Here is a 115,343-nt window from a genome sequence, read left to right as displayed (position 1 = left end):
CGCCGTCCGGCCTCGGATCGGCCGGCGTCCACAGTGAGTACCGGCATTGCCCGGGCCACCCGGCGAGCGGTGCGCGAGAAAGCGCGCGGGTTGCCGAAGGACTCCAGATGCAGCATCGCCAGGTCGGTGTGCCCATCGCTCTCCCACCACTGGAGCATGTCGTTACCGCTGACGTCGTACTTGTCGCCGAGCGAGACGAAGCTGGACACGCCGATGCGGAGCCGGGCGAGGCCGTCCAGCAGCGCGATGCCCACACCGCCCGACTGCACGGCGACTCCAGCGGTACCCGGTCCGGGATGGCGGGCGGCGAAGGTCGCGTCGAGGTGTACGTGGTCCTCCGTGTTGGCCAGCCCCAGGCAGTTGGGGCCGACCAGCCGCATACCGTAGCGTCGGCACGCGCCCATCAGGCCTCCGGCCTGATGGGCGTCCAGTCCGGCGGACACCACGAGCAGGGCTCGCACGCCGGCCTTCCCGAACTCCTCGGCCACCCCGGCAACAGCCGCGGCCGGTACGGCGATCACGGCCAGGTCGGGTACCTGCGGCAGATCGGCGACGGACCGGTAGGCGTGCACCCCGGCGATCGCTCCCGCCTCGGGGTGTACGGCGTAGACGAGCCCGGTGTAGCCACCGGTGCAGATGTTCCGCAGGATCGCCCGCCCCACGGAGCCGGGCTTGCGACCCGCACCGATCACCACGGCGGCCTTCGGCCGCAGCAGCGGCTGCATGCTGACGACGTCGGCGACCCGTCCCCGGGCCTCGACGGCATTCAAGTAGGCGTCGTCCTCGCTCAGTTCGACCGTGCAGTGCACCTCGGGTCCGTCGAAGTGGCGGGTGACGTGCAGTCCCAGGTCGTGGAAGACCTTCAGCACATCGTGGTTCTCGGACAAGGCGTCGGCGCTGAACGCCGTCACACCTGCCGTACGGGCCGCGTCCGCCAGGTGTTCCAGCAACAGGGTGGCCACGCCGCGGTGGTGCCAGCCGTCGGCGACGGCCACCGAGATGTCGGCGGTGCTGCCCGGCGAAAGGACTTCGTATTCGGCCAGACCGATCAGGTGTCCCTCGGACTCCGCGGCCAGCGCGTGGTAGCCGGGCCGTTCGCCTTCGGCCACCCGGGCGGCGGCTTTCCGGGCGGAGGCCGGACTGATGGAGAAGAACCTCAGCCGCAGATTCTCCGGAGACATCTCCTGGTACAGCCGTAGCACTTCTTCGCGGTCCGCCGGCCCCGCCTGCCGTATCCGCACAGTGGTGCCGTCGCTCAGCAGTGCGTGCACCGGGGCTACCTGGATGCCGGTCATCGCGAGTCTCCTTCCGGATGCTTCCTCCAGCGTCCGGTGCGTGCTGCATGGGCCATAGGGACTGAGGGGGTAAGCGACCGGGCCGAGTGGCCCCACCATCACGGCCCTGCGGTCCGCCCCGAGGCGCATTGGCCAGGCGGAGGGATTAGTGGACGTGGCAGCCGCGTCTGCGGAGGGCCTCACCCGGGGGTGATCGTCAGGAACACCGGTACGAGCCGGGGCTGGGCGGTCGCCCGCGCGTAGACGGGCCGTGGTCCAAGCGACCGACGTTCTACTTGCCCAACGGGATCCGGCCCAGTTGCTTCGCATAGTGTCGATCTTGATGACGTGTTGACAGGAAGCCGTCCAACGCTCCCCATCACCTCAGCGATGTCCGCGACACCCACCATCACCGCCGGCCGAGGGCTCAGCCCCTGTAGTGGCCCCCGGGCGCTGAGACGGGCCGGACGAGAGAGTGCCGACCCCGGTCAGCCTCACTCGGCCAGCGAGAAATAGCTCTCCTCCTCCTGTGTGAAGTGCAGGCGGAGGACGGTGTGCAGTCCGTACAGGCAGCCGCGCAGATCGTCGAGCTGGCCGGGGGACAAGCCGCCCTCGGCGTGAGCCAGCCGCAGGTGGGTGGCGATGCGGCGGGAGAGGCGTTCGATCTCGGTGTGGGCACGGCTCATGGTGGCCATCGCCTCCGGCCCACCGAGGGTGGGCGCGAGCGCGGGGTTGAGCTGGTGCTCTTCGGCGTACTCGTGGGGCAGCAGCCGTTCGGTGAGCAGCCGGTACGCCTCTTCGACGGCGGCCAGAGCCTGTGGGCCGGGACCGTCGGAGAGGTGGTCGGCTGCACCGTGCACCGCTTCGAGCACGTCCTGGAGGTCGTGGTGTTCCGACGCGAAGCGGTGGATGAGCGCCTCGGCAGTGGGCGTCAGCGCCGGCCGCGCGGTCTGGTCCACGCGCAGCGCGCGCAGGGCGTTGAGGATGACTGCGACGTCGATGGCCTCCTGGAGCAGAGCGCCCGGGGCAGGCGGCAGCAGGCCGAAGGCGGCGGCGGCCATCGCAGCCAGAGACATCGTCATCCCGCCCACGGCACTCTGCACGGCGATCCGCCGGGCCCGTACGGCGATGGACACGGCGTCGGCGAGCCGGTCCCCTTGCCCGCGTGACCGAGCTGCTGCTTGCGGCTCATGTGCTCCCGGGGCAGCAGATCCTGTTCATCCCCCTCTCGGCGATGAGGGCCCATCGGCCCCTTGCGTTGGCCTCACCGGCTCATGACGTGCTCCACGGTCCGGGCGAGCGTGAGAACCGGACACCTCGAAAGTCGCAGGCACCAGGCCCTGGCTCTCGGTGCCCTGTGAGGGAGATGAGTCACCATGTTGTTCTGGTACGACCACGGTGTCGGTGGATGGGGCTGGTTCGCCATGTCCGCCGGCATGATCCTCTTCTGGGCCCTGATTATCACCTTCGGCGTCCTTCTGTACCGCGCCCTGGCGAGGCCGAGAGGGAGCAGTGACCGTGCCGATGCCCGGCCACCTGGGCCGTCCCCCGAGCAGTTCCTGGCAGAACGCTTCGCCCGGGGAGAGATCGACGAGGACGAATACCACCGCCGTCTGACCGTCCTGCGGGAAACCACTGGATGCGGGCCTCGGCCCAGCCAACGCTGACCGGAAGGAGGCAGTCGTGGACGAGAGGCTGTCTGTGGGTGCCCTGATGAACGAGGCGCCGTACTCGATCAGCGAGGACGAGACGCTGCTGATGGCCTGGGAGGTAGTAGAGCGGTCCGGGCAGCGTCATCTGCCGGTGGTCCGCCAGGACGGCTGCTGCGCCGGCGTGCTGGACCGCGCCGAGCTCGCCGTCGCCTGCGCGGACCCAGCGGTGACGTTGTCCTGCCGGACGGTGCGCGACCTCGTGCACGGGCGCCGCACGGTCACGGTCCATCCGGAGGAGTCGACGCTCCGTGCTGCAACCGTGATGACGGAGGAACACATGGACGCGCTGCCGGTCACCGACCCGCACGGTCGACTGACCGGCCTGCTCACGGCGCAGGACTACGTGGCCGCCGCTGCTGGTCTGCACGAGCACACTGGGCCGGCGCGGGAGGCGCCGCACGCACGGGCTACGCTGCCCGGGCTGCCACCTCGTCGAAGGGAGCGGGAACACGGCATTCCCATTCCTTGAAGGGTGCCCGCCGATTCCACTCACAGGTCGTTTTCATGCCGGAAATCGGTGCTTGATCTCGGGGTGTCGGGTCGCGCCTGGAGACGGTCGCCTCGCCGGCGAGGTGACGGGGCCAGTGAGGTGACGGGCCATGAGGTCGGGCGTCGGCAAAGTGGATCATGGCCTCGGGGCGGCTTCCACGATGCTCGGGGCGGCTTCCACGATGGCAGCATGGTGGCGACGACGGCGTCGGCGGTTTGATCGCCGGGGTCCTCCGCCGTCACCTCGGGCTCCCCTTCCGCAGCCCATGGAGGCCGTGGCTGTGGGTTACCGCTGGCTGGTGGCGATGTAGGTGCCGTGCCAAGTGTGGTACCAGACCTGGCCGGTGGAGGCGTTGACCGACAGCATGCCAGTGATCTTCCCAGCCCGCATGGTGTGCAGGATGTAGTAGCCGGGGTAGGGCTCCGGGTCGCCCGCGGTCAGTGTGTTGCCGTGGTCGCGGAGCCACTGCTGGGCGATGCTCCGTGCCTGTGTGGCCGAGATCCGGGCCTGGCTTCGGCTGCCGTAATGCATGCCGTAGTCGGTGTTCCACATCATCGCCGGCCCGTACTCGATCTGTACGGCGCCGTCGGCGGGGTTGACCAGGACCTCGGTGGCCGGGTGGCCGTCGGTGGTCTGCAGTTCGGCGTAGAAGTTGCGGGAGAACTGCATGATCTCGCCGACCCGGAGGCCGAGCCGGTCGGCGAACGCCGTCGCCCGCTGGCGGGCCTGGTCGAGGGTCTGCACCCGGGTGCCGTTGCCTGGCAGCCACCAGTTGCCCATCATGCCGTTGCCCATCATGCCGGGCCCCCACGAGCCCCCGTTGCCGCCCATCATGTTGGAACCCGAATTTCCGTTCCACATGTTCGGTCCCCACCCGCTGGTCGGGCCGGCCGGAGAGGGAGTGTCGTCGGGAACGGTCGGTGTGCCGCTGCCCGGCGCGGTGGGGCTGACCGAGACGGCGGGCGTATGACCGACGGGCCCGCCGATGGAGGTGCTGCCGTTCCCGCCGCACCCGCCGATGGCCACGGCGCCCGCCAGAGCCAGGGCCGCCACAGCGGCGACACGTGTATGTCTGCGGATCATGATCCTCACCTCTGCGGTCGGGTTCCTGCCGACGACCGCCGGACCGGGGCCGCCGGCTTGTCTGCTTTCCAGCCTTACGCGGGCAGGTGGCGGGCGCCGTGGGCCGTTCGGTCCACGCCCGCCGACGACCGGCCCACAAGCTCAGTGGACGGCGGCAGGGCGAAGCCCCACCCCCTTCCAGCCCGCGCCGTCCCGTGCCACCGGTCCAGGGCAAAGAGGGCATTCTGTGCCGCAATCGGTAGCCCTGCTATAACACGAGGCGTTGACCCAGGCGGTGAACTCGACACCCTCCGTTTTACCGTTCGCGTCGACGAAGGCTCGGTGACCCGTGTGGGGCGATGCTGAGAGGCGTGATCAAAGGAGGCCCATGCCCGAGTGCCCGGATGTGTCCGCCGGGGGACGGCGGAGCGGTCTCGTGCGACGGTTCGCTCCCGGGCTCGCTGTGCTGGCCGGCTACCGCCGGTCGTGGCTGCGCGGCGACCTCCTGGCCGGATTGACCGTCGCGGCGTATCTCGTCCCGCAGGTCATGGCCTATGCGGGGCTCGCGGGGCTGCCGCCGGTCGTGGGGTTGTGGGCGATCCTGCCCGCCCTGCCGCTGTACACGCTGCTGGGTTCGTCACGGCTGCTGTCCGTCGGGCCCGAGTCGACCACCGCACTGATGACGGCCGCGGTGGTGGGGCCACTCGCCGCCGGCGACCCAGCACGGTATGCCGTCCTCGCCACCGGGCTCGCGTTCGTGGTCGGGCTGATGTTGCTGGTGGCCTGGGTGGCACGGCTGGGCTTCCTCGCTGACCTCCTGTCGCGGCCGATTCTGGTCGGCTACATGACAGGCGTGGCACTCATCATGATCGTCGACCAGCTGCCCAAACTGACCGGTGTCAGCACCGCAGGATCCGAGTTCTTCCCGCAACTGTTCTCTTTCTTGGAGAGACTGGGCACGGCCCGTCCTGCCACGTTGATTTTCTCCGTTGCGGCGATCGTGCTCCTCTTCTCGGTCGCGCGGCTTTTCCCACGTGCGCCTGGTCCGCTACTGGCCTTGATTCTCGGTACAGCGGCCGTCGCGGTCTTCGGGCTGGCCGATCACGGCATCGCCGTCATCGGTGCGGTACCGGCCGGGCTCCCCAGCGCCGGGCTACCGACGCCAGGCGACCTGCCGCGCCTGATCCTGCCGGCACTTGGTTTGCTTCTCGTCGGTTACACCGATGTCATCCTCACCGGGCGTGCCTTCTCCGCCCGCGACGAACTCGACGCCAACCAGGAACTGTTGGCCCTGGGGGCCGCGAACCTGGGCGCGGGCGTGTTGCACGGCCTCCCGGTGAGCAGCAGTGCCAGTCGCACCGCCCTCGCGGACTCGGCCGGGGGCCGCACCCAGGCGTACTCTCTCGTCGCCGGCGCCGCCGTCCTGGCCGTACTGCTGTTCCTCAGCCCGCTGCTCGCGCACACGCCGGCCACCGTGCTGGGTGCCCTGGTCGTCTATGCCGCCGTCCGCATGATGGATCTGGCAGGGTTCCGGCGGCTGGCCGCCTTCCGCCGACGCGAGCTTCTGCTGGCCCTGGGATGTCTGGTCGGGGTGTTGGTCTTGGATATCCTGTACGGCGTGCTCGTGGCGGTCGGGCTCTCCATCGCGGAGCTGCTCACCCGGGTGGCGCGCCCGCACGACGCGATCGAGGGGCTGGTTCCGGGCCTGGCCGGGATGCACGACGTGGACGACTATCCCCAGGCCCACATGGTCCCCGGCCTGCTTGTCTACCGCTACGATTCGCCGCTGTTCTTCGCCAACGCCGAGGACTTCAAGCGGCGAGCGCTCGCGGCAGTCGATCATCACGAAGGTCCAGTGGCCTGGTTCGTCCTCAACACCGAGGCCATCGTCGAAGTGGACATCACCGCGCTCGACGCGGTCGACGCCTTGCGTCAGGAGTTCGACGAGCGCCGCATCGTCTTCGCACTCGCCCGCGTCAAACAGGACCTGCGCGACGATCTTGACGCCTATGGGCTGACCGAGACCATCGGTGCCGAACGGATCTTCCCGACGCTGCCCACGGCCGTGTCCGGCTACCAGGAGTGGCTGGCACACGGTGGCGGTCGAGGGGCGAGCGAGAAGTAGTTCTCCCCCTGCTGAGGTATCACGGGATACGCCAGTGCACGGCGTGCCTCCGAATCGGACGGTGGCGGGTGCGCCCCGGCAACCCTCCCTCCCATCACGCTTCCGGAACAGCACTCGGGGCGGGGGACGAATGGCCCCTGTCGCCGGAACCGTACGAGCTGGTGAACCCTGCGGCCGGCGCCCGGCGCCCCTGTGAGGGCCTCCGCACATTGCCACGAACATGCCCGGGCAACGAGCCCAACAAGGCCGACAGCTAGGGCCGTTCAGCCCTACGGGCACGGCCTTTCGGCATACGGCGACACCAGTCCCGCGCCGCCAAAGTTGTCGCTGTCGGGCACGGATCCGACACTCTCCGATTCCCCGAAGGGATCACCACCATGGCCATGCACGAGCACCCCCACCGGAGTCCGGGGTTCCGTCTGCCGTCGTTCCGCGGGGACCGGGCCTCGTCGACCTCTGAGTCCGGCGTGTCGGCGCGCAGCGACACGGCCACTGCCCGCGCCTACGTCTGCGCTTCCCTCCGGTTGCTGACCGGGTTCGTCTTCCTGTGGGCCTTCCTCGACAAGACCTTCGGGTTCGGTTACGCCACTCCCTCCGGTAAGGGCTGGATCGACGGCGGTTCGCCGACAAAGGGCTTCCTCAGCGGCGTGGCCGCCGGTCCGATGGAGTCCACCTTCCACTCCTGGGCCGGCGCTACCTGGGCGGACTGGCTGTTCATGGCCGGTCTGCTCGGCATCGGACTCGCCCTCGTCGGAGGCTTCGCGCTGCGGCTCGCGGCCGTCGCGGGCACCGCGATGATGGCGTTGATGTGGGTTGCCGAGTGGCCGCCCGCAAAGCACCTCTCCGACGGCTCGGCCAGCATGTCCTCCAACCCGTTCGCGGACTACCACCTGATCTACGCCGTAATCCTCGTGGCTCTCGCCCTGGCCTCGGCCGGCGACACCCTGGGCTTCGGCAGGCTCTGGGCCAAGCTGCCTTTCGTCCGGGACAACGGCTGGTTGCGCTGACCGCAGGAGGGGACGGCAACGGCCGTCCTCGACAAGGTGCCGCCCCCGCCCACGGCGGACACGGGTCCATGGGGCCGAACGGGCCCTCCCGGGGACGTGCGGCCCCTGCACCGCCAACCACCATGACCAGACGCTGGAACCGGGATCGAGCGATCCCGGTTCAGGAGGTGAACAGCATGACCCGCACCGTCACCGTAGGTCTCGACGGTTCGCCCGAGAGCCGGACCGCCGCCGAATGGGCGGCCCGCGAGGCGAAACTCCGCGAGCTGCCGCTGAAGCTGGTGCACGTCTGGGAACCTGTCCCGGAACCCATCGCCGTGGCTCGGCTGCTCGGCCTCGAGACCCACCAGCACTGGACCGAACGCATACCGCGTGAAGCGGCCGCCGGTCTGCGGGCGGCCCACCCGGAGGTTGAGCTGCATGTGGAGCAGGTGACCGGCAGGCCCGCCGAGGTGTTGATCGACGCCGCGAGGGACGCCGAACTGCTGGTACTCGGATCCCGCGGCCTGAGCGGGGCGGTGGGCTTCGCGGTCGGCTCCGTCGGCTTGGCCGTCGTGGCACACGCCGAACGGCCCGTCGTCCTGGTACGGATCGAAGCCGAAGGACGAGGCGCCGGCGAGCACCCGACCGAACCGTCGGACACCTCGGACACTGCATCCGACACCACGCCCTCCCGGCCTGTTGTGCTCGGGCTCGACACCACCGCACCCGACGACACCCTGATCCGTTTCGCCTTCGAGGCGGCCCTTCAGCGCGGCACCCCGCTGCGCGTCATCCACGCCTGGAACGAGCCGCCCTACATCGCGTACGGGATGCTCCCGGACCTGGAGCTGAACGCTCAGATCGCAGCGGAGCAAGCGGCCGCCGTGACTTCGGCACTGCGGCCGTGGCGGCAGAAATTCCCGACGGTGGACGTCGTCGAGGACTCGCGGCCCGGGAAGGCAGCCAACCATTTGGTGGACGCCGCGGGTGAAGCGTCCCTGGTGGTCGTCGGCCGCCGGATCCGCCGCTCCCCGCTCGGTGCGCACATCGGGCCGGTCACGCATGCCGTGCTGCACCACTCCACCGCGCCCGTAGTTGTCGTCCCACACGACTGACCACCCAAACGACGATCACCTGACGCGAACGATCATCCGAGGAGAGACCCCGTGAAAGCAGCAGTCGTACGAGCGTTCGGTGAGCCCCTGGTCATCGAGGAACGTCCCGAGTACAGCGGGAGACGACGTGCCGTCCCAGGCCGCCCGGGCTCCTGTTCCCGAGCTCTTGAATCCGAGGTCGTCGCGGCACCGTATGAGGCGATCAATGCCCTTTCAGAACAGGACTTTACGCGTTTCCCGTGCGGTCGGACCCGCGGCCTCCTCCGGCTCGGGCATGGCGATCAGGAGCAGCGTCACGTCGTCGTCATGGGCGACCGGGTCCGGAATGAGGGCTCCGATCAGCCGGGCCGTGGCCTCATCGAGGATCTCCGGGCCGGCGGGAGCGTCCTTCAGCGCGATGTCGAGGGTGCGCGCGAGGACGTCGATCTGGGAGTCGATGTCCGTGCCGGGTCTCTCGACCAGTCCGTCGGTGAAGAGCGCGAGAGTGCTGCCCGGCGGCAGCCGATGAGTCGTCTCCTGGAACGACAGCCCGACGCCGCACGAATCGTTGACGCCCAGCGGCACACTGATCGGTGCCCGCAGCCGGTGGGCAGCTTCTCTGGGGGTCACTGCGATAACCGGGAGGTGTCCGGCCGAGCACAGGGTGACCTCCCGGGCGTCGCGGTCGATCACCAGGTAGCAGCAGGTGACCAGCTGGTCCGCCAGGTCGCTGACGAACGCGTCAAGACCGGTCATGACCTGGCAGGGGGGTATGCCCGTACGGGCCAGAGCGTGGGCGGCGGCGCGGAGCTGGCCCATGACGGCCGCCGCGTCCAGGCCGCGGCCCATCACGTCGCCGATGACGATGCCAGTGCGGTTCCTGTCCAGGGGAATGATGTCGAACCAGTCACCGCCGAGCCCAGGGTCCTGGACGGACGCCAGGTACCGGTGGGCGCTGGGCAGGTGCGGCAGGCGGGGCGGCTCGCCCATGAGGCTGTGCTGCAGGGTGTAGGCGATGTGTCGTTGCTGCTCGTAGCGTTCGGCGTGTTCGGCCTCGGCCTGTCTGCGTTCGGTGATGTCCCGTACGGTGAGGAACACCAGCGTGTCATGTTCGGCCTGGAAGGTGCTGACGCTCACCTCGACGGGGAACGCACCGCCGTCGCTGTGCAGCCCGTACAGGCCCCGGTCCAGGACTGCCGGCTTCGGTTCTGCCAGCCGTAGGTACCGGCGCAGCAGCGTGCTGTGCAACGGACGCCGCGGGCCGGGCACCAGGTCCTCGACCTTGGCGCCGACGATGTCAGCCGGCGCATGGCCGAACAGTGACTCCACCTGTGCGTTGGCCATGACGATGATGCCGTCGCCGTCCGTGATCAGGGTGGCGTCGGGTGCGGATTCCAGCAGCGCGAGGAAGCGCCGGTTGGCCCGCTGAACCTCGCGCTGGGCCGCGACTCGTTCGGTGATGTCGGCGAGCACGCCGGCTACGGCGTAGGGCAAGCCACACGGATCGTTGAGTGGGAACAAGGTGGTGAGGAAGTCACGTGGACCTCCTGGCAGGTCGAAATTCTCCTGCCGCTGTACGGGGGTGCCCCGTGCCAGCATGTCGAGGTCGGCCAGCCGCGCCTGATGCGCGATGTCCGGCGGCATGACGTCCCGATCCCGGCAGCCCAGTACCCGTGAGCGGGACAGGCCAGTGCTCTCCTCGAACCTCGTGTTGACCGCCAGGAAGCGACCGTCCAGGTCCTTGATGAACATCACCGCGGGCGTGTGGTCCATGAACGCCTGCAGCAGTTCGTTCTGCCGCACCTGCCCTTCGGCACGCGCGTGCGCCATCTCGATGCGGCGGCCCACGACCAAGGCGGCGAAGATGACCACGATGAACACGGCCACGTGACCGCACACCAGCAGCGCGATGCCCAGACGCGTCCCGTACAGCCCCGCGTCTTCACCGGCCAAGACGCCCCGGCCCAGCAGCAGCGGTGCCACCAGGGTGGTGGCGAACAGTCGGCGGCCCAGCGCGCCTGTGGTGCCCGCGTTCAGCAGCAGGCCCGCAGGGCCTTCCTCCGGTCTGGCCACGAAGGCCGCGAGGCCCAGCAGCACCAGGGCGAGCGCGGTGTGCAGAGCCATGCCTGTGTGGTCACCGAAGCGTTCCAGCTCGGGCACGGCGTAGGCGAACCCGTAGAGTCGCAGCATGCCCAGACTGAGGACGGCCAAGCCTGGGATCTGACTCGTCCAGGCGGGCAGTCGGGATGTGCTCGCGCACAGGGACGCCGCACCCCCAAGCGCCAGTGCCACAGCCGTGTCCGGTGCCATCCGTCCCGGCACCCCTGTCGCTACCTCCACGAAGGCTGACCGTGCTCGCCGACCACGCCCCGGACCTGTCCACCGCACTGGAGCGCGCGGCCGTGGCCGGCTTCACACACCTCAACCTCGACGGCACCGTCATCCGTACCGATCGCGTCGCCGCCCCAGGCCCGAACAAGGCCGACCTGTGGTGGTCGGGCAAGCACAAGCACCACGGCGGTAGCGTCCAGGTCATTTCCGCACCCGACGGCTGGCCGCTCTGGGTCTCGCCGGTCCGGCCCGGCCGCGAGCACGACACCACCCGCGCCCGTACCCACGGCCTGATCGCCGCCCTGACTCGGCTCGCCGACACCCTGGACATCCCCACCCTGACCGCCCTCGGCTACCAGAACGCCGGGGCCGGCCTCCGCCACCCGGTCAGAAAACCCAAGGGCGGCGAACGTACCGACGACGCGAAGGCGTTCAACTCCGTCATCCGCGGCGTCCACGGCGTGGCCGAACGCGCCAACGCCCTACCCAAGGTGACCTTCAAGGCTCTGCACAGGGTCAGTCTCGACCCCTAGGCGATCACCCGGATCACCCGCGCCGCCCTCGTCCTGCTCCAGATGGAGCACGGCCGCACCAGCTGACGAAGGTCACGAACCGTCACGAGACGTTACCGAGAAGGGCTCAGTGACCCTGCCACGCCAGCGCGCGCCCGGTCGGCGATCTCGGTGAACCCGTTGCGGATCGAGGGCAGCCGCAGCATGCGGCAGACGGTGCCGATGGCGGCGTCGGCGGTCTGCTCGGTCGAGCACCGGGCCGGAGTTCCAGCAGGTGGTCAGACTCTGGACGACGGCGTCCCAGTCCTTCTGTAGGCGGGTGGTGAATGTCTGGAGTGCGGGCAGATCTTCCGGTATCTCAGTTCCCGTCGGCGCGGGTGGTCGATCGGGGGCGTGACTGGTACCGGGGTGACAAGAGGTCGCCACGCCGACCAGACTCTGGCTCGCGCTGGGGGTCCGCCCAGGTCAGGTCGTTGAATGAGGCTATGGCATGCGGGACAACGTGGTTGACGCCGTCCGCTGACCGGTCCAGGTATCGGGAGGAGTGAGGAAGAGGGGGCGGCCTCAGGTACATGCTGGGCCTCCGCGGTCCGTCACACGGTGATGACGACCTTCGAGCGCGCATGCTCCACTTCGAGGTACCGAATGGCCTCGGGTACTTCACTCAATGGGTAGGTCCGGTCGATGACTGGGGTGAGTTTCCCAGACTCGGCGAGTTCTCTCAGCGCTGCCAAGTTCTCCTTGCTCGGCGTCGCCGTGAGGATGAGCAGCCGATGGCGGACAAAGTGTGACATCACTTGCCCCTTGAGGATGAGACCCATCGGTCCGATAAGGCTCCCGCCTTCGGATATGCCCCCACCGGAGAGAACGAGCCTCCCCGTGGGTGTCAGCGCGCGTCGGCACTCGGTCAACGAATGGTTCCCCACCAGGTCGAACACGACGTCGTACCGCCGTCCGTTCCGGGTGAAGTCCTCCCGGGTGTAGTCGATGAGGTGATCCGCGCCCATCGACCGGATCAGTTCCATGTTGCTCGTACTGCACACGCCGGTCACTTCCGCGCCGAACGCCTTGGCGATCTGTACGGCAAAGGTGCCCACACCACCTGACGCACCATTGACCAGTACCTGCTGTCCCGGCTGTACCCGTCCCAAGTCGCGCAGGCCCATCAGTGCGGTGTTCCCCGCCAGCGGCACCGCGGCCGCCTGCTCGAACGACAGGCCGGCTGGTTTCGGCTCCACCACGTTGTCCTGGGCACACACGTACTCGGCAAATGCCCCGTCGACTTCGCCGAATACCTCGTCACCGGGACGGAACCGCTTCACGTTCCTGCCCACCGCTTCCACCCGACCTGCGAAGTCCGTGCCCCGGATCTTCGTCTTTGGGCCGCTCAACCCGAGCACCAGACGCGCCAGGTACGGGTCGCCCCGCATGAGGTGCCAGTCGCGGGCGTTGACCGCAGCCGCGTGGACTCGAACCAGTACCGTATCGTCGGCGACGACCGGCTTGTCGACCTCCCTGAGCTCCAAGACGTCAGGTGAGCCGTACCGGTCCTGGGCGATCGCCTTCATCGGGCCTCCGTGGCGCACGAGTTCGATGCGGAATGGATCGGCTGACCGGAAGTTCAGCACTACTTATGACGGTAGGCGAGCGACCTCGCAGCGGGCATCGGGGCAAATCCCTAGACGAGTCATTCCGATGTGGTCAGTGGTCATAAGCGATCAAGGATCGTATGACGGGCTGGCCGGTCTTGTGGTTGTGCCAGATCGCGGCGGCCATCGCGAGGATGCGTTGGGCGACGCGGACGGCGACACCTTCGAAGGTCCGTCCACCGTGCCGTTCCAGGTCGAGCTGGCCTTTGAGGGTGTCGTTGACCGACTCGATCAGCTGTCGCACCGACTTCAGGAGGCTCTCGCCCCTGCGCTTCTTCTCGCGCTTGAAAGAAGGACGCAGCAACTCCGCGCCCCGGAAGGCCAGATCGGCCTCGAACTCCTTGGAGGCGAAGCCTTTGTCTGCGATCACCAGCAGGCTCGGCCGGTCCGTGGACAGGTGCGGTTCGCGGTCCAGCATCGCCGACAGCACCTCCCGCTCATCCAGTTTCGGGTTCGCCAGTGCCCACAGGATGGGCATCCCGGTCGGGGTGCATACCAGGAACAGGCGCAGGCCCCAGAAGAACCGGGAGTGCGAGGCGCAGTACCCGTATCCGGCCCAGCCGGCCATGTCCGACCGCTTCACCGTCGGACGCGAGCGGCCGCACTCCACCGGTGTGGAGTCGATGATCCAGTGGTTGTCGAACCAGAAGTCCGTATCGACGGCCAGCAGTCGTATTGCCCTCTTGACCAGTGGCAACGCTGCCCGCAGCCGCTTGTTCCAGCCCGGCTGCCTGGGCACGTACGGGAACATCGCTCCCAGTCGGGAGTCCACGAACCGCAGCCAGCGCGACTCCGAGGTGAAGCCCAGCAGCGCCTGGGCGACGGCAAGGGTGACCAGCTCAGAATCCGTCAGCTGCGGCGGTCGGCCAAGCCATCGGCTACCTCCGATCTCGTCGTCGATCTTCACGTACAGTGCGGTCAGCAGGGCGTCTAGGTTGTTCGTCACACAACGAATCTTGGACGCCCTGTCTGCGTTCCCAGACACACCGTCAGCATTCGGAATGACTCGTCTAGGTGACGCACAGAACCAGGCGGCGACGAGGGCGAGCAATGCTCAAGACCTAATAGCAGTGCACGGTGACGGGTGACCCCTACTCAAGACTCGGAGCCGGACTCCTCTCCACAGGCAGAGGGCCCCGCCGCCGTGCCTTTGCGGAGGGCGCGTGTCGATCGCTTCCGCGGGGGCACTGATGATCGTGACCCGAGCCGCCCGTACGACCACCCGCTCCTCAACACGCGAGCCGCAGAGCTCTCTCCGAAGACCGGGGCCGTGCGGTCAGCTGGGGCCACGAACAGCTCATCGGATGTCGGGCCACCGAGCCCTCCTATTAGGTCGCTGCGTGTCCCCGCACAGGCTCACACGCTGGGCAAACACCGAGAGAGAGGACACAGGATTGACGATCACCCGCGGGATCGACTGGGCGGAAAACCATGTGCGCCACGAGGCGCTTGAAGTCGAGCGGGGGTGAGAGACCTTCGACTCCTGGCCGTCGCAGCGGTTGGGTGAAGCTGAGGGCAGCCTGATCCAGGAGACGCCGGGGAGGGTGGGAGCAGCCCTGACAACGCCGGGACGTGCCAGTACTGCCAGATGGTGCGGGTCCGGTCAGCGAGACGGGAAGGTGTACGAGAGGAACCGGTGTCTGACGCCCCTTAACGGCCCACCAGCTCAAATCTGGCGGATATGGGCTGGTCGCGGTGCGTACCTGCTTCTTGTGCGAGAGCGGGTAACTCCTGGTCGCCATGTGATCAACGGTCAGGAGGTCACGGTGAATGTCTGCGGCGTAGCCGTGGCGATGCCGCAGGGGTAGAGCTGGGCGCCTCACCCGTCGATCGACTTTCAAGTGAACGTGGGAACCGTCCGGTGTCGTCCTCGCCCCGCGCAGCCAGTGCGGCGGAAGGACAGGCACGTCGTCTGCTGGCGGCGCCGGGCGGGGCGGAGGCTCCGTAGTAGTCCGAGGCCGGGAAAGCCGGCCGCATGGCGAAGGGGGCCAGCAAGTCAGTAGTGAAAGTACTGGAAGACCAGGAGGCCGCTGGTGAATACGAGTGATCCGCTGCTCGGCTCGTTCCGGGCTGAGCGACGGGTACTGGAGATCCAGACCAAGCTGCACCGTTGGGCGAACGACGATCCTCATCGTCAGTTCGACGATCTGTACAACCTCGTCTGAGATCCCGCGTTCCTGGCCATGGCCTGGGAGCGGGTCGCGGGGAACAAGGGCGCGCGCTCGGCCGGAGTGGACGGCATGACCGTCACCTTCGTCCGGGAACGGATCGGCGAGGTGCAGTTCCTCGCCGATCTGCGGGAGCAGTTGAAGTCCCGCAGTTTCCGTCCGGTGCCGGTCAGGGAACGGATGATCCCCAAGCCGGGGTCGCGCAAGCGGCGCCGCCTCGGGATTCCGACCGTGGCCGACCGGGTGGTCCAGGCGGCCTTGAAGCTGGTGCTGGAGCCGATTTTCGAGGCGGACTTCGCGCCGTGCTCGTACGGCTTCCGCCCCAACCGGCGGGCGCACGACGCGATGGCCGAGACGCGCTTTCTGGCATCCAAGACCTATGAGTGGGTGCTGGAGGGCGACATCACGGCGTGCTTCGACGAGATCTCGCACTCGGCCCTGATGGACCGGGTGCGGGCTCGGATCGGGGACAAGCGCGTGCTCGCGCTGGTGAAGGCGCTCTTGAAGGCAGGCATCCTCACCGAGGTTGGCACCTCCAAGGAGACGGTCATCGGCACCCCGCAGGGCGGGATTCTCTCGCCGCTGCTGGCCAATGTGGCCCTCTCGGTCCTGGACGAGCACTTCACCCAGATCGAGGGCGGACCACAGACCAGCCCGAAGCGACGGTTCACCCGACGCCAGAAGGGGTTGGCCAACTACCGGTTGATCCGGTATGCGGACGACTTCGTCATTCTGGTCTCGGGCACCCGCCTTTGGGCCCCGACGAGGAACTGACGCACCAGTAGCAGAAGTCACACAACTACTAACGATCAACTACTGGCGCATCACACTAGGCACAACTTGTCACGAGGTGAGGTCACCTCGCTCGGCTGCGAGCCCAGGCCGGCCGCCACTCGGCAAGACATCAGCAGTGAGCGCGTGTTGGATCGCTCCGAGAGGCTCCGGCCAGTGGCCTGCAGGGCGCGCAGCGAAGTCCCGGCGAACCGCCGGGAATCTCGACGTAAGGAAGCATCCTCGCCAGCGAGGCGACCGTCTTCCGGCGTGCCCCTGCATCACGGGACCAAGCACTCATTCCGGTCTGAACGCCGAGCGAAATAACCCCTCAACCTGATCAGGGTCATCCGGTGTCGGTATCGGCCTTGTGCAGCATCTGGGCCAACAGCAGGGCGCTTCCGGTCGCTGCCCCTACCGCTCCCGCGGCCAGGAAACTGCGAGAGGAACGCCAGGACAGCACCGACCACCGAGACTGCGCGGAAAACAACGATCCTGTACTCAGCCACGAGCCGGTTGAGATCAGCGACAGGGCGGAGCCGATCGAGCCGACCGACAGGGCGCTTCCGATCGAGCCCACTGACAAGGCCGAACCGACGGACCCCACGGACAGCACCGATCCCACTGAGCCGATCGACAACACAGAGTCCTGTGACCACAACGACAGCACTGAACCAGAGGAGGCACGACGGACCGACCGTGCGGACAGTTTTGTCATGAGGCCATCCTGCCCGCTGGTCGCTCTGTCTCGGGCGGTTGTGGACGGATGACGCGGGTCTCGGGTGGGGACCTTCCGGCATCCGGCTCGAACGGGGAGAAGGTCACATGTGCTTCCTGCGTGCCCGATTGCGCAGCGCTCAATGGGAAGTAGCGGGAATCAGGCGGGCACGCAGGTCAGCGTCTCACCACGTCAGACCGTATCCGGTTACGCGGTCTTTCGCTGATGAAGCACGGCGGGGTCGACGCCCCGCCGTGACGCCTCTCGGTCAGCGATCTTTGGCCAGGGCGAGGAGTTCAGCGAACAAGCCGCTCCCGTATGCAAGTTCGTCGTACCGGCCTTGCTCGATGATGCGGCCGTCACGCATGACGAGGATCCGGTCTGCGAGACGGGTGTTCTCGAGCTGGTGCGTTACGACGATGGTCATGCGCTTGGCGGCGATGCGCTTGATCTCAAGGAAGATCTGGTGCTCGCCACGCGGGTCCATCTGCGAGGTCGGCTCGTCCAGGATCAGCAGCGGGGTCTGCCGGTACAGGGCCCTGCCGCACGCGAGCCGCTGCCATTGGCCTCCGGACAGCTCGGCGCCTCCAAAGAGTTCTTTGGCGAGCAGGGTGTCGAGCTGTTTGGGCAGTTTTTCGACCGCTTTCCGCATGCCGACAGCGTCGACGGCTTCCCACACGGGCCCGTCGTCGAAGGTTTTGGGCTGCCCGAGGGTGATGTTCTCGCGGGCCCGCAGGGGCCAGCAGGCGAAGTTCTGCGGGACGAGGGCGGTGCGGGACCACAGGGAGTCAGGACGGGTGTCGGCCAGGTCGGTGCTGTCCCACAGGACACGGCCCTTGTCGGCGAGCAGGATGCCGGTGATGAGCTTGGCGAGGGTGGACTTGCCCGAGCCGTTCTCGCCCACGATGGCCAGGATCTCGCCCCGGTGCAGGGTGAGTGAGACTCCGTCGACGGCGGGTTGCTCCGTGCCGGGGTACTGGTACACGACCTCGTCGAGACGGATCTCCTCTACCCGTTCGGAGATGGTCAGCTCCCCGCGCTTGGGGACTCGTTCGGCGGCCATGTCGAGGAAGGAACGCATGTCGGCGAGGTACAGCGAGGTGTGGAACATCGCGGCGCCGTGGATGACGAACTGCGAGAGCGCGGCCAGGGTGGTCTGGACGGCGACCACCGCGGTGGCCGCGACCGGGAGGGCGACGCGGCCGGTGGTGGCGAGCCAGGCGAGGGTGGCCCAGGTACCGAGCAGGAACACCCCGCCGAGGGCGCTGCTCGCAAGGACGATGCGCAGCATGCGGGGCGCGGCGGTGAGGGTGCGCTCGTCGATGCGATCGGACAGGGCCCGGTACCAGTAGACGAGGTAGCCGGTCATGCCGTTCGCACGGACCTCGTCGCCGTAGCGGGAGTAGGTGGCCCACCAGCGCATCATGGCCCGTACGTTGCGGTCGCCGACGTTGGCGTAGTGGGTCTCGTAGTCGACGCGGGCGGACAGCACGGCCCCCATGCCGGCGGGGAGGACGGCGAGCAGCAGCAGCGGCAGCATCATCCAGTGCAGCGCCGTGATGACGCCGCCCGCGGCGATCATGCGGACGGCGGCGGTCATGAAGCGCTGGGCGTCCTGCACCATCATCCGTGTGCGTGTGACGCCGACCTCGGCGGCTTCCTGCCGGTCGGAGAAGCCGTCCTCCCCGTATGCGGAGGCTTCGACGCGGCACACCGCGGACACCAAGGCGACGTCCGCCTCGGTCATCAGCAGTGGGGTGATCCGCCCGTCGGCGTAGGAGGATAAAGCGCTGCTGACCCGGCCGGCCGCCGCGGCCGCCGTGACGACGAGGAGAGCGGGCAGGGCGGCATGCAGGTGCTCGGAGACCGCGCCGGCTCCGAGGATATGCGCCAGGGCCTTCGCGGTGAACGCGAGGACCGTGGCGGCCGCGGCTCCCGTGAGGAGCTGGCAGGTGAGCAGCAGCATGACGACGGGCCGGTCCACGGCCCAGGCCATGCGGGCGGTGTGCCCCAACACGGACGGAAGCCGGCCGCACATCTTCGCAAAACTGGCCTCTGCCAGCGGGTTCTTGCCGTGCTTCCCCTCAAAGTTGATGGTGGCCGGAGGTGGAGGGGGTGGCGTGGAATCTTTGAGCGAGGTGTCGGTCACGGTCACCTGCATGCCTCCTCGGGGGTCCGCGCCGCACCTGGTTGGTCCGGCGGTGTCAGGCTCAACGAGACGGGGAGCGAGTCGAACGCGCTCGATTCCGGACGAAGGGCAGGGCCCGGAATCTCAAGGCGTCGAACGCGTGGTCGCAGTGCTGGACGGCCTCCGACGCGACGCGAGTTGGCCGAAACGCCGAGGCTTGTTGCGCAGGTGACGGAAACAGAGGCGGCCCGGCACGCCTTCATGTGCCGGGCGACCTCTGCCCCCACCACTCTGGGGGGAGGTTTGGTGGTGCGGAGGGAAGTACAACGCCTCCTTCGATGTAGGCCGTCTCGCCGGTGGCAAGGGCCTGCAGCCCGCCTAGGACCCGTAGCCGACCCTGCATGGGAAGGTCGTCGATGACACGCACGGTGGGCAGCACACGCACTGTTGCCCGCGGATCGCGGTAGATCAGATGCCCGACGGCCTCGCGGGTCATCGGCGCAGTCGCCAGTACGTGCGTGATGACCTTCCTGCGCCGCGCCTGTACCCAGTCCACGGCGACGCGACGCAGCAGCCGAAGCCGCCCGGGGGACCGGAGAGGACGCGATGGGCGGCATCCTCCGGCGCCTGCCTCTCGTACACACCCCCGCCGGGCAGCACGAGCATGCCCCGCAGGTCGGCGACGGCGAGACAATCCGCTCCGACCGGCACCAGAAGAGAGACGCCGATCACCGGTGGCCAACGGGACGACCGGGGCCGTCGGCTAGTGGTGCGCAACGGCTATCACTAGCCCCGGTCGGTGACCACGGCCGCCGGGTCGGTGGAGGTGAAGGCCCCGCGGGTGAACGACCGCCGCATCGACGAGACCACCGGGGAGCGCAAGCGGTTCTCCTCGGCGGTCCTGCCGCTGTGGTGCCGCAAGTCCCCGAAGATCAGCGAGGTGCTGCGGCTGCTCTATCTGCACGGACTGTCCTCCGGCGACTTCGTGCCCGTGCTGGAGCAGTTCCTGGGCAGCTCGGCCGGTCTCTCGCCAGCCACCGTCAGCCGCCTCACCACCCAGTGGCAGGCCGACCACAAGGCATTCGGCGAGCGCGACCTGGCCAGCTCCGACTATGTCTACGTCTGGGCCGACGGCATCCACCTGCGCATCCGCCTGGCCGAGGCGAAGTCCTGCGTCCTGGTGGTAATGGGCGTGCGCGCGGACGGCACCAAGGAACTGATCGCGATGGCCGATGGCTACCGCGAATCCGCCGAGTCCTGGGCCGACCTGCTTCGCTACTGCGCCCGGCGCGGCATGTGCGCCCCCGTCCTGGCCGTCGGCGACGGAGCACTCGGGTTCTGGAAGGCCCTTGCGGAGGTGTTCCCCGAAGCCCGCCATCAGAGGTGTTGGGTTCACAAAACGGCCAACGTCGTCAACGCCCTGCCGACCTCGGCCCAGCCCGGAGCCCGCAATGCCCTGCAGGAGATCTACAACGCAGAGGACCGCGAGCACGCGCTCAAGGCGGTGGCCGCGTTCGAGAAGACCTACGGTGCGAAGTGGCCGAAGGCCGTCAAGAAGATCACCGACGACGTCGGCGAGCTGCTGGCGTTCTACGACTTCCCGGCCGAGCACTGGATCCACCTGCGGACTACGGATGTAATCGTCAAGGAGGGCAGGTCACGGGCCAGCGCCGGGGATGGCGGGCAGGCGGGGCCTGCCGGTCGGGCGCGTGGGCTGCCACTGGGCCGCCAGTAGAGCGTAGGCGCGTTCGGCCTGTTCGGCGATCTCGCGTTCGTGGCGGCGCAGTTGCTTGTTGTTGTAGTCGTAGCCCGCCCCGCGGCGGGCGATCCGGCGTTCGGCGCCGGCGGTCAGCTCGAGCTTGCGGCGTTTGAAGGCGACCAGGCTCGGGCGGGCGAAGGCGTAGTCCTGCTCCTTGGTGACCAGGTGCCAGGCGATGACGGCGATCTTCCGGGCGACCACGACGATCGCGATCTGCATCCCGCGCCGGGCCGCGATCCGCTGGTGCAGGGCCCGCAGCGGGCCCGGGGAGCGCAGCGCGGCGAACGCTGCCTGCACCCGCATCCCGCGGGCCTTGCCACAGCCGGCCTTCGTGATCCGGCCATGGTGGGCAGGTGTCCCGCCGGACTGGCGCACCCGCGGGTTCAGGCCGAGGTAGGACACGAGCTTGTCCGCGGTGGCGAAGCGGTGGAAGTCCCCGACCGCAGCCAGCACGGTGACCGCGGTCATCGCGTCCACCCCGGGGATGGTCATCAGGCGTCGCACGACCGGGTCGTCCAACGCCACCAGGCACAGAACTATCCCGGAGCCGGCCGGATCGGCTCGTTCGGCTTCGGCGCGGACGAGCGAGCCACCAGGTACTGGGCCCGGTCGGTCGGCTTGCTCGGCTCACCAATGCGGCGCGTCCGACGGACGGTGAACGTGCTGCACCGGCGCGAGCCTGGCTAGAACAGCCAGGACACCCATGACCGCGTGTATGTACTGCCCGAGCCGCAGGTGCAGGAGGCAGCCGTCCCGGTCATCACCGAAGGCGCCCTGGACGCCGTGCGGGCTGCGCGGCGCACCATCCTGCAAGCCCGCCTGGCACATCGCCTGCCGGCCCGGGGGCCTCGTCGCGCTCGCGATCCAGTACGGCCACCTGCGCACCGCGGTCGGTGCCGGCTACGCCTCGCGCAGTCGCGACGGCATCCACGAACTCCTCGAACTCGAGACGGCCCGCGCCACCGCCGACACCCTCACCGCCCTCCACCAAGGCCTCGCCGCGGGCACGGGGATTTCCGGGCCGGCTGCGCGCCGGGCCGTCCAGGCCGCAGCCCAGGCACTGGCCTTCGCCGGCTCCATCCGCACACCGCGGCAGGCCCGCGACATCCTCGACAACCCCGCTCTGGCCGTCTACGACAACCCGAATTCCCTGCTGATGTGTATCTACAACCGCGACCGGGCGCTGTGCCACCGCGCGGACACCGTCGACAGCCCGAGCCTGCACCGTTGTCAGCCGTCCTGCGCGAACATCGCCCGTACCGACCACCACGCACAGCAACTTCGGTAACGAGGAGCCGTGCTGGAGCGTCAAGCGGACTCCGAGGCGGTGCCGGGACCTCTTGCCGAGCGCCTATACAGGAGTTCCGCACGCCTGCGTTCTCAGGCCGACGCCCACCATCGTGACCGCGTCACCGGCTGCGAGAACGCCTCATGAGCCCGGCTACCGACGAACGCGCACGTATTCGCGCAGCCATGGACCGGATCTTCAACGACGCCCCCGCCCGCTCCGATGGCGCCTGGACCATCGTCGCTCTGGCCGCCGAAGCCGGCGTCCCGCGCAATGCCCTCACCCAGCGACACCCCGACCTCAGAAACGAGTTCTACGACCAGGTCCGCACCCGCGGCCAGACCCCGGACCACGAGAAGCGGCTCCGAAGGCAGATCGCGAAACTCAAGGAACTCCGCGTCGCCGACGCAGTTCAGATCCGGCAACTGGAAGCAGACATCGAAGCACTCGTCGGAGCCCTCCATCTGTCCCAACTGGAAAACAGCAGGCTGCGCACCCAGCCAGCGAACCCCGACATCCGACTCCTGAGTAACAGAGTTCCTGACTCGCAAGGCTAGTTTTGCTGCGGTGCCAGGGTGCGTAGGACGTCGAACTCGTTGCCCTCGGGGTCGGCCATGACCACCCAGTTGCGGTCTGAGCCCTGGCCTACATCCGTCGTGGTGGCGCCGAGTCCGAGCAATCTGGTCACCTCGTCTTCGGTGCTGCCGTCGATCGGGCTGACGTCGAGGTGAAGTCGGTTCTTGACGGTCTTTCCCTCGGGCACCTGGATGAAGTGCAGGGTGGGCGGCATCTGGCGGGCCCGCACATCCTCGACGGTCGGCACCCAGGAACCGATCTCGACCTTGCCCTCGCTCCGGTCGATCACCTTGAAGTCCAGGACCGCGCACCAGAACGCCGCGAGCCTCTCCGGATCACGGCAGTCAACGGTCAACTCAGTAAACCTACTTGTCATGACTCTCCCAGATAGACAGGTCTGCGTAGAACGGTCGTTCGGGTCCTGAGGGGTATGACACGTTGCCCACCATCACCTTCACCGGCGTGCTTAATGTCATTCGGGCACTGCTCCGGCCCTCGCGAAGTTGTTGCTCGGACACCGCGGACGTCCCGGGGCCCATGAGGGCGCCCGCGTCCTGGGGTCGTTCAGACGTCTACGGCCTGATGGTCGTGCGACGGGCTTCATGAGGGTTTCCCCATGCCGGTGAAGAGGGCGTGGAGGACACGGTCGACGTACTCGTGGGTCAGGGGTTCTTGGGTGATCAGGAATTGGAAGTAGAGCGGGCCGGAGAGGATCGCCATGGCGAGGCTCAGGTCGAAGGCGGGCGACAGCTGGCCTTGGTCCTGTGCCGCTCTCAACCGGGCGACGGTCATGTCGGCCTGGGGGCCGATGAAGCGCTCGTTGAGCGCGTTAGCGACCTGTGGGTCGTACTGGGCCTCACCGACCAGGGCCTGGTACAGCGGGCCGAAGGGCGGGTTGCCCAGCAGGTCGACGGCTGCGTGGATCTGTGTGCGCAGGTCGGCGACGATGTCGCCCGTGTCGGGGTAGTCCAGGCTGGACTTGTGCAGAGAGAGCAGTGAGTCCAGGAACAGGGCGCCCTTGGAGGGCCATCTGCGGTAGATGGTGTGTTTTCCCGCGCCGGCTCGGGCCGCGATCGCTTCGATGCTGAGCTTGGCGTAGCCGATCTCCTGGCCCAGTTCCAGCGTGGTCCGCATGATGGCCTCGGTCCGGGCGGCGCCGCGGTGGGGGTCAGTCATGCCGCCACTCTACCGGCACGGCACGTGCCGTACTTGACGAGATGCCAACTTGTGCGTTCTTCTTTGCGGCACGACACGTGCCGTTCTGAGGGGGAAGTGTATGGACACCGACGTGATCATCGTGGGAGCCGGTCCGACCGGCCTGATGCTGGCGTGCGAACTGCGCCTGGCCGGGGTGCACCCGCTGGTGCTGGAGCGCTATCCGCACCGCCGGGACACCCCGAAGGCCGGCGGCCTCGGCGGACAGATCCTGGAACTGCTGCGCTACCGGGGCCTGCTGGAGCGATGCGAGGGCGCCTGCACCGGCCCCTTCCCCGCCCCTCGGTTCCCGTTCGGCGGCGTCCATCTCGACCTGACCCAGCTCGCCGATCCTCCGTTGCACGCCCTGCCGCTCCCGCAACAGCAGCTCGAAATGTTGCTCGACGAACGCGCCGGTGAGCTCGGTGTCGAGATCCGCCGCGGGCACCAGGTGGCCGGAGTCGTCCAGGACGAGACAGCCGTGACCGCGGAGGTGCTCGGCCCGGACGGACCGTACCGGGTGACCGCCCGGTACCTGGCGGGCTGCGACGGCGCCCGCAGCCGGGTCCGCGACGCGGCGGGCATCGCGTTCCCCGGCACCACCTATCCGGAGGTCAACCGGCTGGCCCAGGTCACCTTTCCCGACACGGTGACCGTGCTCGGCAACGGCGATCTCGACGTCGCCGGCTTCGGCACGGTCCAGGGGGGCTTCACACGGACGGGCCGCGGTCTCCTCGGCGTTGGCGCATCGCCCGACTCACCCGTGGTCTCCCTCTACACCACCGAGGACGAGACCGGCGAGTACGACGACGACACCCCGATGTCCATGACCGAATTCCAGGAGAGCCTCCGTCGCGTCTTGGGCGCGGATCTCCCGGCGGGCGAAGCGATCCGGCTGTCGCGGTTCACCTTCAAGGCCCGGCAAGCCGAGCACTACCGAAGTGGGCGGATCTTGCTGGCCGGTGACGCGGCGCATCTCTTCCCCGCGACCGGCGTGGCGATCAACGCCGGCATGCTCGACGCGGTCAACCTGGCCTGGAAGCTGGCCGCCGACATCCACGGCAGGGCTCCCGACGGACTGCTGGACACCTACCACGACGAACGGCACTTCGCCGGCGCGCGCACCATGCTTCACACCCGGGCTCAGGTGGCGCTGCGGCGCGGAACCGACCCGGCCGCCGAAGCGCTCCGCGAGGTCTTTCAGGAACTGCTCGCCGACGAGCAGCCGCTGCGCCGCATGGGGGCGCTCGTCGCCGGCTCCGACATTCGCTACCCGATGCCGGAACCATCCGGCCGCCACCCGTTGGCCGGGGTGTTCGTCCCCAACCTCACCCTGCACAGCGACCGGGGAGTGACCTGCGTCGGCGGGCTCCTGCACACCGCACGGCCCCTCCTCTTGGACCTCGCCGACCGCGAGGATCTCCGCCGGGCGGCCCGAGGCTGGCGCTCCCGCGTCGACATCCACACCGCCAAGACCGACGACCGCCCTGCCGACGCCATCCTGATCCGGCCTGATGCGCACATCGCCTGGGCCGCGGCCGTCGAGGAGTCCCCCGACAATGCCGCGCCAGCGCTGCGCGAAGCGCTTACCCGCTGGTTCGGCGCCCCCGAGAACCACGCCTGACACCCACGCCCTCCGAAAAGGAAGCGATCACAGATGCCGCCCGTTCCCGCCGACCCTCGGGATGGAAAGCGGGAGCGGACGCCGACCGCCAGAAACGCAAGGTAGGTCTGCACACCCGCGACGCGCCCCAGGAAGACACACACTTCGTCCCGCTGGTCCTTCGCGCCCTGTTCCACAACCCTCAGCCGCACCGGACACCAACACGCTGAACTTGACAGGGAACCCTTCGATGACCAGCGCGGTGTGCGCGGAGGTCATCAGCTGGTGTCGGGACCGCTCGCCCCAGTCCAGGGCCTTCTCCAGGCCCTCCATCTGCGGCATGTCGAACTGCTTCGCCCACTCGGCGGCGGCATCCTGCTCCTCGGCGCGCTTAGCGGCGAGCCACTCCTCCTTGGACTCTGTGTCGGCGTCGCGCGCTGCCTTCCAGCACTCGGTGCTTAGAGGCCGCGCGGATAGGCGCGTTGGGGACACCGGCAACAGAACGGGCACAGGGCCTGGTGATCATGGAGTTGCGACGCTCTGTGATCACTGGGGAGACCTGTGCCCGCGCTGCCATCATGACTCACCGAACCGCTCTGGGACCAATTCGCGGCCGTGCTGCCCGGGCGGGCGAGGTACCACCCGGACCATCCACTCGGCTGCCACCGTCGGCGCATCAGTGACCGGATCGTCTTCGACAAGATGCTGCAGTTGCTGCGCTTCGGCTGTTCTTACGAGGCGATCGCCGACACGACCTGTTCGGCCACCACGATCCGAAGCCGCCGTGACGAGTGGATACGACTGGGCGTCTTCCAAGGCCGCGAAGTTAAGGCCCACACCCTTATCCGCGCCACCTCTAAATGTCGCGCACCGCGAGCAGTTCGACCGCTGCCCCAGACGACTCAAGCAGTGGTGCAGCGGCAGAACGCCGGGGATCCGCCCGGTAGGCAGCGAGATCCTCGCTGTCGGGAAAGGTTATGAGATGGGCCTCGACCTGATCGTCCAGAGTGCGAAGGCGGCGCTCAAGACGCCCTCCGTACTCGGCAAGGAGCGGCAGGACAGTGCTTTCATAAGCGTCGAAGGCGCCCAAGCCCCCTTCAGGCAGCCGCGCAAGCATCAAGTAGGTGACGGCCATGGCCCCCTCATAGCGGTCTGTAATAGTGATCTTCTGAGCCTAACTGGCGTACACGCCCTCAACGCCGTCCTAGCAGCCGCCTATCTGCGCGACCTCTTACGCCTTCATCCAGAAATCGGCGCAGACCTTGAAGGCGATCAGTAGTACGTACGTGCCTCACACCCGCCCATGACCATCGCTTGACCGACCTCGGGCCGGATCATGACCACCTATTCATCGTGCCGTGACCTGCGGTGATGCGTCTTTGACAGGGCGCTCGACGGGCTTGTAAACGTAAGGAGTTTCGCGCTCCAGCGGCTGGCCTGCCGGACTGGCGGATCGTCCCGTCGCACCCTCATCGACCGTAGAGGACAAGAGTGTTCCTTTCCCATCACACCGCCAGAGCGGCACGCGTCATAGGCGTTTTCGGCGCCACGGCCGCACTCTCCATCGGCGCCGCCCATACGGCGTTGGCGTGCAGCATCGGCGACTTCTCGGCAGCGGCCGTGTGCGACGCAGGCGGCAACGGCGTCATCCGCGTCACCGACAAGGACGCCTCCGGCACCCCGGCCACCATCACCCTCTACGTGCAGCTGAGCATGCCCGGCGGCGAACGGCTCGTCGACACCAAGAAGATCGAGCACCCCACCGCGCAGGGCACCACCGTCGATCTCAACCCCATGGAGTGGTACGCGGGCGACACCTTCCGGGTCCACGTCAAGGCGGGCGACCAGGTCGACGAAGACATCCAGCCGCTGACCGTCGTAGGGGACGAAACCTGCGAGACCTCCGGCCCCTCTTCCTCGGCGCCCGCAACTCCGTCCACGCATCCCTCTTCGACGTCCTCCGCCACCCCGACCACGCTGCCGAGCCCAGCACAGAGCAGCAGCGCGGCCGCCGTGCCGGGTGCAAGCAACGCCCCGTCGCCCGCGGGCGGTGGCACCGACCTTGCTGAGACCGGCGCGGGCAGCAGTACCACGGTGATCGCCGGCAGCGCCGGGGCCCTGATCGTGGCCGGCGGCGGCATGGTCGTCGCGCTGCGCCGCCGAGCGGCACACCGTTCCCACTGACAGCCCCTGTCTCACGATCGTCCGTCAGGTCGCAACGGCCCGACCGAAGATCATGAGTCAGGCCATGAACTCAACCAGGACAAAGCCGAGTTGGAAGCACTCCTCGGCGCCAAGACCGCCGAGGCCGACCGCCGAGGCGTGCGCAGCGGCACTCGACTGGTTCGCCGACGCGCTTCCCGGCGAACCAGTGGTGCTCGCCACCCAGACCGCCAACGTCCGCTCGATGCGCCTCGCGGCGAAGCTGGGGTTCATCGAGGTAGAGCGGTTTGAGGCTTACGGCGCCGAGCAGTGGTTCGGCATGTGGTCCCCGGTCGCGCTGTCCGACTGAGCTCGTGCTCGGCAGTGTCCGCACTCACCGGGATGAAGCCGGGCGGGCGCGAGGAGATCAATCGAGGTTCAAAGATGGGTTCTCAGAGGGCATTTGATTTAGGTAGATCGCCCCGTATGTCCTAGTAGGTGCCTCGCCAGGTAGGTGCGGCCTCGTCCGTTATGCGCTTGGCGAGGTTGTCGATCGAGGCGATGTGGATCATGGCTTCGGAGCCGGCGGGGAGGGTCTCGTAGTCGCGGGCCAGGCGTCGGCGGAGCATGATCCATCCCAGACTTCGCTCGACGACCCAGCGCCTTTTGACGACGTGGAAGCCGCGGATGTCGGGGTTTCTGTTGACGACTTCGACGTCGATTCCGAGGTTGGCGCCGTGCTCGACCACGGCGTTCTTGAATCCGGTTTCGACCCAGCTCTTGGAAATGGTGGGGTAGGTCTTTTTGGCCTGGTCGAGTAGTCGTATTCCGACGGCGTTTTCCGACAGGCTTGCGGCGGTGACGGTCACGGCGAGGAGCAGGCCGAGCGTGTCTGTGATGATGCCCCTTTTCCGGCCGACGATCTTCTTTCCGGCATCCGTCCCCTGGCTGGTCAGGGGCGCATTGGTGGAGGTCTTCACGCTCTGTGTGTCGATCACGGAGGCTGTCGGTTCGGGCTTGCGCCCTTCCTTGACGCGGGCCAGGCCGGTCAGGTCGTAGTTGAGTTGGGCGAGGATTCCTTCGTCGCGCCAAGCGGCGTAGTAGGCGTAGACGGTGCCGTGGTTCGGGAAGTCGTGCGGGAGGTATTTCCACGGGATTCCCGTGCGGTTGATGTACAGGATTGCGTTAAAGACATCGCGCAGTTCGACCTGGGCCGGCTGGCCGGTGGGTCTGCGATCGAGTCGGGCTTTCCTCCAGGCGGATAAGGTCGGTTCGATCAATGCCCATCGGGCGTCGGACAGGTCGCTGGGGTACGGCTTCCGCTGGCTCACGAAATGGCTCCTACACCAACAGCGCCACTGACGGCGTTACTTGACCAGCTGGGCGTTTCTATGACGTCCATAGAACAGACGGAATCTGGGTGCGAGACACGGAGCAAATGGGCGCCGAAGCCGGAGCCTGGAAGGCCGTGAAGCTGCACATAGGAAGCAAATCACTTCAAAAAGACCAAGCCGCAAGAGCGACGTAGCACCGCAAGTCATACCTAAATCCCCACTCAAAGAGCGTTTTGTCCCGGCGAGGTTGTTTGGTGGCGCTTCATCGGGCCGAGTCGAGAAGGCTGTTGGGGCGAAAGTGTTCTGTGTGGTGGATAGAGGCGGATTGCGCCCTTCGGCCGCCCGTTTCCACCAGTTCGCTCCTGTCTGATCCCAAGGCGCCCCCGCTTGGCCCCATTTACGCCCTGCAGGGATGGGCTGCCCGACGGTACTACCTAAACATGACGCGACAACGCCCGTATCCCAGCGACCTCTCCGATGCACGCTGGGAACTGATCGGGCCCACACTCACCACCTGGCGGACCGAGCGCAGGAGCAAGGGGCTCGACATTGGCCGGCCGCCCGAGCGCGATCTGCGCCGCATCATGGATGCCATCCTCTATGTCGACCGCACCGGCATTGCTTGGCGCTACCTACCTCATGACTTCCCGCCGTGGGAGACGGTCTACGGCTACTTCGCCGCCTGGCAGAAAGAAGGCGTCTTCGACCAACTCAACAGCCTTCTGCGGCGCCTGCTCCGGGAGGCCGAAGGCCGCGACGGTGAGCCAACCGCCTGCGTGCTGGACGCGCAGAGCGTGAAGACCTCCGCGAACGTGCCCGCGGCCGGACAGGGCATCGACGCCGGCAAGAAAATCGCAGGTCGCAAGCGTCATATCGGAGTGGATACTCTCGGCCTGCTGCTGGCGGTCTGGGTCACCGCGGCGAGCGTCTCCGACAACGTCGGCGGCATGCACCTGATGTCCCACATCGCCGCCACTCATCCGCGCGTGACCAAAGCATGGGCCGACACCGGCTACCGCACCAAAGCCATCGGCCATGGCGCACGCCTCGGCATCGACGTCGAAGTCGTCCAACGCGACCCCGGCGTCAAAGGCTTCAAAGTGATCCCTCGGCGCTGGGTCGTCGAGCGCACCTTCGGCTGGCTCATGCACCACCGCCGCCTGGCCCGCGACTACGAAACCCACCCCCACCGCTCCGAAGCCATAATCCACATCGCGATGATCGACCTCATAAGCCGCAGACTCACCCACGAGTCCACCCCCAACTGGCGCGACACCTGAACCTCGAACAAACAACCCCGCCGGGACAAAACGCTCTTTGAGTCCGGCGATGCCGGCGCCGACCACGGCGACGTCGACGGTGAGGTCGCCCGAGGGTGGGGGAGAGGGGCCGCCGGGTGGTGCGGTCTCCAGCCAGTAGGACTGCGGGTGCCGTTCCGGTTCCGGGACAGCGGCGAGGAGCAGGTGGCGATGAGGTCGCCGGCCCCGGCGAGGCCAGAGAACGTCAGCGGGTCGGCGCCCATAGCTTGGCCGAGCCGCGCGGTCTCCGCGAGGCCGCGGGTGACGAGGAGGGCGCGGGCGTTGCCGCCCATGCCCAGACCGGCCGTCAGGCCGACCGCGAGGGCGATGACGTTCTTGATCGCCCCGCCGAGGTCGCAGCCCGCCACGTCCGTGCGCGTGTAGGGGCGGAAGTACGGGGTGTGGCACGCCTTCTGCAGCGCGGCGGCCGCCGTCTCGTCGGGGCAGGCGATCACGGACGCGGCGGGCTGCCCACCGGCGATCTCCCGGGCCAGGTTCGGCCCGGACAGCACCGCGATCCGCTCGAACGGGATGCCCGTGACCTGGTGGATCACCTCCGACATCCGCAGCCCGGAGTACGTCTCGACACCCTTCATCGAGCTCACCACGACCGCGTCCGGCTCGATGCGCGGTGCCCAGGCGGCGAGGTTCGCCCGCAGCGCCTGCGCCGGGATCGACAGCAACGACATGCCGGGCCCCGGCGAGCGCCTCGACCGGGTCTACTGTCGCGCGGAGCCGGTCGGGCAAGACGACGTCGGGCAGGTACCGGGCGTTCTGGTGCCGGACGTTGATCTCGGTGACGACCTCAGGCCGTCGGGCGTGGATCGTGACGTCGCTGCCGGCGTCGGCGAACACCTCCGCCATCGTCGTCCCCCACGACCCTGCGGAGAGCACCGCAACCCGGGCCACCCGACACCCCATCCACCTCGCGAGCCCTGACCCCGGCGACCCTTCCGCCACCCGAAGGCCTCCTCAGCGTCACGGCCAAGGCCTCGCGCGTCGCCAACCGGGGCAGGACCAGCTCAGCTTCCCGCGCCGCCTGGTCGTCACCGAGCTCCCGGCGCAGCTCCGCTTCGTGGGGCTGCCACAGCCGTAGAAGCGCCTCCACATCGCCGGTTCGTCCGGCCGCTCGTCGATGTACTCCACCGTGAGCCCGGCCGCGCGCGCTCCAACGTTGTCTTATGGCGCTCAGGTTCCGAACGGACGTCGCGGTGGTTCAAGTGCGAGCTGTGTCGGTTTTCCTAAGCTTCGACGGCAGAGGGAACACCCGGGCTGTTCCTGGACGGGTACACACCAAAGACGAGAAACTCGTGAACCAAGAGAATTCCGGCCGCATGGCCGTCATCGCAGGTACCGGCGCCGACATGGACAGCCCCAACGGGGTGATCGGCCGTGTGCGGATGGGGCGTGCCCAGGTCCGCCGGATCAAGGTGGTCGTTTGTCACCGGGTCACCTCGGTGTCCGTCAGCACCAGCAACGCCCACACCAGCAGGGGCGCGTGGCGGGCCTCCATCCGGACAGCCGTGCTCCACTGGAGCCCGCTCGCTGCTGATCAGCCGGTTCCACGCCTTCTGCGCACCGAGCCCGGACGCGGCTGGGCGACCCATAGTGCTGACGCGAAGACAGCCATCCTCACTTTTAGACCCCTTTAGTACATAAGCATAATCAGCTCCTTGATCGTCGAGGAGCTGATTTTCTGAAATCCGGTGGTCGGACAAGGCTGCCGTGGAAAGCGGAGACATGATGGGCAAGAGTCCTTATGACTATGTCGTGGTGGGAGCGGGGACAGCGGGATGCGTGATTGCCTCCCGGCTTTCGGAACGCCCCGGCGTGCGGGTGTTGCTGCTGGAGGCGGGAGCCCGGGACGCAACCGAGACGATGGCATCTCCTTGGGGTTTCCTGGGGTTCGACCCGTCATCCCTCTGGCTGGGCGCCTCGACCGTGCAGACCGGTACAGGCAGGGTCGCTGACGTGCTACGCGGCAAAGCGCTCGGCGGATCGTCGAGCATCAACGGCCTCTACCACCTGCGGGGGCACCGCTCCGGTTACGACGAATGGCCCGGCCTCGGTGCTCCGGGCTGGGGTTTCGACGATCTGCTGCCCTATTTCCGCCGCAGCGAGAGCACTCGCAGCCGTGATGCCTCCGTGCGGGGCACGGACGGGCCGGTCGTGGTCGCCCCGGTCCCGGAACCCCATCCCCTTGCCACGGCGGGCGTCGACGCCGCGGTGGAGGCTGGGTTCGCACGCGCCGATGACATCGGCGGAGGGCTGGAGACCGGGTTCGGGTGGAGTGACATGAATCTGCCCGGCGGCGCCCGCCAGAGCGCGGCCGACGCCTACATCCGTCCGTTCCTCGACCGGCCGAACCTGGACGTCGTCACGGACGCGACCGTGCAGCGGCTGCGCACCACCGCGGGCCGCTGCACCGGCGTCGAGTACACCATCGGTGGGGAGCACCTGTCCGTCGATGGCGCCGAGGTGGTACTGACCGCGGGGGCCATCGGTTCCGCACACCTCCTGATGCTGTCAGGGATCGGCCCGGCACAACACCTTGAGGAACACGGTATCGACGTCGTCGCCGACCTGCCGGGAGCGGGCTCCCATCTGCAGGACCATCCGATGGCGGGCGTGGTGTACGAGGCCATCCAGCCCGTACCGTTCGTTCCTGCCAACCCGCCCGCCGAAATGATGGGCCTGCTGTACAGCGACCCCGCCGCGGCCCGGCCGGACCTTCAGGTCTACATCGTCGCCGCACCGCTCCCGTCGGCATGGGGCCAGCCGCCGGCCAACGGCTACTCCATTGCTTTCTCGGCGATGGCTCCGCACAGCAGCGGCACCGTGCGCCTGGCGGACGCCAATCCCGGCAGCGCTCCCGTCGTCGACCCCGGCTACCTGAGCGACGACCGTGATCTGGAGGTCATGCGCAAGGGCCTGGCCCTGGCACGCCGCATCGGGGAGGCCGACGCGTTCGCCGACTGGCGCAAGCAGGAAGCGGTGCCGGGCTCCGGTACGAGCGGCGAATCCGTGGACGAGTTCATCCGCAAGGCCACCGGCCCCTACTTCCACTTCACCGGCACCTGCCGCATGGGAACCGACGCCGATGCCGTCGTCGACCCTGCGAACCTTCGCGTGCACGGAATAGCCGGACTGCGGGTCGCCGATGCCTCGGTGATGCCGTCCATCCCCTCGGCCAACACCAACGCGACCGTCTACGCCATCGCCGAACGGGCCGCCGAACTGCTCGACTGAGCCTTCTTCAGCGCCCACGGCGCTTCCGCAACGCGCTCATCCCCGACGCCTGGACCGTCGGCAGCTGGTCGGAGTCTCGACCAGCTGCCGGCATCCTGCTTGCCGAACTCAAGGCGGCCGGCGAGCTCGACGGGTCGAGGGCCTGTGTGGACGGCTGCCGCATACGCGCGAAAGAGGGGGAGCTGACGCCGGTCCGTCGTCGGTCGGCCAGCGGAAGGCGGGCAGCAAACACCACCCAATGGTGAGCCACGGGGCGGTGGATCACCTCTCAGCTCGCCGGGCACCGCCGAGTTCCTAAGGACCGAGGGCTCCGCGGGACCGCCGGCGAGGTCACCCAGACCCGCGCCCTCATCGACAACATCCCGCCGCGGTCACATGCCCAGGCCGCCCACAGCGCCGCCCTGCCTTGCTTGGGACACGAGTTGGCGGCATCCGCTGAACTGCGGTCGTACCTTTGGTCACGCGCTTTCGGCCGGCCCGTGGCCCGGCAGGTGCCTGTTCGGCGAGAGCGAGGCTGCTCCGGTCGAGCGGGCGTACTCGGTGGGAGTCTGGCCGTAGTGCTTCTTGAAGGTCCGGGTGAAGTGGCTGCTGTCCGCGAACTGCCAGTGTGCGGCGAGTTCCGAGATACTCAGGCGACCTGACGGCGCGGTGAGGGCGAGCCGGGCCTCTTGCAGTCGCCGGTGGCGGATGTAGGTGGCCACCTGTTCTCCCACTGCGGCGAATGCCCGGTGCAGAGTACGGACGGAGACGTTGAGTTCACGCGCAAGCATCGCAGGAGAAAGTTCGGGATCAGCGAGCCGGCGGTCCGCGAGGTCCTTGGCTGCCTGGGTGAGCGCGGGAGCCAGCCGGGGTTCTACGTCGTCGAACCGGCCCTTCGCCACCGCCTTGGCCAGCTCGATCAGGGCGCCGTGGGTGGCTTCCACACCGGCTGGGCCGAGGTCGGCCACAGTTGTGTGGATCATATCCGTGAGGGCCGTCAGCAGGCGTATCTCGGCCGAGTCCGCCGGCCCGGTGATGACCCGGTTCCCGAGCAGGGGTTTGAGCTCGCCGGGGGGCAGGACTAAGAACTTCGCCGTGAGGTGCGCCGTCGTCTCGAAGGCCGTCAGGCGCCCGACGTGCCGGACGAGGAACTGCCCGGCCGATACGGTCTGCTCGCCGCAACCGGGCGGGCCGCCCAGAGTCCATGCGCCGCGCTGCACTACGTACATGGCCACCAGATCCTGATCGCCGCCCGGGGCGTCCGCGGTCCGGGTTGCCGACGCGGCGTGAAGATCGGCGATCGCCGCGCCGTGCACCTTGGCCACGCTGCCCTTGACCCGGAAGTCACCGCTCGTGTCCGGGCTGAAGGCCGGCAGTTGGAAGACATCGTCGCCGATCTGCGTCTCCCACCCGCGCCGGAAGGCGTCGAGTCCCCGCGGTGCGGCGTCCGGGGCGGTCGAGTCCACTGCGAGCACCCCGCGCGCGCCGTCGACCCCCGCTCCAGAACTGTGCATGACTCTCTGATCCCCTCACCGTCATTGCTTCAACGCCATCCTGTGGTGCTCGTGTTCCGCAGGACGTCGCCATGGCTCATCTGGGCACTGTGCCAATCTTCCTACAGACGGCCCGCATGGCAGCGGTCGAGGGGCAGAGCTGATGCGTTCTGATTCGGCGAGATGAGCTGATCGCTTGCGTACGCGCCGCCGTGGTCGGTTCGCCCAGTTCGGCAACGAGAGACGCGACCCCTGATGATCAAGTCTCTCGAAGCCTTTGATCACGAACAGGGGGCGCGTTCGCGTGCCATCCTCCCCAACCAGTGTCCTGCAACGCCACTGCGCGGACACCGATTCCACCTGTCCGGAACCGTCACAGCTCACCTGCCTGGCGGACGTGTTGGGCCGGATACCCGATCCCCGCCGGGTCCGGGGCCGCCGCTACCGCCTGGGCTCCCTGCTCGCGCTGTGCATGGTCGCCGTCCTCGGCGGAGCCACCTCCCTGGCGGCCATCGTCCGCTTCGCCGCCGATACCGACTCCGACCTGTGCGAACAACTCGGACTGACCTCCAGCACGCCGAACGCCTCCACGTTGGGACGACTTCTGGCCCGCTTGGACGGCGACGCCCTGGACGACGCCGTGGGCGCCTGGCTCGCCCGGTACGCCGCCGACCCGGTCGACGAACCCGGTGACACCCTGGTCGGTCTGGCCGTCGACGGCAAGACCGTGCGAGGATCCCGCACCGACGGCGCAGCCGTCCACCTGCTCGCCGCCGTACTCCACGCCTGCCAGACCGTGATCGCCCAGCGCCAGATCGCCGCGAACGCGGGGGACTCGCGGTCCAACGCCGACATCAACACCATCGGGAGACCGGCAACTACCCGCCGGTCCAGCATCAGTGAGCCGCGCCGCCCCAGGGCACGTCCAGGACCTGTCCGGCCGATCGCGCACACACGCGGGGTGTGGCACGCACAGCTGCGACTTGTCGTCGGCCACCCGCCTGGACGCGGCGGGACTGTCACACCCCCCTGCCATGCTGTGCGCCATGACAACAGACAAGGATTCGCCCGCTTTCGCCACTCCAGCGGCCACCATGGACGCCCTGTTATGGCAGTGGGTGGATCACGTCAATCGGAACGGTGAGAAGGGAATGACGCGGCCGGAATGGTTCGCGTGCGTCGGAGAGTTGGAACTGGCGGAGACGGTCACCTGGTACGGGATGGCGACCACCGGTCGATGGGGTCACGGCGGCCTGCTCTCCGGCCCCAGCAAGGCTCCGGTGTACGCGGGCTTCTACTGGTCTCAGGTGGGCGACGAACCGGCGGTGGCCCGGGTCAGCATGGTCGTCCTGCCGCTGGCGGATCCCGCCCGGATCGTCGCGGCCGACTGGAACGACGGGTACAACGGCTACGAGCCGGCGGCGCTGGACGGATACGCCGTCCTGTGCGGCGATCCGTTCGACCCGCTGCACGTCGGCGGCCGCGATGCCGAGGCCGATCTCCGCGAGGTCAAGCGGATCATCGCGGCCGGCGACGGCCAGGGCCGCCGGGTCAACTACGCCGAGATCGTCACCGATCCGGACCGCGGTGGCAACGCCCTGTTCTTCCCGGTCAATGAGGAAGAACGAGACGGCTACGAGGCACTGGAGGAGGACGGAACGGTCGTCTGCCTCGCCTTCATCGCCTACGACTTCCCCTACTAGACGAGTAGTTCCGATTGCGGGGTTCTCAGACGTGGGGAGCGTGTCCAGCATCGGGTTGTGACGACCGATTTAGACACCCTCTTGACGGCATTGTACGTGCATGTCGATGACCGTTTGAAGACCCCGCGATGGCGTGGGCGGCCGCCTCGTCTGACCGACGCGGAACTGGTGACGCTGGCCGTGGCCCAGGCGATTCTGGGCTTTCACTGCGAGGCCCGCTGGGAGCCCGGCGAGCAGTTCGTAGTCGCGCTTGCCGAACTCGCGCAGAACCACTGGTCGGTTGAGCCCTTGCACCACATCCGAGACGTCACCTACGACGAGGACGCCTCACGAATACGCACCGACGCCACACCCCGCGCCATGGCCACCCTGCGCAACCTTGAAAGTCATCAACGGGCGCCCGGTCATCGAGGGCACCGCCGACTTCAGTGTTAAGCACCAGATGACGCTGAAGACCAACTCCGCCAACTGGAGTGAGAAGTTCACCATCTCCAAGGCGGCGACCACGGGCCAGGGCAACGGCGCCGCCGTCAAGTTCTCCGCCACCTCCGGCGGCGGGGCTGGCGCTGTCCTTCCTGCACCCGTCCCCGACTCGGCCAGGTCTCGCAGAGATCTTCAGCTTCTACTGCCCCCCGACGGTTGGGGCAGCGGCATTGCCGCCGCACTGATGACCGAGACGCTGAGCCAGCTGCACGACGACGGATACTCCCGGGTACACCTCTGGACGCTGCGCGACACCCCACAATCCCGCCGCTTTTACACCAAGTGCGGCTTCACCGAGTCGGGCGCCGCGCGCGCCTTCGTGGTGGACCCAGACCTGGCGGATATAGATCACCGCGAGCCGCTGCAGGTGACGGTCGTCGATCTTGCTGCCGGGCCGCTCCCACGGCATCACCGAGTTCATCGGTGGTCCCGCTCACTCGCCGTCGCGGCGGACAACGCGCGGCTCGCCAGCCACACCAACTGCCCCACCGCCGCCTGCCGGTTCACCTCCGGCAGTACCGCCCACACCCACCCGTCCGGCACCATCGGAATCGTTCTCTGGGGCCGACATCACTGTCGTCGCGCATGGCGACCTGTTCCCCTCGTCGCTCAGCCGGCCCCGCAACCGTCGGGCCACAGCAGCCAACCGCTGCAGGCCCTCACGCCCGATTATCGGTGTCCGTTCACCGCTTTGACTATCCATAAGCGCAGTGTGCTTGGGCGACAGAGCGGTCCCTGGCCTGGATCATGCACGCCCGCCGACACGCACGCGACTACGAACGGCTCATCCTGCACTCCGAATCGCTGATCACCTGGGGCCGCCATCACACTCATGACCAGGCGAATCACCCGCCGAAGCTCCTGCAGGAGCGGACAGTCGGCATCCCGCGAAGCCGACCGGGACTGATCCTTCTCAAGGTCAGGGCCATTACTTGGCTTTGACGCGGCCCGAATCGCCGCCTGAGTCGGCCAGGCTGCTCGGCGCTGTCGGCGATGCTCGATGCCTGCTCTGGGTGACGCAGCGAGCCCCTCGGCCGCAGAGCTCTGCCTGGTCGCTGTCGGCAGGCTCCCGGCCGACGCCGTCTGATGGCGTGCTCACCTCGACTGCGGATCCTGCTGTGCGCCGAGGTTGCCCTGACGGTGACTGTGCTGATGCCGACCGGGCTCGCCTGCGTGCAGGGGTGGGCTCCTCCTGGTAGGAGGAGCCCACTTCGGGGGATGTGTGAGGGGTTATTCCGTGCGCAGGCCCGCTGGGCGCATCATGCGCAGTAGCGGCGGCAGGCTGAGCAGCGTGACCATGCCGACCACGGCCGCGCCCACGCCCGTCATGGTGAGCACGCTCGCCCAGTCCATGGTCACCGATGTACGGGTCATCTTCAGCAGTACTGCGCCGAGGGTGACGCCCACCGTCGTGGCCAGTACGAGACCGAGTCCGACCGGGAGGGCTGTCTGCCACAGGACCGACAGGCTAAGCGTGCGGCGCCGGGTGCCGAAGGCGACCAGCGCGGAGAGCAGCTTCCTGCGCTCGCGCAGCTGTTCCAGCTGGGAGACCAGCAGGCTCGCTCCGATCAGTGCCAGCACGAAGGCGGAGCCGACGAACAGGCCGGTGCGGATGGATGTGTACTTGGCGTCCTCCTGGGCCGCCGACCAGCCGAAGGTTTGTGCCAGGGGGTCGATCCGGGCGGCGACGTTGCGTATGTACTCCCGTGAGTCCGGCACCGAGGGGTCCAGACGCAGGTAGACACCGTCCGAGAACACCGCGGGCGCGGCCTTGTGGGGCACAGCGGCGGGCGTGACCAGCAGACTGGTGTAGTCCTGCAGTGAGTCCTTGCGCGCGTTCACCTCCCGAACGTTCGCCGGAACGGTCCAGGGCACCTCGAGGCCGCGTTCGGCGTCGTCGTACGACGGGTCGATGTAGAGCTGCCGACCGGGCTTCACCAGGGCGATTTCGGATGCGTTGCTGGGGTCCGAGTAGCCGCTCCGCGTTCGCGTGATGAACACGTCACCGTCCTTGCAGGAGGGCAATGTGGCGAGTTCGCGCAGGGCGGCGCAGTTACCCACGGTCAGGCCGTTGCTGTTCTTCGGGTTGCGACGTGAGTCCCCGTACTCGGAGCGGGCCAGGGCCACCGCGGCCCGGACACCCTTGGTGCCGGTGAATTCGCGCTCGATGCCGGACAGTGGCTTGGGGCCGCTGAAGTCGACCTGCATCTGGACCCGGCTGGGGTCCTTGCCGGTGTTCTTGGTGTACTGGCTCTGCGTTCCCGTGAAGAGCATCTGCAGCGCGATGGCTCCGGCCACGGCGACGGCGATGCCGTTGACCATGCGGGCGGCAGTGCCGCTGCTCAGCTGCAGTCGTCGCACGGCGAGCTGCCAGGACAGCGGGCCCTTGCCGAGCCGGACGACGACCGCCTCCACGACCCAGGGCAGCAGGGCGGTGATGCCGATCAGCAACATCAGGACGCCGCCGATGACGAGGTACTGGTTGAAGTTTCCGTTCTTGTGGCCTTGGCCGATCATCGGGTAGAGCATCCCGAAGCCGGCCAGAGTCGGCAGCAGCCGCCACCACAGCCGGCGGCGGCTCTGCTTGGCCGCGCGCACGACACCGAGGGGTTCGACGACCACGCCGCGCATCGCGAGCAGCGTGACCAGCACCGCGGCGACCGGCACCGCCACCGCGACCAGCGCGGCAAGCGCTGGAGTGGGGTCGAGGTAGCTGGGCCAGACGCTCACGCCCAGCAGCTCGCCGGTGCCCAGCGTCTGACGGCTGACCAGGAAGAAGCCGGTGCCCACGGCCAAGCCGAGCAGGGCTCCGGCCAGCGCCTCGCCCGCCGCGATCCGCCGGGTCATCCCCCGGTCGGAGCCGACCAGGCGCAGCGCGGCGAGGCGGCGGTCGCGGCGTTCGCCGCCGAAGCGGACGGCGGCGGCGATGAACACGGCGACCGGCGTCAGCAGCACCACGAACACGACCAAGACCATGAGCAGCAGGACCGGGTCGGTCTTCTCGGGCGTCGCGTCCGGTTTGCCGAACTTGGCCAGCCGCGTCACCAGGGAGGAGTCCGTGAGCTTCAACCCCGAGGCGCCCGCGTAGTAAGCCAGTTCGTGCGAGCCGATCAGCCCGCTCTCGCCGATCGTGCCGGTGATCTTGTACGGCAGGCGCTCCCGCAGCAGTTTCGCGTCGTCCGAGTCCAGCAGGTCCTTGAGCGCGGGGGAGACCACCATCTCGCCCTTACCCGGGAAGCGGTCGACCCCCGGGGGCAGCGACGCCCGCCTGCCCTCGGGTTCGACGAACCGGCCCTGGATGTCGTCGTCGTGCCAGGTGGTGTCGGCGTCGGCGATCAGGAGAGTGTTGTCGGCCTTGGGCGGGACCGTCCGGGAGTACACGTTGGCGTAGCGGGCGTCCTCCACCTTGCTGCGGGAGGCGATCACGTTGGGCATCGCGGTGCACAACAGGAGCAGGGCCACGCCGAGGCCGACGCCGACCGCTGTCAACGTCATTCGGACCCAGCCCTCGCGGCCGCCGGTGACGGCGAACCGGGCTCCCATGGCCAGGTCTCTGGACCACTGGCGCGGACTCATATGGCGCGCTCCATGTCCTGGGACTTGCCGTCGCGTACGACGATCTCGCGGTCGGAGTAGGCGGCCACCCGTGTCTCGTGGGTGACGAGGACGACGGCGGCGTTGGTGGAGCGGGCCGCGTCGGTGAGCAGTTCCATCACGCGCTCGCCGTTGTTGGAGTCGAGCGCGCCGGTCGGTTCGTCGGCGAACAGCACCCGGGGGCCGGTGACCAGCGCGCGGGCCACGGCGACGCGCTGGCCCTGGCCGCCGGAGACCTCGCCGGGCCGCTTGCCCTTCAGGTCGTCGACCTCCAGGCGTTCCATCCAGCCGAGCGCCGCCCGCTCGGCTTCCTTGCGGGAGGTGCCGTTCAGCCTGAGCGGCAGGGCGACGTTCTCCACGCAGGTCAGTTCCGGCACGAGCTGTCCGAACTGGAACACGAAGCCGAACTCGGAGCGGCGCAGCGCGCTGCGCTGGGCGTCGCTCATCGTCGTCACCTCGCGCCCGTTGTAGGTGATCGACCCGGATTCGGGCGGCAGGATGCCCGCGAGGCAGTGCAGCAGCGTCGACTTGCCGGAGCCGGAGGGGCCCATGACGGCGACGACCTCGCCGGGGTGGATGGAGAACTCGGCGCCGTCGAGGGCGTGGGTGTGCCCGTAGGTCTTGCGCAGGTCCTGCGCGGTGAGCAGGGAACCAGGGGGAGAAGTCGTCATCGGGCTACAGCCTCACTGAGTTTGTCGAGTCGGGCGGCGGTCAGTTCCAGCCAGCGCAGGTCCGCCTCCAGGTGGAAGAGGGCGTGGTCGCAGATCAGCTGGTCCGCCAGATCGCCCTTGCGCTTGCGGTCGGTCAGGACGCGCATGCTGCGCAGGTGCGCGGAGCGTTGGGTGTCCAGGACGTCGGCGGCGTCCCGGTGGGTGAGCAGCGCGAGGACGACTTTGGTGTAGAGGGCCGACTGGAGGTACTCCTCCGGCTTCTGCGGGGTCGCGAGCCACTGCTCCACATCGGTGATGCCGGTGTCGGTGATCGCGTAGCGCTTGCGCTCCGGGCCGCCGCCAGCCTCGATCCCGTCGACCTCGACGAGGCCGTTCTTCAGCAGTCGGGACATCGTCGAGTAGACCTGGCCGTAGTGCAGCGGCCGGTCGTGACCGAACGTCTCGTCGAAGGCCCGCTTCAGGTCGTAACCGTGTCGCGGGCCGGACTCCAGGAGCCCCAAAAGGGTGTGACCGATGGACATGAGCACACTATACACACCGCGTATACGCCGCATGTATACGTCGAGCGTATAGCTCATGGCGGGGCGTATGGCCGTGCAGGTGAGGGAGGGGAAGCCGCCACTTGTCACGATTCCGAAACGGGCCGAGCCCGAGCCGCCCGACCCATGGCAGGGCGCAGTAGACGGGCGGCTACGACCTGCCAGGCGGTACTCGCCCGGGGTGGGACGTACACAGCCAGACGGACGAATGCCAGCCGGAGTCCGGCCCCTGGTACCCCGCATGCCGACGGCAGGACTGGTCACCGAAGTCGCCGACGCCACCATCGACCACCTGGTCCCCCTCGCCAAAGCCCGCCAGTCGGCGCCGACACCTGGACCGCCGACCAGCGCAAGGCGTTCGGCAACGACCTGAAAGACCCACAGCTGCTGATCGCGTCGGAGTCGTCGAACAGTTCGAAGTCCGACATCGGGTCGGCAAAGTGGCGGCCGACGAACAAGACCTTCTTGGTGCACCTACGGGAAGGACTGCACGCACATCAAGCCGGTGTGGAAGCTCACCACCACCGACGAGGAGAAGACAGCGCTGGGGTCGATGCTCGACACCAGCACCAACTGGACTGCACGGACGACGTTTCGGCAAGGACAACGCCGAGAAGGAGGATTGCGGGCAGGAGGGCATTCAATCCACGTGGACACGGAGGCTGGGGGCCCTACACATGCGCAGCGGCCCGGGCAGGGCCTCCAGCCGGGACTTGCGGTGAGCACCGCAGGTCGGCGGCACGCCTATGCCGTAGCTGTATCAAGGGTCGACACGGCATCGACGACGTGGACGCAGCCGCGGGAACGGCGACTGGTGCCGAGCGGCGGCGCCGCACCGCACCCATGGTGAACGCAGCACGCCCGGGCGCTTTCGTGTCAGGCCGGCTGCCAGGAGAGGATTGCCTGGTATTGCGCCTCGATGCCGCCGGCTGCGGTGATACTCGACGGGACCTGGTCCGCCCCGGTGATGTTGTGGTTTTTCTGGATCAGGACGCTCTTGTTGTCGTAGTCGGAGGGACCGTTGGGCCAGTAGTTGCCCTCGATGTCCGTCGGGTCGTATGTCCCGTCGCCCAAGGTGTAGTTCACGTGTTTGCTGCCCCATGGTGAGACGTTGATGTTCCACACCGCGTTGCCGAGGATCGACACGTAGGTGGCGCCGTTGTCGGTGTACAGGACGTGGCCGCCGGAGGTGTTGAGCTGGTCGTGGACCACGTTGCCGGTGACATGCTCGCCGTTCGCCATCGAGGTGCCGGTGATCCCGTTTGTGTAGACGGCTCCGCCGTCGCCGAGCAGCGACATGTGGTCGTAGATCAGGTTGTTCGAGATCGTGTTGTGGTTGGAGTAGTTGGGCTGTGCGGGCAGGCTCACCTTGTCGGGCCAGCCGCCCCAGCCGATGGAGATCGCCGTGTAGGGCACGTGGTCGATCTGGTTGTGGGTGATGGTCGATGTCTCGATGTATCCGGCGTCGATGGCGACCCCGCCGTGGTATTCGGTGGCGGTGTCGTAGAAGTGGCTGTCTTTGACGGTGATCGCGCTGGTGTGCTGGGCGGAGCTGCTGGGCTGGGGGATGTCCACGCCGCCCAGGTCGAGGCCGTTGCCGGAGATGTCGGTGAACACGCAGGCGGTGACCGTGTCGTTCTGGGAGCCGTCGCCGAGGTCCAGTCCGGCCGCGCCGAGATGGACGAAGTAGTCGTGGTCGAAGTGGATGCTCTTGTCGTAGGTGAACCGCACCGCGGCGGGCATCTTCGTCCAGTTGCCGTACGGGCAGGTGCCGCCTGACACGAAGTCGCACAGTCCCTGGGTGGCGTAGCCCGTGGTGCCGGTGACCTGGTACGTCGCCTGGATCTCGGAGAAGCCGGTGCCGGTGTTGGACGTCGTGTAGTTCGCGTAGCTGAACTGGATGCCCTGGAAGCCGACGTGACTGGGTTCGTCCGAGGCCTTGCCGGAGGACGCCACCAGAGTGTCGAGCGAGGGCGCCTCGACGTCCGCGGTGGTCAGGTTCTCCCCGGAACGCGGAATGTAGTAGAACCGGTGTTCGCTCTTGTCCAGGTAGAACTCACCTGGCTTGTCGAGGAGTTCGTAGGCGTTCTCCACCGCCGTCGGTTTCTCGGTGATCGATTTGCGGCCGACCAGGTTGTAGGTGCGGCCCGAGTCGTCGGTACGCATGACACGCTGGGTGGAGTTGTTCCAGCAGGGCTGGGCCATGGTGATGGCGGTACTGGTGACCGAGGCGACCGGACAGCGCGGTTCGGTCCACAGCCCGAGGCCGCCGCGGTAGACGAACTCGATCGCCGATGGATTGCGCCAGCCGGCCATCGGGTTGCCGGACGCCGTGGTGTATCCGGTAGCCGTCTGGGTCAACGACACCGGCAGGGAGCCTGTCGCGCGCTGGGCGCGCACGCCGCCCACGTACAGCTGCCGGGTGTCCAGGCTGCTGGGGGCCGGGGCGGACCAGATGTCGCTGCTTGTGCTGGTCTTCGCCCAGCCGCTGATCTGGACACCGCCGCTGATGACCGGGGTCTGTCCGGACGCAGCCTTCCACCAGACGGTGCCGGCCGTGCCGCCGCCTGAGTCCGCGGCGGTGAAGGTCAGCGTGTTGGCCAGCCGGTAGACGCCGCCGCCCAGGGTCACAGTGACCGGGCCGGACGTCGTCTTGTCGATCGCCCGGACTGCGGTCTGCGCCTTGGTGAGCGTGCGGAAGGGTGTGGCGGCGCTGGTCCCTGGGTTGCTGTCGCTGCCGCTGGGCGAGACGAAGTAGGTGATGGCGGTGGCCGCGTGTGCAGGCAGGGCGAAAAGCACTGCCAAGGGCAGGAGCGCACCAAGGAAGGCCGCCATGACACGGTAAGACCCGATGAATAAGCAGGGCTCGCCAGTGGGCCTCGTGGCGTACGCCTGCTCTCGTATGGGAAACATCCTGGCAAAATAGGGGTGCCGAGATGAGACGTCAACGATCGTGACGATAAGACATCGGATCAATTTCCTCGGGGAGGGTGGTGCTCTCCCCGGTCGGCGCGGGGTCACCTCATGTGGGGGTGGGGTGGGTGCGGTGCCCGCAGGGCGAGGAGGGCGACGTTGTCGTTGGACGCGCATCTCTCCCGAGCTGGCGACGATCTGCGCGTGCACTCTGTGACCGTTCTACTGACGAAGGCAACGAAAGCTGATGCAACCTGGCCCGCGGTCATCCGATCGTTGCGACTGGACCATGTCACGAAGCAATTTCAAGGCCGAGATGTCCCCGGAGCATCTCGGGATCAATCTGCGACGGCACTGAGGCGAGACTGTGGTCACAGCGCCGGACCGATCAGGTCGTGCAGCGGCTGCCGGCCACAGGAGCCGCTGACCTGCCCGGACGGCGTGTATGCCCTCACCGATCGCCTCGCCGACGCGGCTTTTGGCTGCTCGCGGGTCGCGTTCAGCCCGCGGTGACACGGGAGTTGGCCCGCCGCATCCAGTCCTGGTCGGTGTGCCACGTGGGGTGGTGAGGGGCTGCGTTGGAGGTCAGGACGACGCCTCGCCTATGCCTGGCCGAACTTGGCGCACCAGCGGCGCGCTGTCTCGTAGGAGAGGATGACGCCGCGCTGGAGCATCAGTTCCTCGACCTCGCGGAAGCCGAGCGGGAATCGGTGGTACAGCCACACGCAGTGGGAGATCACCTCGACCGGGTACCGGCGCCCCCTGTACGACGGCGACGTGCTCCCCACGGACGACCCCTCCCAGCGCGATCAACCAGAAGATCATCCCACCCGGTCAGCCCCCGACTCAGGCCGAGTACGCCGAGCGGGCCGAGCTGGCCCGAGCGGAGCTTGCCTCTGCTCTCGGCAGCGTGCCCAGCCCGGAGGCCGAGGCGAAGGCCCGGGTCCTGTTGGAAAGCCTGGGCGCGGCGCAGCATGGCTCGCAGGCGGCCGCGTAGTGGGGGCAATTGCGGTTGTCCTGGACCACACGGCCGCTACGGCGTTGTACGACCCGAAGGATCCGTTCAACGAGGCGGTCGCGGCGTTCTATGTGCAGGCGTCCGGGGGGCTGGGGACGTTGTATGCGCCGGTGCTGTCGCTGACGGCCGGCGACGGCGAACGGCCCGGGCTGCTGAGCTACATCAAGGGGCTGCGGTTCATCCGGATCGAGGCGTTCGACACCGACGCCGCGGTCACTGCCACCGAGCTGCTGCGCTTCGGGCACTCCTGGGCCGCCGTGCACTCCATCCACGCCGCCAGGCCATCAGCCGCCTTCCCTTTGGGGCGTTTTCTGCTCACCCTGACGCCGAAGGCGTACGCGGGGACCGGTATCCAGGCCGTCCACCCTGGACAGTAGCCGCCTTCCCGGCAGTTCCCGGCCGAACGCCGCGGTGTTCGGGACTTCCCGGCAGTCCCTAACTACCCGGCCTTGAGGGATACCCCCTGACCCTGGTCACCTCCGACGCGTTCGCACCGGAGAAGACACGAACCATGCGGGCGTTCGGCGCCGAAGTGATCCTCGTGCCCAGCGAAGGGGGCCAGGTCACACCCGAGCTCTTCGCCCGCATGCGGCAGGAAGCCGACCGGATTGTCGAGCGTGAAGAGGCTTTCTGGGCCGCTCCCGGTGAACTGGCCTTCCACCGCTGCTACTCGGCCCACCCGGTGCCGCTTGCCACGCTGGTCAAGGTCGCCGGACGGCGTTGGACGGTCGAAGAATCCTTCCAGTCTGCCAAGGGCCTGGCCGGACTCGACGAACACTGAATCGCCCCGGGTTCGATAGAGAGCTCAGATTTTGGTTGTGACCTGCGGTTTTGCGGATTCCATGCCAGCAGCTCGAATGGCTCGACGGTGCGGAGTTCGCGGTACCCCCAGACAGCGCGGCCACCGGCGGACAGTGGACCGTCGACGGTTCTTCGTCAGCCAGGGGCGAAGCGCCGACCTACCACCTGCACACCCGTGAGGACGAGGCCTTCATGCTGAGCGAGGGCAGTGCGTTGTCGTGGTGCGACGACCAGGAGACAGAACTGTCGGAGGGCGGCATCGTCTGCCGCCCCCGGAACGTCCCCGACCGCTACCGGATCACCTTCGACACCGCCGCCCTACTCATGATCTGCATCTCCGGCGGTACTCAAGGCGTCAGCCGCTACGCCCACCTGCGTGTGACAGCGGCCGCCCATCCCCATCAGCGCTTCGAGGTCCCAGTTGCGGTCGGTGGGGAACCGGGCGGGCCTGCCGCGCTGCGGGCCGCCGCCTTCACCCGGGTCCGCTGGCCGCCACCCTCGATGCGTCCGGCGACGCTCTGTTGGCCGGCGTCCGGGCACGCCTGGAAGGCCGGGCCAGCCCGCGCTTCGGTCACCTTCGGCGGGCATTGTGCCGGATCCCCGATACGGCGACGAGTCTTGTTTGACGATCCGTCAATAGTTGACGCAGCCTCAGAAGTGCTGGAGGCAGCTGCAGTCGGCGTACCCTGGCGCGGTCAGTACGGCGATGATGGCATGCTGCGGTGTCGAAGCCTGCACAGGCAGTCGGCGCTCGGGTCGCATAGACCCTGGGCGGGTGGGGAAGGCGGTCGGATGGAGCGCTCTGTGGAGGACGGCCTCCCGCGCGTGCTGCCCAGCGTCAGCGCTCCGCGTTTCGTCGGCCGAGCGGCCGAACTGCACCGGCTGACGGACGCTTTGGCCCGGCCGCCGGCCGCGGTTCTCATCGAGGGTGAGGCCGGAATCGGCAAGAGCCGACTCGTTCAGGAGGTGCTGGACGAGCCCGGTATCGCCGCCCGACGGCCGCTGGCCGCCATCTGCCCCCCGTTCCGGGAGGCCCTTACCCTGGGCCCGGTCGTCGACGCCGCCCGAGATGCCCGGCTCGATGTGGCGGAGCTGGCCCTCACCTCTCTCGCCGGGGTGCTGAGGCCGCTGTTCCCCGAGTGGGGGCAGCACCTGCCGCCGGCCCCCGAGGCGCTGTCGGACGCAGGCGCTGCCCGGCACCGACTCTTCCGCGCACTGGCCGAACTGCTGGACGCCATGGGCGTCGGCGTGCTGGTCCTGGAGGACGTCCACTGGGCCGACGAGGCAACCCTGGACTTCCTGCTGTTCCTCGCCTCGCGTCGTTCCCGCCGGATGAGCCTGGTGCTGACCTACCGTCCCGAGGACGTGGCGCCGGAGTCCGTGCTGATGCGGCTGACCTCCCGGCCCCCGGCCGGCACCGGGTACGTACGGATCTGTCTTGGTGCGCTGGACGTGCCGCAGACCGCAGAGTTGATGTCGTCGATGCTCGACGGGGAACACGTCTCCGAGACTTTCGCGTTGTTCCTCCAGGAACGGACGGACGGTGTGCCGCTGGCGATCGAGGAGTCCGTCCGGTTGCTGCGCGACCGGGCCGATCTGGTCCGGCGCGACGGCGAGTGGGTGCGCAGGACGCTGGCTGACATCGCTGTGCCGCCCACCATCCGGGACGCAGTCGCCGAGCGCGCCTCGCGCCTCACCCCGGTCGCACAACGCGTGCTGCAGGCCGCCTCCGTGCTGGCCGAACCGGTCGACCCGGCCGTCCTCGCGACGGTGAGCGGGCTCCCGAACAACGTTGTCAGCCGGGCCGTGGACGCGGCCGTACGCAGTGGACTGCTCGGCGAGGACCGTGTCGGCCGGGTCAGTTTCCGGCATGCGCTGGCGGCCCGTGCGGTCTACGACATGACGCCCGCGCCTGACCGCCGAGCCCTGCACCGAGGAGCGGGCCGCTCACTGCGGGCCATGACGCCGCAGCCGGTGGCCCGGCTCGCCCACCACTACCGGGAGGCGGGGGACATCGGGCAGTGGCGTCAGTACGCTGAATGGACCGCTGATCTCGCTCTGGCCTCCGGGGACCATCGCACCGCAGTCGGACTGCTGCATGAGTTACTCACCGAGAGCGATCCGCCCGCCGCCTCGGTGGCCCGGTGGGCACAGAAGATGCCGGTCCTGGCCTTCTCCGGGCTCGTCGGCCGTGGCGATCTGACCCGCGCGCTGCGCAGCGTACTGGACGCAGAGGCGCTCGCCCCGCACGACCGCGCAGCCGTCCGAATCCAACTGGGGAGGATGCTGCTGCACGCAGGCGAGTACGCGGCCGGTGCGGCGGAACTGGAGAGGGCACTGCCGGATCTGGCCGACGACCCGTTCCAGGCAGCCTGGGCGATGAACACCCTCGGCAGCCCGCCGAGCACCCTGATATCTGCCCGGGAGCACCGCCGTTGGCTGGACCGGGCTGCCGTCGCGGCCAGGCTGCCGATGACGGCGGACCAGCGGCTGGCTCTGGTGGTGGACCGGGCAACTGCCTTGCTGGACATGGGCGACGAGGCCGGCTGGGCCGTGGCCGCGGAACTGCCCGACACCGCGACGACCCCGGAAGGAATGATGCAGCTGGCCCGCAGTGGACTCAACATCGGTAACGGGGCCATGCGCTGGGGCCGCTACGACGAGGCCAGACAACTGCTGACGACTGCGCTGGCCAGGGCGGAACAACACCGGTACCAGCGGCTCCACGACATGATCCTGGTGACGCTGGTGCACCTGGACTGGTTCACCGGCGCCTGGGACGGACTGGCCGAGCGCGCCGCCGCCCTGGCAGTGGTGGACGCGGAACCCGTGCTCCAACTGGACGCCCTGCTGATCATGGCTCTGCTGGAGGGGGCGGCCGGCGGCAGCGGAGCGGATCTGGGCCCCGCGGCGGTGACCGAAGGCGGGATGGGGACCGTCGAAGAGCGCCTGCGCCAGGTGCTCGACGCGGGGCTGCGGCGCGGCATCGTAGATCTGCCGCTGGAGCCCGCGGCCGCCCTGGCGCGGATCCGGCTCGCCGAGGGGTCGGCCGCCGAGGCGCTGGAGCTGACGGAAGGACCGGCCGACGTCGTGGCCCGCAAGAACATCTGGCTCTGGGCCACCGAGTTCGCACCGGTGCGGACCGGCGCGCTTCTCGCGCTTGAACGGCCGGACCAGGCACGGCAGTTCGTCGCGGACCTGGCCGAAGGGCTCGGTGGCAAGGACCTGCCGGCAGCGCACGCGGCCCTGGAGACGTGTCGCGGAATGCTGGCAGAAGGAGAGGGCCGCAGCGTCGAGGCAGCCGCCGCGTTCGGCCGGGCCGTCACCGCCTGGAAGCGTCTGCCCCGACCGTATGAGGCACTGCTCGCGGCCGAACGCAGGGCCGGCTGCCTGCTGACAGTGGGGGACAAGGACACCGGACTGGCCGAACTCGCCCGCGCGCAGGCCGGATTCACGGCCCTGGGAGCCCGGACGGACGCCGACCGGGTGCACGTCGCACTCCGTGCAGTTGGGGCGCCGGTACGACAGGTGTGGCGTGGTGGGCGGCGCGGTTACGGCGACCAGCTGTCCCCGCGTGAGCTGGAAGTGGTCCGGCTGATGCTCACCGGTCTGACCAACCCGGCCATCGCACGAGCACTCTCCCGTTCCCCGAAGACGATTGCCGCGCAACTGAACTCCGCGATGCGCAAATACGGAGTGACCTCGCGTACCGCACTGGCGGTCAGCCTGACACAGGCCGGAATCACCCCGTCGGAAGGCCCCGCCACCGGCGCGGGCTCCGATCTTTAGGTCATCCGCCCCATCGCGAGGACACGCGGCAACCATCGATACTCAGTGCGCGCAGAGTCCGCAAGCCGACCTGCACCTGGGCATGACCGGAAGGGCGTCCATCCGTCGGATGAACAGCACATCCCCCGAACCGAAGTCCGGCGCACCGAGCGCCCGTACGAACGGCGCCGACAGTCCAGCCGCTGCCTTCCCCGGATCGGAGCACACCGACGTGCCGCCCGCCGCAGAGCGACACCCCGAACCGACGCCCGCCGCACCGGGCGTACCTGCCGACGACACGACGGCAGACCCCGCCTGCGCGGACGACTCGTACAGCGGTTACGAACCCCTCTGATCTGGACCCGATCGGGTCCAGAACGCGACGAAAAGGGTGCCCCCTTGCTGTCCTTAAGACGTGTGCGCGTACGTGCGCCCCTCGCCCTTCTCATAGCCGGCTGTCTCGGCGCCGGAGCTCTCGCCGCGATACAACCGGCCACCGCAGCCGCGGCCACCCCCATTTCCCCGGCCTCCTCATCCGACGCCGGCTCCTCCAAGGCCTCCGACCTGCTCAACGCCGTGCCGCAGGACAACGTCCCGCAGAACTACGTCCCGGCCGGCTGCAACAACCCGAGCCTTGAGGACGGCGTGGCCCAGTGCTTCGCCGACGTGCGCACCGACTCCGATCACGTCGTCCAGCCGCAGGCGAGCGCGCCCCCGTCCGAGGCGCTGGGCCCGGCCGACATTCAGGCGGCCTACAGCCTTCCCGCCGGAGGCGAGGGCAGGACGGTGGCGATCGTCGACGCGTACGGCGACTCCCACGCCGAGGCCGACCTGGCCGCGTACCGCACGTACTACGGGCTGCCCGAGTGCACCACCGCCAACGGCTGCTTCCGTAAGGTCGATCAAAGCGGTGGCACGGACTACCCCGCCGACGACGCGGGCTGGGCCTTGGAGACCGCGCTCGACCTCGACGCCGTCTCCTCCGCCTGTCCGGCGTGCAACATCCTTCTCGTGCAGGGTGATTCGGCGAGCCTGGACGACCTGGGCACCGCGGTCGACACCGCCGTACGCCTGGGCGCCAAGTACGTCTCCAATTCCTACGGTCTGCCCAGCGAGAGCGCCTCCCAGACCGCGTACGACCACCACTACGACCATCCCGGTGTGGCCGTGGTCGCGTCCACAGGCGACACCGGCCATGTCCAGAACTGGCCCGCCACCAACCCCGACGTGGTGGCCGCCGGCGGCACCCGGCTGACCCGCACCAAGGATACCGAGCGCGGCTGGACGGAGTCCGCCTGGACCTCCGGCGGATCGGGCTGCTCGCTGTACGAGGCCCAGCCTGCCTACCAGAGGGGGCTCGCCACCGGCTGCGACACCCGGGCGACGGCTGACGTCTCCGCGGTCGCCGACCCCGCGACCGGCCTGGCCGTGTACGACACGGTGGGCAAGGACGGCTGGCTGCAGGTCGGCGGCACCAGCCTCTCCGCACCGCTGATCACGGCGATGTACGCGCTGGCGGGCACTCCCGTCGAAGGCACCTACCCGGTGACCTACCCGTACATCAACGCCTCCGGGCTGACCGATGTCACCGAAGGGTCCAACGACGACTGCGGCACGGTGGTGTGCACCGCCGGCGTCGGCTGGGACGGCCCGACCGGTCTCGGCACCCCGGTCAGCGTGTCCGCGCTGGCCTTCGGCGTCCATGGAACGCTGTCCGGACGCGTCACCGACAGTGAGTCCGGCGCCCCGCTCGCCGGTGCGGCACTGGACATCTCCGAAGAAGCGACAGGCGGCCGGGAGTACCACGTCACCACCGACGCCGATGGCGCGTACGACCTCCCCGCTGCGGTGGGCACGTACCGGATCACCGCCACCGACTTCGGCTACCGGGAGAACACCCGCTCCGGAGTGAGCGTCACCGAGAACCAGAGCACCACCGCCGACCTGACCCTGGTGAAAGTGCCGACCCGCACGGTGTCCGGCACGGTGAAGGACGGCAGCGGGCACGGCTGGCCCCTGTACTCGAAGATCACCATCGACGGCTATCCGAACGGCGCCGTCTACACCGACCCCTACACCGGCAAGTACAGCGTGGAGCTTCCGGAGAAGGCCACCTACGACGTCCATGTGGCCCCGCTCTACCCCGGCTACCGGAGCACGGACCTGAGCGTCCCCGTGGGCACGGCCGACGTACGTAGCGACGTCGCGCCGGACGTGGACCTGACGGCCTGTATCGCACCCGGCCACGCCTACCCGGCCGAGACCGACTTCGAAGGCTGGACCGGCACCACGCCGGAGCACGGCTGGACAGTCGTCGACCACGGGACGAGCGGCGCCACCTGGGACTTCGCCGACAACTTCCTGTCCAACTGGACGGGCGGAACCGGGAACTGGGCCGCCGCCGATCCCTACGGCCGGGGTGGTGCTCCCGAGGACACCGAACTCGTCTCGCCCACCTTCAGCCTGGCAGGCCAGAACTCACCCGTACTTGGCTTCGACGCCCTCTACGTCTCCAGCAAGGACTCGGTGGCCGACGTCGACCTCAGCCTCGACTCGGGCGCGACGTGGACCGCGGTGTGGCACCGGGACACGGCCGAGTACCTGGGCCACGTCGAGGTTCCCCTGACCCAGGCGGCAAACGCGAAGCACGTGAAGGTGCGCTTCCACTACTCCGGCAGCGGCCTGTCGATCTGGCAGCTCGACACCGTCACCGTCGGCTCCTGCGCAGCCGTGAGCGGAGGCATCGTCGCCGGAAAGGTCGTCGACGGCAACACGGGCGGTGCCATCACACCCGCCACCGTCACCGACACCGCCGACGGCTACGCGACGGCGACCACCGTGGCTACCCCCGACGACCTGGCGTTGGCCGACGGCTACTACTGGCTGTTCAGCGCCCCCACCGGACGGCACACGTACCGGACGGCCTCCGCCCGTTACACCACCTCGACCGGCACCCTCACCACGCGGCCGGACAAGGTCAACCGGTTCGACCGCACGCTCAAGGCGGGCCGCCTGGCCGTGAGTTCAACTGGCCTCTCCGTCAGCGAGACGCTGGGCGGATCAGGCAGTAAGAAGGTCACCTTCACCAACAAGGGGCAGGCGCCGCTGCACGTCAACCTCGGTGAGCAGAGCACCGGTTACACCTCACCGGACGGAACCTCCACGACCACGTCGGACTCCTCGGCGGGCGCCCCGACGCTGCGCGTCAAGGGCAACTACTCCCCCGGACCGATGAGTTCCAGCCCCTCGGCTGCGAAGAGCACGTCGAGTGAACCGCCGGCCACGGCATCGGCATCGACCGGGCCCTGGACCGGCATCGCCGACTACCCCGAGCCCGTCATGGACAACGCGGTGGGTACCTACCGGGGCAAGGTCTACTCCGTCGCCGGAGTCTCCGGGCTTTTCGGCGGGAAGTTCCTCACCAGCGGCTATGTGCACGACCCGGCCACCGACGCCTGGACACCCATCGCCGACCTCCCCGAGGGCCTGGAGTCACCCGGCGGGGCGTTCGTCAACGGGACCATGTACGTCGCCGGCGGCTGGGCCCCAGACGGTGCCCGCGCCACGCTCTACGCGTACCACCCCACCACCGACACCTGGACCCGCCTCGCCGATCTGCCCCAGGCGATCGGCATGCCGAATGTGACCGTCCTCGACGGCAGCCTCTATGTCATCGGAGGATGCACCGGATCCGGCTGCGGAGACACGGTCAGCACGGTCTACCGCTACACCCCGGCCACCGACACCTGGACCCGCCGCGCCGACTACCCGTCCACCATGGAACGCGGGGCCTGCACCGGCATCACCGGTGAACTGGTCTGCGCCGGGGGCATCACGACCACCGGCGGACATGTCGACACCCCCACCAAGAAAGAGACCTACCGCTACAGCCCCTCCGCCGACACCTGGACCCGCGCGGCCGACATGCCCGACGCGCGCTGGGGCGCCACCGCCAGCGGGAACGACGGCAAACTCCAGGTCGTCGGCGGCATCGTCGGAACGGTAGCGGTCAACACCGTCACCGAATACGACCCGGTGTCCAACACCTGGTCCAGCCTGCCCAACTCCGGCTCCGCCGTCTTCCGGGCCGGCGGCGGCTGCGGGATCTACCGCATCGGCGGCATGACCCCGGCCTACGGCACCGCCTCCTCGGCCGAGGTCCTGCCCGGGCACGACCAGTGCGACGGCGACGACGTCACCTGGCTGTCGGCGGACAGGACCTCGTTCGACCTCGCCCCCGGCCACTCCACCACGGTCACCGTCCGCGCGGACGCCTCCGCCGTGGCCACGGCCGGCACCTACACCGCGCGGCTCACCTACAGCACCGACGCCCCTTACGCCGGAGCATCGGTCAAGGTCAGCCTCAAGGTCACGATCCCGCGGACCTGGGGCCATCTCTCCGGCACGATCACCGACAGGCACACGGGGGCACAACTCGCCGGAGCCACTGTCCTGATCTGCCCGGTGGCGCACGCCAGAACGACCGGCTGCGACCGCCTTGCGCACACCGTACGCACCGACTCCGCCGGCCACTACGACCTTTGGCTGGACGCCCGCCCGAGCCCGCTGCGGATCACGGCCTCGGCCACCGGGCACCACCCGGCATCCAAGGAGGTGACCCTGCTGCCGGGCCGCGCCACGACGGCCGACCTGTCGCTGACCGCGACCTGACCCCACCGCCACCCCCTCACGTCGCGCCCACCCAGACGCTCTGTCCGGGTGGGCGCGGCTTCGCCTTCTCCCCTGTGCACACCCCGGGACGGGTAATCCCTCGGTGGGTGTGGCTGGTCTGCGGCGGGCGGCCAATACTCGGGGCATGGACGGAAAACGACAGCCGGGCGAGTTCCCGCAGGCGCGCCGCTCGCAGTTGCGACCTGAGGACATCGGCCCGGTCACCTACGGCGAGCGCCGCCGTGTGCCGGGTCTGCGCCGCGAGGAACCGGCGCCGGCAGGTGGATTCTGCGGCCGCCGGCCCTGACTGCGCACGCAGGCTTTCGCCGTCCACCGCCACCGCCCGCCGGGCCTTCGGACCGGGCTGGGTGCGGCGGATCGTCGTCTCCAGGACTAAACTTCCTACGTTTCTGTGCCACGTGCTCTCTCCGCCGATCTGAACTTCGATCCTATGGGGACCGCTGTCCGAGAACTTCGGGGCGCCTCACGAGTCTCTGCATCCGGCATACCGGACGTCGGCGCAGCCGTGAAAGTGGGGTCGTGTGGCGGCTGCCCGCCCGACGCCGATGATCTGTGGGCCTGATGCCCGTAATGAGTCTGGTGCTGGAGCCGGCCCAGGCGATCACCGGCTACGAAAATCTTGCAAGAGCCTGATTCATGAAACTCCCCATTTTTCAGCCGTCGTCGACAACTTCGCTCGCGATACGGATTTGTTCGGGGCGGCCATGAGGTCGAAGAGCTCTCCCAGTACTGCCGGCGGTTCGGGCGCTGCTTACGGGTATCGGCGGGTCGCGGTGCTCGTGAGTGGGCGGCTCGGGGGGGTGCCTCTATGTTCTTCGTCAAGCGTCTGGGCAGCCTCTGCCCGGGGTTCGATCTTCTCTGTGGGGCGTGAGACTGTCTGGTCGTGCCAGAGATGACGAGTGGGTTGGAGGCAGCCTTGGCTGAGGCGTCGTCTCCTTCGTGGACCCAGCGTGTTCGTGCCGGGCGTGACCTTGCTTCCTTCGCTGATGTTTCTGAGGCTGCGGAAGCGTTGGTGGGGCTGCTGCTGGACGTCGAGGACACGGCGGTGACCCGGCAGACGGCAGAGGCTTTGACCCGGGTGGGGACGGTGGCCGCCATAAGGCTTATCGCTCTCGCGGTTGCCGAGGCTGACGACAACCAGGCCGAGTGGCTGCAGACCGGGGTGCATGACGCGCTCGTGGGACCGGGCGGTGTGCCGGACGTCGCAGCGGCCTGCGGGAAGCTCGCCCGGGACCCGGAAGAAGCTGTCCGTCGGGGGGCCGCAGATATCTCGGCATGGGCAGACGACCCATGGTGTTGATCTGCGTCAGCCTTCCTGTGGACTGGTTCATGCAGCCGTCGCCTGGGGGACGCGGGGTTCGTAGAAGGTGCCGTCGCGGAGCATGGCGAACAGGACGCTGATGCGTTGGCGGGCGAGGCGGAGGAGGGCTTGGGTGTGGGTCTTTCCGCGGGCCCGGCATCGGTCGTAGTAGGTGCGGGAGGCGGGATCGGCGTTCATGCAGGCGAAGGCGGAGAGGAACATGGCGCGTTTGAGCTGCCGGTTTCCGCCTCGTGGTGCGTGTTCGCCGTGGATCGAGGTGCCCGACGACTTCGTGGTCGGGGCAAGTCCGGCGTAGGAGGCGAGGTGGGCTGCGGTGGGGAAGCTGGTGCCGTCGCCGACGGTGACCAGCAGGACGGCGGCGGTCCTGACGCCGACGCCGGGCATCGATGTCAGGACCGGGGAAAGAGGGTGTGCCTCCAGCAGGGCGTTGATCTGGGCTTCCAGGGCCCGGCGTTGTTCGTGGACCGCGGCGAGCGAGCGGGCCAGGGAGGGCACGACGATGTCGAGGGTGCCGGTCCCCGGGACCACGACGGTCTGTTCGTCCAACGCGTCGAAGACGTCGTCGATCAGCCGGGCGGCCATGCGCGGGGCCTTGGGCCGGATGAGCTCGACGAGCCTGCGGCGGCCGGCTTTGCGCAGGGCGGTCGGGGAGCCGTAGCGCTCCAGCAGCCAGGTGACGGCCTGGTGGTCCAGACGCGGGCCCAGGACGCGTTCCAGCGACGGGTGGAACTGGGTGAGCAGGCCGCGTATCCGGTTGGAAGTGCGGGTGGCCTCGGCGGCAAGGTCCTGGTCGAAGCCCACGAGCACGGTCAGTTCGGCGGTGATCTCGTCGGTGAGTTCCAGCGAGCGCAGGGTGTGCGGCAGGGTGCGGGCGGCGTCCGCGATGACCGCGGCATCCTTCGCGTCGGTCTTGGCCTCGCCCGGGTAGAGGTCGGCGATCCGGCGCATGGCCAGTCCGGGCAGGTAGGCGACCTTGCAGCCCGCGTCCCGGGCCACGGTGAGCGGGAGGGCGCCGATGGAGGCGGGCTGGTCCACGATCACCAGGACGGTGCCGAACTTGGCCTTGAGCTTGTCGAAGACGGCCCGCAGCTTCGGCTCGCTGTTGGGCAGCTGCTTGTCGAGGACCTTCTTCCCGGCCGGGGTGAGCCCGTGGCCGTGATGAGCACTCTTGCCGACGTCCAGGCCGAGGAACACGCCCACGTCTTCGGGGTCGAACATCGCGCCCTTCCCAGGGTGTTGAACGTGCCGGCCTCGGCGGTGGTGTCGTACGCGCGCATCCACGTTATGCAGACCTGCCGCCCGCGAGCTGTCCGGCATTGCGCCGGACCGGGCGGTGGCCGGACCTCTCATCAGCGTCTCCGACGGCACCTCCCAGGCCCGGCGACACCACCCCCCAGGTCATGCCTTCGACAGGGGGCAAAAGTCATACCGGGCCCGGAGGCCAGCGGCCCTCTTGCAGGACCGCGAAAAACATAACGGGGGTGATGTCCTTCGGCGCGATTTGGTCCGCGACTGGTCGGGCGGGAACTCCTTTGGACGTCAGGCAGTAACTCGAAGAACCCAATTGATTACATTGGGTACCTGGCGTGTCGGGTTGCCTGGAGCGCAACGATGCCTCCAGGCAACCCGACTTCAGGCTCTAGAAGAAACCAAGTTTCTGAGGGCTGCAAGAACAAAGAATGTTCTTCGTCTACTGGTGGAACGAGGCCTCTACGTCGCTGGCCAGTTGAGAGAGCAATGTCCTGGCGGGTGGGAGGGGTGCTGGCCCGCGCAGGGTCCGGATCTTGGTCCGAGATCCGACCGATCCGCGCTTCCGAGCTCAACTGCCGGAGGAACCGTGCTTCGTTCACTCGTTCAAGATCGCCCCACCGTGATCACCGCCACCGGCCTCCGTGGGCAGAGCACTCAATGCTCTATCGCGCCGACGTCCGGTGCACCGTGGTAAAGGTCGGCACCCCGGTAGTCTGCTCCACCGTTGTCGGCGATGGCCGCGCCGCTGTCGATGAGTACGGAGCCGTCCGTCGGGGCGTAGCCGAGGGCCGTGGCCAGTTGCGGGCCGCTGGTGGCGTCTCCGTAGGGGCCGGTCACGGACGGGTTGGCGAACATCGCGTCGCCGGACACGGCGTGGGTGTCTCCGGACGGGACGGGTAGGGCGGCGCCGCCGTAGTAGTTGTCGTCGTACGTGATGGTCGGGCTGGTGGTCAGGCTGGCCGCAGCCACCTTTGAGTAGAAGGCGTTGTCCCGCAGGGTGTACGTGCTGGCCAGGGACGAGCCGTAGCCGTAGACCAGGTAGTTGCTGCTGTTGCCGTTGTAGACGGTGTTGTTGTAGATGTCGGCGGTCGCCGCCTTGTCGGAGTGCAGGTACACGGGGTAACGGCTGCTGTTGGCCACGATGTTGTATCGGGCGGTGACGCTTCCGAAGGCGAACTGGCAGAAGAGGATGCCGTCCCCGTTGTCGTGCACGTAGTTGTACTGCACGGTGACGGCGGTGGTGCCCTTGTCCGGGTCGATGGCGTTGAAGTCGGCGCCCCCGGCCTTCTGCTTGGTGCCGTACACCTCGTTGTGCTGGATGGTGACCTGGTCGGAGTAGTAGGTCTCGATGCCGGACGTGCCCGCGTGGGCGATCACGTTGTGGTCGACCAGCGCGTTGCGGACGTCGGTCAGGTAGATGCCGTTGCAGCCGTAGGCGGTGTCGGCCTGGGAGATGTAGTTGTTCCTCAGGGTGACGTTGGTGTGCGGCGTGAATCCGGTGTCGGACGCCGACTTCCGCGTGCCCCATCCGGTCGCCACGGCGTTCGCCCCGTCACCGGTGTACTGCTTGACGACGATCCCCGCGAAGGAGGTGTTGGTGATGGTGGAGTTGCGCACCGTGATGTCGTTGAGCGTGGTGGCGGTGGAGGGGGGAGCGGTGACGTCCGGCACGGTCGTGTCGAAGACGATGCCGCCGGTCTTCTTGGAGCCGTCCCAGCCGGTACGGAAGTGGACTCCCGTCGCGTTGCCCGCGGTGTCTCCCGAGATCCAGTTCACCTCGCCGGTGACGTCGTGGACGTCGACACGGTCGATCACGAAGTGGTCGAGTTGCTGGGCGTTGTCCCCGCTGATGTGAATGCCGCGCAGGTCGCCGAGGTTCTCGCCGGGTGTGCCGGTGGCGGCTGCCTCGTTGCTTACGTCCAGGTTCTGGATGTCCCAGTACTCCTGGTTGTGCAGCTTCACGGTGTCGGCGACGGCGCCGCCGCCCTCGATCGCCGGCTTGGCGCCGCCGCCGTACGAGCCGATGGTGATCGGTGCGGACGCTGTGCCGGAGCCCTTCGGCCACAGCTGCCCCTTCCAGGCGCAACCCCTGTGGAAGAGGATCCGGTCGCCCGGCTCGAACGTGGTGGCGGACACCTTGTCGAGTGTCTTCCAGGGGTGCTTGGGGGACGTGCCCCTCTGGTGGTCGTTGCCCTTGCAGGAGTTGACGTAGAAGGTGGTGCCGTGGGTGCCGTGGGCAACTGCCGTAGGGGCAACCGCCGTGACGGCCGATGCCGGGGCGGCCAGGGCAAGGGCAGCGCCGCCCGTCAGAGCGGCGGCGGCCAGCAGGCTGCCGCCGTGCCTGATCGCTGCTCTGACAGAGGGTGGTGCCCAGGTTGAACGGGACATATTTGGACATCCTTTCGAACGGGGGAGCGCCTCGCGTCGCGTCGTAGCCCGACGCGCCGGAGTGCAGGATCGGTGTTCTCGGGCCAGGAATCGGCACATGCCCGGGTCCGTCCGTCTGCCGGGTGAAGACGCCTTTCCCGTTGCGGTCGCTCGGTGATCTCGGCGTTGCCGTCCTGCTTCGCCGGGAGCCAGGGAATATCGAAAAGCGCCACGTGTCCGGGTGGCGGTATCCGAACGTAGTGATCGATCACCTTTTACGTCAAGATTCCGAGAGGTGATCGTTCACTTTGCGATAGCGTGCGCGGGGCTGAAGCGATGCGGAGCGCCGTCCTGCGGGCGATGGGCCGGTGAGGTGTCGCCGGGAAGGAAGCGGCGCCGTCATGGGGCCGGCCGCGACGCAGGTGCAGCACGGGCCGGTGCCAGGTGCGGCTGGCGTATGCCGACAGCCACGGCCGTCCGTCCCGGCGTTCTATCCTCGGGGTAGGCGCTGACCTGGTCGGGTGCGGCGCCGTGGCACTGGGGGCCGAAGAGGTCACCGGACTGGACAGTGGAAGGGTTGATCCGACGGTATGGCCAGTGGCCCAGGGGCACCGGGGAGGAAGAAGCGGGCGACCATCTGGGAGGTGGCCCGGCTGGCGGGGGTGTCGCATCAGACCGTCTCGCGCTATCTGAAGAACAACGGCGGAATGAAACCGTCGACCCGGGAGAAGATCGATCGCGCCGTCGCCGAGCTCGACTACCGGCCGAACCTCATCGCCCGGTCGATGCGTACCCAGCGGTCCAACCGGATCGCCATCGTGCTGCCGGAACTGACGGGTTTCGTGCCTACTCCGATGCTCAAGGGGGCTTCCGCCGCAGCCCACGAGGCCGGGTACACCACCGACGTCGTGGGCCTGGAGGGCGATGAGTCACGGCGTGCCGAGGGAGTGCTGTCGCTGCTGGACACGGAGCGGGCCGAGGGCGTGCTGTCCTTCACTCCGCTGGCGGACCTGGCCGGCCGTGCGGGAACGGATCCCAGGCCGATCGTGGTCTTCGGCGAGTTCGACGACAACATGCACTCCCAGGGCGAACTGGCCGCCGGTCAGCCGGCCGAGCAGATCGTCCGTCATCTCGCCGGCCTGGGGCACCGCCGCTTCCTTCATGTGGCCGGGGCGCAGGACTGGGCTTCGGCGCGCAACCGGCGGGCCGTGTACGCGGAGACGATCGCCCAGCTGGGCCTGGAGTCCTACGGCATCGTGGACGGAGACTGGTCGGTGCGTTCCGGGTACGAAGCGGCCCGGGACCTGCCCGCGAACTCTGGAGTGACGGCCGTGCTGGCGGCCAACGACTACGTCGCCATGGGGGCGATCCGCGGTTTCCAGGACCGCGGTATGCGGGTGCCGGAGGACGTGAGCGTCTTCGGCTGGGACAACGAGCAGTTCACCCAGTACTTCCTTCCCACCATCTCGACGGTCCACGGCGACCGGGAGGCTCTCGGCCGCCAGGCGATGCTGTCGCTGCTCGCCCGGATCCGCGGCGAACCGCACCCGGAGGTTAACACCAGCAATTTGTTCAAGGTGATCCCGCGGGGATCGAGCGGTCCGGTGCCCGGTAGCCCGCTTCCTGGCTGACTCGTACCCTCCCCGACGACTCCTTGGGAAACGAGAATGGAGAGTTGCAGTAGCAAAAGTGATCGATCACCCGTATGAGCCTTGACGTTAAAGGTGATCGATCACTATGTTTCAGGTCGCTGCCACGTTACGTCGGCGAGCACCACATCTCTCCCACCGATTTCACTCAGCCGACCGCATGCCGCGGGCCGGCGCCCTGGTGGCACATCGACGTGCCGGGGAAGGAAAGACATGACACGACGAGGTTCAGGACTGGGCAGATTCGTCCCCACCCTGACAGGAGTCACCGTCGCGGCTCTGACGGCTGTTTCGCTGAGTGGGTGCGGGGCACCAGGGGAGTCATCGTCTTCGTCGCCGGAAACTCTCACGCCGAAGAAGCCCACCAAGCCGATATCCCTGACGGTCCTGGACGGTGGCGGCGACCTCACCGGCGGTGGGAAGGCGGCCATCGACGCCTTCGTCAAGGCGCATCCCGACCTGGTGTCGAAGGTCACCTACCAGACCGCCGCCGCCACGGACGTGGCTGGAAAGATCAAGGCCCAGCAGTCCGGCGGATCGGTCGACGTCTCGCTGCTCCTCGGCGGCCCGGACGTGCTGGGCTCGGCCCAGCGGCAGAACCTGCTCATCAAGCAGATCCCCACGAATGCGAAGTCGCTTCCGGATCTGGCCGGGATCCAGGACGCACCGCGGTCCGGCTTCCAGAAGTCGTCCAACGGCTACGGACTACTGGTCAACTACGATCCCAACGGCCCGTTCATCGACTACAACCCCGCCAAGGTCAAGAAGTCCGAGGTCCCGGACACTCCCGGGGAACTGCTGGCCTGGGCGAAGGCGCACAAGGGCAAGTTCGGCTACGCCCAGCCCTCGGGGTCGGGCTCCGGCCGGGCGTTCGTCCAGACACTGCCCTACATGCTGGGCGACTCCGATCCCTCGGATCCGGCCAAGGGCTGGGACAAGACGTGGGCGTACCTGGAAGAGCTGGGCACGTACGTCAGCAGCTATCCGGCCAGTTCCACGCTGCTGGCCCAGCAGTTCGGCGCCGGTCAGCTCGACGTCGTACCGACGATCATCGCGCACGACATCTCGAACCGTAAGACCGGCACCTGGCCCAAGGACACCGGCATCACCCTGTTCAAGGACCAGAACTGGATCAGCGACGGCCACTTCGCGATGGTCCCCAAGGGAGTCAGTGCGGAGACGCTGTATGTGGACCTCGCGCTCGAGTCCTCCATGGTGCAGCGCGAGGCCCAGCAGGAGCGCCTGACCACCGGTGTGCTGACCACGGCCAACAAGGACGTCACCGTCGACAACTCGGGATCCGCGGTCGGTGACTTCGTCCAGAAGTGGGGCCGGCCCGACTTCTTTCCCACCGCCCTGGGCACGGGAAAGGTCCGCGTCCCGCTGACGCCGGAGAAGATGCAGGAGGCGTTCGACCTGTGGCAGCGCAAGGTCGGTTCCAAGGTGGGTGGCTGAGCCATGACCATGACGGTGAGCAAGCCCGCCGTGGATTTCGAGAAGCTGTCGATGCGGGGTGTCACCCGCAGCTACGCCAAGTCCGCCACGCCGGCCCTGTCGAACCTGGACCTGGAGCTGGCGCGCGGTGAGTTCGTCGCCCTGCTGGGGCCGTCCGGTTGCGGCAAGTCGACGGCGCTGGCCTGCCTGGCCGGCCTCCAGCCCCTGTCCAACGGCTCCATCTGGCGCGACGACGTCCGCCTGGACACCCTGCCGCCGGAAAAGCGCGGCTTTGGGATGGTCTTCCAGAACTACGCCCTCTTCCCGCACCTGAGCGTGCAGAAGAACGTCGAGTTCGGTCTGAGCATGCGTCGGGTGCCCAAGGCACAGCGACAGGAACGCGCGATGCGCGCGCTGACGCTGGTCCAGCTCCACGAGCACGCCGCCAAGCTGCCCTCCCAGCTGTCCGGCGGTCAGCAGCAGCGCGTCGCGATCGCCCGGGCACTGGCGATCGAGCCGGAGATCGTCCTGATGGACGAGCCGCTGTCCAACCTCGACGCCGCTCTGCGCATCGAGATGCGCACCGAGATCAAGCGGCTGTACCAGGAACGCGGCCTGACCGTGCTGTACGTCACGCACGACCAGGAGGAAGCCCTGTCGCTGGCCACCCGCCTGGTGGTGCTGCGCAAGGGCGTGCTGGAGCAGACCGGCACCCCCCAGGAGGTCTACACCAACCCGGCCAGCGCCTACGTCGCCGGGTTCATGGGCTACCGCAACCTGTTTTCGGCGAAGGTCGAAAGCACCGGCCCGGGAAAGGACACCGCCGTCCTCGCCCACGGCACGGTCGTCCACGGTGTCCGGAAGGCCGCTTCCGGCGTGGCCGCGGGCGCCGAGGTGAGCGTGGCCATCCGGCCCGAGGACCTGATCGTCGGTGCCGGCTCGACCGGCAACTCGATCAAGGCGGTGGCCGAAGTGGTCGAGTACCACGGCCGGGAGCTGTCGGTGCAGGCCCGCACCGGCCCGGACACCGTCCTGCACCTGAAGACCAATGAGCCGGTCGTCGCAGGTGCCGTCCTCGACCTGGGCGTCGCCCCGGAGCGGGTGCTGGTCTATCCGGCGGACAACGGCGACGGGACGGTCGAGCCGCGTGCCTGATCTTCATCCGCACCCGCGGGCCGCCGAGGCGCTACGTCACCCGCTCAGGCACCGCCTGGCCGAACGCGGCATCGACTGGTCGCTGCTGTTGCTGCTGCCAGCCGTGGCGGTGATCGCCGGGCTGTTTCTGTACCCGTTCATCTACGGTGTCACCATCTCCTTCCAGCCCCTGGAAGGAGGGGACGCCTTCGCCAACTACCGCGACTTCTTCGGCGATTCCTATCTGGCGGGGTCGATCGTCAAGACGCTGCGGCTCGCCGTGCCGGTCGCCGGCGTGAGCGTCGGCCTGGCCGCCCCGATCGCCTATCAGTGCCGACGCGACTTCCGCGGCCGAAGGCTCGTCACGCTCGTGCTCATGCTGCCCATCACCTTCGGCAGCATCCTCATCGCGCAGGGCATGCTGCGGGTCTTCTCCCCCTACGGCTGGGTCAACCTGGCCCTGAAGGGACTCGGCCTGCCGCAGGGCAGCTTCCTCTACGACTACCAGGGCACCTTCGTCGCTGCCGTACTGACCACCCTTCCGCTCGCGTTCCTGCTGCTGATGGGCTTCTTCGGCGGTATCGACCCGGCACTGGAGAACGCCGCCGCCACGCTCGGCGCCTCCCGCGCCACCCGCTTCTGGAAGATCGTCCTGCCGCTGGCGATGCCCGGCATCCTCACGGCCCTCATGCTCGCCCTGGTCGAAGCCTTCGCCATCTTCCCCTCGGCGATTCTGGTCGGCCAGCCCGACAACCAGACCCATGTCCTGACCATCCCCATCTACCAAGCCGCCTCACAGCGTTCGGACTACACCCAGGCCTCCGCCATCGCGATCGTGCTCACCGCGATGGAACTGCTGATCCTCGGGCTGACGGTCGTGATCCGAAACCGCCTGTACAAGGGTCCCGCGCTGGGAGGAAAAGGCTGATGACCACGCTCACCGCCCCCGACAGGACCAGCCTGCCCGAACCCGCCGGCCCACCGGACCGCAGGGCCCGGCCCCGGCCCACCGTCACCGCCGTCGTCAGCTGGATCATCGCCGCCCTGTTCACCGCCGTACTGCTGGCCGTGCTGGGTTCCGTGATCGTCGCCTCGCTGGGCAACTCCTGGGGAGGCACCTGGCTGCCGAGCGGCTGGACGGCCGACTGGTTCCGCCAAGCCTGGGACACGCCGGGCCTGGCGGACTCCATCAGCGTGACCTTCCAGGTGGCCGCCGCCGACGTCCTGCTCGCGCTGCTCCTCGGCGTGCCCGCGGGCTACGTCCTGGCCCGCAAGTCCTTCCCGGGCCGCTCGGCGATCACGCTGTTCCTGCTGTTCCCGGCGATCCTGCCGCCCCTGACGTACGCCGTGCAGCTCGCGGCACTGATGTACCGCCTCGGCATCGGCGGCACCCTGCTGTCGGTGATCCTGGTCAACCTCGTACCGATCCTGCCGCTGGTCGTCCTGGTCACCGTGCCGTTCGTCGAGCAGATCTCGCCCGATGTGGAGAACGCCGCCAAGGTCTTCGGCGCCACCGACCTGCGGCTGTTCACCCGGGTCCTGGTACCCCTGCTGATGCCCGGCATCGTCGCCGCCGGTGTGCTGAGCCTGGTGAGGGTCCTCGGCTCGTTCGAACTGACCTTCTTCGTCAGCAACGCCAGGACCCAGACGCTAGTCGTCACCATCTTCGGCGCGATGTCCGACCCCGGCGGTCCGCCCGCCGCGCTGACTGCGGCCATGACCGTGTTCTACATGGCCATCGCGCTGATCGGCCTGGCCGTCAGCCTGCGCTTCTCCAACCCCGCCCAGGCCCTGTCCGGCCGCGCGCACGGCTCCGCCTGAACCCCCACGAAAGAGCCTCCATGACACAGCACAACCATCCGGTCAGGGTGGCGATCGTCGGCGCCGGAAACATCGCCGAGACCAGCCACATGCCCGCCATCCAGGCCCAGGACGGGCAAGCCGTGGCCGTGGCCGTCGTCGACGTCGACCACGAACGCGCCACCGCGTTCGCCGCCCGCTGGGGCATCCCCGCCGTCCACGACGACCTCCAGCAGATGCTGGCGGCCGTGCGCCCCGACCTCGTCATCGTGTGCACGCCGCCCGTGGCCCACCGCGAGGCCATCGTCACCTGCCTCGACGCCGGCGTGTGGGTGTGGTGCGAGAAGCCGCCCACCCTGTCGGTCGCCGAGTACGACGCCATCAGCGCCCACGAACGCGAGGGCGGCCCCTATGTGTCGTACGTCTTCCAGCACCGCTTCGGCTCCTCGGCCCGGGCCCTACGGGAACACATACGCACCGGAGCCCTCGGCGCGCCCCTCGTCGGCATCTGCCACACCCTGTGGTACCGCGACGCGGCCTACTTCGACGTCCCCTGGCGCGGGAAGTGGCAGACCGAGGGCGGCGGTCCCACCATGGGCCACGGCATCCACCAGATGGACCTCATGCTGGCGCTGATGGGGGAGTGGACCGAAGTCCGCGCAGCCATGGGCACCTTGGCACGCGACGTGGAGACCGAGGACGTCTCCATGGCCATGGTCCGCTTCGCCTCCGGCGCCATGGTCTCCATGGTCAACAGCTTGCTCTCCCCACGCGAGACCAGCTACCTGCGCTTCGACTTCCCCGAGGCGACCGTCGAACTGACCCACCTCTACGGCTACGACAACAGCCATTGGCAGTGGACCCCGGCCCCGCACCGGGCCGGCGACACCGCAACCGACCTGGGGGCGCCGCTCGACAACGACGCCAGCTCGCACACCGCCCAGTTGCGCGTGCTGCTGCAGGCCCTGCGCGAGGGCCGGCGCCCGGAGGCCAGCGGTGACGACGGACGCCGCGTACTGGCCTTCGTCGCCGCCCTGTACGAGTCGGCGATCACCGGACGCACCGTCACCCCCGACATGCTCACCCGCGACAACCCCTTCTACTACACCATGAACGGCGACGCCGACATCGCCACCGGCGAGCGCACGAACAAGGAGCAGATCGGTGTCTGACACGACCTTCCAGATCCACCACGACGACGCCGCCACCGAACTGGTCGTCACCGTCGCCGGCACGGACATCGCCACGTACGTCTACCGGCCCGACACCCCGATCCAGGAATCCCCCAAGCCCTACCTGTACCCGATCAAGACCCTGTCCGGCGCTCCGCTCGGCGTCTACCGGCCCTGGGACCACCGCTGGCACAAGGGTCTGCAGATGACCTGGTCGCATCTGTCCGGTGACAACTTCTGGGGCGGTCCCACCTTCACCCAGGGCGCACCCGGCCACGGCTACGTCTGGCGTGACAACCACGGCCGGCAACAGCACCGCGGCTTCGACACACAGACCACCGACGGCACCGAGGTCTCGGTCGCGGAGGTCCTGGACTGGATCGCCTCGAACGGGGAGGCATGGATCGACGAAACCCGCACCCTGCGCTTCCACAGCGCCGACACCGCCCAGGGCACCTGGGCCCTGGACTTCACCACCGACCTGACCAACGTGCACGGTGAACCGCTACAGCTGGGCAGCCCCACCACCCACGGACGCGAAAACGCCGGCTACACCGGCCTCTTCTGGCGAGGACCCCGGTCCTGGACCGGTGGAGACGTCATCGCCGCCGACGGGCACGAGGGAGAGGCCCTCATGGGCGCCGAGGCAGCCTGGGCCGCCGTCGCCAGTGAACACGACGATATCGACGGAGGCGCCACCGTCCTCGCCTACGCCGGTACCTCCACAGCCCCCGTGCCCGTCAAGTGGTTCGCCCGCAGCAGCGCTTTCGCGTGCCTGAACCCCTCTCCGGCCTTCGACACCGAGATCACGCTGGAGCCGGGCGAGACGCTGCACCTGCGCCACCGTTTCGTGTTCATCGACCACAAACTGGACCGTGAACAACTGGAGCCCATCGCCGAGAGGTTCATGTGGTGACCGGCCCCCACCCCGACTTCCCCGGCTCGGTGGGACTGAGCCGGCTGAGCGTCTACCCGTGGCCCACCGAGGACGACGAGCACGGCGGGTCGCCGCACATGCATCTCACCTGCGCGGAATGCTATGTCGTCATCGGCGGACAGGGACGACTGGAAACCCTCAACCACACAGGGCAGCGGACCACGCCCCTGCGCCCGGGAGACGTGGTCTGGTTCAGCCCCGGCACCGTCCACCGCGCCATCAACGACGGTGACCTCCAGGTCGTCGTCGTCATGCAGAACAGCGGTCTGCCGGAGGCCGGCGACGCGGTGATGACCTTCCCGCCCGAGTACCTCACCCCCGAACGCTACCCGGGCACCGCCGCCGTCCTCGACGACCAGGGCAGACCCAGCCAGAAACGCGCCCGTGCCCGAAGGGACCTGGCGGTCGAAGGTTTCACCGAACTCACTCGTCAATGGCGGCGCGGTAACCGGACCGCCTTCGAGGACTTCTGCCGAGCGGCGGCCGAGATCGTCCGTCCACGACTGGCCGCCTGGGAGGAAACCGTGCACGAGGGCGCCCTGGCGGCCGCACAGACGGCTCTGCGGCACATCAGCGCGCTGGAAGGGGGTGACTGGAGCCATCTACTGGATGCCGAGGTCACGCGCATCGCGCGGCCCCCGGAGCAGTCGTTGGGCATGTGCGGCTTCCTCCGTGCCTACGACCCCGTCCGCCGAGCCGGTGGTTCCACCACGGAGCCTTGATGGCGGGCGGTACTCGGACGCGTTCGGAGGCTGGGGTGGGCACTGCTCAAGAAGCTTGGGATCGACCGGGCCTCGACGGTCGTCCCCCCATTACCTTCTTGGTGGCCCCGCAATGGGGCGCCCGGCCTCCGGAGTTGGCATGACTTTCTCCCCCTGTCCAACGTATGGCCTGGGGGGTGCCCCTATGCCTTTGGTCAAGGTGGATGGGTGCTGGTTCGGACGTCTGGAACGATGTGCCTGTGCATGCTGATGATCAGGTTGGCGAGGGTGTCTCTGCGGACCTCGCGGTGTTTCTCCGGAACGCTGCCGACGACCGTCCGGTGAAGATCGTTCCTTCCGTCTGCGGCGTCTGCGGCGGGCGCGTGTTCTTCGTGCTCGTTGACGATGTCGAGGGCGGAGTCGAGCGGGTGTGCGCTGGTTGCGGCGGCCGTGCGTTCATCGCGGATAGTGAGGAGTTGTGGGAGGACGCGGATCCTGGCGAGGCCGGCTGCCCGTGCGGGAGCGAGGCCCGCGCCTCGAACCGGGCTGAGAGGACGTACGCGGGCCGTCTGCCGTAGCCGGCGTCGTCTGTCTCGGCGGGACTGATCCAGCGCGCCTGCCAGTCGGCGTCGAGAAGACCCGTCTCGAACGCGTGCCACCGTGACCACGGCGAGTCGCCGTCGGTGCCGAGCGCCCGGACCCGCCAGGTCACCCGCCGCCCGCTGTCCAGCGCTGCCGACGGCCAGGGCACGAAGCGGTGCCCGCCGACGGCGGTGCTCACCACAGGCCGCGTCTTGCCGTCGACGCTGCACTCCACCTCGTATGCCACCGGGCGTGCCGCGTCCGACGGCGGCTTCCACGACAGCCGGGGCGTGGGCCCCGACACGGGGAAGTCGTTCCCGCCGCTGTCGATGTCCAGGTTGTACGGAGCGTTGTGCATGCTGTGCCTTCTCGGAACTCGGGGGAGTGGGACGCTTCTCGCGACGCCGGCCGTAAGGCGGCGCTACCGGACAGACTTGACCTTGAACTTGACGATGAGACCACCGGCCAGCGCCAGGACCGCGCCGACCAGGTAGAGCTGGGTGTAGTTCTTCTCGCCACCGCCGCTGACGCCGAGGGTGATGACGAGCGGGGCGATCAGCGGGGCGACGGCGCTGGGGATCTTCTGCGCGAAGGCGACGACCGCGAGGTAGCGGCACTGCGGGTGTCGATAATTCATCCGCCCAGGTGGAGCGCTTGATCCCGGATTTCCGGCCGCGCCTCCCTTCACCCTGTTGTCTCCATCTGCGCAGGGCATCGACGGCATCATGATCTTCGTGCTGCCGCGTCTTGCGTGTCTCGCCGTGAGCCACACCTTCGCGTTCCTGCGCCTGTTGCCGATGAGCGACAGAGAGAAGGACGTGGAGATCCTGGCGCTGCGGCACCAGCTGCTGGTCCTGCAGCGCCAGGTCGGCAAGCCCACGTTCACCGACACCGACCGCGCTGTCCTCGCCGGCCTGCTCCACCACCTCCCCTTGGACAAGCTGCGGCACCTCCTGCTGCTGGTCCGCCCGGACACGCTCCTGCGCCGGCATCGCGGCCTGCTCAAGCGGCGTCACGCTGCGGCCTGCGTGCCGAAGCGCCGCGGGCGCCCGCCGACCATCCGGTCGATCCGGGCCCTGGTCGTGCGTCTGGCGGGCGAGAATGACTCGTGGGGCTACCGGCGGATCCACGGCGAGCTCGTGGCGCTCGGCATCAAGGTCGCCGCCTCCACCGTCTGGGAGATCCTCCGCGAGCACGGCATCCCACCCGCGCCCGAACGGCAGAGCACCACCTGGGCCGACTTCCTGCGCAGCCAGGCAGAAGCGCTGCTCGCCTGCGATCTGTTCGAGGTCCGCACCCTGACCGGGGCGCGCCTGTACGTCTTCGCGGTGATCGAGCACGCCACGCGGCGGGTGCGGATCCTGGGCGCCGGCGCACACCCGACGGCGGAGTGGATCGTGCAGCTCGGGCGCAATCTCCTCATGGACCTCGAGGACGCAAGCAGCAGGGCCAGGTTCTTGATCCGCGACCGCGACTCGAAGTTCACGGCCGCTTTTGACGACCTGCTGACCGACGCCGGGCTGAACGTTGTCACCACCGGCATTCGGATACCGCGGATGAACTCCCCCATGGAGCGCTGGATACAGACGTGCCGACGTGAGTTGCCGGACCGCACCTTGACTGGGAACCAGAGCCACCTTCTGCACTCGCTCCGCGAGTTCGAGACCTTCTACACCTGCCATCGACCGCACCGAGCCCTGGGACAAGCCGCGCCGCTGCGCCCACTGCCTGCACCGATCAACGTGCCAGAGCAGATCGGGCATCTTGAGGTCCGCCGACGAGACCGGCTCGGCGGAACCCTGCACGAGTACCAACATGCCGCCTGAGCAGGCCGGATGATGTATCGGCACCCGCAATCAAGGTCGTCACCACCAGCAACCGCGTGCCCCGCATGAACTCGGTCATGGAACGGTGGGTGCAGACCCGCAGACACGAGCTCCTCGACCGCACCTTGATCTGGAACCAGGCCCACCTGCTCCACGCACTCGTCCAGTTCGAAGCCTTCTACAACCAGCACCGGCCCCACCGCACCCTGCACAGCGCGACACCCCTGCGGCCCGTCCCCGAACCGATCACCGACCCCGACCGACTGGACATCCATCGGCGTGACCGCCTCGGCGGCATCCTCCACGCATACACACACGCGGCCTGACCTGCCCGGACGTAATAATCAGCACCCGCACGCCACGTACATGGACTACATGCATCTGAACGCGGCCGCGCACACCTGGCCGGTGGACTGAGCGCGGCGAGCGGCCGGAGTCAGGAGGAGGGTGTGTACTCCACGGCGCTGTTGGCGTCCGGCCGGTTGCCGGGACCGGGTTTCCCGAGGAATCCCCAGGCGGTCCGGTGGATGTTCCGGTCCTTGTCGACCTGGACGCGGGCGGCCCACTCACCCAGCTCGATCGGCCCGGAACGGGAGAAGACGGGGTCGATGACCAGGACCCCGCTCGGGGTCGTCACCGAGGCCGCGACGTGGTGGTTCCACTGGTGATCCGCGTGCAGCCGGGCTCCCGCGGAGGTGGCCCAGTGCTTCGAGAGATGGTGGGCGGCGATCGCCGGGGCGTGCCGGGCGACGGCCAGGCAGACCGCGTGGGCCCGATCCTCGCAGCCGTCCTGGCCCACCTGCCCGCCGGTACTGCCGAAGGCGGGCACGAGCCGGGGCCACATCGCTTGGAGGGTCTCCGCGGTCGGCGGACCCGAGGACGGGAACTCCTCCGCGAGATAGGTGAGTTGCGCGTCGAGTCTGGCCAGGTACTTGGTCTTCGTCGCGCTGTCCGGTTTCTGGCCGACGAGCCGGATGGCCTCGCGCACGGTCTCCACCGACCGCAGGGGTATCAGGTTCCGCAGCAGTGAGAGAACCGCCACCTTGTCCTCGGCGACCCGCTTGATGTGCTCGGGAGCGGCTTGTTCGTCCATCCGCTCCAGCAGTTCGGTCACCCGGGCCTGGTCGTTGGCGATCTGCTGCATGACCTCCGCCGAGAACGGCTCCTCCCGCTCCTCCTCAGAGGAGGTCTCCGATTCCTCCGAGGAGTACTCCTCCTCAGAGGAGGACGACCTGTCCGCCCTTGCCTGCTTCGACGGCTCCCGGTCCTCCGGCGATCCGGACCTCTTGCGTTTGACGCCGGGGGCCTGCATACGCTGGATCACTGCGGTGACCGCCGCATTGCCCGCGGCGCCCCGCAGCGCCAGCACGTCCGAGGGGTGTTCGGGCTGAGCGTGACCCCGCCGCGCGGCCGGGTCCTCCGTCCGGTCCGGGACACGCTTCGGCGCGGGGGCCGTCCGCTGTGCGTGTGCCTCGTCACGAGCCGACCGGCGCATCAACCACTCACTTCCTCCGCTGTTCGGCGCGGTGACATCCCACCCACCCTTGCGGACGCGGGCGTGGCCTGTCGCCGTCCTCAGGGGCAGACCTTCGGGCACTTCACCCTGGCGCTCAGGCTCCCCGGCCACGCGGCCGCCCCGGGGATGGAGCGCGCGCCGGTGCTGTGGTTCCCGGAGCTGCCGGGCCGGCTCGCCGCCACCCGGGCCGACCTGGCCGGCTTCCTGTGCGTCGGCCCCGGCGACCTCGTGCTGGTCCGAACGCCAGCGCGGACGCCAGTGTGGTCTACGGGGCGCTCGAACGCCGCCACGGCGGAGAGATCGTCGTCATCGACCACGGTAACGGGGCCGTCACCATGGGAGCCGATCGGCCGGCACGCCGTTGGGGCGGCCGGGTGCGCACGGCGCGGGTGCCGCTCGGCGCCGACGAGAACGAGGCGTACGAGGCCGTCGTCGCCGAGGTGGGCAAGGCCACCGACCTCGTCGTGAGCGGATGGTGCGGGCCTCTTCCGTTGCGCCGAGCGGGCGGGTGAAAGGAAGTGGCCGGTTCAGCTCCAGGGTCACTGAGGTCTGGCTGCCCACGATCAGGTCGAGGACCCCGTCCTCGGAGAGGGTGATCAGGTGGCCTTCGGGGTAGCGCCGGTCGACCCGGACCGAGGCGACTGCGTCCGGCGGTACGGCGAGGTCGAAGAGGGCTCCGTAGCGGATCCGCAGAGAGCCGTCGGGGCGCACGACGTGCGGCCGGGTGACGCAGGCGGCGTGCAGGGCCAGCACGAGGACGACGCCGTACAGGTCGAGTACCAGGATCACCAGGTGGACCGCCGGCCAAGGGATGGGGAAGGCCAGGCCCACCGTCTCGATGACCAACACGAAGAGCAGCCCGTACATCATCGCGGTCTGGGGCCCGGTGTACGCGGCGGCGAGGTCGCCGGGGCGCACCCCGTGCGTGCCGCGCCGGACCCACCGCCCCAGGGAGGCGACGGCGCGCAGCTCGTGGAGGACCAGGCGGCGGACCGTCACCGGCACCGCCTCCCGTACTGCGGCCCGCCGCGCCGCCCTGCGGTCCGCGCCGCGGGCGCGCGCGGCGACGTACAGCGAGCGCAGCACCCAGGCCTCCAGCAGCACCGCGAGCACCAGCGCCTCGGCGCCCGCCAGGCAGACCGCCAGGGCAAGTTCCCCCGGCAGCACAGCAGCCACCGCGACCCGCGCCGCCCGTACGCCCCTGGATCCGCCGCTCATCCCCGGCCCCTCTCCATGAACGCGTCCATGAGTCGGCCCACGACTTCTGCCTGAGCGGGGGCGTACTCAGCGAGCAGTGCCTCCTTGAATCCGGCCATGACCACCCCGTCCTCGGGATCCCGGCGAACAGCTCGTCAGGGACGGCTGCCATCAGGTCAGCTGCCAGGGGTACCATCCGCGGATCGTCGGCGGGGGCTTCGGCGAGCGCGTCGAGGCGCTCATATAGTTCGACGACCGCAGGATCGGCGACCAGCGCTCCGAGCAGCGCGAAAATCTCTTGGCTACCGGTGCTGGTGGCGTCCATCAGCGTCAGGTACTCGCGGTCCTTACTGAGCCTGAAGGCGTGATGTCGCTCGATCAGCCTTCTGCGCGCTGAAGTTCTGGCAGGCTTGGAGGATGCCGGAGCAGCTGAGGAAGTGGTCTCTGACCAGCGGGATCGTGGTCAAGCACATGCACTACGGGCTCAGGGTGCAGGTCCCGTCCGGGGAGATTGGCGTGGTCGACCGCGTCGATATCGCCGACGGCTACATCGAACCCGCAGACTGGCCGACGGTCGGCTCTGTACTCACAGTTGTCGGCGGAGGCTACGCAGGCCGCCAACTTCGGCTCAGTACGCGCCCGGGCCACCTCGAAGAAGCCAGGAACCGTGCGGCGAGAGGCCAGCAGGCCGCGAGCGGGGCCAAAGGTGACTCCCCAAATTCTTGATTCACGTGCATCAAGATGAGAGTTCTGGGCCAGCCATGGTGGGTCCGGTGCCGGCGAGGCAGCCGTCAATGAGGTCCCACAGCCGGTTCGGCGCACTCGCGGTGAAGTCGCGCTGGACCAGGTCCGGGGCCAGGGTGGCCTTGGGGTCCCGGCATGTGAACCCCTTGCGGCGCGGGCTGACGCCTGCGATGTCGGCCTCGCGCATCAGGCGCTCGACCCGCTTGCGGCCCACGTGGACGCCCTCACGCTTGAGCACAGCATGCACGCGCGGCGAGCCGTAGATCCCGCCCGAATCTGCGTGGATCTCCCTGATCTGCTCGGTGAGTTCCGCGTCCCGGCGCACGCGTTCGCACGGCTCGCGCTCGGCACGGCGCCAGCGGTAGCACGTCGAGGAAGGGACGGACAGTTCCCGCAGGACGGGCTCGACCCCCAGGTGCGGGTGCTCGTCGAGGAGCGCCGTCACCTGGGCCGGGTCGGGTCGGTGAAAGTCGGCCCGGGGCGCGGTTCCGGCCTTTCGGCCGGCCCGTTTCCCCGGACCGCTTCCCGAACCCGGCGGGCACCTCTCAATGCACCGGGCTCTCCACAAGCCCCGAAATGGACCGTGTGTTGGACATCCTCATCCCGCGATGGGCCAGGGAGCCGGGATAATCGAACCTCGGTAACGGTAGCGGGTCGTGCCTACCTTCTCGGGATCGAACAGCTCCCTGTTCTCACTGGTGGGCCACCATCCACCGCCGCAATAGCGGTGGCGGAGATCCTTCCAGGTGGACCGGCGGTGTTTGCGCCGGATCCATCGCCAAACTGTCTGCCACGTGTAGTGGCTCAGATAGGAGAAGGTCGCGGAGGACACTCCTGGCCGGAAGTAAGCGCACCAGCCCCGCAACGCCATATTCAGTCGACGCAGCAGGTCATCCAACGGTTGGCTCACTTCGACCTCTCGTCACAGCGTCTTGACCTTCCGTTTCACGGCCTGGACAGCCTTCTTCGCGGGGTAGGTGTAGACGTAGTGCTGCCTGGTCCCTCTCTTGCGGTGGCGCTGGATGTGCCATCCGAGAAAGTCCCGGCCCTCATCGATATGGGTGATCAAGGTCTTCTCCGGTGACAGGCGCAGGCCCATCGTGGACAAGACCCCAGCGATTTCCTCACGCAGGACCTCGGCATCGGCTTTCGAGCCGAAGACCATCAGGCACCAGTCGTCCGCGTACCTAATAAGTCGGTAGTTGGGCAGACCATGGCGGTGCCGTCTGGCGCGGTCCACCTTCCCAGCAGTCGGGCCTCCCGGCGCCTGGGCGATGTACTCGTCCAGGACCGACAGCGCCACGTTGCTGAGCAGAGGCGAGAGAATCGACCCCTGTGGGGTTCCGGCGGTGGTTTCCCGCAGCAGGCGGTCCTCTCCGAGGATGCCCGACTTGAGGAAGGCCTTTACCAGTTCCAGGATGCGTCTGTCGCCGACTCGGTGCCGCAACCGGTCCATCAGGGCCGGATGCGAGATTTCATCGAAACAGGCCGTGATGTCTCCCTCGACGATCCACTCATAATTGCGTGGCCGCGAGGAGAGATAGCGCACCTCGGCTACCGCGTCATGGGCCCGGCGGTTCGGGCGGAACCCGTAGGAACACGGGAGGAAATCCGCCTCGAAAATTGGCTCCAGCACCAGTTTCAAGGATGCCTGGACCACTCGGTCGGTGACTGTCGCGATCCCCAGGCGGCGGAGCTTCCCACCGGCCTTCGGGATCATGCGTTCACGCACCGGTAGCGGGCGGAAACTACGGTCCTTCAACTGCAACCGCAGTCCGTCAAGGAAATCCCCGACTCCCTGCCCGGCCTCGACGGAACGCGCCGTGCGCCCGTCCACTCCAGCCGCGCGGGCACCCTTGTTACCCCTCACCCGATCCCAGGCCACCAGAAGGAAACCGGGATCGGCAACAAGGTTGTAGAGGTCGTCGAACCTGCGATGAGAATCATCACGAGCCCAACGGTGCAGCTTGGTCTGGATATTCAGTACCCGTCGCTCCGCCATAAATAAGGCGTGCTCCAGTTCGTCGGTATTCACCAGCGAAAACCTCCCGGCCTTCCAGCAACCTCAACTGCTGACTTGCTGGCCCGCTTCGCCCTGCGGCCGTCTCTCACGGCCTCCACGGCGGGTCGTCACGCCCGCGACTACTACGGGGCCTCCGCCCCATCTCACGGCCCTCAACCGGCAACGGACCTGCCCACCGCTGAACGGGCTGTCCAACAGGAGGGCGACCGCGGATGGTTCCCACGTTCACCATGTGATCGATCGGTCAGGGAGGTGCCCAGCTCTACTCCGGCAGCATCGCCACGCTTACGCCGCAGACCTTCGACGTGGCCTCCCCACCGTTACAGCTACACGGCTTCGGAGTTGGGATCACCGACTCCTTGAATCGGACGTCCCACGCACTGCACACCGGCCCATATCCACCAGATTTGACCCGGCTTCGCGTTTACGGAGCTTCCACCACTGGTTCGCTCTCGCTGCACCTTCTGACCTCGCTGAACGGGCCCGCACCGTCTGGTAGTTCCGGTACGTTCCGCCTTCGTCGGGGCCGCTTGCCACCCTCACCGGCGTTCCCCGGATCAGGCTGCCCCCAAGCTTCGATCAGGCCGCTGCGACGACCTGACGGAAGTGGCCTTTCACCACCTCTCGATCAACATCGCGCCTCGTGGCGCACAGCTCGGCCGCGAAAAAAGCCGAGGCCGTCCGCAGGACCTCGTTCGCGCGCTTGAGCTGGACGTTCTCCTTGCGCAGCGCCGCGGGCTCGGCGCGTTCGTCAGTGGTGAGCCGGTCGTCGCGCTCGCCGGCATCGGCCTCAGCCTGGCGGATCCAGCCGCGCAGGGCCTCCGGGTGCACGCCGAGATCGACGGCCAGTTTCTTGATCTGAGGCTTCGGGTCGGACGTCCGGTACATGCGCACCGCACGCTCACGCAACTCCAACGAGTACTTCCTGGGGGCAGCCATGGTCGATGTTCCTCTCATGAGAACCATCTGACCCTCCGTCAGCATCCTCCGCATCTCGGGGGAACCTCACTTCTCCATCGAAGCCGATCCCGCCGAACTTGACCCGCGATACTCTCCGGCTCGCTCTGGTCGGTGAAGAGCTGCCAGACTGAGCCTCGCGGCCCCAATGGTCAGGCCTGCTGAACCCCGTCGGCGCCATAGATTGCTGTTCAACTACCAGTGCAATTCTATGGCAGCTGGGCCGCCAGGGCGGTTTCAAAGTCCTTTGATCTTGGATCGGTGCTGGTCAGTTGATACCGAGGAGGTCCAGTGGGCGGCGGAACGGCTCGTAGGACATCTCGCGGAGGGCGGCGGCGACGTTCGTGTGGCCGGCCGCTCGCAGTAGGTTGATGGCGAAGCTGCGCAGGGTGGCCATGTTCTCCGGGCCGTGCTCGGTTCGGATTTTGGAGGCGTCCTCGGCGAAGGTGGTGTCGCGGACGAAGTGCAGCCGGTTCTCGATGGTCCACTGCGAGCGGGCGATCGTCGCGAGGCGTTCGGGGGATGCCTGTCGGCTGGTCAGGTCGGTGATGACGTAGACGGTCTCGCGGGTGCGCTTGCCGGTCTTGCTGTTGGTGCGATGCCGGGTGATCTTCGCGACCTGGGCGGCGTGCGGGAAGTCCGTGCCGAGGCCAGTGACGGTCAGGGCTTGCACTACCCGGGTCTCCAGCCGTCCGTGGCCTTCGGTGCGGTCGTAGAACTTTGCACTCGCCTTCGTCCAGGGCAGGGCGCGAAGCTGGTGGTGCAGGCCCTTCGTAGAGTCAGCCGCGCGGCGCGGTGCCCTCGGTGGGGTCGTTTCCGCGCGGCTGCTCCCCGAACCGGACGTGCGAGTTTCCCCGCATCCGGCTCTCCAGTGGTGCTACTGAGCGATCGGCTGCTGATGGATCTCGCCGTGGCAGCGGTCGCAGACGATCAGGGTCTTCCGTCGTCTGGTCCGCATGGCCTCGACCCATCGGGGTGCGGCAGTGGAGCTGTATCGGTTGAGGTCGGTGAGTCGCCTGACGTGGTGGACGGTGATCCCGTCATGCGACGCGCAGAGCTCGCAGATTCCGGCGGTCAGCCGGTCGATTAGCCGGCGGCCCTTCTTCGTCGGCCACGCCCCGTCGATGATCGGTCGGGCGTGTTTGCGCCGACGGAGAGGGATGCCACCGAACCTGGCGGTGAACACCTTGCCCGCTGGAGTGCGCTGGACCGCTTCGAAGCACCGTCGTTTCCCGAAGGGGGTCTCGATGGTGGTTTTGTAGCGTTCACGCATGATCCAGGGAGGGCGGCGGTGCTTGGCCGCCAGGGTCGAGAGCATCGACCGTTCCATGTACTGGCGGAGCTTGTTCAGCCAGTTGATGTTCCCTGCCATCTGGAAGTACTGGACGTAGCCGCGGTATTCCATCCCGAACGTGGCGACGATGTTGTGGTCGCTGGTTCGGATCAGGTCGTTGCGGATCAGGGGTTTGCCCTGTCCGCGCTGGTAGACCCGGCATCTGGCGTTGACGGTCTCCGGCGGGATGCCGAGGGCGATCGCTCCGTTGAGGACGCGTTTCCCCTGGGCTCGCCAGGTGTCATTGTGCTTGGTCCAAATGTCGTAACCGAGGAACCGCGCCTTGTGGGTACGGGCATGGGTGATCAGGGTCTTCTCCCGAGACAGCCGGAGCTTGAGCTCGTCGCGCAGGAACGCGGCGAGTCTTTCCTTGATCTCCTCGGCTTCAGCCTTCGGACCGACGAACCCCAGCAGGTGATCGTCGGCATACCGGAGGTATCGAAGCCGCCGGTAGCCGGGATCGTTTACGTCCCCGCTCGGGATCGACTGCTGGATCTTGCGCAGGGACCGCACCTTGGCCCGGTCTCCCTTGCGTCTCCAGTAACCGATCGTCGCGGTGACGTTCACGTGTTCCCGGTTGCGGCGGCGGACGGCACCCCGGGTGAAGGCCGGTGCCAGCTCCTTTTCCACGAACTTGTCGAGACGGTCGAGGTAGATGTTGGACAGGATCGGCGAGACCACTCCTCCTTGTGGTGCACCGGAGTAGGTGGCATGCCAGATCCAGTCCTCCATATATCCCGCCCGCAGCATGTCCGAGACCAGGGTCAGGAAGCGTCCGTCATGGATGCGTTCGGCCAGGATCGCGAGCATGACCTCGTGGTCGAGACTGCCGAAGCAGTCGGCGATGTCGCCCTCGATGAGCCAGGTGGTGCCCGTCCATGTCGAGGCGATCTCATCGAGCGCGGTGTGGCAGCCCCGGCCAGGGCGGAAACCGTGCGACCTGGACGAGAACTGCGGTTCGTAGTACGCCTCCAGCAGGAGACGCACCACCTCCCCGACCAGTTTGTCCGTCCAGGTCGGCAGCCCCAGGGGCCGCAGACTTCCGTTCTTCTTCGGGATGTGCACCCTCCGGACCGGGGAGAACCGGTAACGCTCGGCCTTCAACAGGTCGATGATCTCCCGAATTCGTCCCAGGCTCATCCCGTCGGGTGTCTTCCCGTCGACCCCGGGCGTCATCGCTCCGCCGTTGGCGTAGATGCGTCCGTAGGCCATCAGGAACAGCTGTTCGCTGAACAGCTGCCGATACAACCGTTCCAGAGACAGACCGCGTCTGCCCCTGTCGCTCAGGACACCGAGCACTGTGTCAGCGCTCTGCATTTCGCATACCTCCCCGGTGTCGCCGGTGTCCGTACCACCTGTGCCCCTTCGCCCTGCGAGCGGCTTTCCCGCTCTCCTCGGCCGGGCGTGACTCCGGCGACTACTACGGGCACTCCGTCACCGCCAGCCGTACTGGGACGGTGATCCCACGTTCGTCTCTGACACACGTTCAGCGCGGCCCAGGCGCCCCATTCATCTCCTTCAATGCCCTCGCTGGGCATCGCTCCCGCCGCGAAGGTTGACCAGGGCGAACCAGTACGTCCCCGGTCACGACGGGCACCGGTTTCAGGTGCCGTTCCGGTCGCAGTAAATTGCTGCCTCTGGAGATTGGGGTTCAGGCAGTCAAGCGCAGGGTAGGCCGCGCGGCGAGGTATCTGGAGTTCAGACCCTTTTCCACGCGACCCCCCACCGAACCGGACGTGCCCCGTTAAAGGCATCCGGCTCTCCAGTGACTACTCCGTGGGTTTCGCGACTTGCGAGTCAGTATGGATATCGTCGTGACAGTTCTGGCAGACCACAAGGGACTTGCGGCGCCGCTTCGCCATGATTGATGCCCACGCCGGCCTGTCCGGCTGACCGAGCTTGTCGAGATCCGAGAGTTTTCGGATGTGGTGAACTTGAACCTTCCCCGACCGCTCACAGATCTCGCACCTCCCCGCAAGGAGTCTGGTGACCAATTCCTTGGGACCAACTGCTCGATCTGGTTTACGGTCTTCGAGGACCGCTGTCTTCTGCCACCGAAGTGGTATGCCACCGTACCGTGCTACCAGTGGTTTCCTGCCACCACTGCGTTCAACGGTCGCTTCGAAGCACGTGCGCAACCCGTATGGAGTTTCGACCTTGGCCTTATACTTGGCCGCCGTCTTCGATACGGTCGAGCGGTGCTTGCCCGCAAGCGTCTTTAGCAGCGATGTCTCCATGACCCAGTTCAGCCGATTCAGCCGATAGACGTCACTGGCCAACAGGTAGTACTGTGCCAACCCGCGATATTCGGCCCCGAAGATAGAGACGATGGTGTAATCGTCCATGTTCATCAAAGGGGTCCTGCGTGCGGGTTTCCCGCGTTTCATATAGGAGGCACATTTAGCCTTGATCACCGCGACTGGCACCCGCAACTTGACGGTCGCGTTGCTTGACCGTTGGCCATTGCTGATCGCCTTGTCGTTCTGCTGAACGGTGATCTCGTAACCGAGGAATCTTGCCGCGCCGGTTCTGGCGTGAGTGATCAATGTTTTCTCCTCGGACAGCTCCAGTTTGAGTTCGTCACGCAGGAACTGCCCGAGGCGTTGCTTGATCTCCTCGGCTTCGGCTTTCGGTCCGGTGAAACCGAGCAAGGTGTCGTCGGCGTACCGCACATAGCGCAACCGCCGGTAGCGAGGATCGTTGAGATCCTTGCTCGGCATACTGCGTAGCTCTTTACGTAGCGATCGCGCCTCGGCACGGTCACCACGCACCCGAGCTAGCGTGAGTGCTTTCTGAACCTTACGATAGGCGGGATTCTTAACTCGTTCCGCCCCTCGGTCATATTCGGGTATCAGAACCTTTTCGACAAAGTTGTCCAACCGGTGCAGATAAATGTTGGAGAGCGTGGGAGAGAGAACACCGCCTTGTGGTGCCCCGGAGAGCGTGGCGTTCCATACCCAGTCCTCCAAGTATCCGGCCTGAAGCATGTTGCGCAATAGCCGCAGAAACCGGCGATCGTGGACTTTCTCAGATAACGTCGAGAGCATGACCTCATGGTCAAGCGACCCGAAGCAGTCGGAGATATCGCCCTCAATCAGCCAGGTCGTACCCGTCCAGGTATTAGCCACCTCGCGCAGCGCGGTGTGGCAGCCCCGACGGGCACGGAACCCATGGGACCGATCGGAAAACTGGGGGTCATAATATGCCTCCAATAGGAGACGCATCACCTCTCCAACCAGCTTATCCGTCCAGCCAGGCAATCCGAGGGGTCTGAGTTTCCCGTTTTTCTTCGGGATCATGACTCTCTTGACCGGACTGAATCGATAGCGCTCGTGGCGCATCGCATCGATAATGCGCTCGATCTTGTCCAGCGACATGCCGTCCACGGTATCTGCCGAGACTCCAGGCGTCATCGCTCCCTTGTTGGAGTAGATACGCCCGTAAGCCATGAGATACAGCTGCGGATTGAACATCTGTCGGTACAGTTCATTACATGGCAGGCCGTGCCTGCCGCGTTCACGGAGGACACCCAGCACTGTTTCGGCGCTCTGCAATTTCGCATACCTCCCAGGTCTTCGAGTGTCCGATCACCTGACCCCCTTCGCCCTCATTCCGGCTTTCCCGGACTTCATGACCGGTCGTTACTCCGGCGACTACTATGGGGTCTCCGTCACCATAGGATTCGCATCCCTTAGGTGATCCCGCGTTCATCTCTGTCGTACGTACTAACGCAACTTAGGTGCCCCACTCATCTCCTTGAATGCCCTCACTGGGCATCGCTCCACGTTCCGGAGGTTGCAACGGCCGCGAAAGAAATGCCGATGCAGGACGTGGCGCCGGTTCCAGACGTCTTTCCGGCGGATGGATATTTGCATCTCCTGGAGATTGGGATTCAGGCAGTCTAGCTTTCACCGTATTGCGTGAATCGCTCGGCGCACTGCTCCTAACGTCTGGACACAGTCGCCGATTTCCTGGCATGCTCTTGTCCCTCTCACCCTTTCAGGCTGAGGTAAGCCATTCGATTCAAGAACGTTCCTCCGAGTCCTTCCCGGCTGAGCCGGGGATACAACAGAGCGCCTCGCGGCGCAATTTCGCCATACCGCGCGGGTCCCCCGGCGCACCGCCCCAGGCACCTGGGCCCGGTCGCCGGTTTCCTGGCATGCTGTGGTCCCCTTCACCTTTCGGATCCAGGTCAGCCATCGGACCCAGCAGACCTCCCTTCGAGTCTGTCCCGCCTTCAGCGGGGATGTGTCAAAGCGCCTCGTGGCGCACTGGTTGCCCTTGACGGTGAAGGCGTAGTGCGCCTTCTTGTCCTCGACGAGGAAACGGGCGTGGTCGCGCTGGGTGTGCAGGGCGTCGGCGGTGACGACCACGCCGGCCAGGTCGTAGGGGGCCAACAGGGCGGCGAAGCAGGTGATTTCGTTCGTCTCAGCCGGTACTCGCAGCTGGGTGACGGTCATCCCGGTGCCGGTGATCGCCGCGAGCAGATGCGCGGCCGGAGTGTCGCCATGGCGCGAACCGCGGGCGCTCTTGCCGTCCACCGCGAGGGTGTCCGCCCCGGCCGGGTCACATCCCAGCAGGTCGGCCAGGCCGCCAGGGCAGACCTGGTTGATGATCCGGCGGATCGTCGCCGTACTCGGCGCGAGACGGACGCCGAGTACAGAGACGGTGCGGGCGCTGAGTCGGGCGAGGGCGGCCTGTGGGGCACTTCGCGCCCACTGCCCGATCGCCGCGAAGGACCGGGCACCGGCCACCACGGCCGAGCAGGCCACCAGCAGCACGCTCACGAACGGGTGACGCTTGCCCCGCCGGCATCGCGGATCCACCAGCGTCCCAAGCCGAGTCGGCAAGCCCACGAGTCCGCGGTGCTGACGCGAAGGTGACTTGGTCAGACAGACACTGGCAGACTGACGGCACATCGAAGCTCCGGTCGGGCAGGGCGACTTGGGATGGTCACCCCTTCAACTGGAGCTTCGATGCGTGCGTGGCGGGTCACCGATACACCGTCGTACTGATGGTGTCCCGCCGCGTGGTGTAGGCCGTGAGCATCTCTGCGGAGGTCCGGTACAGCACACACCGGCGTAGCGGCCCCTCGGGCACGCTCGGATCCTCGAAGTCGTCGGCCGGGTCCCGGGTCATGCCGATCCGGCGCATTACCGCCTGGGAACGAAGGTTGTTGACGGTCGTCGACGCAACCACCTCCGGCAGCCCGAGGGCCTCGAAGCCGAATGCAAGGCATGCCCGGGCGGCCTCGGCGGCGTAACCGTGACCCCACGCCGAACGCATCAACCGCCATCCGATATCCACCCCCGCGAAGGGCATGTCCTCGTCCACCTCGTCCAAGCCGACGCGGCCGATGAACTCACCGGTCTCCCTTGCTTCCAGCGCCCACCACCCAAATCCTCGGTCGTCGAACTCGGCCTGCATGACCGCCATCGCGGCATCGCTTTGCTCCCGCGTCAGCAGTTCCCCCAGGTGTTCTCGGACTTCGGGATCGGCGTTCATCGCCGCCCACGGCTCAAGGTCGGACTCCCGCCACCGGCGGAGCAGGAGACGATCGGTGCGCAGTTCAGGCATGCCCCACAGCCAACGCGATCAGGATCCGGGTGGCGATCGCTTATATCGAGCCATGCGGTCCTCGCCAATGCCAGACCCGCTGCGTAGATTCTCACGGCCTACACCACCCGGCGGGACGCCATCGTCGTACTGCCGTGACCTGCACAGATTCATGAGCACCAGGACTTTGAAACCGCCCTGATTCCCAGAACGCTGTGTCCTCCGCCTTTGCCAGGTTGGTCACCTTCTCGGTGTCGTGGCTGACGATTCGGACAACGGGGGCGTCCGTTTTCTCGGCTCGGCGGTGGTCCTCGCGGGTGATTGGTGCGGCTGTAGCGGCGGCCGTGGTGCTCGAAGGGCTCCCCAAGCTGGACGGAGCGAGCGGCTTCCAAGAGGCTGGCCAGGTGCTCGTAGCGGGACTCGACGTGCTGGGTGAGGACGGGCAAGAGCGGCTGCCGAGTTCGGGTGCGTTCTGCCATCCGCCGTTTGAGTTCGCGTCGGCGTTTCCCGAACCCTTTCAGGTCTCGGGGCAGGATCGGGCAGGGCGCCACCCACTGGGCCTACCGTTCCGGCTCAGCGATGGCCCAGCTGTGGAGGTCGACGTAGAGGCCGCGGACGGAGAGGAGGACGGATGTGACGTCCCTGCGTTCCCGGGTCCGGTCAGTCTGGCCCTTCTTCCGCCAGTACTGGATCTCGACCCTCCACTGGTCGTAGAGCTCTTGGCTCAGGCGCAGATCCTTCTGGACGGGGTTGAGTTCCTCGACCACAGCCCAGAACAGGCCGGTGAGGTGGCGGGCGAGTCCTTCGAGGGTGTTGTAGTCGGTGTCTGCCTTGCGACGAACCAGGCACGGACGTCGGGCCAGGCCTGCGGATCCGTCCGCGTGACTTCCACGAGTGCCATCATCGCCTCCCGTTGTCAGCTCGGACACCGGCGGCGTCCTGGGTACCGTCGAAGCACACCCGCCTGCCGTGACCAGCATGCGGTCCGCGTCGCTGTGAACCGCCGAGGGGTGGGCGACGGCGATCAGGCGACTGGCTTGTGGCCGACCCTCATCGCCAGCTGGGACGGCGTCCTCGCTGGCCCGGGCCGCCTGATCACTCTGCGCGGACAGCTTGGGCCGACATGCTGCGCATGGCGTAATGAGCCGCTGCGGCGGCTTTCCCAGGTTCAGGTTGTGCGGAGGCGGTGACCGGTATGGATGGCAGGGAGGGGGTGGCGAGGCGGGTCATGGGCGAGGAGAGCGTGGATCGGTCGGAGGGTTTCGGTGAGCGGCTGCTCGGTCTGCTGCTGGATCGGGCGCGGCTGATGCCGCCGCAGCTGATCGCCCCGTTGATCGCGGAGGAGGTGGCCAGGATCGGTGGCCGGGACGTCTCCATCCTGCTGCAGGACTACGCGCAGGAGGTGCTGGTGCCGCTTGCGGGCAGGAAGCTGCACGTCGGCCAGCCCGAGCCGATGGCCGACTCCCCTGCCGGCCGGGCCTTCCTGAGCGAGGACGTCGTCGAGGTGCCGCAGGCCCACGGCGGCGTGCGGATGTATCTGCCGCTGCTGGACGGCAGTGACCAGGTGGGGGTGATGGCTCTGACCCTGGACGCCGTCGGCGACGACGACCGGTGTCTGCTGCGCAGGCTCGCGGGCCTGGTCGCCGACATGGTGGTCACGAAGAACGCCTACACCGACCAGTTCTTCCTGGCCCGGCGCCGGGAGCCGATGAGCGTGTCCGCGGAGATCCAGTGGAGCCTGCTGCCGCCGCTGACGATGACCCTGCCGCAGGTCGCGGTGGCCGGCGTCCTGGAGCCCGCCTACCGGGTCGCCGGCGACAGCTTCGACTACGCCCTCAACGGCAACATCCTGCACATGGCCGTGATCGATGCGATGGGCCACGGCCTGGACGCCGCCGTGATGGCGACCGTGGCCATCGGCGCCTACCGGCATGCCCGCCGTGTGTTCGTCAGCCTGGCCGAGAAGTACGCGTTCATGGACGACGCCATCTCCCGGCAGTTCGGTCCCGACCACTTCGTCACCGCCCAGCTGATGCACATCAACATCGCCACCGGTGAGCTGGAACTGGTCAACGCGGGCCACCCCGCGCCGCTGCTGATCCGCGAAGGCCGGGTCGAGCGGCAGCTGGAGAGCGCGACGACGCTGCCCGTCGGCTTCGGCGGCGAATTGCCCCGGATCCGAGAGCACCTACTCCAGCCGGGCGACCGGGTGCTGTGCTACACCGACGGCATCATCGAGGAACACGTCACCGGCGGCGAGCCGTTCGGCGAGGAACGCCTCATCCACTGCGTCAACCGCCTGGGAGAAGAGCCGTCACAGGGGGTGCGGGCGGATCTGCGCCGGCTCTCCCACACCCTGAAGAGGGAACGGGACGGACACACCAGCGACGACGCCACCCTCTTCATGATCGAGTGGCACGGCGGCGCCACCGACCACCTCGCAGTCCTTGACTGAGCAACCTCTCGCCAAACAGATTGTCCGCGAGGAACAGCAGCTCTGCACCTCGGAGTCCGGCCGCGACGGCTGGCCGACGCGCAGCGGCCTGTCGAGGACGAACTCGCACGGCGCTCCTGGCCGGTGGTGGTCGTACGCGATGCCCATCTGCTGCGGACCGAGGCCCTGCAGTACGTCTACGCGCTGTGGAGCCTGTTCCAGGAGCGTGAACGCCGGATGCCCGTCGTCATGGTGGGCCCCGAGCGGATCCGGTCCGTGCTGCGCCGGCCGTCACTCGCCAGCCTGGAGAGCTGCGTCTTCATCTGGCACCGCCTCACCCCTTGAACGCACAAGACCCGGGGCCTCAACAGGCCCGGGATCCGATGGGGAGCGGTCACAGGTCGTCTCAGTAGGAGTCCTCCCGCTCGGAGGGCGGCCCCCCGGCGGGTTGTCTGTCCTTGAGACGCGCTCCTACCATCCAAGGCGTGGCCTTGGTTGAGCGGGAGCTGTGGCTCGATGCGCTGCGGGGGTGTCCGCCGGGGCGGGTGGCTGTGGTGACCGGTGAGGCGGGGATCGGTAAGACCGCGCTGGTGAAGGCGTTCTGTGCAGGGCTCGGACAGCGGGTTCTGTGGGGGTGCTGCGATGCGCTGCGCGCACCGCGTCCGCTCGGTCCGCTGCATGACATGGCGCTGCAGACGAAAGGCAGACTGGCGGCCGCGCTGGCGGCGGACGGCCCGCGGCACGCGAAGTTCACGGCGTTCTTGGAGCTGTTGGCTGCGCAGGAGACCGTCGTCGTGTTCGAGGACCTGCACTGGGCCGACGAAGCGACGGTGGATCTGCTGGTGTTCGTCGTCCGTAGGATCTCCGTCACCCGTGCGCTGCTTGTCCTGACCTACCGGGACGACGAGGTGGGGGCGGACCACCCGCTGCGTGTGCTGCTGGGCGCGCTCGCGACGGACGCCAGTGCCGTGCGGGCGCGGCTCGCACCGCTGTCCGTGGCGGCGGTGGCCGCTCTGTCCGGCAGGGACGGTCCTGATGCCGTAGCGCTGCATGCCCTCGTCGGCGGCAATCCGTTTTTTGTGACCGAGGTCCTGGCTGATCCCAGGCGCGGGGTTCCCCCGACCGTGCGGGACGCGGTGCTCGCCCGGGTCGCTGTTCTCGGCGTGGTCGAGCGCGGGGCGCTGGAAGCGGTCTCCGTGTTCCCCGGCACCGCGCCGGCCGCTCTGGTGCAGGCTCCGTCGGAGGCCGTCGACGGGTGTGTCGACGCCGGCATGCTCGTGCGGGACGGCGCCCAGGTGCGGTTCCGTCACGAGCTGGCCAGACTCGCCGTCGAGGAGGGGATCACGGCGGCGCGCAGGTCCAGGCTGCATGCGCGGGCACTTGCGGATCTGGCCCGGCGGGGCGGAGATCCGGCCCGGCTGGTCCACCACGCCGTGGCGGCGGGCGACGCTTCCGCGGTGCTGGTGCACGCCCGTGAGGCGGCACGCAGGGCCTTTGCGGTCGGCGCTCACCGGCAGGCCGCCGACCAGTACCGGCAGGCGATTCGCTTCGCTGACGGTCTGCCCCGCAGCGACTATGCCGAGCTGCTGGAGTTGTACGGCGAGGCGTGTTCATGCAGTGGCCGCCACGACGCGGCTGCGGCCTCCGCCAGGCAGGCGCTGGAGCTGTGGCGGCAGGAGGGCGTGGCGGACCGCGAGGCTGCTCTGATGGCCCGATGCTCCTACTACGTGTGGAACCAGGGCGACAGCCCCGCGGCGTATGCGATGGCGCGGCAGGCGCTGGCCGCCGCCGAGGGTCTCGTGCAGGGGCCCGCACTTGCCGCCGCCTACACCTGGTCGGCGTACCTGCTCATGCTCGCCCGTGACATTCCCGGCGCCCTGACTACCGGCGCTCGGGCGGTGGCGCTGTCCGAGCGGTTTGGTGAGCGGGCTCTACTGGCCCGGGCGCTCAACGCGATCGGCTCCGCCCAGTGGTTCGACGACCCGGGCCACGCCGTACCGACGATGCTGCGCAGCCTGGAGGCGGCGAGCGCCGCGGAGGACGACGGTGCTCACGCCTCCGCCCTGGCCAACCTCGGCTCCGCCGCGGGCGAGGTGCGCCACTACGCGACAGCCGAACACTGGCTGCTCGAGACCGTCACGTGGTGCTCGGACCGCGATCTGGACAGTGTCCGTGACTACGCCCATGCCTGGCTCGCCCGTTGTGAGTTCGAGCAGGGACGGTGGTCCCAGGCTGAGGCTATTGCCGAGCAGGTGGTGTCCGGGCAGGGCCTGCCGGCCCGGATCGTGGCGCTGACGGTCCTCGGGCGGGTGCGGACCCGGCAAGGACGGCCTGGTGCGGCCGAGTTCCTCGACGAGGCGTGGGCGCTGGCCTCGCGGACGCAGGATCTCCAGCGTCTGTGGCCCGTGGCTGCGGGCCGCGCGGAACTCGCCGGCCTCAGCGGGCAGCCCACCGACCGCACTGTGCGGGAGACGTATGAGACAGCGCTGCGGCTGCGGATGGGCTGGGCGGTCGGTGAGCTTGGGCAGTGGCTCCGCCTCGGCCCCTACGAGGCCCGCGTCGAGGCTGCCGGGCCGTACCGTTTGGGGGCGGTCGAGGCCGCGAGGGCCTGGGACAGCCTCGGATGCCCCTACGAGGCGGCCATGGCGCTGGCCCGCACCGATGAGCATCTGCTCGATGCCCGCCGCCGCTTCGAAGCACTCGGCGCCCGGCCGGCCGCGGACCAGGTGGCCGAGCGCATGCGCCACCTGCAGATCCGCGCACCGCGCCGTTCCACCCTCGCCCACCCCCAGGGCCTCACCGAGCGGGAAGCGGAAGTCCTCGGCCTGCTGGAACACGGGCTGCGCAACGCCCAGATCGCCCAGCGGCTCGGCATTAGCGAGAAGACCGCCGGGCACCACGTGTCCGCCATCCTCGCCAAGCTCGGCGTGCGCACCCGGCAGCAGGCCGCCCGGTATGGGGAGATCACGCGGCGAACATAGGGAGCCGATCCCGATGCCCCCGGCGCCCGTCCCGGCGGACAGTGGATGCCGGAAAGGGGAAAGACACATGCCGCGTCATCTCGTTCAGCGCACCTTCGCCGAGGTCTGCACATCCCGATCGACGCCGAGGGAGTCAAGGCCTGCGCGCCGGTCGTCGAAGGCAACGCCGCGTCGGCGGTCACCTGGGTGCACTCCTACGTCAGTTGGGACAGACGCCTGACCTAATCCGTCTACGAGGGTCCGTCCCTTGTCGGCCGGCGCCACACGCCCGGCCGAAGTTCAGTGCATTTTCGCGGGTCACGTGCGCCTCCGTCACAGGAGCCGTACAGCATGCGAGTTCGACTGATCCGCAAAGCAATGTCGTCAATCGCCATACCAGAAAAGAGAGTCGGCCTATGACCGTACGACGAACTCTGATATCACTCGCCACCATCGCGCTGACGGTGTCGGCCATCGCGCTGACCGGCGCACCCGCTCAGGCCGCAGGTGCGACCAACATTCGCATCTGGAACTCGAGTCACTGCCTCGACAGTGACACCGACAACGCCGCGATACTCCAGATGTGGACGTGCGACAGCGGTTCCGACGAGAAATGGCTCACGGAGTTCTGGGGCAACAGCATGTACCGCTTCATCAACCAGAGGACCGGATGGTGCATCACGGCTCCTCGAGTACTCGGGGGCGGAGCGGTCACCCTGTCGGCCTGCGACGCTTTCGGAAGCACCCGGGCCGTCCAGCTCTGGCGTATCTACACCACCAAGGCCGGGGACCCGAGCGTGAACGTGTGGCAGAGCGCGCAGAACAACCTGTGTCTGACCACCCCGAGCGTCGCCAATCACACGATCCCGCAGACCACGACCTGCGACCCCACCGACCAGTACGACTGGTGGCAGCAGCTATAGGACGGCATCTCAATCGGATCAGAAGCCGTATCTCAAGCAATCATGGAACGTGCGGGTCGAACAGGTTTCCCGCCGGGGTGATCTTCCTGGTGTACACGCATGAAGACAGGGCCTCTCGGTAGCTCGGGGATGCGAATCTGGCCGAGCAGCGCCAGGAGGCCCTGGTGTCGTTGTTGTTCGCGTCCGAACCCGTTCAGTTCAACTCGGCTGCTCCATAGTGTGATTGCCTTGCGCATGTGTACGGCAACGCGGCCGACCATTCGGACCGGGAACGCCGGTATCCAATGCCACTGCCGTCAGCCACCGCGCCCGCCCCATTCGAATGATCTACTTCTCGCATCCTCCCCTGGGACTCTGACAGCGGACAGCCCGTGGCTTCCCACAACTTGACTGACCGGCCGCGACCTTGCTGATCCCTTGGGTGAGAGCACTGCTGACCCCGTCGGCGGCGAGGAGTTGGCCCTGGGCCTCAGCCTGCTGAAGATCTTCCCGCCGCGCATCGCCCTCAGGCCTCTCGACGTCGACAACCAACGCCAGGCGTGGACCTTCCTGTTCATGGAGTAGCGGCGTGAACCGGGTGCCCGGGTCGGTCGCCGCCCCGGGCACCACCCTGAAAGGGCAGACCGTCCGGAGAGATCGAATCAGACGTCGACGCCATCCAGTCCAAGGTGCTCGGCGAGGTTCCAGCTGACGTGTCAGTAACTCCAGCAGTAGAGGCCGCCGCCTGTTGGACGACTCTCTGTATGAGTACGAAGGTGGGGGTTGGCGACACTCGCGGTGGAGTGTCGATCTTGGTGGGCAGCCGACGTGAGGCCAAGACGGTGTGGCTGCGCTGTCGTCGTCCCGCCGCCTTGGCGGATATGCAGTCAGGTGCCAGCCTCCGCGCGGTGTTCCGACTGGCTGCGCGCTCGATGGCCCTAGCCGCGTTCACCGACGCCGACGACTGGGCCAAGGGCGAGGCGATGCCCTCGGACGACGAGATCACCCGAGTGCGCCGCCTGGTCAAACGCGTCCGCGAGGAACTCGACGACCTCACTGACGAGGACCGGGCCCAGATCCAGCAGGCCGTCATCGTCGTCCGCAGGACGCGGGCGGGTGTCGTCTCGCTCGGCATGCCGAAGGTGAGGCAGCCTCTGCCCGACCTCCGCCCCGAGAGGACCGCATGACATCCAGCATGATCGAAGGCAAGCGAGCGGATTCCGCGCGGCGCCGTCATCGCGTGATCAAGGCCCTGGATACGGCACTGCGGGCCGGAGGCGACATCACCGTGTCCGGCCTCGCCCGCGCCGCCCGAGTCGACCGCAGCTTCCTCTACCGTCACCGTGACCTGCTCGAACGCGTTCACGCCGCTGCCAACACACCTGTCGAGGAAGGTCGACTGGCTGCCGTCAGCCGAGCTTCCTTGCAGGCCGACCTGGCCAACGCGCTGGAGCGGAACACTCGTCTCGCCGCGCGAGTGCGCCAGTTGGAGAAGCGGCTCTCCGAGCAGCTCGGCGAGCAGGCATGGAGCGAGTCCGGGCTCGGGGCCTCACCGGACATCGACCAACTCCAGCGACGCCTCGTCATGTTGGGACAGGAGCTCGCCGAGAAGCACGGAGAGCTTGAGGAGAGGACGGAGGAACTCGAAGCAGCTCGGGCCGCCAACAGGGAGCTGACTCGTGCGTTGAACCAACCTTCACTCCGGGCTGGCATACGGCACCGCGCGCTGACCGGAAAACAGGCGAGAGCGGGAAGCGGCGATTGTGGTCGGTGGTCTCGCCTTCCGAGGCGGCCTCGAGGATCTACTTCATCAGCTGCTGCAGCAACCAGCCTGTGTCAGTCAGCGCGATGCCCTTGGCAGGGGCCCGACCGACCAACACTCGGGCCTTTCCCCCTGAGCGTGGACACCTTGGACACTGGACCTTGAGGGTCCAGAGGAAGAGATGTCACGCATGGTGATGAAGGTGTATTCGGCGGAGTTCAAGGCGGACGCTGTCGCGCTGTACCTGTCGGACCCGAAGAACACGTTCGAGGGCGTCGGCAAGGACCTGGGGATCAGCCGGGAGACGCTGCGGAACTGGGTGCGGGCCGAGCGGGCCCGCAAGGGCCACGCGGCGGGCACCAGCGGCTCGCCACGGGCGGCACAGACTGCCGAGGTAGCCTCCGACGATGTGCTGAAAGAAGAGAACAAGCAGCTCAGGGCCCGGATCAGGGAGCTGGAAACCGAACGGGAGATCCTGCGGAGGGCCGCGAAGTATTTCGCCGGCGAGACCAACTGGTGAGCCGTTTCCAGTTCGTTGATGATCATCGCGGCGCGTTCGGCGTCAAGCGGCTGTGCCGGGTCCTGGAGGTCTCCCGGTCCGGGTTCTACCGGTGGCTGAAGGCCGCCCCGGCCCGCCTGGCGCGAGCTCGGGAGGACGCCCGCCTCGCGAGGCGGATCCGGGAGATCCACAAGGAGTCCGACGGCACCTACGGCATCCCGCGCATCACGGCCGAACTGAAGGCCGCCGGGATCGAGGTCAACCACAAGCGCGTCGAGCGGGTGATGCGCCGCATCGGCGTCCAGGGCGTGCACCTGCGCAAGAAGGTCCGCACCACGATCCCCGAGCCGGAAGCGGCCCCGGTGCCGGACCTGCTGCGGCGGGACTTCACCGCAAGCGAGCCGAACGCCAAATACGTCGGCGACATCACGTATCTGCCCGTCGGAGATGGCCAGTTCCTCTATCTGGCAACGGTGTTGGACCTGCATTCCAGGCGGCTCGCGGGCTGGTCGATCGCCGACCACATGCGCACCGGGCTGGTCACCGACGCGCTCGAAGCCGCCGCCCGCACCCGGGGCGGCAGCCTCGGCGGGGCGATTTTCCACAGTGACAACGGGGCGCAGTACGCGTCGAAGGAGTTCGCGAAGGTGTGCAGCCGGCTCGGCGTGATCCGCTCGCGCGGAGCGGTCGGCACCAGCGCGGACAACGCCGCCGCGGAGAGCTTCAACGCAACCCTGAAAAGAGAGACCCTCCAAGGAAAGAAACGCTGGTCAGGGGCGCGTGAGGCCCGCCTCGCGGTGTTCCGGTGGGTCACCCGCTACAACACCAGACGCAGGCACTCGGGGCTTGGCTACATCAGCCCGATCGCCTTCGAACAGCGATCAGTTACGCTGACCGCTGCCGCATAGCAAATGGTGTCCACGCTTCGGGGGAAGGCCCCCTCGATCAATCGTTCATCCAGCACGTGCAGTTTCTGACTCTACGGTTTCACTCACTATGCGGGATGTTGCGGCAGTGGCGGTCGCGGCCACCAGCAGCAGGACGACGACGATCAACGCGTCAGCCATCGCGCACCTGCTGGAATCCGCCCGCGAGCGAACGGGAGGCGACCAGGTTGCCGCCGATCAGCAGGGCGCCCGTCACCAGCAGCTTCACCATGGCCCGGCCGGGCCCCACACCCGCACAGACCACAGCCACGACCACCGCCCCCACGCCCGCAGTCACCCAGGTCGGCCCCTGCGGCACGGGCCGGGCATCCGCCAGATCGGCCGCGAGCAGCCGGGCGAACACCAGAGTTCCGACCGGCCCCAGCAGGGCCAGGAGCAACGCGAGATCCACGTAGGAGGAGCGGCTGTAGCCCTGGGCAAGCAGCAGGAGACTCGGGCCCGCGACGGAGGTGGCGAGGTTCTGCGCCGCGACCCTGCGCGGGAGCGGCCCGCTCGACACCGCCCACACGACTGCGGCCCCTCCCACGGCCAGCAGAACTGCCGCCGCCGCAATCCAGCCGTTCAACGCCGGCTCACCGCCCGGCCCGCGGCCCGAGCCGTGACGGCTCCCACGGCCGCGCAGCTCAGCCCGACGACCACTTCCAGGGTGTCGACCGGGCCGATGAGCACCAGCCACAGCAGGGCGAGCCCGGCCCACCAGGCCACCAGGCCGACAGCGGCGGTGAACGCCGCGCGCCCTGTCATTCCCGCCTCCTCGCCTCGTTCACCGGAATCCAAGCACCGCCGCCATCACAATGCGCGGCGACGCGCAGATACGGCCCTGGTACCCCTTCCGGACCCGAGGACACCAGCACACGACGCGTGCCAGTCAGGGGCGCAGGAAGAAGAACGGCAGATGATGATCGGTGTGGAGGGGGGTGCGGCGAGCAGAAGCCATGGACGTTGCCAGGTTGAGGGGGGCCTTCTCCGGTGACATGATGTCGGCGACGGGTGAATCGTGACCCTCTGACGGCGGATCAAAACTGACCCACTTCGTGGTCTTCTGACCAACCTGATCTTGATCGAAGGTCAGGAGAAGAGGGTGATTTCCGTGGAGGACTGGGCAGAGATCCGCAGGCTGCACCGGGCCGAGCAGATGCCGATCCGGGCGATCGCCCGGCAGCTGGGCATCTCGAAGAACACCGTGAAGCGGGCCCTGGCCACCAACCGGCCACCGCTCTACTCCCGGCCGGCGAAGGGTTCGGCGGTCGACACGGTCGAGCCGCAGATCCGGGAGCTTTTGAAGCAGACTCCGACGATGCCCGCGACGGTGATCGCCGAGCGGATCGGCTGGGACCGTGGCATGACCGTCCTCAAGGAACGCGTACGCGAGCTGCGGCCCGCCTATCTGCCCGTCGATCCGGTCTCACGCACCACCTATCAGCCCGGCGAGCTGGCCCAGTGCGACCTGTGGTTCCCACCCGTCGACATCCCGCTCGGATACGGGCAGTCCGGCCGTCCTCCAGTGCTCGTGATGGTCTCGGGATACTCGCGGATCATCGCCGCACGGATGCTGCCCACCCGCACCACCGGCGACCTGATCGACGGCCACTGGAAGCTGCTGACCGGCTGGAACGCGGTCCCGCGGATGCTGGTCTGGGACAACGAGGCCGGCATCGGCCGCGGCAAGGTGACCGGCGACTTCGCCGCATTCGCGGGCCTGCTCGCCACCCGGATCTACCTCTGCCGGCCCCGTGATCCAGAAGCGAAAGGGCTGGTGGAGCGGGCCAACGGTTACCTGGAGACGAGCTTCCTGCCGGGCCGCACCTTCACCGGGCCCGACGACTTCACCACCCAGCTGACCGCCTGGCTGGCCATCGCCAACCGGCGCCAGCACCGCACCCTGGGCGCCCGCCCCGTCGACCGGTGGGAAGCCGACCGGGCCCAGATGCTCACGCTGCCGCCGGTCGACCCGCCGCGCTGGTGGCGTTTCGCCACCCGCATCGGCCGCGACCACTACATCCGCGTCGACACCTGCGACTACTCCGTGCACCCCCTGGCCATCGGCAAGAAAGTCCAGGTCCGCACCGACACCGACGAGGTCGTCGTGACCCTCGCCCCCGGCGGGGCGGAAGTCGCCCGCCATCCACGGTGCTGGGCCAAGCAGCAGACCATCACCGACCCGGTCCATGCCCGCGCCGCCGCCGTTCTGCGCGGCGACTACCGCCACCACCAAGCCTCCCAGGCCCAGGCCGCCCGCCGGCACAACGCCGCCACCGCCAGTGATCTCGTCGAGGTCGAACAACGCCAACTCGACTCCTATGACCGCATGTTCACCCTCATCGAGGGCGGCGGCCAAGCCGATGATCCGGAGGTCTCCTGATGCCCACCACCAAGACCGCCGCCGCGGCGGCGGGGCCCAGGACCGGCCGTCAGACCGCCGCCGACCTGTCCTTCCTGGCCCGGGCGATGAAGGCCCCGGCCCTGCTGGACGCCGCCGAACGCCTGGCCGAACGCGCCCTGAAGGAGACCTGGACCCACACCGAGTTCCTCGTCGCCTGCCTCCAGCGGGAGGTCTCCGCCCGCGAGTCCCACGGCGGCGAGGCCCGCATCCGCACCGCCCGCTTCCCCGCGATCAAGACGATCGAGGAACTCGACATCACCCATCTGCGCGGCATAACGCGCCAACAGCTCGCCCATCTGGGCACGTTGGACTTCATCGCCGCGAAGGACAACGCTGTTTTTCTGGGACCGCCGGGAACCGGGAAGACACACCTGGCGATCGGACTCGCGGTCCGCGCCTGCCAGGCCGGCCACCGGGTCGCGTTCGCCACCGCCGCCGAATGGGTCGACCGCCTGGCCGCCGCCCACCACGCCGGACACCTCCAGACCGAGCTCACCAAACTGTCCCGCTATCCGCTGATCGTGGTCGACGAGGTCGGCTACATCCCCTTCGAAGCCGAGGCCGCGAACCTGTTCTTCCAGCTGGTCTCGAACCGATACGAGAGAGCGAGTGTGATCGTCACGAGCAACAAACCCTTCGGACGCTGGGGCGAGGTCTTCGGCGACGAGACCGTGGCCGCCGCCATGATCGACCGCCTCGTCCACCACGCCGAGGTCCACTCCCTCAAAGGCGACTCCTACCGCATGCGAGGACGCCAACTCGGACGCGTCCCCACCGCCACACACGACACCGACTGAACACCGGCAACCAGACCCGGTGGGTCAGAACTCGACCGCCCACACCGGGTCAGGATTCAGCCGCCGCCGACAGACATGATCATCCGTCTGGTCGGGGTCGCTGGAGGGACTGCTCGTGGGCGCGACGTCGGGGAGCTGATACTCGGTGCTGAATTCCTCCTTCTCTAGGCATATGTCCTGATGGCGGGGTGGTTCGGCTGCTCGGGGGCGGGTGCTGGACAGTGGTGTTACGGGCACGGCCAAGCCGTGACTTGAGTGAGGTACAGCTCGTGCGTCGACTGGCGCGAGCACGCGACACGCCGTCACCAGATGTGGTGTGCCTCCCAGAAGGGGGCGAGGTCCTTGTCCGTCATGGACTGGGCGGCCTTCTTGAAGTCAGCGGTGGTGGAGACGCCGTACCAATGGTCCTGGGCGTACCGCTTGAGCAGTCGGGCCATGGTGCGGGAGCCGAGTGTGCGTTCCAGATCGGCCAGGGCGCAGGGCCCGGCTGTGTAGATGAGGTGATATGTGCCGGGGTGTTGCGACCAGTAGGCCATGGAGCCGGTCAGCGAGATGTCGTCGTCGGGCCAGTAGACGTCCGACCAGCAGTCGCGGGTGTCCCAGCCGTAGAAGCGGGCATTGGCGTACTGAGCGAAGCTTTCATCCAGCCACGGTGAGGCGTACTCGTCGTTGCCGACGATGCCGTACCACCACTGGTGCGCCACCTCGTGGACGGCGGCGCCGCCTTCTTCGGTGGTGCCGAGGAGGACGAGGCCGGGATACTCCATGCCGCCGCCGAACTGGCTGGTCATCACAAGGTCGATCTCGTCGTACGGGTAACGGCCGAACTCCCGGCCGAACCGGTCGATCGCGGCGACAGCATCCACGCGGTTGCCGCGCACGCCCGCGGCAGGGGTGTCGGGCGCCCAGTACGACTTCACGAGCACGCCCCCGGCCGTGGTATCGGTCGCCATGCGAAACGGGCCCGCCGCCCAGGCGAAGTCCCGCACTCGCTCCGCGACGCTGAGCGTGACGGTACGGCCGGCGCGACCAGGGAACGTGCGGGTGTGGCCGGTCGCCGGCACCTTCAGGGACGACGGGTGGTCGAGTCGGACACGGAAGTCGCTGGTCAGGGCGTAGAAGCTCTCGCCGACCGACACATAGGGCTCGAGATGCCACCCCTTCGCGTCATGCACGGCGAGCACCGGCAGCGCGTTGCCGAGGAAGCGGTAGGCGCCATCGTGGCCGAAGCGGGCATTACGGTCCGGCACAGTGATCGAGACGTCGAAGGCGATGGACGTCCGCATATTGCGCGCGAGCGGCCTCGGCAGTGCTACGCGCAGAGCTGTGCAGTTCACACCGAGATGGTTCGGTGTGCCACCGCGTAGTCTCGTCACTGTGACGGGAGAGGGCGCAGCGGGCGTACCGCACTTGTCCTCGCCGTTGCCCCACAGACGTAGGTACACCTCGCGCAGAGGCTGATCGGACCCGTTCCGGAACGACACCCGCTGCCGTCCCGTCCAGTGGCTGCCGTCGGCGTCGGATCGCAGGACCACGTCGTAGCGAGCGCGATCGGGCGTCGCGGCGGCCGCGGATAATCCCTGTCCGGGCGCCGCGCCCGCATCACTCATACCGCCGCCCAGTGCCGTGAGCAGCATGAACAACACGATGAACAGACGACGACCGGACCTGGGCGCACACATGGTTGACGGCGACATGCCAGCGGATACTGCCACAACACACCGCCAATGGACCCCACTTGGACAGAACTGCCTGCCGAAGGAGGTACGGTCGCGGCGAAGTGAGTTCGAGCGCTCGGTTGTCCCGGCCCAGGGTCATCCGAACACGCCCCGCTGCCGCCTCGTGCGGCCGTCGCATCGGCAAGTGATCGACGCAGCCCACCTGGATGTGTAAGCGTCTACGCAGATGAACACACCTCGGGGGACATGTGACGGACAATCAGCAGCGCCGCATGCGGCTGAGACTCGCGCGCCGACGCCCTGCTCCTGATCGCGTGCGGGGATCGGGAGCAGATCGCGACGATACTCATCGCGCTGGTCTCCGTGGGAACAACCCTGCGGGCACCGTCAGCGTCCTCACCGACCTGGGCTCCTCGCCTCTCGGCGAGTACGCCGACCACCTGATCGTCACCTCCGTCGAGGGCATCCAGGCCGGCCCCTCCCTGACCGCCATGGTCGCCGCCGTCCAGGCCGTCCTCAGCGAACTCACCGACGACGACGCCATCCGCGCCTCACGTCGGGTCCAGCAGATGCGGCAGGAACTCGACCTGCTGGACGACCAGCCCTGAAAGACCGGTCTGCCGGGCCCGCCCTGAACCGCCCTGCTGATCCCGGTGACTGGTTCCGCCAGGCCGAGCTGCTCGCCGAAGCGTGCCGGCTGCGGTGATCGCCAGCCGTCTCGGCGTGGGAATCCGAAAACAGGGTCGTCCTCCCGGAGCCATACCGGAGGTTGGTCGTCGAGATCGCCAACGGGTCATCCCTCGGGCCACCGGAAGATGGTGGCCTCCTGCCCCTCGGCCGGCTCCCCTCGGACTGGCCCAACCAAGGGGATCGAAATCCCGCCGCCTGTTCCCGCTCCAGGAGACTTGGTCCTGGGAAGGTGAGCCCCTAACCGAAGACCACCACGAGCGCGTCGCCGCCGTCTCCAACCACGGCACTATCGTGCTCGGCACCGACGATGGACTCTCCTACTGGGTCCTCGCCATGACCGGTTCTGAACGAGGCAAGGTCTGGCTCGTCACCGACGTCGGCGCCTACCCATATCCCATGCCGAGAGCGCTCGGCTTCTTGGAGTGGGTGCAGCGCTGGCACGCCAGCGACGGCTGGTGGGACTGACCGCAACCCGCACGGAGCCCGATGTACTACGAGGGAGTCGGGCTGGAACGTGTGGGTGGGGAAGGTGACGCTGCCGTTGGGGGGACGTAACATGATCGTCCACAAGGAGCGAATTCCACCCGTAAGGCTGCCTCCATGGCCGCAACCGCCAGCCTCCGGTTTCTGCGTTCGGCGCACCGGGCCGTGGTGAATGGTCTCTGCGCAAACCGGGCGATCGATGCTCTGTTCCGTTTCGTCACAGAGCGCTCGGGGGACCCGTTCGAACTATGGGTGACTTCAGTGACAGCATCACCGTGCACGTGCCCTCGGATCGGCTTTTTGCTTACCTGTCCGATGTGCAGCATCTGCATTCGTACATGCCGCGGCTCAGGGCGGCGCGCCCTCACGACGGCGACAAGGTCACCGTCACCGCCCACGTCGAACCCGTTGATGCGCCGGAACAGGACGTGACCAGTGAGGCGTGGGTGACAGTGGTCGAGGACGGCAAGAGCCTGGAATGGGGTGTGCCGGGGCCGCACGACTATCACGGGCAGCTGCACGTGGGCCCAGGTGAGACCGCCGATACCTGCCGCCTTACCGTGGAGCTGCATACCGAGCACACGGAGGGCGAACAGATCCACCACGGCCTCGACGAGGCGCTGCGCGGCATTAAGCAGGCGGTAGAAGACGCTGAACGCTGAACACCGGCACGTAGCGAATACGGTCGCGGCAAGCGATCGCTTACCCCTTCTCGGTCCCTTGGGGGCCGGTGGCGCGAGGTAGGACGCCAGTGCGGTCATCGGGGTGTGGATGCAGCACTCCACGCTCCGTCACTCCCATCACGAGATGTTCGATGGAGGAAGCCCGGGCGGGCGGCGGCGCCGGACGGGCGCAACGGTCAGGACGTGCCGTACGTGCAGTGAACCAACACGTCCGCCCTTGCCGATCTCATGACCATCTTCCCGGCCTACAGGTCGGTACCGGCGTTGCCGTCGTCGCTCGAAGAGTCTCGCTGCGTGGTCCCACCCTGCGCGGAAGCGTCCTTCCCCTGGTTGTCCAAGAGCTCCAGGAGCGCAGCGTCTGCCTTTTGCTGATCCTCCTTCGTCAGTTCAAGAGGTGCGTTGTTGTAGACGGCGTACCGGTCGGGATCAATGATGTTGGTGGTCCTCAACGTGAACGTCAGAAGCGGGCGCCACCCCTTGCGGTGGCCAACCCTCACTTGAATTTGTGCCTTGTAGTCACGGGCCTCCGGAAGGAGCCCGGGAAACGGTGCCTCGAGCTCGATGAAAAGTTGTTGAGCTTCTCTGCCGGCCACAACGAACCCGGCCGGCAACTTCAGTTCCTCGTCCGGTTCCGGTTGGAGGCGAGACGGCGAATACATCCACAAGAGTGGTAGATGAGAGGCAGGCTCATCAGGGAAGGTGAGCCTGAGATCCTGCACAACTATCGGCTTGGCGCCGGTGTTGTGAAGGACGAGCGGAAGCCGCAGGCGAACAAGAGAGTAGTTGAAAATCGCTGCAAAGGAGTGAGGTTCCCATGTCTTCAGGCGCCCTTGTCTGGCATTGATCCACCAGAATGAGGAGACCGTGAAGACCAATGCGCAGACCGACACGACGGCGGCGCCGGTAATCGATGAGGACGCATTCTGATCAGCAGCGGTCATCAACGGGGACACACATTCAGTGTGCCAGCCTCAGGATGGCCACGCTAAACGTCGCCACGGGGTACAGGCAGCTGGTCAGGGCGGTCTCGGCCTGCAACGGCGCATGGGTTCGCTCCTGGAGCCTCGAGCCGTAGGGATGGTTGCGGCAGGACCGGTGGCGGACGGCACGAGGGCGCTCGCGGGAGCTACATCTCGCGCTGTCGCCAGGGTGTCCGGCCGGTCGGCAGGAGCAGACAAAGCCACCGCTGATCGCCGGGGACGTCACAGGGATGCAGGCAACCTTGGTTGCCTGGCAAGAGCCATGTTCGTGTCAGCGGCCACTGCCCTGCCGGTCGTGGTTGTAGTGGCTCCCGCCGTCGCGGTCCCCACCGCGATCGCCCCACGAGGAGCTGGTGCCCTGGTCCCGGCGGTGGCCGTCACCACGATCCCGGCGGTAGTCGTGGTCGCGGTCCGAGCGGTGTGCGTGGTCGCCGGTACTCAGGAGAGCACCGGCGACCATGGCATGGCAACTCTCACTTCTACGCCGACCACTCTCGGGCTGATCGGACTTAGGATCCCGCGCGACCAGGCGGCTGCAGTGCCGTCAGGCCCAGGCGAGGGCGTGCTCGACGGGCACGCGGGGCAGCCGCGGGAACCACGGGTCGGCACCGGGGTGACCGATGTTGACCACCAGATGCGAGCGCCAGCTGGTACCGGCGAAGAACTCCTCGTCCACACCGGCCTTGTCGAAGCCCGCCATGGGACCGGCCGCGAACCCTGCCGCACGGACCGCGAGCAGGAAGACCCCGGTTTGCAGTGCCGAGTTGTAGGCCGCGATGCTCTCGCGCGCGTCGATCTGGTCGGCGAACGCCGCTCGCAGCAAGTCCCCGCGGGCCGGGAAGACGGTCGGCATCTGCTCGTGGAAGTCGACGTCGTACGCCAGGACCGCCACGGCCGGCGCACTGAGCGTCTTGGCCCTGTTGCCCTCGTTGAGATGCCGGACGAGTCGCTCCTTGCCCTCTCGGGTCCGCACGAAGAGCACGCGCAGAGGCTGGCCGTTGGCGGCGCTCGGCGACCAGCGGGCGAGATCCCAGATCATGGCCAGTTCGTCGTCGGCAACGGCCACCTCGGCGAAGGTGTTCGCGGTGCGGGCCTCGGTGAACAGCACCTTTCGTCCGGCGTCGTCGAGGACATCGAGGGCCTGCGGTTCGCGGTCGGTCATGCTCATCATTTCTCTCTTACTTCGGTTGTGTGTGGTGCCCGGGGCGGGTAGACCGCCCCGGGCACCACCCCCAGGGGACGGGGTTTACGGAGCCGGGCAGGGCACAAGGACCCAGTGCTGTCACGTGCGCATGTGGTCCCCTGGCCGACGTCATGTGTCGTTCGCTGACCGCTTGTTCCGCTCCGCGCCCAGGCGGGCGAAGTAGTCGATCAGGTCGGGATTGTCGACCGCCTCGGGGTTCAGGACTTGCTCGGCAGGGGCACCCTGGAGCAGACGCTTGACGGGAACCTCCAGCTTCTTGCCGGTCTTCGTGTGCGGCAGGGCCCGTACGGCGAGGATCTCGTCGGGGACGTGGCGGGGTGAGGCGCCGGTGCGGATCGCGTCGCGGATCCGGACGCGCAGGGAGTCGTCCAGGGCCACCCCGTCGGCGAGGACCACGAAGAGCGGCATCCAGTAGCGGCCGTCGGGTTCCTCCGCGCCGATGACGAGAGCCTCGGTGATCTCGGGGAGGCGTTCGACGACATCGTGGATGTCGGCACTGCCCAGGCGCACGCCGTTGCGGTTGAGGGTGGCGTCGGAGCGGCCGTGGACGATCACCGAGCCGTGCGAGGTGAGTGTGATCCAGTCGCCGTGCCGCCACACACCGGGGTAGGCGCCGAAGTAGGCGTCGCGGTAGCGGCTGCCGTCGGGGTCGTTCCAGAAGTACAGCGGCATGGACGGCATGGGCCGGGTGACCACCAGTTCGCCGACCTGGTCGAGGACAGGGGTGCCTGCCGCGTCATAGGCGGCCAGCGCCACACCGAGGCTGGGGGCGGACAGCTCCCCCGCCCAGACGGGGGTCGTGGAGGCGCTGCCGGCGAAGCCGGAGACGATGTCCGTGCCGCCGCTGGTGGAGGCCAGCTGAACGCCGGCGCCTACGTGGTCGCGGACCCAGGGGTAGGCGGAGGCGGGCAGAGCGGAGCCGGTGCAGCCGACGACGCGGATGGCCGACAGGCCGTGCACGGAGGGTTCGATGCCCAGCTTGGCCATGGTCAGCAGGTACTGAGGACTGGTGCCGAAGACGGTGACTTTGTGGCGGGCTGCCAGCTCCCACAGGACGTCCGGACGGGCCTGCGGTACCGGGCTGCCGTCGTAGGTGCAGGTGGTGGCACCGGTCAGCAGGGTGGAGACAACCAGGTTCCACATCATCCAGTGGGTGGTGGTGTACCACAGCAGGCGGTCCCCGGTGCCCAGATCGGTGTGCAGGCCGAGGGTCTTGAGGTGTTCGAGCAGGACCCCGCCGTGCCCGTGGACGATGCCCTTGGGCAGTCCGGTGGTGCCGGAGGAGAAGACGACCCACAGGGGGTGGTCGAACGGCACCGGGGCGATGGTGAGGTACTCGACACGGCTGACCGCGTCCTCCCAGGGAACCGTCAGCCCCGAGTTCCCGCCCTCGGGCCACGCAAGGCCCACGTGGTCCACGAGCACCGTGGCCTTCACCGTCGGCAGGGCTGCGGCGAGTTCGAGCGAGGCGGCGCGGCGGTCGTGGGTTGTGCCGTTGAAGAGGTAGCCGTCAGCGGAGATGAGCACCGTGGGTTCGAGCTGGGCGAAGCGGTCGGCGGCGGCCTTGGGTGCGTAGTCCTGGCCGCACACCGACCACACCGCGCCCAGGCTTGCGGTGGCGAGGAAGGCGATGACGGCGTGGGGGGTGTTGGGCAGATAGCCCACCACCCGGTCGCCCTGTCCGACGCCCACGTCGCGCAGGCTGGCAGCGACGGAGGCGACCCGGGCGCGCAGCTCCCGGCCCGTGATCTCATAGCCGGCTCCGGTCTCGTCCAGGGCGGTGATCGCGGGAGCATCGGGCTGCAGGTTGCGCAGCGCGTGATGCGTGTAGTTGAGGGTGGCGCCGGGGAACCAGTGGGCGCCGGGCATGGTCTCCTCGGCCAGCACCCGCTCGTACTCAGTCGTCGCGTCGATGCCGAAGTACTCCCACACCGTGGCCCAGAACCCCTCGAGGTCGGTGACGGACCACTGGTACAGGGCTCCGTAGTCCGTGGGGTCCTGGATCCCTTCGGCGCCCCGGTGCCGGGCCGCCCATCGGGCGAAGTCCGCGATGCGACTGTGGGCGGCCGACCTCGGGTCGGGAGTGAAGAAGGGTTCCGGATACGGCTCAGGGTGCGGGGTGGTCATGGTGTGGAGCTCCTCGTCAGGCGGGCCGGGCATCGGCGGTATGGCGGGCCGTGTGCAGCAGGGGGGCCCAGGCGACGGTGTCCGTGAAGTCGCCGGTGCCGGCCGGGACGGTGTCCATCACGACGCGGTCGGGGCGCAGCAGGACGGCGTCGGCACGGCCGCGTGCCAGCCAGCCGGCCAGGGTGCCGTCGTCGCCCAGATCGTCGACGTGGATCATCGGGGCGCCGAGTGCCGTGGCCACGGCCGTCATCTGCGCCGTGGGCGGCACAGCGGTCAGGACGGCGAAGGAGTCCCCGAGGACGTCATCGAGGCGCACTCGCCTGCCGTCGTGCCGTACCCAGGGCTGCGGGCAGAAGGTGCCGGCCAGCACGCGGCCGGTCAGCCTGGGGCGGCGCCGTATGAGGGGACCGGCGGTCAGGGCGGGACTGAGGTCACGGCTCACCGCCGTGGTCACACCGGGGATGCGACAGGCCGTGCCCACGACGGCCCGGCGGAACGCCGCACCGCGGTCCTGTCCGCCGGTCATGGCCCAGCCGACGGCGACCGCCACGCGGATCACATGGCGGGCGTGCGGCTTGCGCTCGCGTTCGTAGGTGTCCAGCAGCCCCTCGTGTGCGCCCCGTTGGAGCACCTGGGCGAGCTTCCAGGTGAGGTTTTGGGCGTCGCGCAGGCCCGCGCACAGTCCCTGCCCGACGAAGGGCGGGGTGAGGTGGGCGGCGTCGCCCAGCAGGAAGACGCGCCCCTTGCGCCACCGGTCGGCGAGGCGGGCCCGGAAGGTGTACTGCGCCTGCCGTATCACCTCGAAGTCAGCGTCCGGCGAGGCGTCGGGCGGCAGGTCCACCCAGGGGGCGACCAGCTCGCGCAGGCGCTCCCATCCGTCCGGGCCGTCCAGGTTCTGGTCGTCGGCCAGCCTGAACTCCCAGCGGTAGCGGTCCTCGCTGACGCGCATGAAGGTGGCCGGCTGGGTGGGGGAGCAGATCTGCTCGGCGCCTTCCCAGGTGCGCACAGGGCGGCTGGTGCGCACGTCGATGACCCGCCAGCTCTCCTCGAAGTGCAGGTCCTCCCACAGAGCGCCGATGGCGTCACGGGTGAGACTGCCCGCACCGTCGCAGCCGAGGACGGCATCGGCCCACAGGTGCTCGTCCTCGTCGCTGCCGTCGCGGCGAAGGGTGACCCGGACCGGACCCGTCGGATCGTTCGGTCCGTCGGTGTCCCGTGCGACGGACTGGGTGACGGACACGACCTCCACCCCGCTCCACAGCTCGCACTCCGGGCGGCGCGCCAGGGCGTCACGCAGCAGGCGTTCCAGATCGGGCTGGTCGAACATGCTGGTCTGCGGGAAGCCGTGGTGTCCGTGCATGGACCGCGGGAATTCGGCGATCACGCGGCGCCCGGCGTCCAGCAGCCGCAGTCCGGGCGCCGGGCGGGCGAGGGAAGCGAACTCCTCGTGGACACCGGCGCTCTGCAGGATCCGGCGGATCTCGTCGTCCACGACGACGGCGCGCGGCAGGGGGTAGACGTCCCGGTGCCGTTCGAGGACCAAGCTGCGCACTCCGTGCCGGGCGAGCAGCAGGCCGGCCATGACCCCGACGGGTCCCGCACCGATGATCACCACCGGTCTACGGGATGCGGCCTTCATGATGCGTCCGCAATGGGGGTCCGCTGCTCGCCAAGGTCGATCCGCCCGTCAGGGGTGGCGATCGTGGCGGTGACGAGGTCACCGTTGCGCAAGTACTTGGGGTTCTTGGCCTGGCCCTTGAAGAACGCCTTCCACTTCAGCGCGGGCGGCAGCAGCGCAGCGATCTTCTCGGCCGCCTTGGGCGGGGCCTTCAGGGCCGTGCCGCCGGGAGTGCCGGTCAGCAGCAGGTCGCCCGGGGCGAGGGTCTGGAAGCGGGCGAGCAGGGTGAGCGCCTGTGCAGGCCGCACGATCATGTCGGCCAGCGTGCGGTCCTGGCGTGACACGCCGTTGACCGACAGCCGCAGCCGCAGGTTCAGCAGATGGGTGAAATCCTCGGACTCCAGCAGCGCCAGGTACGGACCGGTCGGTGTGAAGGTCGGATAGGACTTGCTCTCGTAGAACTGGGTCTTGGTCAGCTGGACGTCGCGGGCGCTGACGTCGTTGGTCAGGACAAGGCCGGCGACGTAGCGCGGCAGGTCCTGCTCCTCGACGACGGTGCCCACGGGCAGGGCCGCGCCCATGACGAGGCCGAGTTCCACCTCGTAGTCGAGGAACTTCACGTGCGCGGGGCGGATGATCGTGTCGTGGGGGCCGCTGACCGAGCCGGACGCCTTGCGGAAGAAGGTGGGCGGGATGTCGCCGGTGAAGCCCGAATCCTTGGCGTGGCTGCGGTAGTTGACCATCTGGGCGACCACCCGGCACGGGGTGGTGACCGGAGGCAGCGCCACCAGGTCGGCGACGGGCGTGCCGCTCTCGGCGGAGGCGGCGGCCTCGCGGACCGCGTCCCGGTCGGCGAGCAGCTCGGCGGTCGTGACGGCCTTGGTCTCGACGCGGACGGCGCGTTCGTCCCGGACGACCCACCAGCCGTCGGTGGTACGCAGAACGTTGGTGCTCATGAGCTCATCGCTTTCATCAGGCCCAGCAGGCGTGCGGGGTCGAGTTCGTTGTCGCCACGCAGGGCCGTCATGACCTCGCGCAGCTTGGCGGGTGAAGGGCTGGCGCCCAGGAAGTCGCGGGTGACCGGCGGGCCCCACTGGGCCAGGCCGCTCGCCGACATCGGTGCCCAGCCGGGCTCCAGGTCGCAGGAGAAGAGGTCGCCGTCGGCGAAGTGCTCCAGCATGAAGTGGTCGGGGTCGCGCCAGTAGTCGAACAGCTGGCTGCCCTGGATGTGCCGGCCGATGCCCCAGCTGCGCTGGTAACCGCGCTCAGTCAGGTACTCCCCGCCGGCGCCGATCGCGTCGAGGTCGGTGACCTGGTAGGCGGAGTGGACATAGCCGGTTCCCGGCCCCAGGTGCAGGGCCAGCGTGTGGTGATCGACGGCCACGCTCCCCTGGTCGCACCGGACGAACGCCATCGTCGGCCCGCGCCCGCGCTGCCCGTCCAGGAACAGGAAGTCGGACACGATCATCCCGAGGGTGTCCAGGTACCAGTCCAGGGTGCGGGCGAACACCCGTGTCTCCAGCACCACATGGCCCAGCCGCTGGATACGGGAGGGCTCACGGGGCGGGCGCTGGGTGGCGTTCGTACGACGGTGATCGGTACCGAAGTTGAGGATCAGCGGCTCCTGCTCGGGCAACGCGGGCAGCTGCTCGGCGCAGTGCACGACCCGGACCGGCAGGCCCGAGGGGTCGAGCAGGGCGACCGACTGCCCACCGCCCGGTACGCCGATGTCCCGGACGGTACTGCCGGTGGCGCGGGCCAGCCGGTCCAGGTCGGCCCGCTCGGCCGCGCGGAACGCCGGCCCGATGAACCGGGACGTACGTCCCCGCCGGATGACCATGCAGGGCGAGCCGGCGAAGGTGCCGCGCAGCCACAGCTCCCCCTCGGTGCGGGCGGCGACCGCGAACCCGAAGTCACGCGCGAAGACCTCGGCCCGGTCCAGGTCCGGCTTCTCGAACTCGAGCCAGGCCAGATCCGCCACCTTGATCACGGGATTCCGGGACCGTCCGGGGTGTTCTCCGCGCAGGGCGCCCTGCTCACTGTGGAGGTCTTGATGGGGCGTCTGGGGAGCGGCCCTGTTAACGGGGGTGTGGGACATGGTGTCCTCCAAGCAACACTGCTGTAATGAGGAAATCATCAACTTTGCCGTTACCCATCGTCAATAGGGGGAACCCAAATAATTGATAGTCTCATCAGTAATGGCAGACTCATCGCGACGGTTGTTACACTCGCCGTATGCCGACGTCAGCCCCGCCCAAGAACCGCTTCGAGCGACGCCGTGCCGAGACCCGTCAGGCGCTCGTCCGTGCGGCCCGGCAGATCCTCGCGGAGACCGGGGACGCCAGCGCCAGCATCCAGGCCATCGCCGAGCGCGCGGACGTCGGTTTCGGCTCCTTCTACAACCACTTCGAGTCCAAGACGGAGCTGTTCGACGCCGCGGTGACAGACGCCCTGGACGAGTTCGGGCAGGTCATAGACGAGCGCGTACAAGGAATCGACGACCCGGCCGAGCTCGTCGCGGCGGGCTTCCGGCTCACCGCCCGGATGGCCGACTCCCACCCTGAACTCATGCGGATCCTGCGTGACCGCGGTCTGGCCTACATCCACTCCGACCGGGGCCTCGCCCCGCGAGCCCTGCGCGACCTGGAGATCGGCATCGCCTCGGGCCGCTTCACCTGCCGCAACGCGACCACCGCCCTGTCCGCCTTGGGCGGCACCCTGATCTCCCTCGTGGCGCTGCGGCTGGCCCGCCCCGACCTCGACGGGGACGAGGCCGCCTCCGACCTGGCAGAGATGGTCCTGCGCATGCTCGGCGTCCCTCCGGACGACGCCCGCGAGGTCACCCGGCGCCCACTGCCCGGCCTCGACTGACAGCACACGGGCCCGGCGTCCAGAAGGGGATGCTGTTGGTTAATTCGGGCCTGGTTGCTTCGCCCCGTCGTTATGCGGCGGGGCGGAGTGCTGTCAGGGGGCTGGTGCGGGTGCGGGCTCTTGGTGTGCCGGTGAGCCAGGCATTGATGCGGATGAGGTTGACGGCGGCGCCGGTGAGCTGGTGCTGGAGACTGGTCTTCGCCAGGCCGCGGTAGCGGGTTCTGCGCAGGCCGCAGGCGTTCACTGCTTGGGAGATGGTGCCTTCAACGCCGGCACGGATCTTATAGCGGTCCTTCCACCCGTCGGTCGCCTGGAGCTTTCGCGCCTGCTGGAGTGCTTCATATTCGTCGCGGGGTCGGAGGTTGATCTCCCGCCGCCGAGGCTTGGCGGAGTTGACGCATTCCCGCAGCTGGGGACAGGTGCCGCAGTCGGCCGGAGAGAACCGGACCCGGATGGTCGGCAGTCCCTCCTCGGAGTTGCGCTGGGCCCATTGCGTACTGACAACGCCGTTCGGGCAGGTCACGTGCTGGTTGTCCCAGTCGATGGTGAACGCGTCCTGGCCGAAGGCGGCATCGCCGCGGGCGTGCGGCACGGTCACCGCTTTCAGCGGTCCGTGCAGGTCGACCCGATGGTCACGGCCGGCCGTCACCAAGGCGCCACCGTTGGCATAGCCGGTATCCACCCAGTGCTCGCCCGGCAGCAGATCCCGCCGGGCGAGTTCTGCGTGGACCGGGACGGCCATCCGGTCGTCAGAGACACTGCCCAGGGTGGTCACCACGCCCGTGACCAGATGCGGGGTGTCGTCCTCACACGTCTCGGTGAGGTGGACCTTGTAACCGTCCCAGTTGATGTCGCGCTTTCCGCCGGTGCGAACTTCCAGGTCATAGGGGGTCACCAGGCGCATCAGGCCCGGTGGCCGGTCTTTTGGGTCCCGGCGGGCCACCTCCCCGTCAACCAGGTGGAAGTACTGCACCCACACCTGCCGCAGCACCTCGACTTCCGGCAGTTCCCGCAGGCCCGGTGGCGCGTCCTGGGCCCAGACGTTCCGCAGCAGGTGCATGCCGTCGTCGCCGACCCGCCGATACGTCTGGTCCCGGCGAGACCGGTCCTTGGGGAAACGGGAGTCCTCGGCCCGGGTGGCGTAGTGCTTGAACCATTCCGGCCGGGCGCACGCGCTCAGCCGGCCCGGCTCGGCCAGAGCTACGGCATTCAGCGCGGAGCGCAGGGTTTCCGCGACCAGTTCCAGCTGGTTCAGCTCGCGCACCGCGGACAGCACGTGGGTGGAGTCGGTCCGTGCCCGGCCCCGGGCGGTGATCAGTCCCTGTCGCCGGGCGGCCGCCAGGACCGTGTCCAGGATCTCCCGGCCGCCGTCGGCTCCGACGAGCCGGTCCCGGAACTCCGAGAGCACCGAGTAGTCGAATCCGGCATCGGCCAACTCCAGCCCGAGCGCGTACTTCCAGTCGATACGAGCCCTCACCGCCTCCGCGGCCTGCCGGTCGGTCAGCGCCTCCACGAACTGCAACACCAGCACCATCGCCAGTCGCCCCGGTGACCAAGCCGGTTTCCCCCGCGCAGGAAACAGGCCGGCGAACTGCTCGTCGCTGAACAACGACCCCAGTTCGTCCCGCACCCGGATCGCCAGGCTCCCTTTTGGGAACGCGGCCCGCGCCACCCGCACCGTCTCCGCCGGGATCTCCCCAGACCCCTTCGGCTGCATCGACATCCGCACCCACCCCATACGACAACGTCGGCCTTCAAGACCACAACCGGGTCTTGAAGGCCGACGTCACGCACAGGCCCGAATTAACCAACAGCATCCCAGAAGGGATGCCGGGCTCCTGCGTGCTTGCGCTGGGCGGATACTTCAGCGCCGCAAGGGCCGCGTCGACGCCCGCGACGAAGGACGAGACCACAGCCCGCCGCCCCGGCCTCGGCGCACGCACCCTGCGCCGCCGGATCACCGACCTGACTACCCGCCTCGGGGCGACGCGCCGATTCCAGGCGGGTGCGCAGGCGGGCCGCCGCGGGTGGCTCTGAACCGCCTGTGGTTCAGGCAGGTCGGTAGCAAAAGACTGTGGGCGCCGGTGCTCCCTCAAGCACCGGCGCCCACTCACCCCTGCCCGAGGTGGTCTTGGTGAACTTTCTGTTCAGTCGTCAGGGGACGAGGATGAGGCGGATCGGGTCGCCGATCTTGTTCTCCAGCCGGTTGACCGCGTCGGCGGCCTCGGCGAGCGGGATGTGGTCGGTGATGGAGGGGGCCAGGTCGAGACGGCCGACCTCGGCCAGCCGGACCAGCTCGGTGACGGACTCGGGGCTGCCGCCGTAGTGGCCGCGCACCTGCTTGCCCAGGTAGTTGAAGGTCAGGCCCTCGGTGATGGTGAGGGGCCTGGGGCTGATGCCGACCAGGATGAGGGAGCCGCCCAGGCCGAGTGCGGCGGCGGCCTGCTCGCGGACGGCGGGCACGCCGGCGCAGTCGAAGGCGAAGTCCAGACCCCGTCCGCCGGTGGCCGCGCGGACCTGGTCGGCGAAGTCGTCGGCAGCCGGGTCGAGGGCGAAGTCCGCGCCGAAGGCCAGGGCGCGTTCGCGGGCGCTGGGCAGCGGGTCTACAGCGATGATCGGCGCGGCGCCGACCAGGCGGGCGAGGCGTACGTTGTGCGCGCCGACTCCGCCCACGCCCCAGACGCCGACGGACTGGGCGGGGCGTACGCCCGCGGTGGTGACGACGGCGGCGTAGGGGGTGGAGACCGCGTCGGGGATGATCGCGGCCTGGTCGAAGGGGAGGTTGTCGGGGATGGGGATGAGGGTGTCCTCGCGGGCGACGGTGTACTGCGCCCAGCCGCCGTCGTAGTCGATGCCGGCGGTGCGCATCTGGGTGCAGGGGCGGCGGCGCACGCAGCCGGCGCACTGGCCGCAGGTCTTGCCGGCCTCGAGGGTGACGCGGGTGCCGACGGTCAGGCCGCGCTTGAGGTCGGAGCCGAGGGTGTGGATCACGCCCGAAACCTCGTGGCCGACGGTGACCGTGTCGGAGGTGGCAAACAGCGGTACGAGGGAGCCATCGAGCAGGTGGACGTCCGAGAGACAGACGCCTGCGGCCTTGACCTCGATGAGGACCTCGCCCGGGCCGGGCACGGGGACGGGGACCTCCTCGACGGCGAACTTCTTGCTGTCCAGGTGGAAGCGCCCGGCGAGCATGGTGTCCATGGTGCTCTGCTTTCTGTGAGCGGCACTCCGGCGGTTCGGCCGACGGGTGCCGTGTGGTGCCTCGTGGGTGAGTGGTGGCCGGGAAGGAGCGGGGTGTCAGGACCGCCGCACTCCTCCCGGCGTCCGGGGGGTCAGGCGAAGACGTCCTGCTGGTAGCGCTCGTCGGCCTCGAGCTGGGCGAGCCACTGCTGGGCGGCCTCGTCGTCGCTGCCGGTGTGCCTGCGGTAGATGGCGGCGAGCGCCTCGCGTACGGCGGGTGCCATGCGGCGGCCGTCACCGCAGACGTAGATGTACGCGCCGTCCTGGATGGCCTGCCACACGGCGTCGGCCGCATTGGCGATGGCGTCCTGGACGAACCGGGCCGGGTGGCCGGTCACCGCGGAGAAGGCGGTGTGCACCTGGGCGATCCCGGACTGCTCCCACGCCTGCATCTCCTGGCCGTAGAAGTAGTCGTGCCCCGGGTGGCGGCAGCCGACGAAGACCTGGGACAGGCCCACCTGGGTGCCGTTCGCGTGCTGGTGGGCTCGTTCCTCCAGGAAGCCGCGCAGTGGCGCGATGCCGGTGCCCGGGCCGATGAGGACCAGCGGCGTGGCGGGGTCGGCCGGCGGGGCGAAGGTCGGGGAGGGTACGCGCACATAGCCGTAGACGACGTCGCCGGGGTTGAGGCCCGCGATGTAGGAGGAGCAGGTGCCGCGGTACCGGCCGTCACCGGACAGGGCCGGTCCTTCCAGCAGGCCGACGGTCAGGCGCACGTGGCGCGGGTCGGCCAGCGGAGCGGAGGAGATGGAGTAGAACCGCGGGCGGATCGGGCCCATCATCTCCAGGAACACCGCCAGCGGCAGTTCGACCGCGGGGAAGCGCTCCAGCAGGTTGAGCACGGAGACGCGCTTGCCCAGGACCTCGGTCTGGTAGCGCTCCTCGGCTTCGGCGGTGTCGGCCGTATAGGCCTGCAGCTGCGGCCGGGTCCAAGGGCACTTGGTGTGCCCGGCCAGCGTTCGTATCTGGGAGCGGGTGGCCACGTCCTGCAGCTCCAGGAACTCGGTGAACAGCAGACCCGCGGTGACGGGCGTGCCCACCGGGAGGTGCGTGCGGCCGCCGGCGGGCTGGTCCAGGCGCAGGACCTGGTCGCGGTCGACGCCGAGCCGCACGAGGGCGCGGTTCACCAACTGCGGCTCGTTCTTGGCGAAGACGGCCAGGTGGTTGCCGGTGTCGTAGGTGACACCGTCGGGGAGTTCGATGGTGATGGACTTCGCGGCCGGGCGCGGCGGCTCGATGCTGAAGTCCCACAGGCCGGTCGGGTCGTCGACGAGTTCCTCGTTGGCCACGACCGTGAGGGGGTAAGCCTGCTCGGAGACGATCGCGGGGCGCACGTCGGCCTCGGTGAGCAGTTGGACCTGGAAGCGCGGCCCTGTGGTTTCGGAGGTGTCGGCGGCGTACTCCTCGGCCAGGGTGGTCCACAGGGTGTCCATCCAGCGGGTGGCCATGCCGTCGAAGTCACCGGCGGCATCCGCGATGCCGCGCTCGACGACGCGGGTGGCGCCGGCGGCCAGCAGGCCTGCCTCGATCCGCTTCGGGAAGCCCTGGTAGGTGGCCACCCACTGGGTGTTGCCGGCACCCAGCAGTGCGAACCGCACGTTGGACAGCGAGCCCTCCGGGAGCCCGGCGGTGAGCAGTTCGTCGAAACGCTGCGCGTTGTCCGGAGCCTTGCCGTTGTAGCTGGAAGCCACGACGACGAGCAGGCCCTCGGTGGGCAGGTTGTCACCCAGCTCGTCCAGGCCGACCAAGGTGGTGCCGAACCCCGAGCGCTCGCCGCGGTCGGCGATGGTGCGCGCCAGGTCCTCGCACGAGCCAAGGCTGGAGCCGTAGGCGACGGTCAGGTTCACCCCGACACCGCTGACCGCGGCCTGGTGCTGCGTGTCGTCGGTCTGCAGGTCCGCGACGCCGAAGACGGTGCGCTCGTGCTCCTGACGGGACCGCACGACCAGCTCGAAGTCGCCGGGCTTGCGCGTCAGCGCCTCCCGCACGTCCATCTTGTAGTCGGTCGTGTCGGAGAACTTGAACTTCTGCAGCACCAGCGCGAGGGCCAGGCGGGCCTCAGTAAGCGCGAACTGCCGGCCGATGCAGGCACGCACACCGTTCCCGAACGGCTTGTAGGCGTGCGGGTGGTGGTTGACCCGGTTCTCCGGCAGCCACCGGTTGATGTCGAACTCCTCCGGCCGCTCCCACGCCTTGGGATGGGTGTGCAGCGGGCCTTCGAGGATGTTGACCCTTGTTCCCTTCTTCAGCCCGTAGCAGCCGCCGATGACGGTGTCCTCCAGCGGGGACTTGCCGATCAGCGGGATGGGAGCCCACAGGCGCAGGGTCTCCTCCAGGATCCGCGGGATCACGTCCATCTGCATGATCGTGTCGTAGTCCGGGACCGTGTCGCCCGGCAGCAGCCGGTCCACCTCGGCGTAGGCCTGGGCCAGGACGTGCGGGTTACGCATCAGCGAGTACGTGGCGA

89 protein-coding genes and 17 pseudogenes (2 of these 106 cut by a window edge) are annotated in these 115,343 nt (G+C 68.2%); 56 read left to right on the top strand and 50 right to left on the bottom strand.

Annotated elements, in window-relative coordinates:
- Window positions 1–1,295 carry the beginning of a bifunctional acetate--CoA ligase family protein/GNAT family N-acetyltransferase gene (locus tag OG568_RS55135; RefSeq protein WP_329537557.1) on the bottom strand. It extends 1,393 nt beyond the left edge of the window, so 1,295 of the gene's 2,688 nt are visible here — the first part of the coding sequence; it begins with the start codon at window positions 1,293–1,295; the stop codon falls past the left edge of the window.
- A gap of 473 nt (window positions 1,296–1,768) precedes the next feature.
- Window positions 1,769–2,428: pseudogene (locus tag OG568_RS55130) on the bottom strand (hemerythrin domain-containing protein); the annotation flags it as partial.
- Window positions 2,429–2,650: 222 nt separating this feature from the next.
- Between OG568_RS55130 and OG568_RS55125 the strand changes: the two are divergent.
- Window positions 2,651–2,941: an SHOCT domain-containing protein gene (locus OG568_RS55125; protein WP_329537556.1), complete on the top strand. Its 291-nt coding sequence runs from the start codon at window positions 2,651–2,653 to the stop codon at window positions 2,939–2,941.
- Between the two features lie 16 nt (window positions 2,942–2,957).
- The gene (locus OG568_RS55120; RefSeq protein ID WP_266590406.1) at window positions 2,958–3,455 is read left to right on the top strand and encodes a CBS domain-containing protein; all 498 of its coding nucleotides are present in this window, start codon (window positions 2,958–2,960) and stop codon (window positions 3,453–3,455) included.
- 306 nt (window positions 3,456–3,761) lie between these two features.
- Here OG568_RS55120 and OG568_RS55115 read toward each other — a convergent pair whose 3' ends face one another.
- Window positions 3,762–4,559: a hypothetical protein gene (locus OG568_RS55115; RefSeq protein WP_329537555.1), complete on the bottom strand. Its 798-nt coding sequence runs from the start codon at window positions 4,557–4,559 to the stop codon at window positions 3,762–3,764.
- A 367-nt stretch (window positions 4,560–4,926) separates the two neighbouring features.
- On the opposite strand from OG568_RS55115, the gene sulP reads away from it, so the two are divergent.
- The 3 genes from sulP (at window position 4,927) to OG568_RS55100 (ending at window position 8,767) form a co-directional block, all read left to right on the top strand.
- Window positions 4,927–6,663, top strand: a complete 1,737-nt coding sequence (gene sulP, locus OG568_RS55110; RefSeq protein WP_443077949.1) for a sulfate permease — start codon at window positions 4,927–4,929, stop codon at window positions 6,661–6,663.
- A 377-nt stretch (window positions 6,664–7,040) separates the two neighbouring features.
- Entirely contained in the window at window positions 7,041–7,670 is a 630-nt protein-coding gene (locus tag OG568_RS55105) for a DoxX family protein (protein WP_329537553.1), read from the top strand.
- A gap of 176 nt (window positions 7,671–7,846) precedes the next feature.
- A complete protein-coding gene (locus OG568_RS55100; RefSeq protein WP_329537552.1) occupies window positions 7,847–8,767 on the top strand; it encodes a universal stress protein in 921 nt (306 codons plus the stop codon).
- 213 nt (window positions 8,768–8,980) lie between these two features.
- Here the strand turns inward: OG568_RS55100 and OG568_RS55095 are convergent, their stop codons facing one another.
- Window positions 8,981–10,936 (bottom strand): SpoIIE family protein phosphatase, encoded by a 1,956-nt coding sequence (locus OG568_RS55095; protein ID WP_329537551.1) that lies wholly within the window; start codon window positions 10,934–10,936, stop codon window positions 8,981–8,983.
- Window positions 10,937–11,074: 138 nt separating this feature from the next.
- Here OG568_RS55095 and OG568_RS55090 point away from each other — a divergent pair.
- Window positions 11,075–11,676 (top strand): annotated as a pseudogene (locus tag OG568_RS55090) (transposase family protein); the annotation flags it as partial.
- A gap of 65 nt (window positions 11,677–11,741) precedes the next feature.
- Here OG568_RS55090 and OG568_RS55085 read toward each other — a convergent pair.
- From OG568_RS55085 to OG568_RS55075, 3 genes and pseudogenes are all read right to left on the bottom strand, one after another.
- Window positions 11,742–11,837 (bottom strand): annotated as a pseudogene (locus tag OG568_RS55085) (IS21-like element helper ATPase IstB); the annotation flags it as partial.
- A gap of 345 nt (window positions 11,838–12,182) precedes the next feature.
- Window positions 12,183–13,157: an NAD(P)-dependent alcohol dehydrogenase gene (locus tag OG568_RS55080; RefSeq protein WP_329537550.1), complete on the bottom strand. Its 975-nt coding sequence runs from the start codon at window positions 13,155–13,157 to the stop codon at window positions 12,183–12,185.
- 133 nt (window positions 13,158–13,290) lie between these two features.
- Entirely contained in the window at window positions 13,291–14,184 is an 894-nt protein-coding gene (locus OG568_RS55075; protein WP_329530528.1) for an IS982 family transposase, read from the bottom strand.
- A 1,087-nt stretch (window positions 14,185–15,271) separates the two neighbouring features.
- Between OG568_RS55075 and OG568_RS55070 the strand changes: the two are divergent.
- A pseudogene (locus OG568_RS55070) lies at window positions 15,272–16,156 on the top strand (reverse transcriptase domain-containing protein); the annotation flags it as partial.
- Between the two features lie 367 nt (window positions 16,157–16,523).
- Here the strand turns inward: OG568_RS55070 and OG568_RS55065 are convergent.
- Together OG568_RS55065 and OG568_RS55060 are read right to left on the bottom strand one after the other, a co-directional pair.
- Window positions 16,524–16,895, bottom strand: coding sequence for a hypothetical protein (locus tag OG568_RS55065; RefSeq protein ID WP_329537549.1), 372 nt, complete (start codon window positions 16,893–16,895; stop codon window positions 16,524–16,526).
- A 268-nt stretch (window positions 16,896–17,163) separates the two neighbouring features.
- Complete coding sequence (locus OG568_RS55060) at window positions 17,164–19,056, bottom strand: ATP-binding cassette domain-containing protein (protein ID WP_329537547.1); 1,893 nt, start codon at window positions 19,054–19,056, stop codon at window positions 17,164–17,166.
- A 631-nt stretch (window positions 19,057–19,687) separates the two neighbouring features.
- Between OG568_RS55060 and OG568_RS55055 the strand changes: the two are divergent.
- Window positions 19,688–20,746, top strand: a pseudogene (locus OG568_RS55055) (IS256 family transposase); the annotation flags it as partial.
- On the opposite strand, the gene OG568_RS55050 reads toward OG568_RS55055, so the two are convergent.
- Window positions 20,681–21,274 carry a transposase gene (locus OG568_RS55050; RefSeq protein ID WP_329538292.1) on the bottom strand — a complete coding sequence of 198 codons (594 nt, stop codon included), beginning with the start codon at window positions 21,272–21,274 and terminating at the stop codon, window positions 20,681–20,683. The pseudogene OG568_RS55055 and the gene OG568_RS55050 overlap by 66 nt on opposite strands.
- Before the next feature lie 211 nt (window positions 21,275–21,485).
- Between OG568_RS55050 and OG568_RS55045 the strand changes: the two genes are divergently transcribed.
- Window positions 21,486–22,070 (top strand): hypothetical protein, encoded by a 585-nt coding sequence (locus OG568_RS55045; protein ID WP_329537546.1) that lies wholly within the window; start codon window positions 21,486–21,488, stop codon window positions 22,068–22,070.
- A 185-nt stretch (window positions 22,071–22,255) separates the two neighbouring features.
- Window positions 22,256–22,627: a hypothetical protein gene (locus OG568_RS55040; protein ID WP_329537545.1), complete on the top strand. Its 372-nt coding sequence runs from the start codon at window positions 22,256–22,258 to the stop codon at window positions 22,625–22,627.
- On the opposite strand, the gene OG568_RS55035 is transcribed toward OG568_RS55040, so the two are convergent.
- Together OG568_RS55035 and OG568_RS55030 are read right to left on the bottom strand one after the other, a co-directional pair.
- Window positions 22,624–23,022, bottom strand: a complete 399-nt coding sequence (locus tag OG568_RS55035; RefSeq protein WP_329537544.1) for a VOC family protein — start codon at window positions 23,020–23,022, stop codon at window positions 22,624–22,626. The genes OG568_RS55040 and OG568_RS55035 overlap by 4 nt on opposite strands.
- Before the next feature lie 224 nt (window positions 23,023–23,246).
- Window positions 23,247–23,822, bottom strand: coding sequence for a TetR/AcrR family transcriptional regulator (locus OG568_RS55030; RefSeq protein WP_329537543.1), 576 nt, complete (start codon window positions 23,820–23,822; stop codon window positions 23,247–23,249).
- A 100-nt stretch (window positions 23,823–23,922) separates the two neighbouring features.
- On the opposite strand from OG568_RS55030, the gene OG568_RS55025 reads away from it, so the two are divergent.
- Window positions 23,923–25,464, top strand: a complete 1,542-nt coding sequence (locus OG568_RS55025) for an FAD-dependent monooxygenase (RefSeq protein WP_329537542.1) — start codon at window positions 23,923–23,925, stop codon at window positions 25,462–25,464.
- 222 nt (window positions 25,465–25,686) lie between these two features.
- On the opposite strand, the pseudogene OG568_RS55020 reads toward OG568_RS55025, so the two are convergent.
- Window positions 25,687–25,899: pseudogene (locus OG568_RS55020) on the bottom strand (hypothetical protein); the annotation flags it as partial.
- Window positions 25,900–26,004: 105 nt separating this feature from the next.
- Here OG568_RS55020 and OG568_RS55015 point away from each other — a divergent pair.
- Window positions 26,005–26,256, top strand: a pseudogene (locus OG568_RS55015) (transposase); the annotation flags it as partial.
- Between the two features lie 43 nt (window positions 26,257–26,299).
- Here OG568_RS55015 and OG568_RS55010 read toward each other — a convergent pair.
- Window positions 26,300–26,578, bottom strand: a complete 279-nt coding sequence (locus OG568_RS55010) for a hypothetical protein (RefSeq protein ID WP_329537541.1) — start codon at window positions 26,576–26,578, stop codon at window positions 26,300–26,302.
- Window positions 26,579–26,934: 356 nt separating this feature from the next.
- Between OG568_RS55010 and OG568_RS55005 the strand changes: the two genes are divergently transcribed.
- Window positions 26,935–27,627 carry an LAETG motif-containing sortase-dependent surface protein gene (locus OG568_RS55005; RefSeq protein WP_329537540.1) on the top strand — a complete coding sequence of 231 codons (693 nt, stop codon included), beginning with the start codon at window positions 26,935–26,937 and terminating at the stop codon, window positions 27,625–27,627.
- 130 nt (window positions 27,628–27,757) lie between these two features.
- A pseudogene (locus OG568_RS55000) lies at window positions 27,758–27,955 on the top strand (GNAT family N-acetyltransferase); the annotation flags it as partial.
- A 121-nt stretch (window positions 27,956–28,076) separates the two neighbouring features.
- Here OG568_RS55000 and OG568_RS54995 read toward each other — a convergent pair.
- Window positions 28,077–28,916 carry an IS5 family transposase gene (locus tag OG568_RS54995; RefSeq protein WP_329537539.1) on the bottom strand — a complete coding sequence of 280 codons (840 nt, stop codon included), beginning with the start codon at window positions 28,914–28,916 and terminating at the stop codon, window positions 28,077–28,079.
- Between the two features lie 443 nt (window positions 28,917–29,359).
- Between OG568_RS54995 and OG568_RS54990 the strand changes: the two genes are divergently transcribed.
- A complete protein-coding gene (locus OG568_RS54990; protein ID WP_329537538.1) occupies window positions 29,360–30,199 on the top strand; it encodes an IS5 family transposase in 840 nt (279 codons plus the stop codon).
- Window positions 30,200–30,354: 155 nt separating this feature from the next.
- Here OG568_RS54990 and OG568_RS54985 read toward each other — a convergent pair.
- Window positions 30,355–31,138, bottom strand: a pseudogene (locus OG568_RS54985) (NAD(P)H-dependent glycerol-3-phosphate dehydrogenase); the annotation flags it as partial.
- Between the two features lie 389 nt (window positions 31,139–31,527).
- Here OG568_RS54985 and OG568_RS54980 point away from each other — a divergent pair.
- Complete coding sequence (locus tag OG568_RS54980; protein WP_329537537.1) at window positions 31,528–31,869, top strand: hypothetical protein; 342 nt, start codon at window positions 31,528–31,530, stop codon at window positions 31,867–31,869.
- 91 nt (window positions 31,870–31,960) lie between these two features.
- Window positions 31,961–33,466 (top strand): GMC family oxidoreductase, encoded by a 1,506-nt coding sequence (locus OG568_RS54975; protein WP_443077980.1) that lies wholly within the window; start codon window positions 31,961–31,963, stop codon window positions 33,464–33,466.
- A 458-nt stretch (window positions 33,467–33,924) separates the two neighbouring features.
- Here OG568_RS54975 and OG568_RS54970 read toward each other — a convergent pair whose 3' ends face one another.
- Window positions 33,925–34,959 carry a helix-turn-helix domain-containing protein gene (locus tag OG568_RS54970; protein WP_329537536.1) on the bottom strand — a complete coding sequence of 345 codons (1,035 nt, stop codon included), beginning with the start codon at window positions 34,957–34,959 and terminating at the stop codon, window positions 33,925–33,927.
- Window positions 34,960–35,242: 283 nt separating this feature from the next.
- Here OG568_RS54970 and OG568_RS54965 point away from each other — a divergent pair, with 283 nt between their 5' ends.
- From OG568_RS54965 to OG568_RS54945, 5 genes and pseudogenes are all read left to right on the top strand, one after another.
- Entirely contained in the window at window positions 35,243–36,082 is an 840-nt protein-coding gene (locus OG568_RS54965) for a transposase family protein (RefSeq protein ID WP_329537535.1), read from the top strand.
- A 7-nt stretch (window positions 36,083–36,089) separates the two neighbouring features.
- Window positions 36,090–36,641: a hypothetical protein gene (locus OG568_RS54960; protein WP_329537534.1), complete on the top strand. Its 552-nt coding sequence runs from the start codon at window positions 36,090–36,092 to the stop codon at window positions 36,639–36,641.
- A gap of 57 nt (window positions 36,642–36,698) precedes the next feature.
- Window positions 36,699–36,863 (top strand): annotated as a pseudogene (locus OG568_RS54955) (IS982 family transposase); the annotation flags it as partial.
- Window positions 36,864–37,083: 220 nt separating this feature from the next.
- Window positions 37,084–37,356, top strand: a pseudogene (locus OG568_RS61945) (hypothetical protein); the annotation flags it as partial.
- Window positions 37,357–37,841: 485 nt separating this feature from the next.
- Window positions 37,842–37,977 (top strand): annotated as a pseudogene (locus OG568_RS54945) (IS5-like element IS4811 family transposase); the annotation flags it as partial.
- 377 nt (window positions 37,978–38,354) lie between these two features.
- Here OG568_RS54945 and OG568_RS54940 read toward each other — a convergent pair.
- From OG568_RS54940 to OG568_RS54930, 3 genes are read right to left on the bottom strand one after another with little or no spacing between them, the layout of a single operon-like run.
- Window positions 38,355–40,700: an ABC transporter permease gene (locus tag OG568_RS54940; protein WP_329537533.1), complete on the bottom strand. Its 2,346-nt coding sequence runs from the start codon at window positions 40,698–40,700 to the stop codon at window positions 38,355–38,357.
- Window positions 40,697–41,389 (bottom strand): ABC transporter ATP-binding protein, encoded by a 693-nt coding sequence (locus OG568_RS54935; RefSeq protein WP_329537532.1) that lies wholly within the window; start codon window positions 41,387–41,389, stop codon window positions 40,697–40,699. Before OG568_RS54935 ends, OG568_RS54940 begins: the two co-directional genes overlap by 4 nt.
- Window positions 41,386–41,910, bottom strand: coding sequence for a PadR family transcriptional regulator (locus tag OG568_RS54930; protein WP_329537531.1), 525 nt, complete (start codon window positions 41,908–41,910; stop codon window positions 41,386–41,388). The genes OG568_RS54935 and OG568_RS54930 overlap by 4 nt, the downstream gene beginning before the upstream one ends.
- A gap of 259 nt (window positions 41,911–42,169) precedes the next feature.
- Here OG568_RS54930 and OG568_RS54925 point away from each other — a divergent pair, with 259 nt between their 5' ends.
- Window positions 42,170–42,301, top strand: a complete 132-nt coding sequence (locus OG568_RS54925) for a hypothetical protein (RefSeq protein WP_329537530.1) — start codon at window positions 42,170–42,172, stop codon at window positions 42,299–42,301.
- Between the two features lie 503 nt (window positions 42,302–42,804).
- Here the strand turns inward: OG568_RS54925 and OG568_RS54920 are convergent.
- Window positions 42,805–44,727: a fibronectin type III domain-containing protein gene (locus tag OG568_RS54920; protein WP_443077979.1), complete on the bottom strand. Its 1,923-nt coding sequence runs from the start codon at window positions 44,725–44,727 to the stop codon at window positions 42,805–42,807.
- Between the two features lie 725 nt (window positions 44,728–45,452).
- A pseudogene (locus OG568_RS54915) lies at window positions 45,453–45,629 on the bottom strand (IS6 family transposase); the annotation flags it as partial.
- 208 nt (window positions 45,630–45,837) lie between these two features.
- Between OG568_RS54915 and OG568_RS54910 the strand changes: the two are divergent.
- The 7 genes and pseudogenes from OG568_RS54910 to OG568_RS54880 all read left to right on the top strand — a co-directional run bounded on the left by OG568_RS54910 (window position 45,838) and on the right by OG568_RS54880 (window position 56,420).
- Window positions 45,838–46,236: a hypothetical protein gene (locus OG568_RS54910; RefSeq protein WP_329536980.1), complete on the top strand. Its 399-nt coding sequence runs from the start codon at window positions 45,838–45,840 to the stop codon at window positions 46,234–46,236.
- A gap of 269 nt (window positions 46,237–46,505) precedes the next feature.
- A pseudogene (locus OG568_RS54905) lies at window positions 46,506–46,637 on the top strand (IS701 family transposase); the annotation flags it as partial.
- An 815-nt stretch (window positions 46,638–47,452) separates the two neighbouring features.
- Window positions 47,453–50,449, top strand: a complete 2,997-nt coding sequence (locus tag OG568_RS54900) for a helix-turn-helix transcriptional regulator (RefSeq protein WP_329537528.1) — start codon at window positions 47,453–47,455, stop codon at window positions 50,447–50,449.
- 109 nt (window positions 50,450–50,558) lie between these two features.
- On the top strand, window positions 50,559–50,783 hold the full coding sequence (locus OG568_RS54895) for a hypothetical protein (RefSeq protein ID WP_329537527.1): 225 nt from the start codon (window positions 50,559–50,561) through the stop codon (window positions 50,781–50,783).
- A 62-nt stretch (window positions 50,784–50,845) separates the two neighbouring features.
- Window positions 50,846–55,099 (top strand): carboxypeptidase regulatory-like domain-containing protein, encoded by a 4,254-nt coding sequence (locus OG568_RS54890; RefSeq protein WP_329537526.1) that lies wholly within the window; start codon window positions 50,846–50,848, stop codon window positions 55,097–55,099.
- 145 nt (window positions 55,100–55,244) lie between these two features.
- A pseudogene (locus OG568_RS54885) lies at window positions 55,245–55,385 on the top strand (transcriptional regulator); the annotation flags it as partial.
- A 627-nt stretch (window positions 55,386–56,012) separates the two neighbouring features.
- On the top strand, window positions 56,013–56,420 hold the full coding sequence (locus tag OG568_RS54880) for a hypothetical protein (RefSeq protein ID WP_329536432.1): 408 nt from the start codon (window positions 56,013–56,015) through the stop codon (window positions 56,418–56,420).
- A gap of 27 nt (window positions 56,421–56,447) precedes the next feature.
- Here the strand turns inward: OG568_RS54880 and OG568_RS54875 are convergent, their stop codons facing one another.
- Window positions 56,448–57,659, bottom strand: coding sequence for an IS110 family transposase (locus OG568_RS54875; protein WP_329533076.1), 1,212 nt, complete (start codon window positions 57,657–57,659; stop codon window positions 56,448–56,450).
- 687 nt (window positions 57,660–58,346) lie between these two features.
- Window positions 58,347–60,080 (bottom strand): right-handed parallel beta-helix repeat-containing protein, encoded by a 1,734-nt coding sequence (locus OG568_RS54870; RefSeq protein WP_329537525.1) that lies wholly within the window; start codon window positions 60,078–60,080, stop codon window positions 58,347–58,349.
- 569 nt (window positions 60,081–60,649) lie between these two features.
- Between OG568_RS54870 and OG568_RS54865 the strand changes: the two genes are divergently transcribed.
- The 8 genes from OG568_RS54865 (at window position 60,650) to OG568_RS54830 (ending at window position 68,907) form a co-directional block, all read left to right on the top strand.
- The gene (locus OG568_RS54865) at window positions 60,650–61,690 is read left to right on the top strand and encodes a LacI family DNA-binding transcriptional regulator (protein ID WP_329537524.1); all 1,041 of its coding nucleotides are present in this window, start codon (window positions 60,650–60,652) and stop codon (window positions 61,688–61,690) included.
- A gap of 231 nt (window positions 61,691–61,921) precedes the next feature.
- Window positions 61,922–63,163 carry an extracellular solute-binding protein gene (locus OG568_RS54860; protein ID WP_329537523.1) on the top strand — a complete coding sequence of 414 codons (1,242 nt, stop codon included), beginning with the start codon at window positions 61,922–61,924 and terminating at the stop codon, window positions 63,161–63,163.
- 9 nt (window positions 63,164–63,172) lie between these two features.
- Window positions 63,173–64,297 carry an ABC transporter ATP-binding protein gene (locus OG568_RS54855; protein ID WP_329538289.1) on the top strand — a complete coding sequence of 375 codons (1,125 nt, stop codon included), beginning with the start codon at window positions 63,173–63,175 and terminating at the stop codon, window positions 64,295–64,297.
- A complete protein-coding gene (locus OG568_RS54850) occupies window positions 64,290–65,204 on the top strand; it encodes an ABC transporter permease (protein ID WP_329537522.1) in 915 nt (304 codons plus the stop codon). Before OG568_RS54855 ends, OG568_RS54850 begins: the two co-directional genes overlap by 8 nt.
- Window positions 65,204–66,097: an ABC transporter permease gene (locus OG568_RS54845; protein ID WP_329537521.1), complete on the top strand. Its 894-nt coding sequence runs from the start codon at window positions 65,204–65,206 to the stop codon at window positions 66,095–66,097. The genes OG568_RS54850 and OG568_RS54845 overlap by 1 nt, the downstream gene beginning before the upstream one ends.
- Window positions 66,098–66,117: 20 nt before the next feature.
- On the top strand, window positions 66,118–67,248 hold the full coding sequence (locus tag OG568_RS54840) for a Gfo/Idh/MocA family protein (protein ID WP_329537520.1): 1,131 nt from the start codon (window positions 66,118–66,120) through the stop codon (window positions 67,246–67,248).
- On the top strand, window positions 67,241–68,164 hold the full coding sequence (locus tag OG568_RS54835; RefSeq protein WP_329537519.1) for a PmoA family protein: 924 nt from the start codon (window positions 67,241–67,243) through the stop codon (window positions 68,162–68,164). Before OG568_RS54840 ends, OG568_RS54835 begins: the two co-directional genes overlap by 8 nt.
- Window positions 68,161–68,907, top strand: coding sequence for a cupin domain-containing protein (locus OG568_RS54830; protein WP_329537518.1), 747 nt, complete (start codon window positions 68,161–68,163; stop codon window positions 68,905–68,907). The genes OG568_RS54835 and OG568_RS54830 overlap by 4 nt, the downstream gene beginning before the upstream one ends.
- Before the next feature lie 253 nt (window positions 68,908–69,160).
- Here OG568_RS54830 and OG568_RS54825 read toward each other — a convergent pair whose 3' ends face one another.
- Entirely contained in the window at window positions 69,161–69,826 is a 666-nt protein-coding gene (locus OG568_RS54825; RefSeq protein WP_329537517.1) for a glycoside hydrolase family 78 protein, read from the bottom strand.
- A gap of 63 nt (window positions 69,827–69,889) precedes the next feature.
- Entirely contained in the window at window positions 69,890–70,105 is a 216-nt protein-coding gene (locus tag OG568_RS54820) for a hypothetical protein (RefSeq protein ID WP_329537516.1), read from the bottom strand.
- 97 nt (window positions 70,106–70,202) lie between these two features.
- Here OG568_RS54820 and OG568_RS54815 point away from each other — a divergent pair, with 97 nt between their 5' ends.
- Both OG568_RS54815 and OG568_RS54810 read left to right on the top strand, forming a co-directional pair.
- The gene (locus OG568_RS54815) at window positions 70,203–71,294 is read left to right on the top strand and encodes an integrase core domain-containing protein (RefSeq protein ID WP_329538288.1); all 1,092 of its coding nucleotides are present in this window, start codon (window positions 70,203–70,205) and stop codon (window positions 71,292–71,294) included.
- A gap of 29 nt (window positions 71,295–71,323) precedes the next feature.
- Window positions 71,324–71,620, top strand: a pseudogene (locus tag OG568_RS54810) (integrase core domain-containing protein); the annotation flags it as partial.
- 110 nt (window positions 71,621–71,730) lie between these two features.
- On the opposite strand, the gene OG568_RS54805 reads toward OG568_RS54810, so the two are convergent.
- Window positions 71,731–72,789, bottom strand: coding sequence for a protein-glutamine glutaminase family protein (locus OG568_RS54805; RefSeq protein WP_329537515.1), 1,059 nt, complete (start codon window positions 72,787–72,789; stop codon window positions 71,731–71,733).
- Between the two features lie 351 nt (window positions 72,790–73,140).
- Window positions 73,141–74,028, bottom strand: a complete 888-nt coding sequence (locus OG568_RS54800; RefSeq protein WP_329537514.1) for a hypothetical protein — start codon at window positions 74,026–74,028, stop codon at window positions 73,141–73,143.
- Between the two features lie 396 nt (window positions 74,029–74,424).
- Between OG568_RS54800 and OG568_RS54795 the strand changes: the two genes are divergently transcribed.
- Window positions 74,425–74,733 carry a hypothetical protein gene (locus OG568_RS54795; protein WP_329537513.1) on the top strand — a complete coding sequence of 103 codons (309 nt, stop codon included), beginning with the start codon at window positions 74,425–74,427 and terminating at the stop codon, window positions 74,731–74,733.
- 10 nt (window positions 74,734–74,743) lie between these two features.
- Here the strand turns inward: OG568_RS54795 and OG568_RS54790 are convergent, their stop codons facing one another.
- The 9 genes and pseudogenes from OG568_RS54790 to OG568_RS54750 form a co-directional block, all read right to left on the bottom strand.
- On the bottom strand, window positions 74,744–75,196 hold the full coding sequence (locus tag OG568_RS54790) for an IS3 family transposase (RefSeq protein WP_329537512.1): 453 nt from the start codon (window positions 75,194–75,196) through the stop codon (window positions 74,744–74,746).
- A 153-nt stretch (window positions 75,197–75,349) separates the two neighbouring features.
- A pseudogene (gene ltrA, locus OG568_RS54785) lies at window positions 75,350–76,786 on the bottom strand (group II intron reverse transcriptase/maturase).
- A gap of 567 nt (window positions 76,787–77,353) precedes the next feature.
- Entirely contained in the window at window positions 77,354–77,713 is a 360-nt protein-coding gene (locus OG568_RS54780; RefSeq protein WP_329537511.1) for a transposase, read from the bottom strand.
- A 286-nt stretch (window positions 77,714–77,999) separates the two neighbouring features.
- Window positions 78,000–78,476 (bottom strand): ISAs1 family transposase, encoded by a 477-nt coding sequence (locus OG568_RS54775; RefSeq protein WP_329538287.1) that lies wholly within the window; start codon window positions 78,474–78,476, stop codon window positions 78,000–78,002.
- Window positions 78,477–78,608: 132 nt separating this feature from the next.
- Window positions 78,609–80,381 carry a reverse transcriptase/maturase family protein gene (locus tag OG568_RS54770; RefSeq protein ID WP_329536214.1) on the bottom strand — a complete coding sequence of 591 codons (1,773 nt, stop codon included), beginning with the start codon at window positions 80,379–80,381 and terminating at the stop codon, window positions 78,609–78,611.
- 452 nt (window positions 80,382–80,833) lie between these two features.
- Window positions 80,834–82,618 (bottom strand): reverse transcriptase/maturase family protein, encoded by a 1,785-nt coding sequence (locus tag OG568_RS54765; RefSeq protein WP_329536215.1) that lies wholly within the window; start codon window positions 82,616–82,618, stop codon window positions 80,834–80,836.
- A gap of 354 nt (window positions 82,619–82,972) precedes the next feature.
- Entirely contained in the window at window positions 82,973–83,983 is a 1,011-nt protein-coding gene (locus OG568_RS54760; RefSeq protein ID WP_329537510.1) for an ISAs1 family transposase, read from the bottom strand.
- A gap of 73 nt (window positions 83,984–84,056) precedes the next feature.
- The gene (locus tag OG568_RS54755) at window positions 84,057–84,641 is read right to left on the bottom strand and encodes a GNAT family N-acetyltransferase (protein ID WP_329537509.1); all 585 of its coding nucleotides are present in this window, start codon (window positions 84,639–84,641) and stop codon (window positions 84,057–84,059) included.
- A 539-nt stretch (window positions 84,642–85,180) separates the two neighbouring features.
- On the bottom strand, window positions 85,181–85,549 hold the full coding sequence (locus tag OG568_RS54750) for a hypothetical protein (protein ID WP_329537508.1): 369 nt from the start codon (window positions 85,547–85,549) through the stop codon (window positions 85,181–85,183).
- Window positions 85,550–85,848: 299 nt separating this feature from the next.
- Between OG568_RS54750 and OG568_RS54745 the strand changes: the two genes are divergently transcribed.
- The 8 genes from OG568_RS54745 to OG568_RS54710 all read left to right on the top strand — a co-directional run bounded on the left by OG568_RS54745 (window position 85,849) and on the right by OG568_RS54710 (window position 94,085).
- Window positions 85,849–87,075 carry a PP2C family protein-serine/threonine phosphatase gene (locus OG568_RS54745; RefSeq protein WP_329538286.1) on the top strand — a complete coding sequence of 409 codons (1,227 nt, stop codon included), beginning with the start codon at window positions 85,849–85,851 and terminating at the stop codon, window positions 87,073–87,075.
- Between the two features lie 123 nt (window positions 87,076–87,198).
- Window positions 87,199–87,399 (top strand): hypothetical protein, encoded by a 201-nt coding sequence (locus OG568_RS54740; RefSeq protein WP_329537507.1) that lies wholly within the window; start codon window positions 87,199–87,201, stop codon window positions 87,397–87,399.
- Between the two features lie 140 nt (window positions 87,400–87,539).
- The gene (locus OG568_RS54735; RefSeq protein WP_329537506.1) at window positions 87,540–90,035 is read left to right on the top strand and encodes an ATP-binding protein; all 2,496 of its coding nucleotides are present in this window, start codon (window positions 87,540–87,542) and stop codon (window positions 90,033–90,035) included.
- A gap of 395 nt (window positions 90,036–90,430) precedes the next feature.
- Complete coding sequence (locus tag OG568_RS54730; protein WP_329537505.1) at window positions 90,431–90,937, top strand: RICIN domain-containing protein; 507 nt, start codon at window positions 90,431–90,433, stop codon at window positions 90,935–90,937.
- A 417-nt stretch (window positions 90,938–91,354) separates the two neighbouring features.
- A complete protein-coding gene (locus OG568_RS54725) occupies window positions 91,355–91,501 on the top strand; it encodes a hypothetical protein (RefSeq protein ID WP_329537504.1) in 147 nt (48 codons plus the stop codon).
- A gap of 323 nt (window positions 91,502–91,824) precedes the next feature.
- Window positions 91,825–92,103: a transposase gene (locus tag OG568_RS54720; protein WP_329537503.1), complete on the top strand. Its 279-nt coding sequence runs from the start codon at window positions 91,825–91,827 to the stop codon at window positions 92,101–92,103.
- Window positions 92,100–92,843 (top strand): DUF6262 family protein, encoded by a 744-nt coding sequence (locus tag OG568_RS54715; RefSeq protein ID WP_329537502.1) that lies wholly within the window; start codon window positions 92,100–92,102, stop codon window positions 92,841–92,843. The genes OG568_RS54720 and OG568_RS54715 overlap by 4 nt, the downstream gene beginning before the upstream one ends.
- Window positions 92,844–92,868: 25 nt before the next feature.
- A protein-coding gene (locus OG568_RS54710; protein ID WP_329536675.1) for an IS3 family transposase occupies window positions 92,869–94,085 on the top strand; the annotation gives its coding sequence in 2 pieces (ribosomal slippage) (window positions 92,869–93,184 and window positions 93,184–94,085; 1,218 coding nt in all).
- A 151-nt stretch (window positions 94,086–94,236) separates the two neighbouring features.
- Here the strand turns inward: OG568_RS54710 and OG568_RS54705 are convergent.
- Entirely contained in the window at window positions 94,237–94,689 is a 453-nt protein-coding gene (locus OG568_RS54705) for a monovalent cation/H+ antiporter complex subunit F (RefSeq protein WP_329537501.1), read from the bottom strand.
- Window positions 94,686–94,868 (bottom strand): hypothetical protein, encoded by a 183-nt coding sequence (locus OG568_RS54700; protein ID WP_329537500.1) that lies wholly within the window; start codon window positions 94,866–94,868, stop codon window positions 94,686–94,688. The genes OG568_RS54705 and OG568_RS54700 overlap by 4 nt, the downstream gene beginning before the upstream one ends.
- Before the next feature lie 337 nt (window positions 94,869–95,205).
- Between OG568_RS54700 and istA the strand changes: the two genes are divergently transcribed.
- Window positions 95,206–96,486 carry an IS21 family transposase gene (istA, locus tag OG568_RS54695; protein WP_329533422.1) on the top strand — a complete coding sequence of 427 codons (1,281 nt, stop codon included), beginning with the start codon at window positions 95,206–95,208 and terminating at the stop codon, window positions 96,484–96,486.
- On the top strand, window positions 96,486–97,304 hold the full coding sequence (istB, locus tag OG568_RS54690; RefSeq protein WP_329533421.1) for an IS21-like element helper ATPase IstB: 819 nt from the start codon (window positions 96,486–96,488) through the stop codon (window positions 97,302–97,304). The genes istA and istB overlap by 1 nt, the downstream gene beginning before the upstream one ends.
- Window positions 97,305–97,606: 302 nt before the next feature.
- Here istB and OG568_RS54685 read toward each other — a convergent pair whose 3' ends face one another.
- Window positions 97,607–98,941 carry a M1 family metallopeptidase gene (locus OG568_RS54685; protein ID WP_329537499.1) on the bottom strand — a complete coding sequence of 445 codons (1,335 nt, stop codon included), beginning with the start codon at window positions 98,939–98,941 and terminating at the stop codon, window positions 97,607–97,609.
- Between the two features lie 356 nt (window positions 98,942–99,297).
- On the opposite strand from OG568_RS54685, the gene OG568_RS54680 reads away from it, so the two are divergent.
- From OG568_RS54680 to OG568_RS54670, 3 genes are all read left to right on the top strand, one after another.
- On the top strand, window positions 99,298–99,591 hold the full coding sequence (locus OG568_RS54680; protein WP_329537498.1) for a hypothetical protein: 294 nt from the start codon (window positions 99,298–99,300) through the stop codon (window positions 99,589–99,591).
- 415 nt (window positions 99,592–100,006) lie between these two features.
- Complete coding sequence (locus tag OG568_RS54675) at window positions 100,007–100,138, top strand: hypothetical protein (RefSeq protein WP_329537497.1); 132 nt, start codon at window positions 100,007–100,009, stop codon at window positions 100,136–100,138.
- 266 nt (window positions 100,139–100,404) lie between these two features.
- Window positions 100,405–100,818 (top strand): SRPBCC family protein, encoded by a 414-nt coding sequence (locus OG568_RS54670; RefSeq protein ID WP_329537496.1) that lies wholly within the window; start codon window positions 100,405–100,407, stop codon window positions 100,816–100,818.
- Between the two features lie 266 nt (window positions 100,819–101,084).
- Here OG568_RS54670 and OG568_RS54665 read toward each other — a convergent pair whose 3' ends face one another.
- The 7 genes from OG568_RS54665 to OG568_RS54635 all read right to left on the bottom strand — a co-directional run bounded on the left by OG568_RS54665 (window position 101,085) and on the right by OG568_RS54635 (window position 108,866).
- Entirely contained in the window at window positions 101,085–101,792 is a 708-nt protein-coding gene (locus OG568_RS54665) for a hypothetical protein (RefSeq protein ID WP_329537495.1), read from the bottom strand.
- Between the two features lie 298 nt (window positions 101,793–102,090).
- Window positions 102,091–102,279: a hypothetical protein gene (locus OG568_RS54660; protein ID WP_329375385.1), complete on the bottom strand. Its 189-nt coding sequence runs from the start codon at window positions 102,277–102,279 to the stop codon at window positions 102,091–102,093.
- An 84-nt stretch (window positions 102,280–102,363) separates the two neighbouring features.
- Window positions 102,364–102,981, bottom strand: coding sequence for a malonic semialdehyde reductase (locus tag OG568_RS54655; RefSeq protein ID WP_329537494.1), 618 nt, complete (start codon window positions 102,979–102,981; stop codon window positions 102,364–102,366).
- A 150-nt stretch (window positions 102,982–103,131) separates the two neighbouring features.
- A complete protein-coding gene (locus OG568_RS54650; RefSeq protein WP_329537493.1) occupies window positions 103,132–105,150 on the bottom strand; it encodes an acetoacetate--CoA ligase in 2,019 nt (672 codons plus the stop codon).
- A gap of 16 nt (window positions 105,151–105,166) precedes the next feature.
- Window positions 105,167–106,789 carry a bifunctional 3-(3-hydroxy-phenyl)propionate/3-hydroxycinnamic acid hydroxylase MhpA gene (gene mhpA, locus OG568_RS54645; protein WP_329537492.1) on the bottom strand — a complete coding sequence of 541 codons (1,623 nt, stop codon included), beginning with the start codon at window positions 106,787–106,789 and terminating at the stop codon, window positions 105,167–105,169.
- Entirely contained in the window at window positions 106,786–107,724 is a 939-nt protein-coding gene (locus tag OG568_RS54640; RefSeq protein WP_329537491.1) for a fumarylacetoacetate hydrolase family protein, read from the bottom strand. The genes mhpA and OG568_RS54640 overlap by 4 nt, the downstream gene beginning before the upstream one ends.
- On the bottom strand, window positions 107,721–108,866 hold the full coding sequence (locus OG568_RS54635; RefSeq protein ID WP_329537490.1) for a VOC family protein: 1,146 nt from the start codon (window positions 108,864–108,866) through the stop codon (window positions 107,721–107,723). The genes OG568_RS54640 and OG568_RS54635 overlap by 4 nt, the downstream gene beginning before the upstream one ends.
- 137 nt (window positions 108,867–109,003) lie before the next feature.
- Between OG568_RS54635 and OG568_RS54630 the strand changes: the two genes are divergently transcribed.
- Window positions 109,004–109,639, top strand: coding sequence for a TetR/AcrR family transcriptional regulator (locus OG568_RS54630; RefSeq protein WP_329537489.1), 636 nt, complete (start codon window positions 109,004–109,006; stop codon window positions 109,637–109,639).
- A 70-nt stretch (window positions 109,640–109,709) separates the two neighbouring features.
- On the opposite strand, the gene OG568_RS54625 is transcribed toward OG568_RS54630, so the two are convergent.
- Entirely contained in the window at window positions 109,710–111,362 is a 1,653-nt protein-coding gene (locus OG568_RS54625; RefSeq protein ID WP_329537488.1) for an IS1182 family transposase, read from the bottom strand.
- A gap of 119 nt (window positions 111,363–111,481) precedes the next feature.
- On the opposite strand from OG568_RS54625, the gene OG568_RS54620 reads away from it, so the two are divergent.
- Window positions 111,482–111,676 (top strand): hypothetical protein, encoded by a 195-nt coding sequence (locus OG568_RS54620; RefSeq protein ID WP_329537487.1) that lies wholly within the window; start codon window positions 111,482–111,484, stop codon window positions 111,674–111,676.
- Window positions 111,677–111,793: 117 nt separating this feature from the next.
- Here OG568_RS54620 and OG568_RS54615 read toward each other — a convergent pair whose 3' ends face one another.
- Both OG568_RS54615 and OG568_RS54610 read right to left on the bottom strand, forming a co-directional pair.
- Window positions 111,794–112,840, bottom strand: coding sequence for a zinc-binding dehydrogenase (locus OG568_RS54615; RefSeq protein WP_329537486.1), 1,047 nt, complete (start codon window positions 112,838–112,840; stop codon window positions 111,794–111,796).
- A gap of 131 nt (window positions 112,841–112,971) precedes the next feature.
- On the bottom strand, window positions 112,972–115,343 hold the 3' portion of the coding sequence (locus tag OG568_RS54610) for a bifunctional cytochrome P450/NADPH--P450 reductase (RefSeq protein WP_329537485.1). It continues 850 nt past the right edge of the window; the window shows 2,372 of its 3,222 coding nt (coding positions 851–3,222); its start codon lies beyond the right edge, outside the window; the stop codon is at window positions 112,972–112,974.

It is taken from the genome of Streptomyces sp. NBC_01450 (genome assembly GCF_036227505.1).
GTDB lineage: Bacteria > Actinomycetota > Actinomycetes > Streptomycetales > Streptomycetaceae > Streptomyces.
The sequence above is the reverse complement of the archived record's forward strand: the minus strand, read 5'-3'. Positions and strand labels throughout refer to the sequence as shown.

Excerpts from the sequence above, each read along its gene's own strand:
- OG568_RS55125 (WP_329537556.1), top strand. The coding sequence starts at position 2,651 with ATGTTGTTCTGGTACGACCACGGTGTCGGTGGATGGGGCTGGTTCGCC.
- OG568_RS55115 (WP_329537555.1), bottom strand. The coding sequence starts at position 4,559 with ATGATCCGCAGACATACACGTGTCGCCGCTGTGGCGGCCCTGGCTCTG.
- sulP (WP_443077949.1), top strand. The coding sequence starts at position 4,927 with ATGCCCGAGTGCCCGGATGTGTCCGCCGGGGGACGGCGGAGCGGTCTC.
- OG568_RS55105 (WP_329537553.1), top strand. The coding sequence starts at position 7,041 with ATGGCCATGCACGAGCACCCCCACCGGAGTCCGGGGTTCCGTCTGCCG.
- OG568_RS55100 (WP_329537552.1), top strand. The coding sequence starts at position 7,847 with ATGACCCGCACCGTCACCGTAGGTCTCGACGGTTCGCCCGAGAGCCGG.
- OG568_RS55095 (WP_329537551.1), bottom strand. The coding sequence starts at position 10,936 with ATGCTGCGACTCTACGGGTTCGCCTACGCCGTGCCCGAGCTGGAACGC.
- OG568_RS55080 (WP_329537550.1), bottom strand. The coding sequence starts at position 13,157 with ATGAAGGCGATCGCCCAGGACCGGTACGGCTCACCTGACGTCTTGGAG.
- OG568_RS55065 (WP_329537549.1), bottom strand. The coding sequence starts at position 16,895 with ATGACAAAACTGTCCGCACGGTCGGTCCGTCGTGCCTCCTCTGGTTCA.
- OG568_RS55060 (WP_329537547.1), bottom strand. The coding sequence starts at position 19,056 with ATGCAGGTGACCGTGACCGACACCTCGCTCAAAGATTCCACGCCACCC.
- OG568_RS55050 (WP_329538292.1), bottom strand. The coding sequence starts at position 21,274 with ATGACCATCCCCGGGGTGGACGCGATGACCGCGGTCACCGTGCTGGCT.
- OG568_RS55045 (WP_329537546.1), top strand. The coding sequence starts at position 21,486 with ATGACCGCGTGTATGTACTGCCCGAGCCGCAGGTGCAGGAGGCAGCCG.
- OG568_RS55040 (WP_329537545.1), top strand. The coding sequence starts at position 22,256 with ATGGACCGGATCTTCAACGACGCCCCCGCCCGCTCCGATGGCGCCTGG.
- OG568_RS55035 (WP_329537544.1), bottom strand. The coding sequence starts at position 23,022 with ATGACAAGTAGGTTTACTGAGTTGACCGTTGACTGCCGTGATCCGGAG.
- OG568_RS55030 (WP_329537543.1), bottom strand. The coding sequence starts at position 23,822 with ATGACTGACCCCCACCGCGGCGCCGCCCGGACCGAGGCCATCATGCGG.
- OG568_RS55025 (WP_329537542.1), top strand. The coding sequence starts at position 23,923 with ATGGACACCGACGTGATCATCGTGGGAGCCGGTCCGACCGGCCTGATG.
- OG568_RS55010 (WP_329537541.1), bottom strand. The coding sequence starts at position 26,578 with ATGGCCGTCACCTACTTGATGCTTGCGCGGCTGCCTGAAGGGGGCTTG.
- OG568_RS54990 (WP_329537538.1), top strand. The coding sequence starts at position 29,360 with ATGACGCGACAACGCCCGTATCCCAGCGACCTCTCCGATGCACGCTGG.
- OG568_RS54975 (WP_443077980.1), top strand. The coding sequence starts at position 31,961 with ATGGGCAAGAGTCCTTATGACTATGTCGTGGTGGGAGCGGGGACAGCG.
- OG568_RS54970 (WP_329537536.1), bottom strand. The coding sequence starts at position 34,959 with ATGCACAGTTCTGGAGCGGGGGTCGACGGCGCGCGCGGGGTGCTCGCA.
- OG568_RS54960 (WP_329537534.1), top strand. The coding sequence starts at position 36,090 with ATGACGCGGCCGGAATGGTTCGCGTGCGTCGGAGAGTTGGAACTGGCG.
- OG568_RS54940 (WP_329537533.1), bottom strand. The coding sequence starts at position 40,700 with ATGAGTCCGCGCCAGTGGTCCAGAGACCTGGCCATGGGAGCCCGGTTC.
- OG568_RS54935 (WP_329537532.1), bottom strand. The coding sequence starts at position 41,389 with ATGACGACTTCTCCCCCTGGTTCCCTGCTCACCGCGCAGGACCTGCGC.
- OG568_RS54930 (WP_329537531.1), bottom strand. The coding sequence starts at position 41,910 with ATGTCCATCGGTCACACCCTTTTGGGGCTCCTGGAGTCCGGCCCGCGA.
- OG568_RS54925 (WP_329537530.1), top strand. The coding sequence starts at position 42,170 with ATGCCGACGGCAGGACTGGTCACCGAAGTCGCCGACGCCACCATCGAC.
- OG568_RS54900 (WP_329537528.1), top strand. The coding sequence starts at position 47,453 with ATGGAGCGCTCTGTGGAGGACGGCCTCCCGCGCGTGCTGCCCAGCGTC.
- OG568_RS54895 (WP_329537527.1), top strand. The coding sequence starts at position 50,559 with ATGAACAGCACATCCCCCGAACCGAAGTCCGGCGCACCGAGCGCCCGT.
- OG568_RS54880 (WP_329536432.1), top strand. The coding sequence starts at position 56,013 with ATGACGAGTGGGTTGGAGGCAGCCTTGGCTGAGGCGTCGTCTCCTTCG.
- OG568_RS54875 (WP_329533076.1), bottom strand. The coding sequence starts at position 57,659 with ATGTTCGACCCCGAAGACGTGGGCGTGTTCCTCGGCCTGGACGTCGGC.
- OG568_RS54870 (WP_329537525.1), bottom strand. The coding sequence starts at position 60,080 with ATGTCCCGTTCAACCTGGGCACCACCCTCTGTCAGAGCAGCGATCAGG.
- OG568_RS54865 (WP_329537524.1), top strand. The coding sequence starts at position 60,650 with ATGGCCAGTGGCCCAGGGGCACCGGGGAGGAAGAAGCGGGCGACCATC.
- OG568_RS54860 (WP_329537523.1), top strand. The coding sequence starts at position 61,922 with ATGACACGACGAGGTTCAGGACTGGGCAGATTCGTCCCCACCCTGACA.
- OG568_RS54855 (WP_329538289.1), top strand. The coding sequence starts at position 63,173 with ATGACGGTGAGCAAGCCCGCCGTGGATTTCGAGAAGCTGTCGATGCGG.
- OG568_RS54845 (WP_329537521.1), top strand. The coding sequence starts at position 65,204 with ATGACCACGCTCACCGCCCCCGACAGGACCAGCCTGCCCGAACCCGCC.
- OG568_RS54840 (WP_329537520.1), top strand. The coding sequence starts at position 66,118 with ATGACACAGCACAACCATCCGGTCAGGGTGGCGATCGTCGGCGCCGGA.
- OG568_RS54825 (WP_329537517.1), bottom strand. The coding sequence starts at position 69,826 with ATGCACAACGCTCCGTACAACCTGGACATCGACAGCGGCGGGAACGAC.
- OG568_RS54820 (WP_329537516.1), bottom strand. The coding sequence starts at position 70,105 with ATGAATTATCGACACCCGCAGTGCCGCTACCTCGCGGTCGTCGCCTTC.
- OG568_RS54805 (WP_329537515.1), bottom strand. The coding sequence starts at position 72,789 with ATGCGCCGGTCGGCTCGTGACGAGGCACACGCACAGCGGACGGCCCCC.
- OG568_RS54800 (WP_329537514.1), bottom strand. The coding sequence starts at position 74,028 with ATGAGCGGCGGATCCAGGGGCGTACGGGCGGCGCGGGTCGCGGTGGCT.
- OG568_RS54795 (WP_329537513.1), top strand. The coding sequence starts at position 74,425 with ATGCCGGAGCAGCTGAGGAAGTGGTCTCTGACCAGCGGGATCGTGGTC.
- OG568_RS54780 (WP_329537511.1), bottom strand. The coding sequence starts at position 77,713 with ATGGCTGCCCCCAGGAAGTACTCGTTGGAGTTGCGTGAGCGTGCGGTG.
- OG568_RS54770 (WP_329536214.1), bottom strand. The coding sequence starts at position 80,381 with ATGCAGAGCGCTGACACAGTGCTCGGTGTCCTGAGCGACAGGGGCAGA.
- OG568_RS54760 (WP_329537510.1), bottom strand. The coding sequence starts at position 83,983 with ATGTGCCGTCAGTCTGCCAGTGTCTGTCTGACCAAGTCACCTTCGCGT.
- OG568_RS54755 (WP_329537509.1), bottom strand. The coding sequence starts at position 84,641 with ATGCCTGAACTGCGCACCGATCGTCTCCTGCTCCGCCGGTGGCGGGAG.
- OG568_RS54745 (WP_329538286.1), top strand. The coding sequence starts at position 85,849 with ATGGGCGAGGAGAGCGTGGATCGGTCGGAGGGTTTCGGTGAGCGGCTG.
- OG568_RS54730 (WP_329537505.1), top strand. The coding sequence starts at position 90,431 with ATGACCGTACGACGAACTCTGATATCACTCGCCACCATCGCGCTGACG.
- OG568_RS54715 (WP_329537502.1), top strand. The coding sequence starts at position 92,100 with ATGACATCCAGCATGATCGAAGGCAAGCGAGCGGATTCCGCGCGGCGC.
- OG568_RS54700 (WP_329537500.1), bottom strand. The coding sequence starts at position 94,868 with ATGACAGGGCGCGCGGCGTTCACCGCCGCTGTCGGCCTGGTGGCCTGG.
- istB (WP_329533421.1), top strand. The coding sequence starts at position 96,486 with ATGCCCACCACCAAGACCGCCGCCGCGGCGGCGGGGCCCAGGACCGGC.
- OG568_RS54685 (WP_329537499.1), bottom strand. The coding sequence starts at position 98,941 with ATGCTGCTCACGGCACTGGGCGGCGGTATGAGTGATGCGGGCGCGGCG.
- OG568_RS54675 (WP_329537497.1), top strand. The coding sequence starts at position 100,007 with ATGACCGGTTCTGAACGAGGCAAGGTCTGGCTCGTCACCGACGTCGGC.
- OG568_RS54670 (WP_329537496.1), top strand. The coding sequence starts at position 100,405 with ATGGGTGACTTCAGTGACAGCATCACCGTGCACGTGCCCTCGGATCGG.
- OG568_RS54660 (WP_329375385.1), bottom strand. The coding sequence starts at position 102,279 with ATGGTCGCCGGTGCTCTCCTGAGTACCGGCGACCACGCACACCGCTCG.
- OG568_RS54655 (WP_329537494.1), bottom strand. The coding sequence starts at position 102,981 with ATGACCGACCGCGAACCGCAGGCCCTCGATGTCCTCGACGACGCCGGA.
- OG568_RS54650 (WP_329537493.1), bottom strand. The coding sequence starts at position 105,150 with ATGACCACCCCGCACCCTGAGCCGTATCCGGAACCCTTCTTCACTCCC.
- mhpA (WP_329537492.1), bottom strand. The coding sequence starts at position 106,789 with ATGAAGGCCGCATCCCGTAGACCGGTGGTGATCATCGGTGCGGGACCC.
- OG568_RS54640 (WP_329537491.1), bottom strand. The coding sequence starts at position 107,724 with ATGAGCACCAACGTTCTGCGTACCACCGACGGCTGGTGGGTCGTCCGG.
- OG568_RS54635 (WP_329537490.1), bottom strand. The coding sequence starts at position 108,866 with ATGTCCCACACCCCCGTTAACAGGGCCGCTCCCCAGACGCCCCATCAA.
- OG568_RS54630 (WP_329537489.1), top strand. The coding sequence starts at position 109,004 with ATGCCGACGTCAGCCCCGCCCAAGAACCGCTTCGAGCGACGCCGTGCC.
- OG568_RS54625 (WP_329537488.1), bottom strand. The coding sequence starts at position 111,362 with ATGTCGATGCAGCCGAAGGGGTCTGGGGAGATCCCGGCGGAGACGGTG.
- OG568_RS54615 (WP_329537486.1), bottom strand. The coding sequence starts at position 112,840 with ATGGACACCATGCTCGCCGGGCGCTTCCACCTGGACAGCAAGAAGTTC.